Source organism: Actinomycetospora callitridis (assembly GCF_028737265.1).
Taxonomy (GTDB): domain Bacteria; phylum Actinomycetota; class Actinomycetes; order Mycobacteriales; family Pseudonocardiaceae; genus Actinomycetospora; species Actinomycetospora callitridis.
The window spans coordinates 112694-227068 of the sequence record NZ_JAQZAK010000009.1; the positions used below are offsets into that span (position 1 = coordinate 112694).

Below are 114375 nucleotides of genomic sequence, written 5' to 3' on the forward strand. Positions count from 1 at the left end.
GACCTCGGCGATGTGCAGCCACTCGGGGACGTCCTGCGCGAGCAGGCCCTCCACCGTGGCCGCGATGCCCGCCTCCTCGTTGTGGGCCGGCACCAGGACGCTGACGGTGGTGACCGCCGTGGCCGCGGACGTCGCGCGGCGGCTGCTGCGGCCGGTGCGGGGCGAGGTGGGGGCGACGGTCGCCTTCGGTGCCGCGGCCGTCGCCGTCGGTGCGTCGGCCTTCGCGGGCCGGGCCGGCGCGGGCGTCGGCGTGGGGGAGGGCGCGCGTGTCGGCGCGATGGTGGTGCGCAGCGTGATGGTGGGCGCGTCGTGATCCGAGGAGCGGCGCGCCGGGCGGGTGCGGAGACCCACGGGACGGGTCACCGGGTCAGCGGGGTCGGAGCTGCGCGGCGACGTCGCGCCCGCTGGTCCGATCCGTACGGCCTGCCTGCTCGCCACGTCACCTCACTCGCGTCACCGTGTGCCCACGTCCGTGGTCGCTGCTCACCCGATCGGTGGGCGACCTGTCAGGGATACCGTACACAGACGGGATTTCGTTACACCATCGTGAGAATTCGGATGTCGCTTTGACGCCGGAGTGTCACTCACCTGCGCTTTCGTCGCCTCGATCGGCAGACGGCTGAGACCCGGTTCCGGCGTTCGGCACAGCGACGCCGGCCGGGCCGGTGGGCGTGAGCCGCCCCACTCCGGTCGGGCCTACCGTGGGCGCGGTGATCGGCATCGAGATCGTCGGCTTCGTCGTCTCGAGCGGCCACGCCTACGAGGGGCGCCCGGGCGACGGCCCCGTGGCGGTGCCCACCAGCACGCCCGAGCACATCGAGATCCGCGCGGGGTACGGGGTGGTGGGCGACCGCTACGCGGGGCAGGCCGCGCACCGGGACGCCGCGGTCACCGTGCTCGCCGTCGAGGCGCTCGAGGCGGTCGCCGCCGAGCTCGGCGTCCCGCCGTTCGATCCCGTCGCGGCCCGCCGCACGATCCTCACCCGCGGGCTGGACGTCGAGGCCCTGCGCTCCCGCGAGTTCGCCCTCGACTCCGGCGACGGGCCGGTGCGCCTCGGCGGGGGCCGTCCCGCGGCGCCGTGCGCCTGGATGGACGTGGTGCTCGCCCCCGGTGCGCACGCCGCCCTCCGCGGGCGCGCCGGGGTGCGGTGCGCGGCGCTGGGCTCCGGGACGTTGCGGGTGGGGCCGGCGACCGTGACCGTCCCCGGCGGCGACAGAGTCGGCGACGATCTCCTGGACGCGTCGCGGGCCGGCGTCCCACGCCGCCGCCTCCGTGCCTGACGTGGGCGCTCTCCGTCCCGATCGGAGCGGAAAGTGCTCACAAATCGGACGGGTCGACGGTGGGATCGGTCTCGACCACGGGTCCGTGATCGCGTCCTGCGGCACGGTCGTGCGGTGAGCGCCGACGTCTCGACCGCCGAATCCACCGCCGGGATCGGGCGAGCCCGCACGCTGCTGCTCGCCGTGGTGTGCGGCGCCGCGGTGGCGAACATCTACTACGCGCAGCCCCTGCTGCACACGATCGGCGAGGAGTTCGGCGTCGGCAACGGCACCGCCGCGCTGCTCGTCACGGCCTCGCAGGTGGGCTACGCGCTCGCGCTCGCCTTCGTCGTCCCGCTCGGCGACCTGCTCGAGCGCCGACGGCTGGTGAGCCTGCTGCTGCTCGGGTGCGCCGTGGTGCTCGGGCTGGCCGCGGCGGCGCCCGGGTTCGCGCTGCTCGCCACGGCCGTCGCGCTGGTCGGGGTGACCTCGGCCGTCGCGCAGGTCGCGGTGCCGCTCGCGGCGCAGCTGGCCGGCGACCACGAGCGCGGCCGCGTCGTGGGCACCGTGATGAGCGGCCTGCTCATCGGCATCCTCGGGGCGCGGACGGTCGCCGGGTTCGTGGCCGAGGCCGGCGGGTGGCGCTGGGTCTTCGCGCTGGCTGCGGGCGTCATGGTGGCGCTGGCGGTGGTGGTTCGCCTGGTGCTGCCGGTCGTCCCGCCCACCGAGTCGACGAGCTACCCGCGCCTGCTGGGCTCGGTGCTCGGCCTCGTGCGCCACGAGCCGGAGCTGCGCCGGCGGATGCTGCTGGGTGCGGTCGGCATGGGGTGCTTCACGATCCTGTGGACCTCGGCCGACTTCCTGCTCTCCGCGCCGCCCTACGGCTTCGGTCCGGCGGTCGTCGGCCTGTTCGGCCTCGCGGGCCTGGCGGGGGCGGCGATGGCGCCGCTCGCGGGCCGGCTGGCCGACCGCGGCCACGGGCGGCTCGTCGTCACCCTGGGGCTGGTGGTGCTCGTGGCCAGCTGGGCGCTGCTCGGGCTCGGCGGGGCGTCGATCGTGGCGCTGATCGCGGGCGTCGTCGTGCTCGACCTCGCCCAGCAGAGCCTGCAGATCAGCCACCAGAGCGTCATCTACGCGCTCGCGCCGCAGGCCCGCAGCCGCATCACCACCGCGTTCATGACCTCGGTGTTCATCGGCGGCACGCTGGCCTCGGCGGCGACGTCGGTCGTCTACCCCGCGGGCGGCTGGCTCGGCGTGTGCGTCCTCGGCGGCGCCGTCGCCCTCGTCGGCCTCGGCGTCTGGTTCCTGCCCCGTACGTGAGCGAAGTTCCCGGCTATGGCCGGGAACTTCGCTCACGGGGGAGAGAGGTGCGCGGAGAGGTCGCTCGCGGCCGCGGCGGTGGCGGCGGCGTGGGCGGCGAGGTGGGGGCGCAGGCGCGGCGCGGGGCCGGACACGGTGAGCGCGGCCACGATCCCGCCGTGGAACCCGCGCACCGGGGCGGCCGCGCCGGCGAGCGTGAGGTCGAACTCGCCGTCCACCACGGCGTGGCCCGCCGCGCGCACCCGCGCGAGGATCTCGGGTTCGGCGCCGACCGCCCGGGCGGCCGCCTCGTCGCGCTCGGAGAGCAGCACCCGGCCCGTCGACGTCGTCGCCGCCGGGATGTCGTCGACGTCGAAGCGCGCCCGGGCGGGCCCACCGCCGGCGTCGGCGGTCAGCAGCGTGGCCACGCGGGCCCCGTGCAGGCGGCAGAGGGACGCCTGCTCGCCGGTGCGCGCGGCGAGGGCGATGAGCGCGGGGCGGGCCAGCGCGACCAGGCGGGCCTCGGTGGTGCGGGCGGCGAAGGCGTAGAGCCGCCAGCCGAGGGCGTAGCGCCGGCTCGCCGGGTCGCGCTCGACGAGGCCCTCCTCCTCGAGGGCGGCGAGGGCCCGCGACACCTGGCTGGGCTGGCGACCGGTCTCCTCGGCCACCCGGGCCACGCCGAGCCCGGCCGTCAGCGCCTCGGGCGAGGACAGCACGTCGAGCAGCTCCATGTCGCGGCGCAGGCCCGCCGAGCGGGGCCCTGTCACGACGCCAGCCCCAGCATCACCAGCGCCACGGCCCCGCCGAGCGTCCAGGCCGCGGTGCGCCACCAGTTGGTGCGCGTGAGCCGCGCGTGCACGGCCGGGTCCCACCCCTGCGCGAGCCGCCGGTGGCACGGCACCGAGACGGCGACGGTCACGCCCACCGTGGCGGCCCCGCACAGCCCCGCCGCGAGCGCGAGCACGAACGGGACGCCGGGCGGCCGCCACACGAGCAGCACCGCGCACGTCAGCCCCTGCACCGCCCAGGGCCCGCTGACCAGCAGGCCCATGATCCGCGTGTGCCGGTCGTGCACCGCCCCCCAGTCGCTCCCGACCATGTGGGCGAACCCGGGGTAGACGAGCAGCTGGATCATCCAGACCAGCCCGACGCAGAACCAGACGGCGGCGAGGTGCAGGCCCAGCACGGCCGTCCCCAGCAGACCCGTCCCCAGCAGCGGAGTTGCGCTCACCGCACGGATTCTTGCCCCACCCGTCGGCGGCTCCTCTACTGACCCGCGCCGGACCGCGAGGGGGACAGGCCGACGTGAAGATCACCGACATCCGTCTCGAGCACCGCGAGACCGTCCTCGACCCGCCCTGCCACGCCGCCTGGGACCCCGAGCCCCGCACCCGCTTCGACGCGACGATCGTGCGCGTCGAGACCGACGAGGGCGTCGTCGGCGTCGGCTCGGGCGACACCATGGCCGGGTTCGACAGCTACCGCGAGCTCTTCCTCGGCACCGACCCGCTCGCCACCGAGCTGCAGGTGCGACGCATCGAGTCGATCGGCTTCCACGCCGGCCGGTTCTGGCCGCTCGAGTCCGCGCTCTGGGACATCGTCGGCCAGGTCGCCGGCCTGCCCGTCGCCACGCTCTTCGGCGGCGTCACCGACCGCGTACCCGTCTACGCGTCCTGGTGCTCCGAGCAGCCGCCCGGACGCCGGGCGGAGGACGCCCACCGGCTGGTGGAGGACGGCATCCGGGCCGTCAAGATCCGGGCCCACCCGCGGCGTCTGCGCCAGGGCGTCGCGGCCGTCGCCGCCGTCCGCGAGGCCGTCGGCGACCGGCTCGACATCATGGTCGACCTCAACCAGGCCTGGCGGATGGGCGGCGACGTCACCGAGCCGCTCGAGCTCGCCGAGGTCCGGCGGGTCGTCCGCCGCCTCGCCGAGTACGAGGTCGCCTGGGTCGAGGAGCCGCTGCCCTACGCCGACGTCGACGGGCACCGCCTGCTGCGCGCGGACAACCCGGGTGTGCGGATCGCGGCGGGGGAGATGCTGGACTCCCTGCCGCAGACCCTGGCGCTCCTCGAGGCCGACGCGCTGGACGTCTACCAGGCCGACGTCGTGCTCGCCCTCGGGATGACGCGGTCCCGACAGCTCGCCGAGGCCGCCCGCGCGCGGCACCGCCGCTTCACCCCGCACACCTGGACCAACGGCCTGGGCCTGCTCGCGAACCTGCACGTCGCCGCCGGCGTCGGTGCCGGTCCCTACCTGGAGTTCCCCGACGACCCGGCCGGCGGCTGGACCCCGGAGCGCCGCGACTTCCTGCTCGCCGAGCCGCTGCGCCCCGACCCCGACGGCATGCTCGTCGTGCCCGAGGCGCCCGGGCTGGGCGCCGTGCTCGCCTGACGGGCACCCCCGAGACGGCGGTCCCGGCTCCGACCCCCCCCGCGGCGCCGGGATCGCCACCCACCGACAGCCACCGACAGCCACCGACAGCCACAGAGAAGAACCGCACACCCGCAGGAGGAGTCCCGTGACCGGCACGGCCGACCGCACCGACGTCCACGCCCCCTGCGCCGGCGTCGCCGCCGGCACCGCGTTCCTGTCCGGCCCCGGGCCGGTCGTCGACTTCGGGCCCGGCGCGGTGGCCCGAATCCCCGCGCACCTCGCCGCGCTGTCCGCGCGGCGGGTGCTCGTGGTCACCGACCCCGGCCTGCGCGCCGCCGGGGTCGTGGACGCCGTCGTCGGGCCGCTCGCCGCCACGGGCGCGGTCGTCGAGGTGTTCGACGCGGTGCGCGGCAACCCCACGGTGGCCGTCGTCGAGGACGGCGCCGAGCAGGCGCGGGCCCTGGGCCTCGACGCGGTGCTCGCGCTCGGGGGCGGGTCGAGCCTCGACGCCGCCAAGGGGATCGCGCTGCTCGCGCCGTCGCCCGGCGCCCGGGCCGACGGCAGCGGGGTGACGCCCGCGGCGGGGCTCCCGCTCGTGGCCGTCCCGACCACGGCGGGCACGGGGGCCGAGACGAACGGCTTCGGGGTGCTCGAGGACCCCGCGAACCGGCAGAAGGTCTACTGCGGCGACGCGAGCGTCGTGCCCCGGGTCGCCGTGCTCGACCCGGAGCTCACGCTCGGCCTGCCGCCCGCGGCCACCGCCGCGACCGGCGTCGACGCGCTGGTGCACGGCATCGAGTCGCTGGCCTCGCGCGGCCGGGACCCGATGTCCGAGGCGTTCGCCGCCGAGGCCGTCCGCCGGGCGTGGGTGTGGTTGCCGGTGGCGGTCGCCGACGGGAGCGACCCGCGGGCGCGCGCCGAGATGCTCGTCGCGGCACACCTGGCCGGGCAGGCGCTCACGCGCAGCGGGCTCGGCCTGGTGCACGGGCTCGCGCACGCCCTGAGCCTGCACACCGGCGCGGTGCACGGGCCGGCCCTGGCCGCCGTGCTACCGGAGGTGGTGGCGTGGTCGCTCGACGCCGACCCCGCGGGGTGGGGACGCGCCGCCGAGGCCGTAGGCCTGTCCCGGCCCGCCGCCCTGCCCGACGCGCTGGGAGGCCTGCTCGAGCAGGTCGACACGCGGGTCTCGGTGGCCGACCTGGGCGCGGCCCCCGACGACCGCGAGGCCCTGGCGCGCACGGCGCTGGCCGACCCGGTCAGCCGCAACGCCCCGCGGCACCCGGCGTCGGTGGCCGAGCTCGTGGAGCTGCTCGGACGCTGCTGACACACCCCGGGAGCCGCCCGGACGTGGGCGAGGTCACGGATCGGGGCACCCGGTGGCGGTGTGGGGCCCGGCTTTGAGGTCCTGCAACAGGTTTCGCCCCGGAGTCCTCACTCCTCGCGTAGCCCGTGCGTCGGCGCGGTCCCTACCGTCGGGGACGTGATCAGCAGCGGGCCGACGGGCGCTCGCCCAGCTCCCCCCGGACTCCCGTAGGACAGAGGAGGCCTCGTGACCACCCTCGAGACCATTCCCGAGCACATCACCCGCATCAACCAGGCCAAGACGCCGATGGGCCCCGGCCGCCCCGGGGCCAGCACCGCGCACATCACGCCGTCGACCGAGCACCTGTCGACCGAGGACATCGAACGCCTCGGTGCCGAGCTCGAGGTCCTGCGTGACCAGGTCATGTCGTCGCTCGGCGACGACGACGCGCGCTACATCCGCCGCGTCATCCGTACCCAGCGTGGCCTCGAGGCGGCGGGACGCGTCCTGCTGCTCGGCGCGCTGTTCCCGCCGGCGTTCCTGGTCGGCACCGCGTCGCTGGCCCTGGCCAAGATCCTCGAGAACATGGAGATCGGCCACAACGTCCTGCACGGCCAGTGGGACTGGATGCGCGACCCGGAGATCAACTCCACCACCTGGGAGTGGGACCACGTCTCCACGGCCCGGAGCTGGCAGCAGACCCACAACTACCTGCACCACACGTACACCAACGTGCACGGCAAGGACCGGGACATCGGCTACAACGTGCTGCGGGTCGACCCCGACCAGCCGTGGGAGCCCATCTACCTGTTCCAGACCTTCACCAACGCCGGCCTCGCCATGATCTTCGAGTGGGGCATCGCGGCCTTCGACCTCGAGATCGACCAGGTCCAGCGCGGCGAGAAGACCTGGGCCGAGAAGATGCCCGAGCTCAAGGCGATGGGCCGCAAGGCCGGCAAGCAGGCCCTCAAGGACTTCGTGGTCTTCCCCGCGCTGTCCGGGCCCTCGTTCGTGCCGGCGCTGGTCGGCGGACTGCTCGCCAACCTCGTCCGCAACGTCTGGTCCCACGCGGTGATCTTCTGCGGTCACTTCCCCGTCGAGGTGGAGACCTTCGACGAGGAGCGGCTGGAGAACGAGACGCAGGCCGAGTGGTACGTCCGTCAGATGCTGGGCTCGGCCAACATCGAGGGCTCGAAGCTCCTGCACATCATGACCGGGAACCTCTCGCACCAGATCGAGCACCACCTCTTCCCGGACATGCCCTCGAACCGCTACGGCACCATCGCGCCGCAGGTCCGCGACCTGTGCCGCCGCTACGGGCTGCCGTACCACGCGGGCCCGATGTGGAAGCAGTACGGCGGCGTGCTCGCCAAGATCGCCCGCCTGTCGTTCCCCGGCGGCCACAAGGGCCTCGCCAAGCGGCGCCTGCGGGCGCTGCCGTTCGGCCGCCGGCGCGCCGAGTCGCTCGACGCCGCCGCCCCGGCCGCGGCCTGACGACCTCCGGTTGCAGCGAACGGGCTGTTCGCTGCTTCTAGGCGCACGAAGTCCCCGTTCGCGCCCGGGTGGCTCAGCCCTCCGCGAGGGTGGGCCCCCCGGCGCGCAGGGCGAGGGCGACCTCGAGGCGGCCCTCCGGGTCGTCCAGCACCCCGGCGAACGCCTCCTTGAGGCGCGCGAGCCGGTAGCGCACGGTCTGCGGGTGCACGTGCAGGCGCGTGGCGGCCTCGCCGACGTCGCCGTGCGCGTCGAGCCACGCCGTCAGCGTCGTCACCGCGCGGTCGCGGGCCGCCGACGTCATGCGCCGCAGGGGCTCGAGGCGCTGGGCCACGAGGTCGGCGGTGAGCGTGACGTCCGCGTGCAGGAGCAGGGCGAGCAGGTGGTCCTCGGAGCGCACGAGGCCCTCGTCGCCCAGGTGGCCCTCGAGGTGCAGGGCCCAGGTGGCGCGGGCGCGGGCGACGGTGCGCGGCACCTGGTCCGGCTCCACCGTCGGCCCGAGCACCGCCGTGGTGCCGCGCAGCGCGTCGGCCACGACCTCGAGCCGCCCCGGTCCCTCCGGATCGGGGAGGAAGACCACGCCGAGACGGTCGACGACCGACCCCGCGACGTCCGGGGGCAGGCGCCGGCACACCAGCGGCAGCGACTCCTCGCTGGTCACCAGCGCGGCGACCGTCTTCGGCGTCGACCAGCCCGCCTCGCGGGCCAGCGCCTCGAGCTCGGCGCCGTCGGGGGCGGGCGTGCGGCACAGGCGCTCGACGAGGGCGTGCTGCCGCGCCTGGCGTGACCCCGCGGCCAGCGACTGCTCGTAGGCGTAGCCCGAGACGGACGCCGCGGCGAGCTGCTCGATGTAGGCGAAGAGCGCCTCGGCGAGGCGGAAGATCGACTCCGCCTCGAGCCCGTGCTCGCCGCTCGTGCCCGCGATGCGGCGCCACAGCACCCGCGAGCCGATGCGGTAGGCGCTCTGCAGGGCGTCCATGGTGCGGCCGTGGCGGTGCTCGACGCGGCCGAGCTCGAAGTAGACGGTGGTGTCGGGCAGGGCGGCGTCGGTGCCGAGCAGGTCGAGGAACTGGTCGAGCGCCACGGAGACCCCGAGCCGGATGCGCCGGCCGAACTCGCCGTTCATCGACAGCGCGTACTCGGCGACCTCGGCGCGGACCTCGGCGATGATCTCGTCGCCGGTGCCGAGGACCACGGGGCGCAGCCGATCGCGGGCCGTGTCGGGGACGTCGGCCCACGGGTGCCGTCGCGGGGCGTCCGACGCCGCGCACACACCGTCGCTCACGCGCCCAGTGTCGCAGGATCGGGCGAAGACGCCAGGACGGACGATGGCGGGCCCCGTCACCTTCTCTCCCGTCGCGTGCGTGCCGTGTCGTGCGCGACTCCCCCCGGGCCGTGGCGCGGGCCCGGTCCGGGGGAGGGCCAGGATGGTGGGGTGCACCGGTCCGCGCAGGCGCTCCTCGCGGCGGTCCGGGCACCCGGCGCCCGGCCGGCGCTCGCGGTCGGCGCGGTCGCCGCCCTGATCGCGGGCGCGGGCCTGCGGCCGCTGACCCGGCGCTGGCCGGCGGCGGTCCTGGGGAGCCTGCTGTCCTCGACGGCCACCGAGACCCCGCGCGCCACGGCGGTGCTCCTCGGCTCGGCGGCCGGCGTGGCCGCCCGCCGCGGGGCGCTGTGGAACCCGGCGGGGCAGGCGGGGCTCGCCGTGACCGCGGGCGCGGTCGGGGTGCTGCTCACCCTGGACCGCCGGGCGCGCGCCGACTCCGAGGTCCTCGCCGAGGCGCTGCGCGCCGAGATCGGCCCGGTGGAGCTCCCGGCGCGGGCCGGCGTCGTGCGCTCCGTGCTCGCGCGCCACTGGTACGCGACGGCCCGCGACGTCGCCTACGGCCCGGATCCGGTGGCGAACCTCCTCGACGTCTGGCGCGACCCGCTGCTGCCCGCCGACGCCGGGGCGCCGGTGCTGCTGCAGATCCACGGCGGGGCATGGTCGTCGGGCAGCAAGGCCGCCGACGCCCACCCGCTGATGGCGCACATGGTCGAGCGCGGCTGGGTGTGCGTCAGCGTCGACTACCGCCTCGGGCCCGCCGAGCGCTGGCCCGCGCAGATCGTCGACGTCAAGCGCGCGCTGGCCTGGACGCGCGCCAACATCGCCGACCACGGCGGCGACCCGGCCCGCATCGCGATCACGGGCGGGTCGTCCGGCGCCCACCTCGCCGCGCTCGCCGCGCTCACCCCCGGGGCCTGGCAGCCCGGGTTCCCGGACGCCGACACCTCGGTCGCCGCCGCCGTCTGCCTCTACGGCATCTACGACCTGACCAGCGACGACGGCAGCGGCACCCTCGACGAGCTGCTGGCCGAGACGATGATGCCCACCGCGCTGGTCGAGGACGCCCACCCGTACGTGGCCGCCTCCCCGGCGGCGCGCGTGCACCCCGACGCCCCGCCGTTCATGGTGCTGCACGGCTCCGCCGACGCGATCGTCGTGCCCGCGCAGAGCCGCGCGTTCGTCAGCCGGCTGCGGGCGGTGTCGACGGCGCCGGTGGTGCACGCCGAGCTCGCGCACGCCCAGCACGGCTTCGACCTCGTGCCCACGCCCCGCACCCTCGCCGCCGTGCGGGCGATCGCCGCCTTCCTGGAGGCGGTGGTGGGGCGGGGGACGCCGCGCTCGGGCCGGGCGGACACGGTGGTCGCGGGCGCTCGATAAGCTCGACGGACCACCCTCGATGTTTCGGAGATCCGCCGTGTCCTCGCCCGCCCCGTCCCGCCCCGCCGTCGCCGACAGCGTCCGGGTGACGGCGGGCACCACCGCCGGCCAGGCCGTCCGCGACGCCGGCCTGCCGCTCACCGGGCACGAGGCCGTGATCGTCGTCCGGGCCCCCGACGGCGTGCTCAAGGACCTCGCCTGGGCGCCCGAGGAAGACGTGGACGTCGCCCCGGTGCCCGCGAACACCGAGGACGGCCGCGCCGTGATCCGCCACTCGGCGGCGCACGTGCTGGCCCAGGCGGTGCAGCAGCTCTTCCCGGACGCCAGGCTCGGCATCGGGCCGCCGATCACCGACGGCTTCTACTACGACTTCGCGGTCGAGCGCCCGTTCACGCCCGAGGACCTCGAGGCCCTCGAGAAGGCGATGCGCAAGATCGTCAAGGCCAAGCAGCGGTTCGTGCGCCGCGAGTACGCCTCGCTCGACGCCGCCCGCGAGGAGCTGGCGGGCGAGCCGTTCAAGCTCGAGCTGGTCGACCTCAAGGGCACCGACGCCGACCAGGACTCCGAGATCATGGAGGTCGGCGCCGGCGAGCTCACCGCCTACGACAACGTGCACGCGCACACGGGCGAGCGCGTGTGGGGCGACCTGTGCCGGGGTCCGCACATCCCGACCACCGGGTACATCCCGGCGTTCAAGGTGCTGCGCTCCGCGGCGGCCTACTGGCGCGGCGACCAGCGCAACGCCCAGCTGCAGCGCATCTACGGGACGGCCTGGGAGTCGCAGGAGGCGCAGGACGCCTACCTGGAGCGCGTCGCGGAGGCCGAGCGCCGCGACCACCGCCGCCTCGGCGCCGAGCTCGACCTGTTCAGCTTCCCCGACGAGATCGGCTCCGGGCTCGCGGTGTTCCACCCCAAGGGCGGGATCATCCGCAAGGAGCTGGAGGACTACTCCCGCCAGCGCCACACCGAGGCCGGCTACGAGTTCGTCAACACCCCGCACGCCACCAAGGGCGAGCTGTTCCAGACGTCGGGTCACCTCGACTGGTACCGCGAGGGCATGTTCCCGGCGATGCACCTCGACGAGGAGCGCGCCGAGGACGGCACGGTCAAGCGCCAGGGCATCGACTACTACCTCAAGCCGATGAACTGCCCGATGCACAACCTGATCTACCGGGCGCGCGGGCGGTCCTACCGCGAGCTGCCGCTGCGCCTGTTCGAGTTCGGCACGGTCTACCGCTACGAGAAGTCCGGGGTGGTGCACGGCCTGACCCGCGCGCGGGGCTTCACCCAGGACGACGCGCACATCTACTGCACCCGCGAGCAGATGGCCGGCGAGATCACGTCGCTGCTGACGTTCGTCCTGGGCCTGCTGCGCGACTACGGCCTCGAGGACTTCTACCTCGAGCTCTCCACCCGCAACCCGGAGAAGTCGATCGGGACCGACCAGGAGTGGGAGGACGCCACCGACGCGCTGCGCGAGGCGGCCTCGAGCTTCGGGCTCGACCTCGTCGACGACCCGGGCGGCGCCGCGTTCTACGCGCCGAAGATCAGCGTGCAGGCCCGGGACGCCATCGGGCGCTACTGGCAGATGTCGACGATCCAGGTCGACCTGATGCTGCCCGACCGCTTCGAGCTCGAGTACACCGCGAGCGACGGCAGCCGGCAGCGGCCGGTGATGATCCACCGCGCGCTGTTCGGGTCGATCGAGCGCTTCTTCGGGGTGCTCACCGAGCACTACGCGGGCGCGTTCCCGGCCTGGCTGGCGCCGGTGCAGGTCGTCGGCATCCCGGTGTCCGGCGACCAGGCGGAGTACGTCGCGCAGATCGCCGACCGCCTGCGCGCCGAGGGCCTGCGCGTCGACGTCGACGACTCCGACGACCGGATGCAGAAGAAGATCCGGAACCACACGCTGCTCAAGGTGCCGTTCCTGCTGCTCGCCGGGGGGAAGGACGCCGACGCCGGGGCGGTCTCGTTCCGGTTCCGCGACGGGTCGCAGCGCAACGGGGTGCCGGTCGACGAGGCCGTCGCCGCCGTCGTCGACTGGGTCCGCCGCCGCGAGAACGCCTCACCCGACGCGGAGAAGTTCCTGCCCTGATGAGCGGTGACGTAGGGCCGGAGATCGCGGAGTCCGAGGATCTCGACGAGCTCCGGGGCGCCGGGACCCCCGACGGGTTCCGGCGCCTCTGGGCGCCGCACCGGATGGCCTACATCGCGGGCGCGGCCGGCACCGGCGAGGAGTCCGGGCAGTGCCCGCTGTGCCGGATCCCGACCCTCGACGACGGCGACGGCCTGGTGCTCCACCGCGGCGAGCGCGTCTACGCCGTGCTCAACCTGCACCCGTACAACCCCGGGCACCTCATGGTCGTGCCGTACCGCCACGTCGCGGGCCTCGACGAGCTGGACCTCGAGGAGTCGGCCGAGCTCGTCGCGGTCACGCAGCAGGCGGTGCGGGCCCTGCGCACGGTGGCGGCCCCGCACGGGTTCAACGTCGGCATCAACCTCGGGCACGTCGCAGGCGGCTCGCTGGCCGACCACCTGCACCAGCACGTCGTCCCGCGCTGGGGCGGCGACGCCAACTTCATCACCGTCATCGGCCAGACGAAGGTGATCCCGCAGCTGCTCGCCGAGACACGGTCCGTCCTGTCCGCGGCGTGGCCCTCGCCATGATCAATCAATGGGCCCGCGCCGCGATCAAGGGCGGGGTCGAGCCCACCGCGGCCTGGCTGGTCCGGCGCGGCGTGCACCCCGACGCGGTCACCGTGTTCGGCACCGTGGCCTCCACCGCCTCGGCGCTGTGGCTCATCCCGACCGGGCACCTGCTCGCGGCGTCGCTCGTCGTGGCCGTGTTCGCGCTGCTCGACGTCCTCGACGGCGCGATGGCCCGGGCGCGCGGGGTGACGAGTCCCTTCGGGGGCGTGCTCGACTCCGTCGGCGACCGCCTCGTCGACGGCGCGGTCTTCGCCGGGATCACGTGGTGGGCGTTCGCCCAGGACCGGCCCCTGCTCGCGGGCCTCGCGCTGGCCTGCCTCATCACCGGCCAGCTGATCTCCTACATCAAGGCGCGCGCCGAGGCCGCGGGCCTGCGGGCCGACGGCGGCCTGGTGGAACGTGCCGAGCGGCTGATCCTCGGGCTCGCCGGCGTCGGGCTCACCGGGATCGGCGTGCCGTACGCGCTCGACGTCGCACTGTGGCTGCTCACGATCGGCTCGGTGATCACCGTCGGCCAGCGCATCGTGGCCGTGTGGCACAGCGCGCGCGAGCAGTACGGCGCGGCGACGGGCGTCACCGACCACGCCGACCGTCCCGAGGACGCCGGCCGTCCCGAGAACCCCGGCCGTCCCGAGAACCCCGGCCGTCCCGAGAACTCCGACCATCCCGAGAACTCCGGGGGGACCGCGTGACCGACTCGGCGACCGACATGGCGAACGACAGGACGGCAGGCGATGCCCCGTCCGTCGTCACCCCCGCGCAGCGCGCCGCCGAGCTGGGCTACGCGGCGGGCTGGCGGCTGGTGCGCGCGGTGCCCGAGCCGGTGGCGCGGTGGGCGTTCGCCACCGGCGCCGACCTGGCCGCGCGCCGCGGCGGGCCCGGGGTGCGGCGCCTGCGGTCGAACCTCGCGCGGGTCCGTCCCGACGCCGGTCCGGACGAGCTCGACGCCCTCACCGCGGCGGGCCTGCGTTCCTACGCCCGGTACTGGCGCGAGGCGTTCCGGCTGCCGGGGATGGACCACGAGGCGCTGGTCCGCAGGCCGGTGGTGCACGGCCAGGAGCACCTCGACGCCGCGCTCGCCACCGGCCGTGGGGCGGTCGTGGCGCTGACCCACTCCGGCAACTGGGACATGGCGGGCCTCTGGCTCGTCGCCCACTCCGGGCGCTTCACCACCGTCGCCGAGCGCCTGCGCCCCGAGTCGCTCTACGAGCGCTTCGTCGCCTACCGCGAGTCCCTCGGCATGGAGATCCTGCCGATGACCGGCGGCGACTCCCCGGTGCGCGGGCTCGTGCGGGCGCTGCGCGAGGGACGGGTCGTCTGCCTCGTCGCCGACCGCGACCTGTCCGCCCACGGCGTGCCGGTGACGTTCTTCGGAGGGCGGGCGACGATGCCGCCCGGCCCGGCGGCGCTCGCCGCGAGCACCGGCGCGACGCTGCTGCCGGTGGGGCTGTGGTTCACCGAGGATCCGGGGGACGGGTCGGGGGAGGGGTGGGGGTTCCGCATCCACCCGCCGGTCCCGGTCCCGGATCGCAGCGCCGTCCCGGCCGCGACCCAGGCCGTCGCCGACCGCTTCGCCGCCGACATCGCCGAGCACCCCGCCGACTGGCACATGCTCCAGCGCGTCTGGCGCGACTGAGGCCGGCGAACCCGGAGGGGGTGTGGCGCCTCACGGTGTGGAGCGAGGGACGCCCCGACTGCGCTGGACGCAGCGAGGGACGCCCTCGCTCGCCCGCCGACCCCGCCGCGCCCGCCGCGATGGCCGGAGCGAGGGACGCCCCGACTGCGCCGGACGCAGCGAGGGACGCCCTCGCTCGCCCGCCGACCCCGCCGACCCCGCCGACCCCGCCGCCCCACCAACCGGTCGTCCCACGGGCCCCGCTCGACCCCTCCGTCCCACCGGTCCACCCGGGGCGGTCGCTGCTCCGTTCGCAGGAAGCGTGACGTGGAGCACACGCTTACGGTTTATCGTTCATCTCATGAACACAGCGCCGCGACCCGGATCGCCGTCCGGTCTGCGCGACGCGAACCGTCGCCGCGTGGTGGACGCCGTCCGCGCCGGCGGTGCGCCGACGCAGGCGGAGATCGCCGGCGCCACGGGCCTCGCGCCGGCCACGGTGTCGAACATCGTGCGGGACCTCGGCGCCGCGGGCCTGCTGACGGCGGGTGACGAGGTGCGTGCGGGGAGACGCGTCCGGGCCGTCCGGCTCGTCCGCGGGGCGGGGGTGGTCGCCGGCATCGACGTCGGGCACCGGCACCTGCGGGTCGCCCTGGCCGACGTCGCCGACCCGTCGGCCGCCGCCGGGCACCCGGATCCGCCCGGGCGCTCCGAGCTGCGCGCGGACCTGCCCGACTACCACGGGGTCGCCGAGGGCCTGGCGACCGCGGCGAGCCTGATCGACGAGGCGCTCGCGCAGGCCGGCGTCCGGCGCGAGGCGCTGCGCGGAGCGGTGGTCGGGCTGCCGGCGCCCGTCGACCGCGCCACCGGTGCGGTGGGGGTCTCCGGCGTGCTCCCCGGGTGGGTCGGGGTGCCGGTGGCCGGTCGCGTGGCCGAGCACCTCGGGGTCCCGAGCTGGGTCGACAACGACGCCACGCTCGGCACCCTCGCCGAGCAGCGCTGGGGCGCGTTGCGCGAGGTCCGGGACGGGGTGTTCCTCAAACTCTCGGACGGTGTCGGGGCCGGGCTGGTGCTCGACGGGCGCCTCTACCGGGGCCCGGACGGCACCGCGGGCGAGATCGGCCACGTCGCCGTCGACCCGGGTGACCGCCACGCCGCGGTGTGCCGGTGCGGGCACCGCGGGTGCCTCGAGACGGTGGTGTCTACGCGCACCGTCACGGCGCTGCTCGAGCCGCTCGTCGGTGCCCCGCTGACCGTCGCCGAGATGGTGGCGCTCGCCCGCGACGGCGACGCCCCCGCCCGCCGTGTCCTCGCCGACACCGGGCACCACGTCGGGGTCGCCCTCGCCGGCTTCTGCACCGTGCTCACGCCGCGGCGCATCGTGGTCGGCGGCGAGCTCGCCCAGGCCGGCGACTTCCTGCTCGCCCCCCTCCACGCCGCGCTCGAGGCCGCCGCGCTGCCCGGGACCACCCGCACGGCGGACGTCGTCGTCGCCGAGCTCGCCGAGCACGCCCCGGTCCTCGGCGCCCTCGCCCTCGCGCTCGACCGGGCCACGACGGCGCCCTGAGGAGCGGGGTCCACCACCCCCCTGCGCGCGTCCCGGTCACAGCCCGACACCCGGTGGTGCGGTCGTGTCGACTCCACCTGGCGCGAGGCCGCCGCGTCCGCAAAGATCGCGCCGCTGTGTTCATCCGTTGACGACGTCATGGACGCCGCCCTAGCCTTGTGGTTCGCATCACATGACAACGGCGCCCGGAGATGCGGAGGCCCCTGGTGACGGTGCCCCCCGTGACCACGACGGCAGATCAGTTGCCGCACGCGCTGGACGCCCCCGAGGTGGCCGAGCGCCTGGACGGTCGCCGACCCGCGGTCTTCCTCGACTACGACGGCGTGCTGACGCCGATCGTGCCGCGTCCCGAGGACGCGATCATGAGCGACGACATGCGCGACATCGTGCGGGCGCTCGCGCAGCGCTGCCCGGTGTGCGTGGTGTCCGGACGGGACCGGGCGGTGGTGTCCGAGCTGATGGGCGTCGACGACCTGATCGTCGCCGGCAGCCACGGCTTCGACATCTACGACCCGGCCCGCGGGCCGATCGTCCACGAGGCGTCCCAGGGCTGGGAGGGCCTCGTCGCCGAGGTCACCGAGCGGGTCCGCGCCGCGGCGGGCGACATCCCGGGGACCCTCGTGGAGCCCAAGCACGCGTCGGTGGCGCTGCACGACCGCCACGTCGCCGACGCCGACCGCCCGCGGGTCGCCGCACTGGTCGAGGCCGTGCTGGCCGAGCACCCGGGCGAGCTGCGGGTGACGCCCGGCAAGTTCGTCCACGAGATCCAGCCGAAGATCGACTGGAACAAGGGCAAGGCCGTCGAGCACCTCCTGGACGTCCTGGATCTCGACCACCCCGACGTCGTCCCGATCTACCTCGGCGACGACGTCACCGACGAGGACGCCTTCCGCGCGCTCGTCGCCCGCGCCGACGCCGGGCGCCCGGCGGGCGTCGGCATCCTCGTGATCGACCCGGAGGACGCCCCGTCCCGTGACACGTCGGCGACCGCCGCCCTCGCCACGGTCGACGAGGTCGGCCGCTTCCTCGACGGCCTGGCCCGATGAGCCCGATGAGCCGATGAGCCCGATGAGCGAGACGATCCCGATGATCACCCCGCTGCCCGCTCCCGGAGTACGGAGACGATCGTGACCACGACCGACCAGACGCCCTCGACCACCGAGACCACGGGGAGCGCCCGCACGACCCCGACCGGCGAGGTCCTACCCGGCGGGGCGGTCGCCGACGACTTCACGATCACCTGGACCGGCGTCGAACCCGACGACGAGGGTCTGCGCGAGGCCCTGACCAGCACCGGCAACGGCTACTTCTGCACCCGCGGTGCCGCGGAGTGGGAGGACACCGACGCCCCGGTGCACTACGCGGGCACCTACGCGCACGGCGGCTTCAACCGCGAGACCACGATCCTCGGCGGCCGCCCGGTCCTCAACGAGGACCTCGTCAACCTCCCCAACTGGCTCGTCCTCAAGCTGCGCATCGAGGGCGAGGAGGCGATCAACCTCTCCAACGTCGAGGTGCTCGAGTACACGCACACCTACGACGTGCGCACGGCGACGGTCGGCCGGGTGTTCCGGTTCCGCGACCGCAACGGCCGCGAGACCACCCTGCGCAGCCGCCGGTTCGTCTCGATGGCCCACAGCCACCAGGCGGCGATGGAGTGGACGCTCACCGCCGAGAACTGGTCGGGGCGCATCGGCATCGTCTCGGCGATCGACGGCCGCGTCGACAACACCATGGTCGCGCGCTACCGCGACCTCGAGGGGCGCCACCTCGACCCGGTCACCCCCCGCACGTTCGGGCCCGAGGTCATCGCGCTCAAGGTGCGCACCCGCCAGTCGAACCTCTACGTCTCCGAGGCCGCGCGCACCCGGATCTACCGCGGGCGCGGGCGCGGCTGGGAGAAGGTCGAGCCGGCCCGCACGTTGCACCAGATGAACGACTACATCCAGCAGGTGCTCGACCTCGACATCACCGAGGGCGAGACCGTCCGGGTGGAGAAGATCGTCGCGTTCTTCACCAGCCACGACAACGCGATCACCGAGACCCTCACCGCCGCCGGCCGGCACGTCGAGCGCTACCCGGACTTCGCGGGCTGCTTCGCCGAGCACGTCGACGCCTGGGAGGAGTACTGGGACGTCTGCGACATCGAGCTGCCGCGCGAGCCGACCATCCAGCTGCTCCTGCGCTTCCACATGGCCCACGTGCTGCAGGTCTGCTCGCGGCACACGGCCCGCCACGACGCCGGCGTCCCGGCCCGCGGGCTCAACGGCGAGGCCTACCGCGGGCACGTGTTCTGGGACGAGCTCTACGTCTATCCGTTCCTCAACTACCGGCTCCCGGAGATCACTCGCGGGCTGCTGATGTACCGCTACCGGCGCCTCGCCGAGGCCCGCGCGGCGGCGGAGGAGGCCGGCTACAAGGGCGCGATGTTCCCGTGGCAGTCGGGCAGCGACGGCACCGAGGAGACGCAGGTCGTCCACCTCAACCCGCTGTCCGGGCAGTGGGACCCCGACCACTCGCACAACCAGCGGCACGTCAACGCGGCGATCTTCTACAACGTCTGGCAGTACTACCAGGCCACCGACGACCTGGAGTTCCTGCGCGACTACGGCGCCGAGCTGATGCTCGAGATCGCCCGGTTCTGGGCGTCGATCGCGCACCGCAACCCGAACACGGGCCGCTGGGAGATCCACGGGGTGATGGGCCCCGACGAGTTCCACGAGCGCTACCCCGGCGCCACCGACGGCGGGCTGCGCAACAACGCCTACACCAACGTCATGGTCGCCTGGATCTGCGCGACCGCGCCGAAGGTGCTGGCCCTGTTGCCCAAGAGCCGCCGCCGCGCCCTGCGCAGCCGGCTCGGGATCACCGACGACGAGATCGCGCGCTGGTCGGAGATGTGCACGTCGATGACGGTGCCGACCCACCGCGACGACGACGGCCACCCGGTGATCACGCAGTTCGAGGGCTACGCCGACCTCGCCGAGCTCGACTGGGACGCCTACCGGGCCAGGCACAAGAACATCCAGCGGATGGACCGCATCCTCAAGGCCGAGGGTGACGACCCCGACCACTACAAGCTCGCCAAGCAGGCCGACGCGGTCATGCTGTTCTTCCTGTTCGGCGACGGCGAGCTACGCGAGATCTTCTCCCGCCTCGGCTACGACACGATCGCCGACGACAAGGACCTCGCGCGGCGCACCATCGCCTACTACGACCGGCGCACCTCGCACGGCTCGACGCTCTCGCTCGTCGCGCACGCCGCGGTGCTCGCCGGGATCGACCCCGAGAGCTCCTGGGAGCGCTTCCTCGTCGCCGTCGAGTCCGACATCGGCGACGTGCAGGGCGGCACCACCAAGGAGGGCATCCACATGGGGGTGATGTCGGGGACCCTCGACCTCCTCCAGCGGGCCTACCTCGGTGCTGGCGCCCGCGACGGCGTGCTGACCTTCGACCCGCGGCTCACCCTGCGCCTCGACGGCCTCGCGCTCTCGCTGGTCTTCCAGGGCACGACGCTGCGGGTCTCGGTGGGCGCCGGGGAGCTCACCGTCGCCGTGCAGTCCGAGGGCTTCAGCCACCCGGTGCGCATCGGGCTCGGCGGCGAGGTCCGCGAGCTCGGCGCCGGGCAGGAGTGGACGGTGCCGCTCGACGGCGAGGGACGCATCGCCCCCCGCAACGCGGTCGGGAGCGGCGCGCACCAGTCCGGCGGCGCGGCAACCAGCGCTCCGACGTCCTCCGGGGCGGCGACACCCACCCCCGCCGTCACGGACGGCACCCCGCAGGCCTCGAGCACGACCGTCACCGGTACCTCCGACGGCGGCCACGACCACGGAGGGAACGGCGCATGAGCGGCACCGAACGGTCCGGATTCAGCGGAGCGATCTTCGACGTGGACGGCGTCCTCGTCGACTCCCCCCACGAGGAGGCCTGGCGCGAGTCGCTGCGCGAGCTCATGGCGGGCCCGTGGGCCGACATCGTCGGGCAGACGAGCTACTCGCCCGAGAAGTTCACGCCCGCGCTCTACCACGAGCGCATGTCGGGCAAGCCCCGCACGGCCGGGGCGACGGCGGCGCTCGAGTACTTCGGCGTGCCCGACATCGACCGCCGCGTGCAGGAGTACGGCGAGCACAAGCAGGAGATGATCATCCGGCTGATCTCGGAGGGCCGGTTCTCGGCCTACGACGACGCCGTGCGTTTCGTGCTCGCCGTCCGCAACGCGGGCATCCCGGTCGCGGCGGCGTCGTCGTCGAAGAACGCCAAGATGTTCCTCGAGAAGATCGACCTGTCCCGCTTCGGCGGCACGGGCAACCTGCACCAGGTGTTCGACGTCGACGTCTCGGGCCGCGACTTCGAGCACGGCAAGCCGGACCCCGAGATCTTCCTGACCGCCGCGCGGGAGCTCGGCGTCGAGCCCGCGGCCGCGTTCGTCGCCGAGGACGCCGTCAACGGCATCCAGGCCGCGAAGGCCGGCGGGTTCGGGGCGCTCGGGGTCTCGCGCGCCGACGACGTCGACGCGCTCGCGGCCGAGGGCGCCGACGTCGTCGTCACCGACATGGGTGAGATCGACCTGTCCGCACTCCGGCGGGGCGAGCTGGTGACGACGTCATGAGCGGGCTCACCGTCGGCGTCGACGTCGGCGGCACCAAGATCGCGGCGGGCGTGGTCGACGAGGCCGGCAAACTCATCGCGTCGACCCGACGCGAGACCCCGGCCACCGACACCCACCTGGTGCTCGAGGCCATCGCCGACGCCGTGCGCGAGCTCAACAGCCACCACCAGGTCGACGCCGTCGGCATCGGCGCCGCGGGGTTCGTCGACGCGGGCCGGGCGAAGGTCCTCTTCGCGCCGAACCTGGCCTGGCGCGACGAGGACCTGAAGGCCGAGCTCACCTCGCAGCTCGGGGTGCCGGTGGTGGTGGAGAACGACGCCAACGCCGTCGCCTGGGCCGAGTCGCGCTTCGGCGCGGGCCGCGACCACGACGACCTCGTCGCGATCACCATCGGCACCGGGATCGGCGGCGGCCTGATCTCGTCGGGCCGGTTGCTGCGCGGCGGCTACGGGGTGGCCGCGGAGATCGGCCACATCACGATGGTCCCGTACGGCCGCCGCTGCGGCTGCGGGCTGCAGGGCTGCTGGGAGCAGTACGGCTCCGGGCGGGCGCTGGTCACCGAGGCCCGGGAGATCGCGCGGCACTCGCCGGCGTTCGCGTCCGGGCTGCTCGCGATGGCCGGGGGGGGACCCGGAGGCCATCACCGGCGAGATGGTGACGGCCTGCGCCCAGCAGGGTGACGTCGGAGGCCTGCACTGCTTCGACGAGATCGGCCGCTGGATCGGGCTGGGCCTGGCCCAGCTCGCCGCCGTGCTCGACCCGACGCTCTTCGTCCTCGGCGGTGGCGTCTCCGCCGCCGGGGACCTGCTGCGCGAGCGGGTCGAGGCGATGTTCCGGGGGAACCTCACCGGACGCGGGCACCGTCCCGTCGCCGAGGTGCGGCTCGCCGAGCTGGGTTGGGAATCCGGGATGGTCGGTGCCGCCGACCTCGCCCGGACTAATGACGACACATCCGTTCCGGGGAGCGACCGATGAGCACAGATTCCGGGTCAGCGTCAGGATCAGGGCCGGGGTCACCCGGCTCGCGGGAGAAGACGACCGCCAAGGCGATCCTCATCTCCATCGTCGCCGCCGTCGGCGGCTTCCTCTTCGGCTTCGACTCCAGCGTCATCAACGGCGCCGTCGACGCCCTGAACGACCAGTTCGGCCTGCAGGACAGCCCGCTGCTGTCCGGCTTCGCCGTGGCGTGCGCCCTGCTCGGCTCGGCCGCCGGTGCCTGGTTCGCCGGCCCCGCCGCCGACAGGTACGGCCGCGTACGCGTCATGCTCATCGCCGCCGCGCTGTTCGCGATCAGCTCCATCGGGTCCGGTCTGGCGTTCGCCGTCTGGGACCTCATCATCTGGCGCATCCTCGCCGGTGTCGGCATCGGCATCGCCTCGGTGATCGCCCCCGCCTACATCGCCGAGATCGCGCCCGCCCACATCCGCGGGCGGCTCGCCTCGCTGCAGCAGATGGCCATCGTGCTCGGCATCTTCGTCGCCCTGCTCTCCGACGCCCTGCTGGCGGGCATCGCCGGCGGCGCCGCCGAGACGTTCTGGCTGGGCCTCCCGGCGTGGCGCTGGATGTTCCTCGTCGGGATCATCCCGTCGGTCATCTACGCGATCCTCGCCCTGCGGATCCCCGAGTCGCCGCGCTACCTCGTGGCCAAGGGACGCATGGAGGAGGCCGGCCGGGTCCTCGCCCAGGTGCTGGGACAGCCGGTCGAGTCGGTCCAGGCCAAGGTCCGCGAGATCGCCGTGACGCTGGAGCGCGAGGAGAAGCCCAGCCTGCGCGACCTGCGCGGGCACGCGGCGGGGCTGCGCCCGATCGTCTGGGTCGGCATCCTGCTGTCGGTCTTCCAGCAGTTCGTCGGCATCAACGTGATCTTCTACTACTCGACGACGCTCTGGCAGGCCGTCGGGTTCTCCGAGAGCGACTCGTTCCTCGCGTCGGTCATCAACTCGCTGGTCAACGTGCTCGCGACCGTCGTCGCGATCCTCATCGTCGACCGGGTCGGCCGGAAGCCGATGCTGCTCGGCGGCTCGGCCGGCATGGTCGTGACGCTGGGGATCATGGCCGTCGCGTTCTCGCAGGCGATCATCACCGTCGGCGCGGACGGCTCCGAGGAGCCGAGCCTGCCCGGCCCGTGGGGCCCGATCGCGCTGGTCGCGGCGAACCTCTACGTGGTCGCGTTCGCGGTCTCGTGGGGTCCGGTGGTCTGGGTGCTGCTCGGTGAGATGTTCCCGAACTGGCTGCGTGCCGCCGCGCTGTCCGTGGCCGCCGCCGCGCAGTGGATCGCGAACTTCCTCATCACGGTCACGTTCCAGTCCCTCGCCGACATCGGCCTGACGCTGGCCTACGGGCTCTACGCGCTCTTCGCCCTCCTGTCGTTCCTGTTCGTCAGCAAGTACGTGCAGGAGACCAAGGGCAAGGAGCTCGAGGACATGGTGGCTCCGCAGTAGTCAGAGCGCAGTAGCCCGAATCCGGTGGCCCGGGGCAGGACGATCGGGAGATGGATCTCCTGATCGACCTGCCCTGCCGCCGCGTGCGCCTCGTCCTCGACGAGGGCTCCGACCGGATCGCCCTGCTCGCCGAGCTCCGGTCCCGCCGGGGCGCGGACCCTCCGCGCTGCCTCGCCGACCCGGGCCGCCCCTGCGGCCCGGGTCGGCCGTGCGCGTTCTCCTCCCGCCGCGACCGGGCTCCGCGCCGGCGGCCGGACTCCGATCCGCAGCGAACGCGCTGTTCGCTGCTTCTATGCGTCGGAACTCCCCGGTCGCGGTGACAACGGGTCGGCGAGGGGCACGTCGCGCATGATCATCGGGGGGCGTCGCCTGCGGAACGTGCCCGTCGTGCGTGGGGCTCGAGGGCGGATCCGGGCTGACGTGGAACCCCCGCTGATGCGGCGGCAGAGGACCGACGCGAGGGCCCCAGTAGGCTCGGTTCCCTGATGCGCATCGGGATCGTGTGTCCGTACTCGCTGGACGTGGCCGGCGGGGTCCAGGCCCACGTCCTCGACCTCGCGCGGGCGCTGACCGGTCTCGGGCACCACGTCGACGTGCTGGCGCCCGCGGGGTCGGACACCCCGGTGCCCGACGGGGTCACGCGCGCCGGGAAGTCGCTGGGCATCCCGTACAACGGCTCGGTCGCCCGGCTGACGTTCGGGCCGGTATCGCTGGCGCGGGTGCGCCGCTGGCTGCGCGAGGGGGACTTCGACGTCCTGCACGTCCACGAGCCCACCGCGCCGAGCCTGTCGTTCCTCGCGCTGATGGTCGCCGAGGGTCCGGTCGTCGCCACCTTCCACACGTCGACGCCGCGCTCGCGCACCATGACCTTCTTCGAGCCCCTGCTGCGCCCGCTGCTCGAGCGGGTCACGGCGCGGATCGCGGTGTCGCCGCTGGCGCGCCAGGTCTACGTCGAGCACCTCGGCGGCGACGCGGTCGAGATCCCCAACGGCGTCGACGTCGCGGCGTTCGCCGATGCGCCCCCGCTGCCCGGGTACGCGGCACACGGCAACGGCGCGACCGTCGGCTTCGTCGGCCGCTACACCGAGCCGCGCAAGGGGATGCCCCTGCTGCTCGACGCCCTGCGCCCGCTGGCCGGACGGCGCCCGGACCTGCGGCTCATGGTGGTCGGGCGCGGCGACGAGGACGAGCTGCGCCGGCAGGCGGGTCCGGAGCTCGCCGACCGCATCGAGCTGCTCGGTGCGGTCGACGAGGCGACGAAGACGTCGATGCTCGCCTCGGTCGACCTGCTCGCGATGCCCAACACGGGCGGCGAGAGCTTCGGGGTCGTCCTGGCCGAGGGCATGGCGGCCGGGGCCCCGGTGGTCGCGAGCGACATCGAGGCCTTCCGTCGCGTGCTCGGCGAGCCCCCCGCGGGCGTGGTCGTGCCCTCCGGCGACGTCGACGCCTGGAGCGCCGCCCTCGGCGCCCTGCTCGACGACCCGGCGCGCCGCGACGCCCTGCGCGCGGCGGGCAGCGCGCGGGTCGCGGCGTTCGACTGGTCGGTGGTCGCGGCCGCCGTCCTGCGGGTGTACGAGGTCGCCGTGGCCGCCGATCCGCGCCGGGTCGTCCCCGGCGGCCGGCTCGGTGCCCGGGCGCAGTCCGGCGCGGAGGCCGAACTACCGTCGTCGTCGTGACCCTCCTCGGTGCCACCGGCGTGGTGGTGGTCCTCGTCGTCCTCGCGGTCCTCCTCGTGGTCGTCGTGACGGCCGGGGTGCTCGTGGCCCGGGCGCGCCGGCTGGACCGGCTGCACGTGCGCACCGACGCCGCCGCGGCGGCGCTCGCGGCCGTGCTCGACCGGCGGGCCGCCGTGGTGCGGGCGATCGCCGCCACCGCCGGGCCGGTGGCGCTCACCGACCCGGACCGCCGGGCCCTGCGCGCGGCCGCCCGGGCCGTCGCCGCGACGCGGGCGGCCTCCGACGGCGGGCTCGACGCGGAGCGCGAGGCGGCCGAGAGCGACCTGACCCGGGCCCTCGGTGCCCTCGACACCGCCGCGCTGCCCGCCGACCTCGCCGCCGAGCTGGCCGACGCGCACGTCCGCGTCTCGGTCGCCCGTCGGGTGCACAACGACGCGGTGCGCGACACGCGCGCCCTGCGCGGGCGGCGGATGGTGCGCTGGCTGCACCTGGCCGGTACCGCGCCGGCACCGCGCTACTTCGAGATCGCCGAGCCGGGACCGGACGGCGGCACCGCGACGCCGCCGGCGATGCGGACCGCCCAGGACGCGGTCCGGGTGATCGTCGTCGACGGCGACGGCCGCGTGCTCCTCTTCCAGGGCATCGACCCGGCGCGTCCGGCCGAGGCGTTCTGGTTCGCCCCCGGCGGGGGCGTCGAGCCGGGGGAGGAGCCGGTGAAGGCCGCCGTGCGGACCGTGGGCGAGGAGACCGGGCTCGACGTCGACCCGGCCGCCGTCCAGGGCCCGCTCTGGGTCCGCCAGGTGGTCTTCGAGGCCGACGGCATGACCTACGCCGGCCGCGAGCTCTTCCACGCCGTGCACGTGCCGACCGGCGACATCGACACCAGCGCCTTCACCGAGCACGAGGCCCGGACGGTCCGCGGGCACCGCTGGTGGACCCCGGCCGAGCTGGCCGTGACGCTCGACGTCGTCCACCCCCACCAGCTCCCCGACCTGCTCGCGGACCCCCGGGCCCTCGAGCCTGGCGGGGTCCCGCTCGCGATCCACTAGACCCGGACGGCGTCCACGTAGTCCGCGCCGACCGGCACCTCGGTGATCACGTCGACGAGCACGCCCGCCGGGTCGACGACGATGAAGTGGCGCTGACCGAACTCCTCGGTGCGCAGGTCCAGCTCGGGGCGCAGGCCGGCGCCGCGGACGAGGCGCTCGTACTCGGCGTCGACGTCGGGCACCTCGACGTTGAGCAGCAGACCCCGCGCGGTGGTGCGGAACCCGGCGGGCACCGTCGGGTGCGCGGCGTCGACGAACGCCAGCTCGTGGGCGCCGCGGCGCAGGCTCACGTACCAGTCGACGGCGAACACCACCTCGAAGCCGAAGTGCTCGACCCAGAACTCCGTCGACGCCGCGACGTCGGCCACGGCGAGGACGGGGTAGAAGCCGGTCGGTTCCATGCGCGCTCCCTTGACGTACCGTTGGTACGCGAAGAGTGTCTGACGTACCATCGGTACGTCAAGTTCGGAGAGGGGAACCACGTGGCCGGGGTGCGGGAGGAGCAGCGGGCGCGGACACGGCGCGCGCTCGTCGACCGGGCCCGCGAGCTGTTCGCCGCCCGCGGCTACGCGGACGTCGGGCTCGCGGAGCTCGTCGGGGCGGCCGGCGTGACCAAGGGCGCGCTCTACCACCAGTTCGAGGGCAAGGCCGAGCTGTTCGAGGTGGTGCTGGGCGAGGTCGCCGCCGAGGTGGCCGACGCCGTCGTCCTCGCCGCCGAGGCCCACGAGGACCCGTGGGACCGGTTCCTCGCGGGGAGCCGGGCGTTCCTCGTCGCGAGCACCGACCCGTCGGTGGCCCGGATCGCCCTCGTCGACGGGCCGGCCGTGCTGGGGTGGACGCGGTGGCGCGCGCTCGACGAGGCCACGTCGGGCCGGCACCTCGTCGAGGCGCTCGAGGCGCTCACCGCCCGCGGGGTGATCGCCCCGCGGCCCGTGGCACCCCTGGCCCACCTGCTGAACGGCGCGATGAACGAGGCGGCCCTGTGGCTCGCCGACGAGCCGGACCAGCTCGACGCGGTCTGGGCGGAGCTCGCGGGGATGCTCGACGGGCTGCGCTGAGCGTGCACCGCATCACGACGGGCACCCCCAGGACGGCCGTACCATCGCGTCCACGTCCCGCACCGTCGTCGGAATCCCCGGAGGACCCACGTGACCAGGCCCGAACCCGCCACCGCCGTAGGCACCGGAGGGGTCAAGCGCGGCCTCGCGGACATGCTCAAGGGCGGCGTGATCATGGACGTGGTCACGCCCGAGCAGGCGAAGATCGCCGAGGACGCGGGCGCCGTGGCCGTCATGGCGCTCGAGCGCGTGCCGGCCGACATCCGCGCCGACGGCGGCGTGGCCCGCATGTCGGACCCCGACATGGTGCGCGGCATCGTCGAGTCCGTCTCGATCCCGGTGATGGCCAAGGCCCGCATCGGGCACTTCGTCGAGGCCCAGGTGCTGCAGTCGCTCGGCGTGGACTACGTCGACGAGTCCGAGGTGCTCACCCCGGCCGACGAGGCCCACCACATCGACAAGTGGGCGTTCACCGTCCCCTTCGTCTGCGGCGCGACCAACCTCGGCGAGGCCCTGCGGCGTCTCGGCGAGGGCGCGGCGATGATCCGCTCGAAGGGCGAGGCCGGCACCGGCAACGTCGTCGAGGCGACGCGGCACATGCGGGCGATCCGCTCCGAGATCCGGGCGCTGTCGCGGATGGACCCGCAGGAGCTCTACGCCGCGGCGAAGGAGCTGCGGGCGCCGGTGGCGCTGGTGCAGGAGGTGGCCGAGTCCGGCCGCCTGCCCGTCGTGCTGTTCACCGCCGGCGGCATCGCGACCCCGGCCGACGCGGCGATGATGATGCAGCTCGGGGCCGAGGGCGTGTTCGTCGGCTCGGGCATCTTCAAGTCCGGTGACCCCGCGCGGCGCGCCGAGGCGATCGTGCGGGCGACGACCTTCCACGACGACCCCGACGTGATCGCGAAGGTCTCGGCCGGGCTCGGCGAGGCGATGGTCGGGCGCACCACCGCCGACATGCCCGAGCACGAGCGGCTCGCCACGCGCGGCTGGTGAGGCTCACACCAAGATCACGACACGGCGTGGGACGATCCGGGCGATGACCGCGTCGCACGGGTCCCCGCGCCGCCTGGTCGGGCTACGGCCGACCGGGCCGGGACGTGACGGCCCCGACGGCTCGGACGGCTCGGACGGCTCCGACGCCGAGGCCCGCACGGAGACGATGCGGGCGACACCGGGCCCGCCACCGCAGGAGGCGCCCCAGCGGACCCCCGCCCCCCGCCGGCCCAGCACCCGGGCCCGCGAGGAGGAGGACGTCGAGCCGCCGGCGCAGCGCAACGGCATGGGTACGCCGGCGCTGGTGCTCGGCCTGCTCGCCGCGGCGACGTGCTGGACCGGCTGGGCCGGGGTCGTGCTCGGCCTGCCCGCGGTGGTGGCCGGGTTCCTCGGCGCCCGCCGCGCGTTCCGGAACCTCGCCACGGACGGCGCCTCGTCGCTCGGTGGGCTCGTCGCCGGGCTGGTCGGGCTGGTCGTGGGAGCCGTCATCGTGTGGCCGACGCTGTTCGGCACCGGGGGCTTCGGCGACGGCCTGACCCTCGACCAGTGCATGGCCCAGTCGACGACGGCCCGCGAGATGCACATGTGCAAGTCACAGCACCTCGCCGAGTTCAACGAGCGCTACCCGAACGCCGCCGAGTAGGGGGCGATGGCACGATCGCGCCATGACGTCCGCTCCGCCGCCCGCGCGCGAGGATCGCGACCAGCGTGAACGCGACGGCGGTCTCGGCACCGCCGCGCTCGCCCTCGGGCTGCTCGCCGTCGGCACCTGCTGGCTCGGCTGGCCGGGCCTCGTCCTGGGGCTGCTCGGGGTGGTCGTGGGGTTCATCGGGTCCCGTCGCGCGTTCCACGACCGGCACCGCAGCGGCGCGATGTCGCTCAGCGGCTTCGTGCTCGCCCTGGTCGGTCTGGTCGTCGGCGCGTGGCTCGTCGTGCCGGGGCTGCTCGGCATCGGCACCTTCGGCGAGGGCCTGACCCTCGACGAGTGCATGGCCCAGGCCCAGGGGCAGCAGGAGGAGCGCATGTGCGCCTCCCAGCACCTCGACGAGTACCGCGCCCGCTACGGCGATCCCGGCGGCACGGGCGGGTAGTCCGGCGCTCCTAGACTGGAGCCGTGAGCGCACCCGTCGGCGTCCTGGCCCTCCAGGGCAACGTCCCCGAGCACCTCGACGCGCTGCGCGCCTGCGGCGCCGAGGCCGTCCCGGTCCGCCGGCCCTCCGAGCTCGCGGAGGTCGCCGGGCTGGTGCTCCCCGGCGGCGAGTCGACGACGCTGTCGAAGCTCCTCGAGGCCGTCGAGCTGCTCGAGCCGCTGCGGGAGCGCCTGCGCGCCGGGATGCCGGCGTTCGGCTCCTGCGCGGGCATGATCCTGCTCGCGCGCGAGGCCATCGACGCCCGGCCCGACCAGCACCAGCTCGGCGCCCTCGACATCACCGTGCGCCGCAACGCGTTCGGCCGGCAGGTGGCGTCGTTCGAGTCCGACCTGACGGTCACCGGGGTCGCGGGCGGCCCCGTGCGCGCGGTGTTCATCCGCGCCCCGTGGGTGGAGACGACCGGCCGCGGTGTCGAGGTGCTGGCGCGGGTGCCGGGCAGCGTCGCGGGCCCGGCGGCGGGCAAGGTCGTCGCGGTGCGCCAGGGCCCGGTGATGGCGACGGCGTTCCACCCCGAGCAGACCGGCGACGCCCGCCTGCACGACCTCTTCCTGCGCCGGGTCCGCGACAGCGTCGCGACGGGCTAGCAGTCGCGCAGCTCGGGGCTCTGGTTGAGGAGCTGGCCGCGGGGCGAGACGAACTCCTGCCAGACGGCCCCGCCCACGGCGCCCGGACGGAACGCGGCGACGCGGTGGCAGTTCTGGAACGCGAGCTTCACGTCGAAGTGGCGCTCGAGGCCGCCGCGGATGGCGTCGGAGGCCAGCGCCCGCAGCAGCTGGCCACGCTCGGCCTCGCTCGGCGGCGGGATCTCGTGGTCGGCGAGCTCGCCGTCGGAGAGCTCGAGGTCGGCGACCACCGAGGAGATCACCGTCCACGCGTAGGGCAGCGAGGTCCGCACGCAGTCGACGAACTCGGCGTCGGTCACCTGCCCGCGGGCGGCGGTGTCGAGCAGCTCGGGCGAGACGTCCAGGGACACGGGGAACCTCCGATATCGGGCGGGTGCGTCCTCCGAGCGAAGATCAGGGCCCGGGGCGGCGGCAATCGGCCGTCAGGAGGTGCTCAGAGCGTGACGACGGCCGGGCCCGGGACGAAGTCCGGATCGATCTGCTCGGCGAGGGCGGAGCCGGCCCAGGCGTCAGCGTTCCGCCGGTGCATCGCCACTGCGTCGGCCTGGTAGCGCTCCCAGTCCTTGCCGACGGCGTCGACGGCCGCGCGCAGGTCGTCGAGCACCGCGACGTGCCCGGCCTCCAGTCCGGCGATGTCCCGGGGCGCGCCGCGGTCGCCCGCGCGCACGTGGGCCGAGCGCCCGAGGACGCCGACGAGGTCGTCGCCGACCTCGGCCGCCAGGAACTCGGCGTCCGCCGCGTCCTCGATCTTGTTGCCGACGACGGCCAGCCGCACCCCGAACTCGCGGGCGTAGCCGGCGTACTGGCGGTACACGCCGACCGAGCGCCGGGTGGGCTCGCAGACGAGGAGCGTGAGGTCGAAGCGCGTGAACAGGCCGGAGGCGAAGGCGTCGGCGCCGGCGGTCATGTCGACGACGACGTACTCGTCGGGACCGTCGACGAGGTGGTTGAGCAGCAGTTCCACCGCGCCGGTCTTGGCGTGGAAGCAGGCGACGCCCAGGTCGGCGTCCTCGAACGCGCCCGCGAGACCCAGGCGCACGCCGGGCACGACCTCGCGCACCGCGGCGTCGTAGACCGGGTTGTCCTCGACGACGCGCAGCAGGCGCGACCCGCGCCCGGGCGGCGTCGTCTTGATCATCTGGTCGGCCGACGGGATGCGCGGGTTGTCGCCGCGCAGCCACTCCTTGATCAGGCCCAGGTGGGTGGGGAGCGTCGGCAGCCCGGCGGCGTGGGCCTCGGTCGCGCCCAGCGCGACCGCCAGGTTCTGGTTGATGTCGGCGTCCAGGGCGAGCACGGGCGCGCCCGTGGCGGCTGCCCGCAGCGCGAACAGCGAGGCGCAGGTGGTCTTCCCGCTCCCACCCTTGCCGACGAACGCGACCTTCACCCGGGACCCCTCTCGTGACGCTGCGCCGAACGAGTGACTACTCTAAGTCATGCAGGGGTCCGCATATCCGGGTGGTCACCGGGCAGGCTGTCCGCATGCGTCTGGGGCTCTTCCTGGTGTCGCCGCAGTGGCCGGGACGCGCGCACGGCGAGGCGCTGGCCGAGACCGTGCGCCTGGCGCAGCTGGCCGACCGGCTCGGTCTCGACGACGTCTGGCTCGCCGAGCACCACTTCGTCTCCTACGGCGTGTGTCCCTCGGCGGTGACCCTCGCCGGGCACCTGCTCGGCACCACGAGGCGGATCGGCGTGGGCACCGCGGTGAGCGTCCTGCCGGTGACCCACCCCGTCGCGCTGGCCGAGCAGGCCGCGATGCTCGACCAGCTGGCACCGGGGCGCTTCACCCTCGGGGTCGGGCGGGGCGGGCCGTGGCGCGAGCTGGTGGTGCAGGGCGGGGGCGTGGAGCGGTTCGCGGACGGCTTCGCCGAGGAGCTCGACGCCCTGCTCGGCGCCTGGCGCCGGCCCTCCGTGGCCGGGCCCGGGCCGGTCGTGCCGTTCCCGGAGGTCGCCGTGGTCCCGCGCCCGGCGACGCCCGGTGGCCCGCCGGTGCGCGTCGCGGCGACGAGCCACGCCACCGTCGACCTCGCGGCCGACCGCGGCCTGCCCCTGCTGCTCGGGATGCACGCCGACGACGCCGAGCGGGCCGCGATGGTGCGGCGCTGGACAGCGCGGGCCGGGTGCGCCGGCGACCACGTGGCGGTCGGGATCGCGCACGTCGCCGGCACGCGGGCGGCCGCGGTCCGCGAGGTCCGGGCGGCCCTGCCGACCTGGCTCGGACCGGGGCTCGCGGGTCACGTGCGCGCCGACGGCGCCCCGCGCACGCTGCGCGACCCGGTCGCCTACACCGATCTGCTGTGCCGCCTGCACCCCGTGGGCTCGGTCGACGACGTCGCCGAGCGCCTCGCGGAGACCGCCGCCGCGACGGGCGCGGCGCGCCTCGCCCTCATGGTGCAGACCACCGACGACCCCGCCCGCACCACCGCGACCGTCGAGGCCCTCGCCGCCCTCCGTGAGTGAAGTTCCCGGCTATGGCCGGGAACTTCACTCACGTGGGAGGCGGTAGCAGCGCTGGATATCGCCGAGCGACCCAGCGGCGATAGGCTCCCGCGATGCGCTACGCCGAGGGCCCCACCGTCGAGGCCACCGTCCACGTCGCCGCGCCGCCCGCGCAGGTCTGGCCGCTCGTCCGGGACATCCAGTTCGTCGCCGACACCTCCGAGGAGCTGCAGGAGGCGCACTGGCTGCCCGCACCCGAGGGACCGGCCGAGGGCGAGGCGCCCGCGGTCGGCCACCGCTTCCGGGGCCGCAACTCCCACCCGCAGGGTGGGGAGTGGGAGACGGTCTCGACCGTCGTGGAGTGCGACGAGGAGCGCCGCTTCTCCTGGGCCGTGATGGACACCGAGAACCCCACCGCGACGTGGCTCTTCACCCTCACGCCGGTCGAGGGCGGCACCGAACTGCGGCAGTGGGTGCGGATGGGCCCCGGCCCGTCGAACCTCAACAAGGTCATCGAGAAGATGCCCGACAAGGAGGAGCGCATCGTCGCCCACCGCTGTCGGGAGTGGCAGCAGAGCATCGAGCGCACCCTGGCCGGGATCAAGGAACGCGCGGAGTCCTGAGGTGCGCACCGCCACCACGATCGAGGCCTCCGGCGCGCCCTGGGGCGAGACGGTCGACTTCGTCGTCGAGGCCGAGCGGCTCGGTCTCGACGTGTGCTGGGTGGCCGAGGCCTGGGGCTCCGACGCCCCGTCGCCGCTCGGCTACCTCGCGGCCCGGACCGACCGGATGCTGCTCGGGACGGGTGTCGTCCAGGTCGGCACGCGCTCGCCGGCCCTGATCGCCCAGACCGCGCTGACGCTGCAGGAGATGTCTCAGGGGCGCTTCCTGCTGGGGCTGGGCAGCTCGGGTCCGCAGGTCCTCGAGGGTCTGCACGGGGTGCCGTTCGCGCACCCGCTGGGACGGATGCGCGAGACCGTCGAGGTCGTCCGCCGCGTCATGGCGGGGGAGAAGGTGACCCACGACGGGCGTCACGTGCGGCTCCCGCTGCCCGGGGGCGAGGCGCGCCCGATGCGGGTGTCGGTGACCTCGGACCACCGCGTCCCGATCTACCTCGCGACGCTCTCGCCGAAGATGCTGCGGCTCACCGGCGAGGTCGCGGACGGATGGCTGGGCACGAGCTTCGTCCCCGAGGGGGCGTCGACGTCGCTCGAGCCGCTGGCCGAGGGGGCCGCCGCGAGCGGGCGCACGCTCGCCGACCTCGACCTCTGCCAGGGCGCGGAGGTCGCCTTCACCGACGACCCCGGCCGGATCGACGCGATGCTCGACGAGCGCCGGGCGGGCCTCGCCTTCAGCCTCGGCGGCATGGGCTCGGCGAGCCGGAACTTCTACCGCGACGCCTATGCCCGCCAGGGCTACGGAGAGGTCGCGGCCGAGGTGCACGCGCTGTGGCAGGCGGGACGCCGGGACGACGCGGCGCAGGCGGTGCCGCGGGCGATGGTCGCGGCGACGACGCTGATCGGGACGCCGGACGTGGTGCGCGAGCGGCTGGCCACGTGGCGCGATGCCGGGGTCACCACGGTCCGGCTCTACCCGGCCGGGGGCACGCTCGCGGAGCGGCTCGACACGCTGGCGCGGGCGATCGAGCTGGTGGAGGAGGTCGGATGACCGAGCCGGCAGGAACGACGCTTCCCTGGCGGGAGCTCGACAGCGGCACGTGCTCCATCGCACGCACCATGGCGGTGCTCGGCGAGCCGTGGACGATGCTCGTCGTCCGCGACCTCCTGCACGGGGTGCGCCGCTTCGACGAGCTGGTCGGGCACCTCGGCATCGCGCGCACGGTGCTCGCCCGGCGTCTGGCGGTGCTGGTCGACGCGGGGCTGGTGGAGACCTCGGAGTACCGCGAGCCGGGCCGTCGGGCGCGGCGGGAGTACCGGCTCACCCGGGCCGGACACGACCTGCGCCCGGTGCTGCTCGCGCTGATGGCCTGGGGTGACGCCCACCTCGACGACGGCGCGGGGCCGCCGGTGGTCGTGCGTCACGACGGCTGCGGGGCGCCGGTGCACGTCGTCGAGGAGTGCGCCGGGGGCCACCGCCTCGCCGCGTCGGACCGGGTGCGCAGCACCCCGGGCCCCGGGGCCCGTCCCGCCCCCGGCGGGACGGACCCCTGACGCGTGCTCAGCTCGCCGCGTCGGCCACCTTGTCGATGGTCTGCGTCATCTGCTCCTCGGTGACCATCGGGAAGAAGCCGCGGAACGACTCGTCCCGGACAGCGCTCCAGTCGTAGACCTGCGTGACCTCGGTGCCGTTGCCCGAGGGCTCGAGCTTCCAGGTCCAGACGTGGCCCTTGGCCGTCACGTCGCCGAGCTTGTCGGTGTAGCCGTCGAGCGGGTGCAGCTGCGGCGCCCAGGCGATCTCGCGGTTCTCCTCGTAGGAGGTCACCGTGTTCAGCATCTGGTAGTCGCCCAGCGCGTCGTTGTACATGTTCATGACGAACTGGTCGCCGACGTCGCTGACCTCGCCGCGGCCGTCGACGCCCTTGAGCATGCCGGCGCCGTCGAACTCGTGGTGGCGGGCCGGCGTGGCCAGCAGCGAGAAGAGCTGCTCGGGCTTGGCGTCCACGGTCCTGGTCACGGTGATCTGATCGCTCATGGGAGTGTCGTGCCCCACACAGACGCCCGGCAAACGGTTGGGCACGACCGGCCTCAGCGACCGGGCGGTGCCAGGCGGTAGACCGCGCCCGCCTCGTCGTCGGTGACGTAGACGGCGCCGTCGGGGCCGGGGACCGCCGCGACCGGCCGCCCCCACCGCGACCCGTCGGGCGCCTGGAAGCCGCCGACGAGGGTGCGCTGCCCGCCGAGGTCGCCGCTGCGCCACGGGTAGAACGACACCTCGGGCGCGCGGGGCGACTGCCGGTTCCACGAGCCGTGCACCCCGACCAGCGCGCCCTGCCCGTAGGGCGCGGGCAGCGTCGTGCCGAAGGCCAGGCCGAGCGGGGCCGAGTGGGCGCCCATCGTCTGCTCGATCGGCGTGAGGGTCGCGCAGTCGAGCGCGCGGCCGTCGGGGTTGGTCTCGGCGTCGGCCACGAACGGCGGGTCGGACGGGTCGAGGGCGCTGTCCGGGACGCCGGGCGTCACGTCGGGGTCCGGGTTGCAGTACGGCCAGCCCAGGTCACGGCCCGGGGTGAGGCGGGCGAGCTCCTCCGGCGGGTGGTCATCGACGTAGTCGGGGATGACCCGACCGCGGGCGGACCCGTCGTCCTCGCCGTAGGGCCGGTCGTAGGGGAACGGGATGTTGTCGCGGTTGTTCACCGCGGTCCAGACCGCCCCGTCCGGGGCGACGGCGAGGCCCGTGCCGTTGCGGACGCCGCGGGCGAAGGGCTCGGGCGGGCCGCCGCCTGGCGGCACGCGCAGGATCGCCGCCCGCTGGGGGTCGGCCTCGCGGTCCTGGGGCGAGACGTTGCCCGTCGAGCCCACCGAGATGTAGACCGAGCCGTCCGGCCCGACGGCGACGCTCTTGAGCGCGTGCGCGTAGGCCCCGCCCAGCTCCGGGCTGCGCGCGTCGGGCAGGTCGTCGACGACGGTCGTCGGCGGGCCGAGGGCCGGGCCCTCGTAGGGGTACGAGCGCACGGCGTTGCTCTCGGCGACGTAGAGGGTGCTGCCGACGAAGGTCATCCCGTGCGGCTGGGTCAGCCCCGACACCAGCGTCGTGCTCGCCGGCCCGCCCGGTCCCGGGACGAGGCGGACGACCTCGCCGGCCCCGGGCCGCGAGACGAGCAGCGCGCCGTCGGGGGCGAACACGGCCATCCGTGCGGAGTCCACCCGCGCCCACACCGCGAGCGACCAGCCGTCCGGGATCAGGGCCTGGCGGGGGGCGTCGAACGGGGCCGCCGCATCACCCGGCGGCACGGTCACCGGCGAGGCCACGAGGCCCTGGGTCGCGGCGCCCGCCGGGGCGGGGCCCGGCCCGGCGGCCGGGACGGCGACGGCGTCCCCGTCACCGGGTGCCGGGGGAGCGGCGGCGCCCCCGCACGCGGCGGCGAGGGCCAGGAGCGCGACCGTGGCGCCCGCGACCAGGGATCGCGCGAGGCGTTGCGGCATGCGGCCGAGCCCATCACACGCCGACGTCCCCCGCGCGCCAGGGTGGCGGGCCGCCAGGGGGTCAGCCGCGCAGGATGAGACAGCTCGACGTGCCCTCGGCGACGAGGCGTCCGGCGCCGTCGAGCAGCTCGGCGCGGGCGAGCGCGGTGCTGCGCCCGGAGTGCACGACGTGGCCGACGGCGCGGGCGGTGCCCGAGTCGGCGGTGAGGCGGCGCAGGAACTTCACCGACAGGTCGAGGCTCGTGTAGCCGACGCCGGCCTCGAGCGTGCTGTGCACGGCGCACCCGAGCGCGGAGTCGAGCAGGGTCGCGTAGATCCCGCCGTGCACCGAGCCGATCGGGTTGTAGTGGTACTCGGCGGGCTCCACGGTGAACACGACGCGCCCGCGCTCCACGGACTCCACGGCGGCCCCGACCAGGGTCATGATCGGCGGCGGCGGGAGCGTCCCGTCGGCCATGGCGGCCAGGAACGACAGGCCGTCGCGCTCGGTCGCCGCCGCGGCGAGCGTCCGGGGGTCGGACCAGGTGTGGGTGCGCTCGCGCGTGGTGACGTCCATGCTGCTCCCTGGGTAGCGGAAGGAAACTCAGGCGGGGAATCCGCACCGTACCGTCCCGTCGCCGCGGGTGGGACCTCACCTAGACTGGATCGTCAGGAGCGTGTGCGGCGCGAACCGCCACCTGCGCCGGCCGGGGTCCGCCCCGGGAGCGGCGCCCGCGGTCGAGGACACGCGCGAGACGAAGGGCGGGAAGCGATGAGCGGCCACTCCAAGTGGGCGACCACGAAGCACAAGAAGGCCGCGATCGACGCGAAGCGCGGCAAGATGTTCGCCAAGATGATCAAGAACATCGAGGTCGCGGCCCGCACCGGCGGCGGCGACCCGGCCGGCAACCCGACGCTCTACGACGCCATCCAGAAGGCGAAGAAGACCTCGGTGCCCAACGACAACATCGACCGCGCCGTCAAGCGCGGGTCGGGTGCCGAGGCGGGCGGGGCCGACTACCAGGCCATCACGTACGAGGGCTACGCCCCGGGCGGCGTCGCGGTGCTCGTCGAGTGCCTCACCGACAACAAGAACCGCGCCGCCGGCGAGGTCCGCACGGCCATGAACCGCAACGGCGGCGCGATGGCCGACCCGGGCTCGGTGGCCTACCTGTTCAACCGCAAGGGCGTCATCATCGTCCCGAAGGAGCAGTCCGGCGGCTCGCTGTCGGAGGACGACCTGCTGCTCGCCGTGCTCGAGGCCGGCGCCGAGGAGGTCAACGACTACGGCGAGAGCTTCGAGGTGCTCACCGAGTCGAACGACCTCGTCGCCGTCCGCACCGCGCTGCAGGAGGCGGACATCGACTACGACTCCTCCGAGGTGTCGTTCGTGCCGTCGATGAACGTCGAGGTCGACGCCGACGGGGCCCGCAAGGTCCTGCGGATCATCGACGCGCTCGAGGACTCCGACGACGTCCAGAACGTCTACTCGAACTTCGACGCGTCCGACGAGGTCATGGCCGAGGTCGGCTGACCGGGTGCCGCCCACCGCTCCCTGCGTCGTCGCCGCGCTCGCCGCGGGCGACGCGGGGGAGGCCCTGACCGTGCAGTACGCGGCCTACCTCGCCGAGGCGCGCCGCTACGGCACCACGGAGATCCCGCCGCTGCGGGAGACGGTCGCGGAGCTGGCGGCCGATCTGGAACGTCCCGACGTGCGCGGGTTCGGCGCCTGGGCCGGCTCGCGGCTGATCGGGTCGGTGCGCCTGCGCGGCGACCGTGTCGGCACCGGGTCGGGGTGCGCCGAGCTGGCCCGCTACTCGGTCGCGCCGGACGCCCAGGGTCACGGCGTCGGCCGGGCGCTGCTCGAGCGCGCGCACGCCGAGCTGGCCGCCGGCGACGTCACCTGGCTCGTCACGGGCGCCCGCAGCGAGGAGAACCTGCGGCTCTACCGCCGCGCCGGCTACGAGGAGACCGGCCGGCTCGTCGACAGCGCCGGTGTCGAGCTGCTGCGCCTCGAGCGGCCGGCGCCCGGGTCCTAGGCGTGTCCCGCTTCCTCGACGGCGTCCTCCTGCTCGGCGCGGTGCTCGTCGCGCTGTGGGTGCCGTTCTGGTGGTGGGGGGCGCCCGGGTCGCCGATCGCCTTCGCGCTGCTGTCCGGGACGCCGGTGGTCGCGGTGGTCGCGGCCGTGGTCGCGGTGCTCGCGCTCGTCCGGCGCCGCTGGGCGGCCGGTGTGCTGGCGCTCGCCGCGGCCGTGGTGCTCGGGGCGATCGTCGTGCCGCGGGCCCTCGACGACGGCGACCCGGTCGTCGCCGCCGGCCCGGGGAGCACACCGGTGGTCGTGGCGACGGTCAACCTGCAGTTCGGGCGGGCCGATCCGGCGGCGGTGGTGGCGCTGGCGCGCGACCGTCGCGTCGACGTCCTGGGCCTGCAGGAGATCACCCCGGAGGCCGAGCAGCGCCTGGCGGCGGCGGGCCTGCGGGCGGAGCTGCCGTTCACGGAGTCGGCGGCGCGACGGGGCGCGGGCGGCACCGCGCTCGTCTCCCGTCACCCGCTCGCGCCCTCCGGGCTGGTGCTGCGGCCGGGCGTGTTCTCGCAGGTCACGGCCCGGGTCCTCGCACCGAGCGGGCCGGTCGACGTCGTCGTCGCGCACCCGTCGGCGCCGGTGTTCCGTGACGACCCCGGGGGATGGGCGCGCGAGATCGCGGAGCTCCCGGGGCCGGCGCCGCTCGGGGGACCGCCCCGGCTGGTGATCGGCGACCTCAACGCGACGCTCGACCACCGGCCGCTGCGCGCGATGCTCGCGCCCGGGACGTGGCGCGACGCGGCGTCCGCGGTCGGCGGCGGGCTGCGGGGCACCTGGCCCACCGACTCGACGCTGCCGCCGTTCGCGGCCATCGACCACGTGCTCGTCTCCGGGCCGATCTCCGCCGTCGAGGTGACCACGCAGGAGCTGCCGTCGACCGACCACGCCGGGCTGATCGCCACCCTGCGAGTGCGCGACGGCCGGAGCGCCCTCACCCCCGGAGCGTGAGCGGGCGCCCGAGAATCCGGCTCCAGACCGTGCGCTCGTCCTCGAGCGCCCCGTCGGGAAGGGGCGTGCCGAAGGGCGTGACCTCGAGCCGGTCGTCGTCGGCACGCCACGTGCCCACCACTCGGCCCGCGTCGAGCACGACGGGCGCGATCCACCCGGCGGCGCGGCTGACCTCGCCCCGGTGCGCGGTCGGGACGAGGTCGGGATCGGCGGTGCCGGCGCCGAGGACGTAGGGGTCGAAGGGCCCGAGGAGGCGCAGCCCCGGCGCCTCGGCCCCGAGCTCGTCGACGTCCTCGGCGCGCGCGTACCGGGTCTCGCCGTCGACGGTGACCTCGACGAGCGAGCCGTCGGCGACGAGGTCGGCGAACCACGCCCGCAGCCGCTTCTTCGGCGTGGCGCCCCGCAGCAGCCAGGCGTCGAAGGCCGTCGCGGTGGCCGGCCCGTGGGCGGCGAGGAACGCGGGGACGACCTCGCGGGCGGCCTCGTCGGGCTCCGGGAGCCCGGGCCAGCCCGGGACCAGTGTGCGCGGGTGCGTGAACGTCACGCGCGACCCGGCCGGCGGGCCGTGGCAGAGCAGCCCCTGCCAGGCCAGCGGCTTGAGCACCGCGCCCCAGCCGGAGCCGAGCGCGTCGGCGAGGCCCTCCTCCCGGCTGTGGGCGACGAGGGCGGCGACGAGCTCCTCGCGGGTCAGGACGGCGTCGGCGAGCACCTCGGCGACGGCCTCCTCGAGGGCCGCCATCTGCGCGGCGGTGGCGAACTCGCGCTGCCAGGAGCCCTTGTCCCAGGTGCGGGCCGCCGCGAGGAGCGCGAGCACGGCGGGCGCCTGGTCGGCGGCCAGGAGGTGCAGCGTGCCGCGCAGCGACCAGGTCCGGATCAGCGCGCCCGCGGCCAGGGCTGCGTCGACGTCGCCGTCGTCCGCGGTGCCGGCGGCCGTGCGCACGGCGACGGCCTGCGCGGCGGCCGACGGGACCTGCGCCTGCACGCCGACGAGGCGCCGGGCCGTCGCGGTGGGGTCGGTGCCGTCGCGCAGGGCGACGTGCTGGCGGCGCAGGCGGAAGGCGCGGACCTGGTCCGCGGTGACGTTCACGCCTGGTCGAAGGACTGCAGCCCCTGCGGGTCGGTGTCGGTGACGTCGACGCCGGTCACGTGCGCCTGCGACGGGCCCTCGTGCGCCCAGGCGATCATGCGCTCGACGGCGTCGTCCTCACCCTCGACGACCATCTCCACCGAGCCGTCGTCGCGGTTGCGCACCCACCCGGCGACACCGAGATCGTCCGCGGTGTCCTGCGCGCTCTGACGGAAGAAGACGCCCTGCACCTGCCCGTGGACGACGATGTGCTTGCTCGCCACCGAGACCTCCCCCTTCGCTCGAACATGTGTTCTACTCGTCGGTGATGACCGCCGCGTGGACGCCCTCGCTGTTCGGCGGGGGCGAGCCCGCTCCCGATCCGATGGTCGTCCCGCGCCGCATCGTCCTGGACGAGACGTCGTGGGTCGATCTCGCCCCCGCCTGGCTCACCGGCGCCGACGCCTGGTTCGACGCGATCGTCGCCGAGGCGCCGTGGAACCAGCGCCGACGGCGGATGTACGACCAGGACGTGATGGAGCCACGCCTGACCTGCGGGTGGCGTGTCCCCGAGGCGCCCGACCCCGCGCCGGCCGTCGCCGAGGCGCTCGCGGCGCGGTACGGCGTGCGCTTCGACCGCGTCTCGGCCAACTACTACCGCCACGGCGACGACTCGGTGGCCTGGCACGGCGACCGCGTCCGCTACACCCACGAGGCGCCGATCGTCGCGATCGTGTCGCTCGGGGCGTCACGGCGGTTCGGCCTGCGGCCCGTGGGCGGCGGGCCGTCGACGCGGCTGACCGTCGCGGGCGGCGACCTGCTCGTCATGGGCGGGCGCTGCCAGCACGACTGGCAGCACACGGTGCCCAAGTGGCCCGGCGCCGGCCCGCGGGTCAGCGTCACCTTCCGGCACGACGACCCGGGGCCGCGTCCCTAGGTTGTGAACTCCTCTCGACATCCGCCCACCAATTTCGGCGCATGGCGAGGTGGAACGCGGCCCACCGCTGCGCGGTCGTCCGCCCATCGAATGTCTCGTCGTCGAACCACTCCGCCAGCGCTTCCCAGCGAGCCTTACTCGCTCGACTCCATGCCTTCTCGGTCGCGGCGTCCATCTCGGCGCCACCCCGAAAGAGCCGCCGGAGTTCTTCCTCCTCGTCCCTGAGCACCGGCCGACGCCCCATCGAACAGCAGTCCGCCGCCTGCTCCGGCGCGCGCTCCCTCAGCGACCCGGCGAGGTTCCTGAGCCTTCGGTCCGACTTCACGATCGCGCGGCTGATACGGAAGGCCACGCTCTCTCCGCGAACCTTGCGGTGAACGCTGAGCAGAGCGGTGTCGCCGCCGCCGGCCATACTGGTCAACTGACGGTCGAGCACGAGATTCGAGAAGCGAGGGTGCGGGACGCGCGGTTTGCGAAGACTCTCGAGTCGTCCCGTGATGGTGATCTGCCGGGCGACGTCTTGTCGGGTACCGGAGTCACGCGGGTCCGTAGCGAGTCGTTCCGCGAGGCGCCACGCAGTCATCTCCTCATCGAGCCAAAGCCGCCGATCCTCGCCGCGATCAACGCGTCCGGAAAGACGCCGTTCCCACAACAGCGCCATCTCCTTGGCGGCCGCGCTGATGAACCGTGCGACGTAGGTGCTCTGTCTCCAGAGATGGATGTCCGGCCCACGTTGCACCGCTGCGCCGATCGAGCCGAAGGTGGTCGCCTCGAAGTCCTTGAACTCCCCGCGACCACGGAGCTGATCGAGGTCGGGCTCCTCGGCGAGGAGCCAGTCGCGCTGACGCGCGATGAAGTCGCTGTCGGCGCAAGCGGCCGCGCGCTCGAGTTCGGCGACGGAGCCGCGCGCTGCTCGCGCTACGACAGCTCCCCGCGTCTTGCGCGGCCACGCCCGCCCGTCGGGGGCGAGTAGCGGAAGGGCGAGGACACATGCGGCGTTGAAGTGAGCGCGCCAGGTCCGAGGGGCAGAGTCGGGTCGTCCGGTCAGGCGGGCGACGACATCTTCGAGCCGGGCCGGAGGTACCGGCCAATCACCGTCGAGCACGCGGGTCGCATCCGGGAAGGGCTCGACGTCCCGGCCAGTACCCCGCGCGACGATCGAGCGTCCGGGCGGCACGCCGAGTCCGTGGTACCGGTACTGGCTCAGCCCACGACGCGAGATGTGCTCGTGAGCCATCGCTCGCCGTAGCGCCGACCACGGCAGTCCGGTGAGGATGGCTTCTCTCGGGAGGATCTCTTCAGACGCCCGCGTCGCGAGGCGACCGCTGCGACGCGGGAGGCGAAGGTCCAGAGGCAAGGATGGATCGTGCGCAAGGTTCGGGTTCCGCCATGTCAGGAAGGCGCGCACGTGTGGCACTTCATCCTCTCGGCCCATCGCAGCGCGGAGCGCTTCCCGAGGCCGCACCTTGACGTAATCATCAGCGAGCCTCTCGAACTCGAGCTGCGAGATCATGGTGAAGAACGTGCGAGCGTGGGCGGTGCGATCCCGCCTCTCGACGGGATTCAAGCCCAGCTCCAGGTCGGCGAGCCAGGACGGACCTCCGCCGCCTTGGAGGAAGCGCCGGTACCGGCGGAGGAACCGGTGCCGCAAGGCCTTTCGGAGGTGGGCGCGACGTTCCTCCCGGGCGGACCGATGTTCGCGCGTGGCACACCGTTCCCGCCGCCCCCACCACTGGCTCGCAATCTTCTCGCCCAGTCCCAGCAGCATCGCATGGCGGTATCGCGCGACGAGGATGGTGGGATCGTCGGCTCGGAGACCTCGCGAGGCTCGCGGATTGCTCCACGTCGGGCGGTTGTCCACCCCGGTGGGACTCCACCAGGCTCCCAGGTGGGGATCCTGGTGAGCGGCAACGGTGATGATGTCGTCGTAGGTGAGCAGCGCATCGAGGTACATCTGCTGGCGCTCCTGCATCTTCCCGAGCTCCAAGCGCATCATCAGATTGCCCGGATCGCGCCGCAGGGCGAGACGCAGCGCGCCGACCGACTCGTCGTAGTAGCGCTCCGACCTCAGTTTGAGGAAGCGCTGATAATCGTGGAAGAGGCCGAGCGGGATGCGGAATCCCTGCCACAACGGCCACGGAGCCTGCCTGCACTGATCGGTTCGCGGAAGGACGTGACCCGCTACCGCGTGCGCAGCCCGTTCAGCGGCCTCCTCCCAGGTCGAACCGGTCACCGGAAAGGGTGCGAGCGAAGTACGTGGGAGCCGGGAAAGCTCGATGATCAGTACACACGGCTCCGGGCCTTCGGCCGACTGCAAGGTGCACGAGACCTGGAAAGCGGTGACCGGGGCGAAGAGGCGCACGAATCGAGATGCGGCACCCCATGCGCCTCGGAGCTGCTCGCCGGCCGCTTCGACCACGCGGAGGAAGTCGCTGGAGGACGCTGTCGAGGGCACGGCGGTAGCGCCGTAGAGGCGTGTCTTGACGAGTCGATCCTCGAAGGTCGACTTCAGTTCCCGCGCCAGGGGGTCGTTGGCGCCTCGCCAGGTGTTGTCCATGAAGGGCAGCACCATGATCGGGCCGGGACGTCGGGCGAGTAGCTCCACGCGGTATCGCCAGACCGAGTAGGAAGCGAACACGGCGACGATGACGGTGATGGACACGAGCGTCGTACTGCGCGCTGCTGCGCGACCGGCGCTCGGTGCGATCAACCACTCGGGGCTTACGAGTGCGAGGGCAACCGATCCCAGGAGGAGCAGGTTCAGCACCAGCGCGGCCAACGCCCACGGCAGCACCCGCGTCGGAGGAAGGTCCGCCACAGGCCCGTCGGTCCGGTTAACCGCAACTCGCTGACGCACGCGCCTCTTGTCCGGCGCGTGTCCACAAACGTTTCAGAGATCGGGTCATGAGCCCGTCAGCTCACCCGAAGCGAGTAGACGATCTACACGGATGTCGTAGCGTTCGCTGCGAGTCAGATCGGGATCTCGCTCGTGTCCCCGTCGGCGCGCGCCCCGTGGATCCGGCGCTCGGTCTCGGTGATCCGCAGGTCGTTGATGCTCGCCTCCCGGCGGGCCATGAGGCCGTTGGGGGCGAACTCCCAGTTCTCGTTGCCGTAGCAGCGCCACCACTGGCCGTCGTCGTCGCGGCACTCGTACTGGAAGCGCACCGCGATCCGGTGCCCGCCGTAGGTCCACAGCGCCTTGCGCAGGACGTAGTCGTGCTCGCGCTCCCACTTGCGGGTCAGGAACCCGATCACGTCGTCGCGGCCGGTGACCCACTCGTCGCGGTTCCGCCAGACGGTGTCCACCGTGTACGCGAGCGCCACCTTCTCCGGGTCGCGGGTGTTCCAGCCGTTCTCGGCGGCCAGCACCTTCGCGCGTGCCGACTCCTCGTCGAACGGCGGGAAGGGCGGGCGGGGCTCCTCGATCGGGCTGCTCACGGTGGTCCTCCTCGCGGGGTGCGGCTCGGGTCAGCATGCCGCACGGCCGCGCCGTTGATCACGTGCTGATCATGCGGACGCGGCGGGACACGCCGCGCGACGGGGACGAGAGCCGGTCGGTGGGCCGGCGCCCCGTAGCGTCGCGACCCATGCGGGTACTGGGCGTCGACCCCGGGCTGACGCGCTGCGGTCTCGGCGTCGTCGAGGGCTCCGGCGGGCGGTCCGTGCGCGCCGTGGCCGTGGACGTCGTGCGCACGCCGCCCGAGGCGGAGGTGGCGCAGCGGCTGGGGGCGGTCGCCGACGCCGTCGAGGCCTGGATCGTCGAGCACCGCCCCGACGTCGTCGCCGTCGAGCGCGTGTTCGCCCAGCACAACGTGCGCACGGTGATGGGGACGGCCCAGGTCAGCGGTGTGGTCGCGCTGGTCGCCGGGCGCGCGGGCCTGCCGGTCGCGTTCCACACGCCGAGCGAGGTGAAGGCGGCGGTCACCGGCTCGGGCCGCGCGGGCAAGGAACAGGTGACGGCGATGGTGACCCGGGTGCTCTCGCTCGGCGTCGCCCCGCGCCCCGCCGACGCCGCCGACGCCCTGGCCCTGGCCGTCTGCCACTGCTGGCGTGCCCCGATGATCGCCCGGATGGCCGAGGCCGAGGCCCGCGCCGCCGAGGTCGCGAAGCACCACCGCGCCCGTCTCGCCGCCGCGCGCAAGGCCGCCCGTTGACCCTGGCGCACGTCCTCTCCGCCGACGGCACGCGGATCGCGGTGGAGACCGTCGGCGAGGGCCCGTCGCTCGTGCTCACGATCGGCGCCCTGCAGGACCGGGCGAGCGTCCGCCTGCTGGCCGAGACCCTCGCCGACCGGGCCACCGTCCACGCCTGGGACCGGCGGGGACGCGGCGACTCGGGCGGCGCGCCCGACCCCGACGTCGACCCCCTCGGGCCCGACGGCGAGGCGCTGGTCGCGGCCGAGGTCGCCGACCTCGCCGCCGTCGTCGCCCACGCCGGCGAGCACCCCGCCCTCTACGGGCACTCCGCGGGCGCGGTGCTCGTCCTCGAGGCCGTGATGCGCGGCGTGCCGGCCGGGCGGGTCGTCGCCCACGAACCGCCGTGGCGCCTCGCGACCGACGACCCCTCCCCGCGGCACGAGCTGGCGGCCGCCACGATGGCCGCCCTGCGCGACGGACGGCCCGACGATGCCGCGGCCGCGTTCCTCGGCGGCTTCCCGGCCGCTGCGCCCGCACCGGTCGAGCGCCTGCGGACCACCCCGTTCTGGGCGCGGACGGTCGCGCTCGCCCCCTCGCTGCCCCACGACGTCGCCCTCGTCGTCCGCGACGGCCTGCCGACCGACCGGCTCGCGGCGCTGCGCACACCCCTGCTCGCCCTCGACGGCGGCGCCAGCCCGGCCTGGGTGACCGACGCCGTCGCCGCCCTCGCCGCCGCCGTGCCCGGCGCGGAGCACCGCACGATGCCCGGCCAGGAGCACTTCGTCCTCCCGTCGGTGCTCGCCCCGGTGCTGGCCGACCACCTGACGGGGTGAGCTCTCCAGAACGATCTCCCGAGAGTGCCGTGGGTGTCCCCGCGCCGGCGCCACTCCCGAGAGATCGATCTGGAGAGGTCGTCCCCACGGTCGGCCCCGGGAGACGCGGGCGCGGCGTTGCGCAGCGGTGTCGGGGGTGCCCGGTAGCCTTCGAACGCGTGTTCGTCAGGAGGGTCGGGAGGGTCGTGCGGTGATCTCGTCGGTGCGGGGGGAGGTCCTGGGCGTCGGGCTCGACCACGTCGTGGTCGAGGTCGGGGGTGTGGGGCTGGCCGTGCAGGCGACGCCGAACACGCTGGCCCGCCTGCGCCGCGGGCAGCAGGCCCGCCTCGACACGGCGCTGGTGGTGCGGGAGGACTCGCTGACGCTCTTCGGGTTCGCCGACGCCTCGGAGCGCGAGATGTTCCTGCTGCTCCAGACGGTGTCCGGGGTCGGTCCGCGGGTCGCGCTGGCGACGCTGGCGGTGCTCGACCCGGCGGCCCTGAGCCACGCCTTGGCCGACGGCAACCTCACGACGCTCATGAGCGTGCCGGGCATCGGGCGCAAGGGCGCCGAGCGCCTGGTGGTCGAGCTGCGCGACAAGGTCGCCCCGCCGAGCGCCGCGGGCGGCGACGGGACGCCCCTCTCGACCGTGGCCGCGGGGACGCTGCGCGACCAGGTGGTCGAGGCGCTGGTGGGCCTCGGCTTCGCCGCCAAGCCCGCCGAGAAGGCCGTCGACGAGGTGCTCGGCGGTTCGTCCGGCCCGGATGACTCCTCCGGCGTCCTGCGCGCCGCCCTGAGCAGGCTCGGGCCGCGATGAGCGAGCACGACCTGGAGGCGAGCCTCGAGCGGGCGCTGGCGAGCACGCCCGCCGACGGCGAGAGCGACCTCGAGAACAAGCTCCGCCCCGCCCGGCTCGCCGAGTTCATCGGCCAGCCCCGAGTCCGCGAGCAGCTCGACCTCGTGCTCCGCGGTGCCCTGGGCCGCGGGAGCCCGCCGGACCACGTGCTGCTCTCCGGCCCGCCCGGTCTGGGCAAGACCAGCCTCGCGATGATCATCGGCGCGGAGCTCGGCAGCCCCGTGCGCATCACGTCCGGCCCGGCCCTGGAGCGCGCGGGCGACCTCGCGGCGATGCTCTCCAACCTCGTCGAGGGCGACGTCCTGTTCATCGACGAGATCCACCGCATGGCCCGGCCCGCGGAGGAGATGCTCTACCTCGCGATGGAGGACTTCCGGGTCGACGTCGTGGTCGGCAAGGGCCCCGGCGCCACGTCCATCCCGCTCGACGTCGCCCCGTTCACCCTGGTGGGCGCCACCACCCGGGCCGGCGCGCTCACGGGCCCGCTGCGCGACCGCTTCGGCTTCACCGCGCACATGGAGTTCTACGAGCCCGAGGACCTCGAGCTGGTCGTCCGGCGCAGCGCACAGATCCTCGAGGTCGACCTGCGCCCCGACGGCGGCCGCGAGATCGCCCACCGCTCCCGGGGCACACCCCGCATCGCCAACCGCCTGTTGCGCCGGGTGCGCGACTACGCCGAGGTCCGCGCCGACGGCGCCGTGACGCGCGACGTCGCCCGGGCGGCGCTGGCCGTCTACGACGTCGACGAGCTCGGCCTCGACCGTCTCGACCGCGCGGTGCTCAGCGCGCTGGTCCGCAGCTTCCACGGCGGGCCGGTCGGGGTGTCGACGCTGGCCGTGGCCGTGGGGGAGGAGCCGGGCACGGTCGAGGAGGTCTGCGAGCCCTACCTCGTGCGGGCGGGCATGCTCGCCCGGACGCCGCGCGGACGCGTGGCGACGCCCGCCGCGTGGCGTCACCTGGGCCAGGAACCGCCCGCCACCGGCGCGGACAGCACCGACGATCCCGGAGACGACCCACGGGGCCAGGGCACGTTGTTCGGCTGAGCTGGCAGACTCGGAACCGGACATGCGCGGGTCGCACGAGGGTCACCCGCCCGGTGGACGGAGAACCATGGATCTCATCTTCCCCCTGCTCATCCTGTTCATGATCGGTCTGGTGTTCATGTCCAGCCGGCAGCGCAAGAAGCAGGAGAACCAGCAGAAGAACCTTCAGGGCAGCCTGCACGTCGGTGACGTGGTCGTGATGACCAGCGGCGTGAGCGGCACGATCGTCGACGTCGACGACGAGCGCACCATCGACCTCGAGATCGCCCCGGACGTCGTCACCACCTGGCTGCGCGCCGCCGTGCGCGAGAAGCTCGTGGCGCCGGAGGACCCCGAGGTCGTCGAGGACCTGGACGAGTCGGACGACGTCGTCCCCCAGTCGTCGATCCCGACCGAGAGCACCCCGGTCGTCGACGGCGGCACGAACGGCACCCACGGCACGGGGACGAACTCCGACACCAAGGACACGAAGGCCGACTCGACGGACAACGTCTCCTCGCCGCGCTCCTCCTGATCCGACCGGGGCGGGGCGCCGCCGGGCGCGTCGGCTCCGGCGCCTACCCTCGCGGCGAGCCCCTCCCCGGCTGACCGACCCGAGCAACTGGAGCAACGCAGCGTGGCCCCTCCGACCGTCCGATTCTCGCCCGGGCGCTATCTGGCCGCCTTCGTCGTGGTGGTGGCCGCGCTCTACGGACTGGTCTTCTTCACCGGGGACGGCTCGCCGAAGCCCAAGCTCGGCATCGACCTCCAGGGCGGCACCCGGGTCACGCTGACGGCGCGCACCGAGACCGGCGCCGCGCCGACGCCCGACCAGCTCAACCTGGCGCGCCAGATCATCGACCAGCGCGTCAACGGGCTCGGCGTCAGCGGCGCCGAGGTCGTGCAGGACGGCAACAACCTCGTCATCACGGTGCCCGGCCAGGAGGGCGACCAGGCGCGCTCGCTCGGCCAGACGGCGCGGCTGTACTTCCGCCCCGTGCTCGGCGGACCGATCCCGGCGGGCCCCCAACCGGGTCAACCGGGACAGCCGGGAGCCACAGCGCCGGGAGCACCCGGCGGGCCGACCGGCGCCGGCACGCCTGGCCAGGCCCCCGCCGGGCAGAGCGTGCCGCTCGACGCCGTCGGGCAGCAGCAGCCCCCGGTCCCGACGCCCCCTCCGGGGGGTGACCCGAACGCGACGTCGCAGGACCCGCGCCTGGCCCAGGCCATCGCCGAGGCGAAGGCGACGCGCCAGAGCGACGACCCGGCGGTGCAGGAGCAGGCGGCGCTCGCGCTGGACTGCGCCGTCGAGGACCCCCTGCGCGGCTACGACGACCCGGCGCGGCCCCTGGTCTCGTGCAACCGGGAGGGCACGGAGAAGTACCTGCTCGGGCCCGCGATCCTCTCGGGCACCGACGTCGCGAGCGCGCAGCCGAACCCCAACCCCCAGGGCGTCGGCTGGATCATCAACCTCGCGTTCAAGGGCGGCCAGGCCGCGGACACGTGGGCCGACTACACCAGCGCGAACGTCAACAACTCGAACGCCGTCGTCCTCGACTCGCAGGTCGTCTCCGCGCTGCGGATCGTCCAGCCCCTGCTCGACGGCAACGCGCAGATCTCCGGCAACTTCAACCAGGCGTCGGCCACCGACTTCGCCAACGTCCTGCGCTACGGCTCGCTGCCGCTGTCGTTCGACACGTCCGAGGCGCAGACCGTGTCGGCCACGCTCGGGCTGGCGTCACTGCAGGCCGGCCTGATCGCGGGACTCGTGGGCCTGGCGCTGGTGTTCCTCTACTCGCTCTTCTACTACCGCGCGCTCGGCGTGCTGACGATCCTGTCGCTCATCCTGTCCGGGCTCGTCGTGTACGCCGTCCTCGTGCTGCTCGGGCGGGGGATCGGCTTCACCCTCGACCTCGCCGGTGTCGCCGGCTTCATCGTCGCCATCGGCATCACGGCGGACTCGTTCGTCATCTTCTTCGAACGGATCAAGGACGAGGTCCGCGACGGTCGCAGCTTCCGGTCCGCGGTACCGCGCGGGTGGGTCCGGGCCCGACGCACGATCCTCTCCGGCGACGCCGTGAGCTTCCTGGCGGCGGTGGTGCTCTACGTCCTCGCCGTCGGCCAGGTGAAGGGCTTCGCGTTCACGCTGGGCATGTCCACCGTCCTCGACCTGGTCGTGGTGTTCCTCGTGACGCACCCGCTGCTCGCCCTCGCGTCGAACTCGCGCCTGTTCGCCAGTCCCGCGTGGTCCGGCCTGGGCGAGGCGGTGCGCCACGCGCCGCGATCCCGCTCCGGTCCACCACGCGCGGGCGGGCGCCGCCCGGCCGGGAGCGGGACGGGCACCCGCGGGGGCTCGAGCCGCCCGGGATCCCGCACCGAGACCGGCCGTGACCGCGCCGGACGTGGGGGTGCCCGATGACCAGGTCCACCAGCGGCCCGAACAACCGCCGCACCGATGCCGTGACCAGCGGCGACACGAACGGACCCGCCGGCCGCGGCAACGGCCGGACGGGCGGGCGCCGTCGCGCCGAGGACGCCCCGCCCGGGGACGAGGTCCGGGACGACCTGAGGGACGACCAGGCGGACGACGGGGCGGACGTCGACGACGAGCCCACCGGGGAGGCCGCCGCGGACGCCCCCGAGGAGCGGGACGAGGGCTCCCGCCCGCGGCGCCGCAGCCGCCTCGACTCGCTCTACCGCGGCAACGGCGGCATCGACATCGTCGGGCGCTCGAAGACCTGGTACGCGGTCTTCGGCGTCGCGCTGATCATCTGCATCCTGTCGATGGCGATCCGGGGCTTCAACTTCGGCATCGACTTCGAGGGCGGCACGAGCGTCCAGATGCCGGCCGTCGGCGCGGGCGGTCCGATCGCCACCGAGCAGGTCGAGCAGGTCTTCGCCGAGGCCGTCGACATCCCGGCCACGTCGGTGCAGAGCGCGGGCCGGGGCGCGACGTCGACGATCATCATCCGCTCCGAGCGCCTCGGCGTCGGTCAGGTCGTGGTGCTCCGCCAGGCCCTGTTCGACCAGTTCCAGCCGCTGGGCGTCACCGGCACGCCCGACCCGGACGCGATCTCCGACAGCGCGGTCAGCGCGAGCTGGGGCGGCGAGATCACCCGGCAGGCGCTCATCGCGCTCGCGGTGTTCCTCGTGCTCGTGACGATCTACCTGTCGTTCTACTTCGAGCGGCGGATGGCGCTCGCGGCGTTGATCGCCCTCGCGAACGACATCATCATCACCGCGGGCGTGTACTCGCTGGTCGGCTTCGAGGTCTCGCCGGCCACGGTCATCGGCCTGCTCACGATCCTCGGCTTCTCGCTGTACGACACGGTGGTCGTGTTCGACAAGGTCCGGGAGAACACCCGCGGTCTGCTCGGCCTCACGAGACGCACCTACGCCGAGGCCGCGAACCTCGCGGTCAACCAGACGCTGATGCGCTCGCTCAACACCTCGCTGATCGCCGCGCTCCCGCTGATCGGGCTGTTCGTCATCGGCGTCGTGCTGCTCGGTGTCGGCGTGCTGGGCGACCTCGCGCTCGTCCAGCTCGTCGGCACGGTCATCGGTGCGGCCTCGTCGGTGCTGCTCGCGACGCCGATCGTGGTCGACCTCGCGATGCGCAACAAGCAGTGGGCCGCGCAGGCCGAGAAGGTCGCCGCCCGCCGGGCCAAGAACGCCCGGCGCACCGAGGGCGGGGACGGCGCCGAGGCGGCCGCGAACGGCCCGTCGACGGATGTCCTGAACACCCGCGAGGTCGCGGCGGCCGGTGCCGGGGTCCGGAGCTCGGGCGCCCGCGACAGCGACGGCCGGGCCGTGGCCCCGCGTCCCGGTGCCCGTCCCACGGGCCGCAGCGGGCGCCCGTCGGGCAAGCGCCGCAAGTGAGCACCGCGAGCGACGCACCCGACGACGACCTCGCCGATCTCGACGTGACCGATCTCGACCTGGTGGCGAGCCTGCTGCGCGAGGTCCCGGACTTCCCGACACCCGGGATCCGGTTCTGGGACCTCACCGGCCTGCTCGCCGACGGGCCGGGGCTCGCCGCGACCACGCGGCTGCTCGCGGCCCCGGCGGTGCGGACCGGGGTCGACGTCGTCGTCGGGATCGAGGCCCGCGGCTTCCTGCTCGGCGCGGCCGTGGCCCACTCGCTGGGCGTGGGCGTCGTCGCCGTGCGCAAGGAGGGCAAGCTGCCCGCGGTCGCCGCGCGGCGGACCTACGACCTCGAGTACGGCTCCGCCACCCTCGAGCTGCCCGCCGACGTGCTGCACCCCGGCACGCGGGTGCTGCTCGTCGACGACGTGCTCGCCACCGGCGGCACCGCGGCGGCGGCGTGCCAGCTGGTCGAGGGTGCCGGGGCGGTCGTCGCGGCGTTCTCGGTGGTGCTCGAGCTGCCGGCCCTCGAGGGCCGCGCGCGCCTGGGCGGCCACGACGTCCACGCGCTGCTCGCGCGCTGACCGGCGCTCCACCGACCACTGACCGACCGCCCGTCGCGCGCGCCCGGTCGTGACCGGCCGAGTGGGCCACCCTCACCCACGCGTACCGATCGTGGACGACCGATCGTCCGATCGGGCCGCCACCGACCGGACACCCCGCCGATGCCGGGATATCCTGGATGGATTCCGGACACGGGTGGGCGCAGGCCCCGCCCGCCGCCCGGAGGGGAAGGGGACGACGCGTGAGCCAGCACGTCGACGCCACGGGCACACCCCTGGCCACCGAACCCGCCCCGTCGGACGGCACCGACGACGACCGGGGCACGCGCGAGGACGCGGTCCTCGAGTCCGCAGGTCTCTCGCCCGCCCCGCCGGTCAGTGCCACCCGCCCGCCCTCGGCGACGCGCCGGGTGCGCGCCCGCATCGCCCGCCGGATCACCGCCCAGCGCTCGGGCGTGGTCAAGCCGGTGCTCGAGCCGCTGGCCGCGGTGCACCGCGAGCTCCACCCGTCGGCCGACATGGCCACGCTGCAGCGGGCCTACGACACGGCCGAGCGCTCGCACGACGGCCAGATGCGCAAGAGCGGCGACCCGTACATCACGCATCCGCTGGCCGTCGCGACGATCCTCGGCGAGCTCGGGATGGACACGACGACGCTGGTCGCGGCCCTGCTGCACGACACCGTCGAGGACACCGACTACTCGCTCGAGAAGCTCGCCTCCGACTTCGGCGCCGAGGTCGCGCACCTCGTCGACGGCGTCACCAAGCTCGACAAGGTCCAGCTCGGCGCCGCGGCCGAGGCGGAGACGATCCGCAAGATGGTCGTGGCGATGGCGCGCGACCCGCGCGTGCTCGTCATCAAGCTGGCCGACCGGCTGCACAACATGCGCACGATGCGGTTCCTCAAGCCGGAGAAGCAGGCCAAGAAGGCCCGCGAGACCCTCGAGGTGCTCGCGCCGCTGGCCCACCGGCTGGGGATGTCGACGGTCAAGTGGGAGCTCGAGGACCTCGCGTTCGCGATCCTGCACCCCAAGCGCTACGACGAGATCGTCCGCCTCGTCGCCGACCGCGCGCCCAGCCGCGACACCTACCTGCGCTCGGTGATCGACGAGGTCTCCGGCCAGCTCACCGAGGCCCGGGTGAAGGCCGAGGTCCTCGGGCGGCCGAAGCACTACTACTCGATCTACCAGAAGATGATCGTCAAGGGTAAGGACTTCGACGACATCCACGACCTCGTCGGCGTGCGCGTGCTCGTCGAGGACGTGCGCGACTGCTACGCCGCGATGGGCATGGTCCACGCCCTGTGGCAGCCGATGCCCGGGCGGTTCAAGGACTACATCGCCCAGCCGCGCTTCGGCGTCTACCAGTCGCTGCACACCACGGTGATCGGCCCGGACGGGCAGCCGCTCGAGGTGCAGATCCGCACCCACGACATGCACCGCACCGCCGAGTACGGCATCGCGGCGCACTGGCGCTACAAGGAGACCCCCAAGGGGGCCCACAAGGGCTCGTCGAACGGTGCGAACGGCTCGACCGGCGATGGCACCCTCGAGCTCGACGAGATGGCGTGGATGCGCCAGCTGCTGGACTGGCAGCGGGAGGCGGCGGACCCGGGGGAGTTCCTCGAGTCGCTGCGCTACGACCTCGCCACCCGCGAGATCTTCGTCTTCACGCCGAAGGGCGACGTCATCACGCTGCCCAGCGGGTCGACCCCGGTCGACCTCGCCTACGCGGTGCACACCGAGGTCGGCAACCGCTGCATCGGCAGCCGGGTCAACGGCCGGCTGGTCGCCCTCGAGCGCGAGCTCGAGAACGGCGAGGTCGTCGAGATCTTCACGTCGAAGGCCGAGGGCGCCGGTCCGTCGCGCGACTGGCTGGGCTTCGTCGCCTCGCCGCGGGCCAAGCAGAAGATCAAGCAGTGGTTCGCCAAGGAGCGCCGCGAGGAGGCGATCGAGGGCGGCAAGGAGGCCATCACCCGCGAGGCGCGGCGCACCGGCCTGCCGCTGCAGCGCCTCGTCTCGGGCGACTCGATGGGTGCCCTGGCCCACGAGCTGCGCTACGCCGACGTCTCCGCGCTCTACGCCGCGGTCGGCGAGCACCACGTCTCGGCGCGCCACGTCGTCCAGCGGCTCGTCGCGCTGCTCGGTGGCGTCGAGCAGAACGAGGAGGAGCTGGCCGACCGCGCCACGCCCTCCACGGTCCAGCGCCGGCGCGGGACCGGCGACGTCGGCGTCGTCATCGACGACATGGACGACTCCGCCGGCGACGTCTGGATCAAGCTGGCGCGCTGCTGCACGCCGGTGCCCGGCGACGGCATCCTGGGGTTCGTCACCCGCGGCGGCGGCGTCAGCGTGCACCGCACCGACTGCACCAACGCCGACGAGCTGCGCAGCGAGCCCGAGCGTCTGGTCAACGTGCACTGGGCGTCGTCGTCCAGCGCGCTGTTCCTCGTCGCGATCCAGGCCGAGGCCCTCGACCGGCACCGGCTGCTCTCCGACATCACGAAGGTGCTGGCCGACGAGAAGGTCAACATCCTGTCCGCGTCGGTCACCACCTCGCGCGACCGCGTCGCCGTCAGCCGCTTCTCGTTCGAGATGGGCGACCCCAAGCACCTCGGCCACGTGCTCAAGGCGGTCCGCAACGTCGAGGGCGTCTACGACGTCTACCGGGTGACCTCCGCGAGCTGACGCTCCGGACCGCCCGCCGCCACGGCTGGTGTCAGGCCGACGACGACCGTGCGCGGAAGGCGTCGACGGCGCGGCCGACGAGGTTGCGCGGGGGTTGCTCGTCGCTGTGCCAGTCGGGGCGGGCGGAGCGGGGGTCGAGGGCGTCGACCGATTCCGGGTCGAGCCCCGGGCCGTCGGAGGGGCGCGTGAGCGAGCGGACCCCGGCGTCGATCACCGTGACGAGCGGGACCGCGAGCAGGGCCCCGGCGATGCCGGCCAGCACGAGGCCGCAGGCGATCGGCAGCACGACGGCCAGCGGGTGGAGCTTGATCGACCGCCCGAGCAGCAGGGGCTGGAGGATGTAGCCCTCCAGGTTCTGCACCAGCACGAGCAGCAGGACGACGAGCAGGGCGTCGGTGATGCCGCCGCTGACCAGGCCGACGAGCACCGCGACGACGCCGGAGACGACGGCGCCGAGGGTCGGGACGAAGGCGCCGAAGAAGATGAGCGCGGCCAGCGGCACCGGCAGCGGGATGCCGATCAGCCACAGCCCGACGCCCGCGGTGATCGCGTCGGCGGCGGCGACGAGGATCGTCGCGCGGGTGTAGCCGACGAGCGAGGCGAAGGCGCGCCGTCCGGCGATGTCGGCGCGGTCGCGGGCCTGGCGCGGGATCGCACCGAGGACGAAGCGCCAGACCGTGCCGCCGTTGTAGACGAAGAAGATCAGCGTGAAGAGGGCCAGCAGGAGCTCGGTGAGGACCTCGCCCACGGTGCTCACCGCGCCGAGGGCGCTCTGCGCGAGCGTCGCCTGGCTGGACTGGAGGTAGGCGAAGAGCTGGTTGCCGACCTCGGTGAACTGCTCGTTGTTCAGCTCGAGCGGGCCGGTGCGCAGCCACTGCTGGATGCCCGCCACGCTGGCGAGCAGCTGCGACGACAGCTCCGGGAGGCCCGAGACGAAGGCCAGCCCGACGCCGTAGAACACGCCGCCGACGACGGCGACGCCGCTGACGATGACGATCGCGGTGGCCACGGCGTGCGGCAGCCACCGGATGCGCGACAGGGCGTGCGCGGACGGGGCGAGCAGGGAGGCCGCGATCAGCGCGAGGACGACGGGCACCACGACGGCCCCGAGCAGGCCCAGGACGTAGATGACGACCAGGATCGCCGCACCCAGCAGGAGCAGGCGCCACGCGAGCGCGGTGGCGATCTCCAGGGCCGGCGGGACCTCCCAGCGCTTGCGCGCCTGGAGCAGGACGCCGCCCCCAGCTGCGGTCGTTCCGCCCTCGCCGGCGCCGTCCGGGGGATCCGCTCCGATCGTCGGCAGGGTCACCGGCACACCGTAGTCGCGGGGGGCGCGGGACGTTCTCTGGCGCCCGGCCACTGCTGGATCGGTGCAGAGCGGGATACGATGAGGGCCGTGAGCCGACGAGCGAAGATCGTGTGCACGTTGGGGCCGTCGACGTCGACGCCCGAGGCCATCCGTGACCTCGTGCGCGCCGGTATGGACGTGGCCCGCCTCAACTTCAGCCACGGCGAGCACGCCGAGCACGAACGGATCTACCGCCTCGTGCGCGAGGCGGCCGACACCGAGGGGCGCGCGGTCGGCATCCTCGCCGACCTGCAGGGGCCGAAGATCCGTCTCGGTCGGTTCGCCGACGGTCCGCAGATGTGGGCCACCGGCGAGACGGTCACGATCACCACCGAGGACGTCGCGGGCACCCACGACCGCGTCGGCACCACGTACAAGGGCCTCGCCGACGACGCCCGTCCCGGCGAGTCGCTGCTCATCGACGACGGCAACGTCGCCCTCGAGGTCAGCGCCGTCGAGGGCCGCGACGTCGTCTGCCGCGTGATCGAGGGCGGCCGGGTCTCGGACAACAAGGGCATCTCGCTGCCCCACACCGCGGTGTCGGTGCCCGCGATGAGCGACAAGGACGAGGCCGACCTGCGCTTCGCGCTCGGCCTGCGCGTCGACATGATCGCGCTGTCCTTCGTGCGCTCGCCCGCCGACGCCGAGCTCGTCCACAAGATCATGGACGAGTACGGCTCGCGCCTCCCGGTGATCGCGAAGATCGAGAAGCCCGAGGCCGTCGACGCGCTCGAGGCGATCGTCCTCGCCTTCGACTCGATCATGGTCGCCCGCGGCGACCTCGGCGTCGAGCTCGCGCTCGAGGACGTCCCGCTGGTGCAGAAGCGCGCGGTGCAGATCGCGCGCGAGAACGCCAAGCCGGTGATCGTCGCGACGCAGATGCTCGAGTCGATGATCCACAACTTCCGGCCGACCCGCGCCGAGGCGTCCGACGTCGCCAACGCCGTGCTCGACGGCGCCGACGCCGTGATGCTCTCCGGCGAGACCAGCGTCGGCGACTACCCCATCGAGACGGTCCAGACGATGTCCCGGATCGTCGCCGCGGTCGAGGTCGGCCCGGCGTCGGTGCCGCCAATCCAGCACGTCCCGCGCACCCAGCGCGGTGTGGTCACCACCGCCGCGCGCGACATCGGGGAACGCCTCAACGCCCGCGCGCTGGTGGCGTTCACGCGCACCGGCGACACCGTGCGCCGCCTCGCCCGCCTGCACACCCGGCTGCCGGTGCTGGCGTTCTCGCCGATCCCCGAGGTCCGCAGCCAGCTCGCGCTGAGCTGGGGCGTCGAGACCTTCCTCGTGCCCTGGGCGGACACCACGGACGCGATGATCCGCCAGGTCGACGCGTCGCTGCTGGAGATCGGGCGCTTCGCCGCCGGCGAGCTCGTCGTGATCGTCTCCGGCTCGCCGCCCGGCACCGTCGGCAAGACCAACCTGCTGCGCGTCCACAAGATCGGGGAGGACGCGCGCTGAGCCGTCGATGGCATCATCGACGGGCGTGACCGCCACCTCCCACCGGTTCGACGCCCTCACCGCCGCGCACATGCGGGCGGGCGGCTCCTGGAAGTGGTCGACGCCCGGCTCGTGGCGACGCGGCGAGCGCGAGGGCCTGATCGGGGCGTTCGTCGCCGAGATGGACTACCCGGTCGCCGACGTCGTGGCCGACGCGGTGCGCACCTCGGCCGACGGGTCGCGGTTCGGCTACCTGCCCGACGACTGGGTGGCCGACATGGCCGCGGCGACGTCGGCGTTCTGGGGCGAGCGGCTCGGCTGGGCGCCCGACCCGGCCCGCGTGCGCCCCGTGCCCGACGTGCTCACCGCGTTCACCGCGACCGTCCGTCACTTCACCCGGCCCGGCAGCGCGATCGTGCTGCCGACCCCGGCCTACATGCCCTTCCTCACCGTGCCGGCCATGCTCGGCCGGGAAATGGTCCAGGTGCCGATGGCCCGCGACGGCGCGCGGTTCGTGCTCGACCTCGACGCGATCGGCCGGGCGTTCGCCGACGGCGCGGGCCTGCTGGTGCTGACCAACCCGCACAACCCGACGGGCCGCGTGTTCGACGTCGACGAGCTCGCCGCGGTGACCGAGGTGGTCGAGTGCCACGGCGGGCGGGTGTTCAGCGACGAGATCCACGCGCCGCTGACGTTCGACGCCCACCGCCACCGGCCCTACGCCGCGACGTCGGAGGCCGCCGCGGGGCACACCGTCACGGCGACCTCGGCGTCCAAGGCCTGGAACACCCCGGGGCTCAAGTGCGGGCAGGTGATCCTGTCGAACGACGCCGACGCCGCGCACTGGGAGGCCACCGGCTACCTCGCCGAGCACGGCACTGCGACGCCCGGGGTGCTGGCGACCACCGCGGCCTACCGCGACGCCCGGGGCTGGCTCGACGACGTGCTCGCCTACCTGGACGGCAACCGCGCCCTGCTCGCGTCCGCCGACCTGCCGGGGCTCGAGGTGACCGTCCCCGAGGGGACCTACCTCGCGTGGCTCGACGGCCGGGGTCTCGGGGCTGGTCTGGGCCTCGACGAGCCCCCGTCGGCCTTCTTCACCCGCGAGGCGGGCGTGGTCATGACCGACGGCGCGGCGTGCGGGGAGGCCGGGCGTGGGGGCATGCGCCTCAACCTCGCCATGTCCCGCCCCGTCCTCACCGAGGCCCTCGACCGCGTGCGCACCGCTCTGTCCTAGCCGCGGCGCTCCGGAGGCGCGATGAGGTAGTTGTGGATCTCGGACATCGCGACCTCGGGGCGGTCGATCCCGAGGTTCTCGAGGACGGGCGCGAGCCGTCCGCCGACGAACCGCTCGAACGCCTCGACCGACTCCCACACGTCGACGCCACGGAACCCGTCGTCGGTCGGGATCGTGTAGTGGAACAGGCAGCCGGGCTCGGAGTCGCCGCCGCGCCGGAAGTCGAGCCGCCGGAGCAGGTCGTCGTACTCGGTCAGCGTGACCCCGTGGAAGGTGGTCTCCACCGCGATCGCCATCGTCGGTCCCCCGTCTCCTGTCAGCGAGCTTCGGGCCTGGAGACCCCAGGATCGCTCACGAAGGCCAGGGGAGGAACTCGTCGTCGGGGAGACCGGACGCGAGCAGGGACGCGAGGTGATCGCCGCGGCGCTCGGTGAGCTGGTCGATCTGGGTGCGGCAGGAGAAGCCGTCGGCGACCACCGCGGTGCTCGCGTCGGCCGCCCGCACCCGGGGGAGCAGCACCTGCTCGCCGCAGGCCACGGACACCTCGTAGTGCCCCTGCTCGAACCCGAAGTTGCCGGCGAGCCCGCAGCAGCCGGAGTCGAGCACCTCCACCTCGGCGCCGGCGCGGTGCAGGAGGTCGACCTCCGCGCCGTAGCCGCCGGTGGCGTGCTGGTGGCAGTGCTGCTGGACCATCACCTCGCGCCCGGCGAGCCCGGGCGGCGCCCAGTCCGGCGCGCGCTCGGCCAGCAGCCGCCCGAGGGTCGTCGTCGCCGCGGCGATCGCGTCGGCGCGGGGCCCGGGCAGCAGGTTCGGCGCGTCGTCGGTGAACACCGCGGTGCAGCTCGGCTCGAGCCCCACGATCGGCATCCCGTCGCCCACGGCCGGCGCCAGGGCGTCCAGCGTCCGGCCGAGGACCTTCGCGGCGACGTCGAGCTGGCCCGTCGTCACCCACGTCAGGCCGCAGCACAGCTCCTGCTCCGGGACCCGCACCGTGAAGCCCGCCGCCTCGAGCACGCGGACGGCGTCGGCGCCGGCGCGGGGGTGGAGGAACTCGGTGAACGTGTCCGGCCAGAGCAGCACCTCGCCGCGCTCCCCGGAGCCGCGCGAGCCGCGCTCGCGGAACCAGTGCGTGAACCGCGGGGTGGCGAACACGGGGATCGAGCGGCGCTCGTCGATGCCGCCGGCCTTCTTGAGCAGCCCCGCCGCCCGGGACGACGTGATCCGGTTGACCAGCGGGGCGAGCGGTGACGCGACGCGGGCGAGCGCCGGCAGCCAGCCCATCGACAGGTGCGAGCGCGGGCGGCGCCACTGGCGGCCCTCGTAGTGGTGGTGCAGGAACTCGGCCTTGTAGGTCGCCATGTCGACGTTGACCGGGCAGTCCGACAGACAGCCCTTGCACGCCAGGCACAGGTCCAGGGCGTCGCGGACCTCGGTGGAGCGCCAGCCGTCGGTGATCGGCGAGTCCTCGTGCCCGCGCAGCATCTCCCACAGCAGCCGCGCGCGGCCGCGCGTCGAGTGGTGCTCCTCGCCGGTGACCCGGTACGAGGGGCACATGACGTCCCCCTCGGTGCGCCGGCAGCGTCCGACGCCGATGCAGCGCTCGACGGCGCGGGTGAAGCTGCCGTCGTCGGACGGGTAGGCGAACGCGGAGGCCGGGTCGGCGGGGTCGTAGTCGGGTCCGACGTGCAGGTGCTCGTCGAGCCGGTAGGGGTGGACGACCTTGCCGGGGTTCATCCGGTTCCGCGGGTCGAACAGCGCCTTGACCGACTCGAACGCCGCCACGAGCTCGGGGCCGTACATCCGCTCGAGCAGCTCGCCGCGCGACTGCCCGTCGCCGTGCTCGCCCGAGAGCGACCCGCCGTACTTCACGCACAGGTCCGCCGAGCGCTCCATGAACGAGCGGTAGGACGCGACGCCGGCGACGGAGCCGAGCTCGAACGGGATGCGCGTGTGGATGCAGCCGTGCCCGAAGTGCCCGTAGATCGCGGTGCCCTCGGTGAAGCCGTACTCGTCGAGGAGCGCGACCCACTCGGCGAGGTAGTCCGCGAGCCGATCGGTCGGCAGCGCCGCGTCCTCCCAGCCCTCGTAGTTGTCCTGCCCGGTGCGGGGGTCGCGGGCCGACACGGCGAGCGCGGACTCGCGGATGCCGAACAGTTCGGCCTGCTCGACGGGGTCGGTGACGGTGAGGACCGACGGGCCGTGGTGCTCGAGATCGGCGGCCAGGGCCCGCGCACGCTCGGTGACCCGCTCGGGGTCGTCGTCGCGGATCTGGGCCATGAGCCAGCTGTGGCCCTCGGGCATCGCCGCCATCGCCCGCTGGTGCACGCCCTTGGCGCGCTCGAACTCGACGATGACGCGGTCGATGCACTCCAGGAAGTGCGGGGTGTGCGGGAGGATCGCGTCGACGCAGCGCGCGGCCGCGACGACGTCGGGGAAACCGAGCACCACCAGCGCGGTGTGCGGCGCCTCGACCACGAGGTCGAGCTCGGCGTGCAGCACCGTCACCAGCGTCGACTCCGAGCCCACCAGGGCGCGGGCGAGGTCGAAGCCGGTGCCGTCCGTGTCGGGGCCGCGCACGAGGTCGTCGAGGTTGTAGCCCGAGACGCGGCGGGGGATGTCGGGGAAGCGCTCGGCCACCAGCGCGGCGTGGTCGGAGGCGATCGCCCGCAGGCCCCGGTAGATCTCCGCGCGCCGCCCGCCCTCGGCCTGGATCGCGGCGTACTCCTCCTCGGAGGTGGGACCCACCCACATCCGCAGGCCGTCGTAGGTGAGCACCTCCAGGCGGCGCACGTTGTCGGCGACCTTGCCGAAGGTCTGCGCGGTGGACCCGCAGGAGTTGTTGCCGATCATCCCGCCGAGGGTGCAGCTGACGTGCGTCGCGGGCTTCGGGCCGTAGATCAGGCGGCCGGGCAGCGCGGCGTTGAGGTCGTCGAGCTTGATGCCGGGCTCGACGACGCAGGTGCGCGCGTCCTCGTCGACCGACACGATCCGCGTGCAGTACTTCGACCAGTCGATCACCACGGCGGCGTTGCAGCACTGCCCGGCGAGGCTCGTGCCGCCGCCGCGGGAGAGCACCGGGACGTCGTGCTCGCGGCACACGGCGAGGGCCTCGACGCCGGCGTCGATCGAGCGCGGGACGACCACACCGATCGGGACCTGGCGGTAGTTCGAGGAGTCGACCGCGTACGCGGCGCGCGAGCCGGCGTCGAACCGGACCTCGCCGTCCACCCGCTCGGCCAGCGCCCGCTGGAGCTCCTCCTCGGGGGTCCGGGGACGCGTGCGGGGCGGGGACAGGTCGACCGTGGCCACCGGACGACTCTGGGCGCCGCCGCACGCCGCCGCAACCGTTCCTCGGGAGCGAAGTTCGGGCCGATGGGCACGGACTCCGCTCACCTGGCTGCGGGAGGATGGACGACGTGACCACCGGAGCGCTGGACGACGCCGCCGTGGACGCGCTCCTGGCCGGCGTGCGCCGGGTGGCGCTGCTCGGGGTCTCCGACCGCTTCAACCGGCCCAGCTTCCGGCTCGGCGCCTACCTGCTCGACCGCACCGCGTGGACCGTCGACCTCGTCAACCCCCACGTCGTCGAGACCCTCGGGCGGCTCTGCGCACCGACGCTCGCCGACGTCCCGGCGCCCGACCTCGTCGTGGTCTGCCGGGCGCCGGGGGCCTGGGACGCCGTGATCGAGGAGGTCGCGGGCGTCGGGGGACACGCCGTGTGGCTGCCGAGCGACGTCGCGGACGCGGACACCACGGCGCGCGCGTCCGACCGGGCCCGGGCCGCGGGCCTGGTGGCCGTCGCCGACCGCGACCTGCGCGCCGAGCACAAGCGGTGGTGTGCGTGAGCGTCGGGAGATCAGCCCTGGTCCGCGAGCCCGACCGGCTGGAGGTCCGCGCACCCCGCACCGCCCCCGCGCTGGCGCTGGCGACGGGCGTCGTCGGGCTCGCAGCCGGCATCTGGCTGGCGACGCTCGGGGGCACGGCGAGCCTGGTGCTCGGCCTCGTGCTGATCGTCTTCTTCGCGGTCGGCACGGTGCGCGCGGCGCTGCGCCTGCTGCGGGGCCGACCCCTGCTCGTCGTCACCCCCGAGGGCATCGACGACGGCGGGTCGATCGTCGTCGCCGGGTTCCTGCCGTGGTCCGAGCTCGGGTCGATCGACGTCCTGCCCGCCCGCGGCGGCGGGATGGTCGTGATCGGGGTGCGCGACCCCGAGGCCGTCCTCGCCCGCACCACCCCGTCCCGCGCCCGCGTCGGGCGCGCCCAGGCGGGGCGCCTCGGCAGCCCCGTCGTCCTGCCGCCCACGGTGCTCCCCGTCCCCGCGGAGGAGCTCGCCGCCGACATCGAGGCCTTCCGGCCGTGAGCCGTTGACCGGCGCGTCGCCGGTGCGGAAGCGTTCCGGTGTGGCCAGCTACCGCGCGCGTCGTCGCCGGGCGATGGTCGCCGAGGTGCGCCGGCAGGGGGTCACCGACTCGCGGGTCCTGCGGGCGATGCTCGAGGTGCCGCGCCACCGGTTCGTGCCCGCGCACCGCGCGGACGAGGCCTACGGCCCGGGGCCGCTGCCGATCGCGTGCGGCCAGACGATCTCCGCGCCCGCGATGGTGGGGGCGATGGCCGCCCTGCTGGAGCTCACCGGCCGCGAGCGCGTGCTCGAGGTGGGCACCGGCAGCGGGTACGCCGCCGCGGTGCTCTCGCGGTGCGCGCGCGAGGTGATCAGCATCGAGTACCACCCCTCGCTCGCCGCCGGGGCCCGCGCCGCGCTCGCGGCCACCGGCCACCACGTCGAGGTCCGCCACGGCGACGGGCGCGCCGGCGCCCCCGACAAGGCACCCTTCGACGCGATCTCCGTGGCCGCGATGGCCGAGGGCGAGGTGCCGGCGACGCTGCTCGGCCAGCTCACCGACCGCGGCGTCCTCGTCTGCCCCGTGGGCCACGGCCGCCGCGGTGACCTCGTCCGGATGCGCCGCGACGGCCGCGTCGAGCGGTTCATGCCGGTGTCGTTCGTGCCGCTGCTGTAGCGGCTCGGCGTCCGGGCGCGCCGCGATCGCATCACCGTCAGGCAGAACACACACGTGTGATGTCGTCACGGCGGGTACACGGGTCTGTCCGGTTGAACGAGCCAGCCGCTCGCGTTTCTTCGCCCCGTGGAGGCATCGCGTGCTGGGTTCGTCCGCCCGTTCTCCCCGTCCCCGTGACGACCGGTCCGTCCCCGAGGTGGTCGCCGACCGTTACGAGGTGGGCGCCCTCGTCGGCACCGGATCGATCGCGACGGTGCACCGCGGGTACGACCGCCTGCTCCAGCGACCGGTGGCGGTGAAGCTCTTCCCGTCGGGTACGAGCGCGCGGACCCGGGCCCCGCTGGGCCGCGAGGTCGCCGCCGTGACGCAGCTGCACCACCCCGGGCTGGCCGTGCTCTACGACGCCGGTACCGAGGGCGACCGGGCCTACCTGGTCACGCAGCTCGTCGACGGGCCGTCCCTCGCCGCCCGGCTCCGCCGGGGGCCGCTGGCGCTCCGGGCGGTCGCGCCCCTGGGCGCGCACCTCAGCGCGGCGTTGGCGTACGTCCACGCCCGCCACGTGGCGCACGGGGACGTGCGACCCGGCAACGTCGTGCTCGGGCCTGAGGGCCGCCCGATGCTGACCGATCTCGGGCTCGCGGAGCTGGTCGACCTGTCCGGCCTCACGGTGGGCCGCGGAGCCCTCACGGAGGAGCGTGGTCCGGCGGCCGACGTCCACGGGTTGGGCGTGACCCTGCGCGCCGCGCTCACGGGGCCGAGCGGCGACGAGGGGCCCGGGCCGGTGCCGGACGAGCTCGACGCGTTGCTGGTGCAGATGACCGCCGACGACCCCGCGGCGCGACCGTCGGCGGCCGAGGTGAACGAGGCGCTGCGGCACGGGGGCACCACCGCGAGCCGCCCGTCCGGGTGGGGGAGTCCCGTCGTGCCGGTCGGTCCCGGCGCGGCCGACGACGCGCTCCTCGACCCCGCCCTGCTCACGGGGTCGGCGTCCGCGCCGGAGCGGGCCCCGGCCGCGTTCCGGCGGCGGGCCGGGCTGACGGTGGCCGCCGGCGCCCTGGCGGTGGGTGCCGTCGTGGGCGGCGCGGCCGGTGTCGGCGAGGTCCTCCACTTCTGGGGCGGGCAGGCGGACGGGAGCACGTCGTTCGCGAGTGTCGACACGACTCCGATGCGGTCCGGCCTCCCGGAGATCGGCGCGCCGATCGCGGTGGTGCCGGGCATGCCGTGGACACCCGCCGTCACGCCCTCGCCGGTCAGGACGCCCTCGCCGGTCCCGACGGAGCCCGGGTCGGGCGCGGGCGGTCTGCGCACGGCCGATCGCGCAGGTGACGCGACGGGTGGCGGCGACGCGCAGCGCGGCGCGCCCGCGACCGGGGAGTCCCGCGAGGACGCCTCCGACGACCGCGGCTCCGACCCCGGCGACGAGGGCGGCGACGAGGGCCGGACCGTCGGGGGCGACCGCGGCGAGGGCCACGACGACGGCCACGACGAGGCCCGCGACGGCGGTGACGAGGGCGGCGACCCCGGCGGTCAGGAGGGCGACGAGACCGGCGGCGACTCCGGCGGCGACTCCGGCGGTCGCGACGGCGGTGACGACGGGAGCGGCGACCCCGACGACGGAGCGAGCTCGGAGAGCGGCTCGGACCTCGGGGACGCCGACCCGTCGGTGATCTGAGAGTCAGCCTCCCGAACGGGTCAGTGCGAAGGACGCCGCCGGCAGGGTCAGGGAGTCGGCGGCCGTGTCGACGCCCGACGGCGCGCAGAGCACCTCGCGCGCCGCCACCGGGAGCGTCGCCGGGGCCTCGCCCAGGTTGACCGCCAGCCGCAGGTCGCCGCGGTGCACGACGAGCGTGCGGGCGTCCGCGTCGGCGTCCACCCGCACCCGGTCGAGGTGGGGGTCGGTGAGCTCGGGGTGGGCGCGGCGCAGGGCGATCAGCTCCCGGTGCACCCCGAGCAGCCAGGCGTGGGGTTCGCGATCGATCTCCGTCCAGTCGAGCCGCGAGTCCTCGAACGTCGAGAGCGCCGTCGGGTCGGGCACGTCGGAGGCGCCCCAGCCGTGCTCGGCGAACTCCCCGCGACGCCCCTCGCGCACGGCATCCTGCAGCGCGGGGTCCTCGAAGCCGACGAAGAACGCCCACGGCGTCGACGCGCCCCACTCCTCGCCCATGAACAGCATCGGCGTGTACGGCGAGCAGAGCACCAGCGCCGCCCCGCAGGCCAGCAGGCCCGGCGACACGGTGGCCGACAGCCGATCGCCCGCGGCGCGGTTGCCGATCTGGTCGTGGTCCTGGAGGTAGGCGAGGAACCGGTGGCCGGGGGTCGTCAGCGTGTCGACGGGCCGGCCGTGGGTGCGCCCGCGGAAGCTCGACCAGGTGCCGGCGTGGTGGAACGGGTGGTGCAGGACGTCGGCGAGGACGGAGAACGCGCCGAAGTCGGCGTAGTAGCCCTGGGTCTCGCCGGTGAGCGCCGAGTGCAGGGCGTGGTGGATGTCGTCGCACCACTGCGCGTCCAGCCCGTACCCGCCGGCCTCGCGTGGCGTGATCAGGCGCGGGTCGTTGAGGTCCGACTCGGCGATGAGGGTCAGCGGGCGGCGCAGGTGCGCCGACAGCGTCGCCACGTGCTGCGCCATCTCCTCGAGCAGGTGGGTCGCCCGGGCGTCGCGCAGGGCGTGGACGGCGTCGAGGCGCAGGGCGTCGACGCCGTAGTCGCGCAGCCACATCGTGACGTTGTCGAGGATGTAGCGCCGCACGGTGTCCGAGCCCGGCCCGTCGAGGTTCAGCGACGGACCCCAGACGTTCTCGCCGAGGAAGTAGGGCCCGAAGCGGTCGAGGTAGGCCCCGGACGGCCCGAGGTGGTTGTAGACGACGTCGAGCACGACGCCGAGCCCCCGGGCGTGGCAGGCGTCGACGAACCGCCGGAACCCCACGGGCCCGCCGTAGTTCTCGGTGACCGCGTACCAGAGCACGCCGTCGTAGCCCCAGCCCCGCGTGCCGTCGAAGGCGTTGACCGGCAGGACCTCGACGAAGTCGACCCCGAGATCGACGAGGTGGTCCAGCCGCTCCTCCGCGTCGGCGAACGTGCCGCCCTCGGTGAACGTGCCGACGTGCATCTCGTAGATCACCGACCCCGGCAGGGACCGGCCGGTCCAGGCCGCGTCGGCGGGGGAGGGCTCGACCTCGACGAGCCGGGAGGGGGCGTGCACCCCGTGCGGCTGCCACCGCGAGCGCGGGTCGGGCAGCGGCTCACCGCCGTCGAGGGCGAACGCGTAGTCCGTCCCCGGGCCGGCGTCGGGCACGGTGACCGACCACCAGCCGTCCGCTCCCGTCGTCATCGTCTCGATCCGGTCGTCGAGGACCAGTCCGACCGCCGTACGGTCGGGGGCCCACACCGCGAACTCGTGTGCCACGGGAGCGATCGTTCCCGACGGGCCGACGTCGCATGCGTGGCGGGGAGCCGGGATGATGGACGCGCGGGCGGACGGGGTCCGGGCAGGACGGTGCACGGGGGTGGTCGATGGGCGGCGATGCTGACCCCGGCACGCGTGCCCTGTTCGCGGGCGGCGGCCGCGTCGGCGCCGACATGGCGTCGGTCGACTGGAGCGCCACGCCCCTCGGCGAGCCGGAGAGCTGGCCCACCCCGCTGCGCACCGTCGTGCAGATGCTCCTGACCACGCGCTTCTCGATGTGGATGGCCTGGGGCCCCGACCTCACGTGCTTCTACAACGACGCGTACTGGCGCGACACGCTGCAGTCGAAGCACCCCTGGGCGTTGGGCAAGCCGGCCCACGTCATGTGGTCGGAGATCTGGCCGGACATCGGGCCGCGCATCGCGTCGGTGCTCGAGACGGGCGTCGCGACCTGGGACGAGGACCTGCTGCTCTTCCTGGAACGCAGCGGTTATCCGGAGGAGACGTACCACACCTTCTCGTACAGCCCGCTCGCCGACACCGACGGCGCCATCCGCGGAATGCTCTGCGTGGTCACCGAGAGCACGGACCGTGTCATCGGCGACCGGCAGATGGCGACCATGCGGGATCTCGCGACCGCGATGGGCAGTGCCCGCTCCGAGGACGAGGTGCTGCGCGCCGTCGAGCACACGCTCGTCGACGCCGACCGCGACCTGCCGTTCGGCCTCGTCTACCTGTTCGACGACGACGCCGGGTCCGCGCGGCTGGCGGCGAGCGCGGGGGCGGCCCGCGGCTCCGCGATCGCGGCCGAGGTGATCGAGCCCGGGACCGGTCCCTGGCCGCTGGACCGGGTGCGGGCGGGCGAGACGGTGCTCGTCGAGGGCCTGGGTGCCCGGGTCGACGGCGACCTGCCCCACGGGGCGTGGGACCGGCCGGCCACACAGGCGGTGCTCGTGCCGCTCGCGGCGGCGTCGGGCGTCGAGGGCGAGGAGGTCGCCGGGGTCCTCGTCGCGGGCCTCAACCCGCACCGGGAGTTCGACGAGCGCACCTCGAGCTTCCTGCAGCTGCTCGGCGGCCAGATCACGGCGGGCCTCGCCCACGCGGGCGGCTACGAGGCCGAACGGCGCCGCGCCGAGGCGCTCGCCGAGCTCGACCGCGCGAAGACCGACTTCTTCTCCAACGTCAGCCACGAGTTCCGCACCCCGCTGACCCTGATCATGGGCCCGGTCGCCGAGCTGCGCGCGTCGCCCGAGGTGGACCCCGAGCGCTGGCGCGCCGAGCTCGAGGTGGTGCACCGCAACGGGCAGCGCCTCGGGCGGATGGTCAACAGCCTGCTCGACTTCTCACGGCTCGAGGCCGGCCGTCGCCAGACCCACCCCGTGCCCGTCGACCTCGGCTCGGCCACCGCGGAGCTCGCGGCGGTGTTCGCGTCCGCGATGGCGCGGGCGGGCCTCGACTACGTCGTCGACTGTCCGCCGGTGGGCCGACCGGTCCTGCTCGACCGGGACGCGTGGGAGAAGGTCGTCCTCAACCTGCTGTCCAACGCCCTGAAGTTCACCGCCGACGGGCGGGTCTCGGTGCGCGTGGAGGCCACCGCCGACGCCGCGGTCCTGCACGTCGAGGACACCGGTGTCGGGGTGCCCGCGGACGAGCTGCCGCGCCTGTTCGAGCGCTTCCACCGTGTCGAGAGCCCCGGTGCGCGCTCCGGCGAGGGCAGCGGCATCGGCCTGGCGCTGGTGCGGGAGCTCGTCGGGCTGCACGACGGCGAGGTCCGCGCGACCAGCGAGCCCGGTGTGGGCACCACGATGACGGTGACGATCCCGTTCGGGCGGGCGCACCGGATGGAGATCGTGGCGCCGACGGTGGGGGCGGACTCCCCGGAGCTCGCCACCACCGAGCCCCTTCAGCCCTCGCCGGACGCCGAGTCCTTCGTCGCCGAGGCGCTGCGCTGGCTGCCCGACGACGCGGAGTCGACCGACGCCGAGCTGCCGACCCCCGAGGTGCCCGCCGGCTCCCCCGCACCCGCGGCCGAGAGCACGCGGGGCCGCGTCCTCGTGGCCGACGACAACGCCGACATGCGGTCCTACCTGCGCCGCCTGCTCGCCCCGCGCCACGACGTGCGCCTGACCGCGGACGGCGAGGAGGCGCTGCAGGCGGCGCTCGCCGACCCGCCGGACCTCGTCGTCTCCGACGTGATGATGCCCCGACGCGACGGCCTCGCCCTGCTCGCGGGCCTGCGCGCCGACGAGCGGACCGCACGGGTTCCGGTCCTGCTGCTCTCGGCCCGGGCGGGGGAGGAGGAGGCCGTCCAGGGGCTCGCGGCCCAGGCCGACGACTACCTGGTCAAGCCCTTCACCGCCCCCGAGCTCCTCGCCCGCGTGGACGCGCACCTGCAGCTCGGCCGCGCGCGCCGCCGGGCGGAGGTCCGCTTCACCGCGATGGCCGACCTCGCGCCGGCGATGATCTGGGTGGCCGATCCCGACGGCGGCCGCACGTTCCACAACGCGGGCTGGCGGCGCTTCACCGGCCGCGACCCGGCCCAGGACCTCGGCGAGGGCTGGCGCGACGGCCTCCACCCCGACGACCGGGAGCAGCACCGCGCGATCACCACCGAGGCGAGGGCGGCGGGTCTCGGCTGGGAGGTCGAGTACCGGCTGCGGCGCGCCGACGGCGTCTACCACCGGGTGGTGGAGCAGGCCGTCGCCCTGCCCGGCGAGGACGGGCCGTCGGGGTGGGTCGGCAGCTGCATCGACGTCAACGTCCGGGCCCTCGAGGCCGACCGCCAGCGGCTGCTCGCCCGCATCGGCGCGGAGCTCGACGGGGAGACCGAGGTCGTCGACCGGCTCGAGCTCCTGGTGCGCCTGCTCGTCGAGGTCCGCCTCGCCGCGCGCGCCTCGGCCCGTCCCGTGGACGAGGAGGGCCAGCCCGGCGCCGCCCGCGTCGCCGTCCGCACCGAGGCGCCCTCCGGCTCCCGCGTGGCCGAGCCGCTCTCGGCCGACTCGGTGGGTGACGGGGAGCGGGACGCGCTGGCGCGCCGCGCGGTGGTCGCGGCGGCCGGTGCGCTGCACCTCCCGCTGACGGTCCGCGACCGTGCCGTGGCGATCCTGTCCCTCGAGCGCTCACCCGAGGGCCCGGACTGGACCGACGAGGACCGCGACCTCGTCGAGGAGATCGCCGGGCGCGCCGCCCTCGCGCTGGACAACGCCCTGCTGCTCGCCGAGGAGCGTGCGGTCGCCGAGCGCCTGTCGCTGCTGCAGCGGGCCACCAGCGAGCTCTCGGCCGCGGCGACCCCGATCGAGGTGGCCGACGTGACCGTCGAGCACCTCCGCGCGCTCTTCGGGGCGTCGGCCCGCGTCGCGGTCTTCGAGTACGAACCCGACGCGCGCACGCTGACCCCGCTCGCGGCCCGCAACATCGACCCGCCCGTCGTCACCGCCGGCCAGGAGCAGGCGACGATGGTCGGCAGCGCGGTGCGGCGCGGCGAGGCGCTGTGGCTGGTCGGCGGCCCCGGCCACCCCGCGCCGGACCGCGGCGACCCCGCCCTGCACGCACTCCTGCATCGCGAGGGGGTGCGCGGGGCGGTGGCCCTGCCCCTCGTGGCGGCGGGCACCACGGTCGGCGCGATCGGCGTCGGCCTGCCCGACCGCGCGCGCGTGCTGCGCACCGAGCGGATCACCCTCGAGGCGCTCGCCGAGCCCTGCGCCATGGCGCTGGACCGGGCCCGTCTCTACCGCGCCGAGCACCAGATCGCTGACACCCTCCAGCGCAGCCTGCTGCCCCAGGGCCTGCCCGAGCTCGACCGGCTCGGCCTCGCCGCGCGCTACCTGCCCGGCGCCACGGGCACGCAGGCCGGCGGCGACTGGTACGACGTCGTCGAGCTCGACGAGCACCGCGTCGCGATCGCCGTCGGCGACGTCGTCGGCCAGGGCACCGGCGCCGCGGCGGTCATGGGCCAGCTCCGCACCGCCCTGTCCGGCTACCTGCTCGCCGGCCACGGCCCCGCCCGGGCCCTGGGCCTGCTCGACGGGCTGACCTCGCGCATCCCGGGCTCGCGGGCCTCGACCGCGATGTGCCTGACCCTCGACACGAGCACCGGCGAGCTGCGCTGGGCCCGCGCCGGTCACCTGCCCGCGTTGCTCGTCGGCGCCGACGGCGCAGCGGTGCGCTACCTCGACGACCCCGCGGGCCACGGGCCGCTGCTCGGTCTCCCTCCGGGGCACCGCGACCACGGTGAGGCCGTGACGACCCTCGATCCGGGCGCGGTCCTCGTGCTCTACACCGACGGCCTCGTCGAGCGGCGCGGGGAGGCCCTCGACGAGGGGTTCGCCCGCCTCGCCGCGGCCGCCGAGCAGCACCGGGCGGCCGGCCCGGGGCCGATGGCGAGCGCGCTGCTGCGCGACCTCGACTCCCGCTCGGACGACGTGGCCCTCGTCGTCGCCCGGCTGGCGCCGCCGCCCCTGGAGCTCGACCTCCCGGCCCGACCCGACTCCCTGGCGCTCCTGCGGCGCCGCGTCACCCGGTGGTCGCGGGCGGCGGGGCTGCCCGAGATCACCTTCGAGGACCTCCAGCTCGCGCTGGGCGAGGCCGCGACGAACGCCGTGGAGCACGCGTACCGCGACGGCGACGGGTCCGGCCAGGTCGACGTCCGGCTGGCCCGCCGCGCCGACGGCGCCGTCGAGGCCGTCGTCCGCGACCGTGGCACCTGGCGCCCGGCGCCGCTCGACCCCGGGTACCGCGGGCGCGGGCTGAAGATCGTCCGGGAGCTCACCGAGGACGCGCAGGTGACGCCGCGGCCCGGTGGCGGCACCGAGGTCTCGTTCCGCATGGTCGGCGCGGGCCCGGAGGAGCCGCCCGGAGTCCGCACGCCGGACGGGGCGACGGACGCCGCCGACGTCGTCGCGCCGCCGCCGGGCACCCCCGCGGCCGTCACGGTCGAGGACGACGGGGCGGTGCGTCGCCTCGTGCTGACCGGCGACATGGACCTCGCCGCGGCGGCCGCCTGCCGCGACGCGATGCTCGGGCCCGTCGAGGGCCGTGCGCGGCTGGAGGTCGACCTGCGCGCCGTCGGCTACCTCGCGAGCGCCGGCGTCGGCCTCGTCCTGGAGGTCGTGCAGGCGGCGCGGCGGGCCGGTGCGGAGACCGACGTGCTCACCGCCCCGGACAGCGCGCCGGCCCGAGTCCTCGCGATGGCGCTCCCGACGGAGGCCTGACGGCGGGACCGCGTCAGGTCCCGCTCAGGGGCCACTGCGTCCCCGCCCCGCCTCGCCTTCGCGCGTGTCACGTTCCCGCCGGCCCGGGCGGGGGAATCCGGTGGCCATGGAGTACCGCACGCTCGGACGGTCGGGACTGAAGGTCTCGACGATGACCATGGGCACGATGACCTTCGGCGGCAAGGGCGGGTTCTCCAAGCTCGGCGCCACCGACGTCGAGGGCGCCACCCGCCAGATCGACCTGTGCGTCGACCACGGCGTCAACCTCGTCGACACCGCCGACATGTACTCGGCGGGCGTGTCCGAGGAGATCGTCGGCCAGGCCACGAAGAACCACCGCGACGACCTGCTGATCGCCACCAAGTGCCGTTTCCCCATGGGTGACGGCCCGAACGAGGGCGGCGCCTCGCGGCAGCACATCGTGGCCAGCGTCGAGAACAGCCTGCGTCGCCTCGACGTGCAGCACATCGACCTCTTCCAGCTCCACGGCTGGGACGGCGTGACCCCGCTCGAGGAGACCCTCGAGGCGCTGGACACCCTCGTGAGCAAGGGCAAGATTCGCTACATCGGCTGCTCGAACTACTCGGCCTGGCACATCATGAAGGCGCTCGGGGTCTCGGAGCGCCACGAGTTCCAGCGCTTCGTCTCCCAGCAGATCCACTACACGCTGCAGGCCCGCGAGGCCGAGAACGAGCTGGTCCCCGTCTCGATCGACCAGGGCCTCGGCATCCTCGTGTGGAGCCCCATCGCCGGCGGCCTGCTCTCGGGCAAGTTCCGCCGCGGCCAGGACGACCCCGAGACCTCGCGCCACCTCGGCGAGTGGTCCGAGCCGCCGGTGCACGACCGCGAGCGCCTCTACGACATCGTCGAGGTGGCCGCAGAGATCGGCGACGCCCACGGCGTCTCGGTCGCGCAGGTGGCCAACGCCTGGCTGCTGCGCAAGCCGGGCGTCACCTCGCTGGTGGTCGGGGCCCGCACCGAGGAGCAGCTCGCCGACAACCTCGCCGCCGCCGAGCTCGCCCTGACCGACGACGAGGTCGCCCGCCTCGACGAGGTCAGCGCGACGCCGCTGCTCTACCCCTACTGGCACCAGAAGAACACGATCACCGACCGGCTCTCGCCCGCCGACGCCTCGCTGCTCGACTGAGGACGGCCTCCTGGTGCGACCTCCGCCCCCGCGCGACACCGGGGCGGAGGACCCACCGGGGGGAGCGCCGACGATGTCGCTTCCTGTCCGAACGGCTCGGCCGCGCGCTCGCGCGCGTGCTCGGGCCGGAGCTGGCCTGGCGCCCGAGGTCCTGGGGCTCGAGGTGCTCCGCCGCGGGACCCCGACACCCGTCGGCTGACCGGCCTCCTCCCCGACCACACTCCGCAATCGGTCATCCTGGAGGGAGTCGAGGCGGGAGGTCGCAGGTGGCGTCGGGTGGCCGGAGCGCGAAGGTCGCACAGCACGAGCAGAACAAGCGCACGATCGTCGAGCTGACGGCCTGGATCACGGTCGCCGCCGCCATGCTGGTGGTCGGCCTGCACGCCGGGATCTCGGCGTCCTCCACCGCCGCCGACGTCCCGCGGGTCACGACGGCCGAGTACCGCTGAGCGCCCACCGGTGATCGAGCTCTGGAACGTCTCGCGGGCCCTCGGGCTCGTCTCCCTCCTGCTCATGGGCGTGGTGCTGGCGCTCGGCGCGCTGCACAACACCTCGATGAGCAGGGCCACCGCGAAGGCGATGCCGCGCTTCGTGCTCGTGGCGCTGCACCGCAACCTCGCGCTGATCACCGTGGTGTTCGTCGCGCTGCACGTCGTCGCCGTGCTCGTGACGCCGTACCTGCCGCTGCGGTGGTTCCACGTCGTGGTCCCGGGCACCGCGTCGTTCAACCCGTGGCCGGTGGGGCTCGGGGCGGTCGCGCTCGACCTGCTGCTCGCCGTCGTGATCTCGAGCTCGCTGCGCCGCTACCTGTCCAAGCGCGCGTGGCTCGTCGTGCACTGGACCTCGTACGTCTGCTTCCCGGTGGCGGTCGCCCACGCGGTGGTCAACGCGTCGTTCCGGGGCGGCACCTGGTGGACCCTCGTCGTCCCGCTGCTGGCGAGCGCGCTGGTCGTCGCCGGCCTGCTCTACCGGCGGGCCTCCCGGCGCCGCGCCGCCGCCGACGTCCCGCTCGCCGACCGCGGCCGCACCGACCCCGCCGAGGCCCGGCGCGCGGCCGACCACGCCACCGGCGCCCAGCCCGTGGTGCGGGAGATGCGCGTCGTCCCCCGGACGGCACCGGCCCCGGCCCCGGGGCCGCCCGCCGAGGACGAGGCGCGGACCGAGACGCTCGGCGGGCCGGAGGCCCCGACCGTGGCCCTGCCTCCGAGGCCGCGTCGCCGGTGAGGGAGGGCTCTCCGGTTCGATCTCTCGGCAGTGCCACCGGAGCTGTGCGTGAGGCTGGCCCCCGGTCGCACTGACGACACTCCCGAGAGATCGAACTGGAGAGCCAATGTCCGGTCGGCCCCCGGGTCGCCCAGCCTCCGAGACCCCGCCGCCGCTGACCTCGTGGACGCGGGTCAGGCCGGACGGACCAGCAGCGCGACCGGGAAGCGGTCCAGGAGCGAGCCCAGGGCGGGCGCGGACCCGTCGACGGGCCGGCCGGTGACGACGTCGGTCCAGTCGTCCGCAGCGGCGGGCAGGGGCAGGACGGTGTCGCGCCAGCCCCCGGACGCCTCCAGGCCCACCGGGAGACGGGTGGCGACGGCCACGAGGCGCTCGCGACCGGCCGGGCCCCCGCGGGCGAACGCGACGGCGTGCGACGCGGCCGGCCCGGAGGCGGGCAGCGGCGCGTAGCCGGTGAACAGCTCGGGCCGGAAGCGCCGCAGGCGCAGCGCGGCCGAGGTGGCCGCGAGCTTCACCGCGCCGAGCTCGTCCGGCTCGTCGGCATCGAGCGACGGCATCCAGCCGCCGTCGAGCCGCTCGAGCAGCCGGCGGCGCAGGTCGAAGTCGACGGGACGCCGGTTGTCGGGGTCGACGAGCGAGTACTCGAAGAGCTCGGTGCCCTGGTAGACGTCGGGCACACCGGGCCCGGCGAGCTGCAGGAGCTTCTGGCCCAGCGCGTTCGCCCGCCCGTGCCCGGCGATCGCGGCGACGAACGCCTCGATCTCTGCCACGGCCTCGGGGTCGCCGAGCACCTGCCCGGGCCAGGCCGCGATCGCCTCGTCGACCTCGGGCACGGCGTCGACGTGCGCGGTGACGAGCTTGGCCTCCTTCGAGGCCTTCGTGAGGTAGCCCGCGAGGCGCTCCTCGGTGATCGGCCACGCCCCGAGCACCGACTGCCAGGCCAGCAGCTCCAACGACGGCGAGGGGAGGGGGTGGCGCGCCGAGGCCGTGCGCAGGAAGGCGCCCCACTCGGCGGTGAGCTCGCTGAGCACGGCGAGCCGCGCGCGGACGTCCTCGGAGCGCTTGGTGTCGTGCGTCGAGAGCGTCGTCATGGTCGCCGGGGTCGCGGCATCGCGGGCCGCGGCGCGGGCGTGGAACTCGGTGGTCGGGACGCCGAAGCGATCCGGGGCCCCGCCGACCTCGTTGAGCGCGACGAACCGGTTCCAGCGGTAGAACGTGGTGTCCTCGACGCCCTTGGCGGTGACCATCCCGCTGGTCTGCTCGATGCGACGCGTCAGTGCGCCGTCGGGCTCGGCGAGCATGCCGGCGTGGATCGTGCGGACGATCGCGGCGAGCTCCGGGCGCGCCGTGGCCGCGGTGTCGACCGCGCGGTCCAGCGACGACCGTCCCTCGGGCAGGTAGGAGCGGTAGACCGGGAACGAGCACAGGAGCTCCGCGACGGCGTCGCGCACCTTCTCGGGGTCGTCGTCGCCGGGCACCAGGGCGGCGATGCGCCGCACCTCGGCGACGAGGATCTCGTCGGTGACCAGGCGCCGCGCCGCGTGCTCGGTGGGGGAGAGGCCCTCGCGGACGCCGGTGTGTTCGGCGGTGACGGCGTCGACGAGCGCCTCGCCGCGCGGGTCGACGAACAGCCCCTGGACCTCGCGCAGCGCCTCGTAGCCCGTGGTGCCGTCGGCCGGCCACGACAGCGGCAGCGTCTCGTCCGGACCGAGGATCTTCTCGACCAGCAACCAGGCGTCGTCGCCCAGAGCGGCGCGGAGCCGGCGCAGGTAGGCGCCGGGCGCGGACAGGCCGTCCGGGTGGTCGATGCGCAGGCCGTCGAGCTGGCCCGCGGCGCGCCAGCGCAGCACCTCGGCGTGGGTGGCGTCGAAGACCGCCGGATCGTCGACGCGGACCGCGGCGAGGTCGGAGACGTCGAAGAAGCGCCGGTGGGTCAGCTCGGCGTTGCCGCGCCGCCAGTGCACGAGCCGGTAGTGCTGGCGCTCGTGCACCTCCTGCGGAGAGCCGTCCCCCGTACCGGGCGCCACCGGGTAGCGGTGCTCGTAGTACCGCAGCTCGCCGTCGACGAGCTCCAGCGCCGACACGTCGTCGGGCGACCCGAGCACCGGGATCAGGAGCGGCTGCGACAGGTCGGCGTCGTACCAGGACGCGTACTCCGAGTCGGGCCCGTCGCGCAGCAGCGACCACCACGACGGGTTGGCCTCGGGGACCGCGACGCCCATGTGGTTGGGCACGAGGTCGACCAGCACGCCCAGCCCCGCGGCCCGCAGGGTGGCGACGAGGTCGCGCCGCCCGGACTCGCCGCCCAGCTGGTCGTTGGCCCGCGTCGGGTCGACGACGTCGTAGCCGTGCATCGAGCCCGGCGCGGCCTGCAGGATCGGCGAGCAGTACAGGGCCCCGACCCCGAGGGACTCGAGGTAGTCGACGAGCCCGCGGGCGGCCGCGAAGTCCTGCGCGGGCGAGAGCTGCAGCCGGTAGGTGGACGCCGGGATGCTCACGACTGCTCCGTCAGATCGGTGCGCTGCAGCAGCAGCATCGAACGCGCGGTGACCGTGAGGACGTCGCCCCCGATGTGCTCGGGGAGCTCCTCGGGCAGGCTCGGGGCCGCCCGGGTCTGGATCGTGCGGGCGGTGCCGACGACGACCTCGCCGGTCGTGGTGTCGAGCACGACGGCCCAGCGGTGCGGGAAGCCCTCGCCGGGGAGCGTGACGTCGACGTCCTCGTAGTGGGCGTTGAAGATCAGCATGAACGAGTCGTCGATGACGCGCTGGCCGCGGGCGTCGCTCTCGAGGATGCCGTCCCCGTTGAGGAACACCGTGAGCACGGCCGCCTCGCCGGACTCCCAGTCCTGGTCGGTCATCTCCTCGCCCGACGAGGTGTACCAGGCGATGTCGCGCTGGGCCTCGGTGTCGCCGGCGACCGGGCGGATCGTGCGCCCGTTGAAGAAGCGCCGGCGCCGGAACACCGGGTGGGAGGCGCGCAGCTCGGAGACCCGGCCGGTGAAGTCCATCAGCTCGGAGTCGGACTTCTCCGGCGACCACTCCATCCAGGAGATCTCGGAGTCCTGGCAGTACCCGTTGTTGTTGCCGTACTGGGTGCGCCCGATCTCGTCGCCGTGCAGCACCATCGGCACGCCCTGGGACAGGAACAGCGTGGCCAGGAAGTTGCGGCGCTGACGCTGCCGGAGCTCGCGGATCGCCTCGTCGTCGGTGGGGCCCTCGACGCCGTGGTTCCAGGAGTTGTTGTCGTCGGCGCCGTCCTGGCCGTCCTCGCCGTTGGCCTCGTTGTGCTTGTCGTTGTACGAGACGAGGTCGTTGAGGGTGAAGCCGTCGTGCGCGGTGACGAAGTTGATCGACGCGTACGGCCGGCGCCCGTCGTCCTGGTAGAGGTCCGACGACCCGGTGAGCCGGGCCGCGAACTCGCCCATGGTGCCGGGCGTCCCGCGCCAGAAGTCGCGGACCGTGTCGCGGTACTTGCCGTTCCACTCGGTCCAGCCGGGCGGGAAGTTGCCCACCTGGTAGCCGCCGGGGCCCACGTCCCAGGGCTCGGCGATCAGCTTGACCTGCGAGATCACCGGGTCCTGCTGGACGAGGTCGAAGAACGTCGAGAGCCGGTCGACGTCGTAGAACTCGCGGGCGAGGGTGGACGCGAGGTCGAAGCGGAACCCGTCGACGTGCATCTCGGTGACCCAGTAGCGCAGCGAGTCCATGATCAGCTGCAGCGTGTGCGGGTGCCGGACGTTGAGCGAGTTGCCCGTGCCCGTGTAGTCCATGTAGTACCGCTCGTCGTCCTCGACGAGGCGGTAGTAGGCCTGGTTGTCGATGCCGCGCATCGAGAGCGTCGGGCCCTGGTGGTTGCCCTCGGCGGTGTGGTTGTAGACGACGTCGAGGATCACCTCGATGCCCGCGGCGTGCAGGTCGCGCACCATCGCCTTGAACTCCTGGACGTGCGCGCCCGGCGCCGGGCGCCCGGTGGCCGACGGCGTCGCGTAGCCGTAGTGCGGGGCCAGGAAGGCGATGGTGTTGTAGCCCCAGTAGTTGCGCAGATCGCGCTGGACCAGCGCGTCGTCGTGGATGAACTGGTGCACCGGCATGAGCTCGATCGCCGTGATGCCGAGGCGCTGGAGGTGGGCGATCGTCGCCGGGTGGGCCACGCCGGAGTACGTGCCCCGCATCTCCTCGGGGACGTCCGGGTGGAGGTACGTGAGCCCCTTGACGTGGGCCTCGTAGATGACGGTGTCGTGGTACGGCGTGTGCGGGGGACGGTCGTCGTGCCAGTCGAAGAACGGGTTGATCACCACGGACTTGGGCACGTGGTGCGCCGAGTCGTCGTGGTTGACCTCGTCGGGGTCGTCGAAGTGGTACGAGAAGAGCGCCTCGTCCCACGCGTACGTGGTGCCGAGCGTGCCGTCGAGGGCCTTGGCGTACGGGTCGATGAGGAGCTTGTGGCTGTTGCAGCGCTGCCCCTGCTCCGGGTCGTACGGGCCCTCGACGCGGTAGCCGTAGCGCTGCCCGGGGACGATGCCGGGCAGGTAGCCGTGCCAGACGAACCCGTCCCGCTCCGGCAGGGAGACCCGGACCTCCTCGCCGGTCTCGTCGAACAGACACAGCGTGACGTGCTCGGCGACCTCGCTGAAGAGCGCGAAATTGGTGCCGGCCCCGTCGTAGGTCGCGCCCAGGGGGTAGGACGTGCCGGGCCAGGGCTGCATCAGGGCTTCCTCCGGGGAGTACGGGGTGAGCGGGGGAGACGCTGGACGGGTGCCCGATGCGCAGATCGAGAATACGGTGCCCCCCCGACGGCGCCGACCGGCAGCGTGGGCGCGTCGTTACGATCCCCGGCGTGGCCACCGTCTTCACGAAGATCATCAACGGCGAGCTGCCGGGGCGTTTCGTCTGGTCGGACGACCGGGTGGTCGCCTTCCTCTCGATCAACCCCCTGGGGCCCGGACACGTGCTGGTGGTGCCCCGGGAGGAGGTCGACCAGTGGCTCGACGCCCCGGACGGCCTGCTCGAGCACGTCATGACCGTCGCGCGCGCCATCGGCTCCGTGATCCGCGACACCTGGTCGCCGCCGCGCGTGGCGCTGATGGTCGCGGGCTTCGAGGTCCCGCACCTGCACGTCCACGTGCACCCCGCCTGGGGCCTCGAGGCGTTCGACTTCAGCCGGGCCGAGAGCGACCCCGACCAGGGCGGGATGGACCGGGCCGCGGAGTCGATCCGCGCCGGTCTCCGCGCCGCCGGCCACGGATCCGCCGTGCCCGAGGCGTGACGCAGCTGGTGCTGGTCCGCCACGGCGAGCCGCTCGCGGCGACCGTCGAGCCGGGCGGGCCGGACGAGGTGGTCGGCGCCGACCCCGGCCTGTCCGCCCGGGGCCGCCGGCAGGCCGAGCGGTTCGCCGCGTGGCTCGCCGCGACGCCCGAGCGCGACGACGTCACCGAGATCGTGACCTCGACGATGCGCCGGTCCCGCGAGACCGCGGACCCGGCGGTGCGCCTGCTCGGGGTCCCGGAGCCGCCGGCCGTCGAGGACCTCTGCGAGTTCGACCGCGGCCGGCCCACCTACCGCCCGGTGCACGAGCGCGACCCGGACGACGAGGACTGGAAGGCCATCCGGTCCGGCGTCTACCCGTCGTTCGTCGACGGGCCGGCCTTCACGTCGCGCGTGGTCGCCGCCCTCGACGCGATCGCCGCCCGCCAGGACCCGCGGGCCAGCGCCGTCGTCGTCTGCCACGCCGGGGTGATCAACACCTACCTCGCGGCGATCCTCGGCCTGGAGCGCCCGCTGACCTTCCCGCTGCACCACACCTCGGTGTCGCGGGTGCTGGTCTCGCGCTCGGGGGCCCGCCGCGTGAGCTCGGTCAACGAGACCCAGCACGTCGAGGACCTGCGGTGACCGACCGCGAGCCGGTCCCCGACGTCGACCCCGAGCCCGACCCCGACGCCGACCCGGACCGGCTCGGCCCCGAGCGGCTGCTGGCCTTCAGCGACGGCGTCGTCGCGATCGCGCTCACGCTGCTCGTGCTGCCGCTCGCCGAGCTCGTGCCCGAGGTCGAGGAGCCCACCGGCTCCGGACTGGGCCTCCTCACCGACAACCTCTCGCTGATCGGCAGCTTCGCCCTGAGCTTCGTGGTGATCGCGCGTTTCTGGGCGGCGCACCACCGGGTGTTCGACGGGGCGCGGCGGGTCGGCCCGGCGATCGTGTGGGTCAACACGGCCTGGCTGTTCACCATCGTCGTGCTGCCCTTCCCCACCGAGATGGTGGGGACCTTCCCCACCGACCCGTTCACGCTGCGCTTCTACGTGCTCATGCTGTTCGTCAGCAGCGCGCTGCTGACGGTCATGACGGTGCTCGTCCGGCGCACACGGGGCCCCGACGGGCACGCACCGACGCGGTACGCCGCGTCCGGGACCACGGCCGGCCTGCTGTTCGTGGTCGTCGTGGTGACGCTCGTGGCGCCGCAGTGGGGGTACTGGCCGCTGCTGCTCCTCTTCGCCACCGGGCCCGTCGAGGGCGTGCTGCGGCGGGCGATCGAGCGCCGGCGCGCCTCGGGAGGCACCGTCACCCGCTCGTGACCCGCCGGTCAATCCCCGTCCCTACGGTGGGGCTCCCGACCAGGTCCCGTCCCGGATCCCCCGAGGAGAGCCCGTGCCCGTCACGCCCCCCACCCCGGAACAGCTGGCCGCGCTCGCCGCGCGCGACGGCCTCGGTCTCGACGAGGCCGGGCTCGCGGCCTTCGCGCCGCTCGTCGAGGGGTCCTTCGGCGCCTACGACCGCGTGGAGGAGCTCTGGGCCGCCCAGGCCCCGGTCACCCCGCAGCGGGAGTGGTCGTGGCCCGCCGAGGGCGAGAACCGGTGGGGCGCCTGGTACGCGCGCTGCCACATCGAGGGTGCCCCGGACGGCCCGCTCGCCGGTCGCACGCTCGCGGTCAAGGACAACACCGCCGTCGCCGGGGTGCCGATGGCCAACGGCTCCCGGCTGATCGACGGCTTCGTCCCGTCCCGGGACGCGACGGTCGTGACGCGCCTGCTCGACGCCGGCGTGACGGTGACGGGCAAGTCGGTGTGCGAGGACCTCTGCTTCTCGGGCGCCAGCCACACCTCGCACACCGGCCCGGTGCGCAACCCCTGGGACCCGAGCCGCATCACCGGCGGCTCCTCGAGCGGGAGCGCGGCGCTGCTCGCGGCCGGCGAGGTCGACCTCGCCACCGGGGGCGACCAGGGCGGTTCGGTCCGCATGCCCGCCGCCATGAGCGGGATCGTCGGCCACAAGCCCACCCACGGGCTCGTGCCCTACACCGGCGCCTTCCCCATCGAGGCGACCATCGACCACCTCGGCCCGATGACGCGCACCGTCGCGGACGCGGCGCTCGCCCTCGGGATCATGGCGGGCCCGGACGGGCTCGACCCGCGCCAGCCCGACACGATCGCGCCGGTGGACTACCTGCTCGAGATCGAGCGGGGAGCCGAGGGTCTGCGGGTCGGGGTCGTCAGCGAGGGCTTCGGGCACGCGGGCCTCTCGGTGCCCGCCGTCGACGCGAGCGTCCGGGACGCGGTGGAGACCCTGACGCGGGCCGGCCTCACGGCCGAGGAGGTGTCGGTGCCGTGGCACCGGCACGCGTTCGACCTCTGGACCGTCGTCGCCACGGACGGCGTCGTCGCCCAGATGATCGAGGGCAACGGCTGGGGCCTGAACTGGGAGGGCCTCTACGACCCCGACCTCATCGCGCACTACGGCCGGGCGCGCGCCGCGGGCGGGCACCTGTTCTCCGACACCGTGAAGATGGTGACCATGGCCGGCCGGCACGCCCTGGCCACCGAGCACGGCCGGCACTACGCGATGGCGCGCAACCTGCTGCCCGCCGCCCGCGCGGGCTACGACGCGGCGCTCGCGCAGTACGACGTGCTGGTGATGCCGACCGTGCCCATCCTCGCGACGCCCATCGTCGCCGACGACGCCCCGGTGGCCGAGGGCGTGGCCCGGGCCCTGGAGATGATCGTCAACACGGCCCCGACCGACGTCACCGGGCACCCGGCGACGTCCGTGCCCGCGGCCCCGGCCGACGGCCTTCCGGTCGGGCTGATGATCGTCGGACGGCAGTTCGACGACGCCACCTGCCTGCGCGTCGCCCACGCCTTCGAGCAGGCGGTCGGCGGGTTCCCGTCGCCGCCGGTGGCCGCGTCGGCGGTGCCCGCGAGCTGACCGGGGTTCCGCGCGAAGGGCACCTTGGGCCGGAGAGAGCGGCGAGGGGTGCCCTTCGCCCGAACGGGGACCGCGCGAGCCCTACTGGAGGTAGTCGTGCACCTGCTTCTCGGTCGCCGTGCCCGCGTCGCCCCCGTACTGGCTGCCCGCGCGACGGCGGCGCAGGGCGTCCCAGAGCTGGTCGAGCTGCTCCTCGATCTGGGCCAGGCGCGCCCGGTCGTCGGCGGTGATCGCCGCGCCGTGCGCCCGCAGGCGGTGCTCCTCGTCCACGAGCGCGTGGATCGTGTCCAGGGTGTCGTCGGCCATGCCGGCGAGCCTAGTCAGCTGCGCACGAGGGCGACGAGGTCCCGCACCCGGGCGTGCGGGAGGTAGGCGCGCCCGATGCCCAGACCGACGCGCGGGAGGTCGGCCTCGTCGCGGTAGACGAGGAACATCGGCTCGTAGCGCGGCTGGAACTTCGCCTTGAACGCGTGCAGCGAGCGGAAGCCGTAGTAGGGCTCGAGCAGCTCGCCCATGCGGTCGAGCACGCGGTCGAGGACGAGCTCGCCGTCCCCGGCGCCGTCCTCCTCGTCGCCGGCGCGGGCCAGCGGGGCGCCGGACAGGGAGATGAAGCGCGCGCCCTCGGCCTGGAAGGTCAGGCACGCCTGGGCGATGAGGAACTCGACGACCGCGCGGAACCCGTCCTGGCGCCGCCGCATCACGTCGAGGGTCCAGCCGACGACGGCGCCGTCGGGGCCGTGGACCGGCAGCCACGAGGTGACGCCGTGGACGGTGCCCTCGGCGTCGACGGCGAGGCCGGTGCGCACCTCGGGGTCGAGGGCCTCCTCGACGCCGCCGAGGGTGAAGCCCATCTCGGGCAGCCCCTTGTCGCCGACCCACTCCTCCGAGATCGCCCGGACCTGCGCGACGATCGCGCGCGGCTCCTCGGAGAGCGTGACCATGCGGTGCTCGATCCCCGCCTTGCCGGCCCGGTTGAACGAGCTGCGCACGTTCTGCCAGGCCTTGCCCTTGAACTCGAGCCCGTCGAGGTCGACGAGGGTGTCCTCGGCGACCTGCAGCGCGCGCCAGCCGGTGGCCCGGGCGTGCTCGGCGAGGGCCTCGGTGGTCGAGAACAGGCAGGGCACCCAGCCCGAGCGCTCGGCCGTGGCGCGGAACTCCTCGAGCGCCGTGGCGCGCTCCGCGGGCGCGACGATCGGGTCGCCGAGGGCCACCGCGACGCCGGCGTGGACCCGGTAGGCGGTGACGCCGCCGTCGGGGAGGTCCTCGTGGGCGAGGTACCGGTTCTCCGGCCAGGTCGTCATCCACGAGAGGTTCGAGCCGCCGAGGCGGTGCAGGGCCTCGCGGGCCACCTCCGGGCCCGAGGCGGTGCCGCCCGACCGGCGCCGCAGACGGCGCCGCGAGGGGACGGCGAAGGCGGCGCGGCCGACGACGAGCCACACGAGCAGCGCGGCCCACAGCACCGCGTTGGGCACGAAGACCGCGAGGCCGGCGAGCTCGAGCTGATCCATCTGGTCGGTGACCTGCGCGAACACGACGGCGCCGACCACGACGAGCCCGACCAGCGTGTAGAAGGCCCCGAGGACCAGGCCGGCGATCCAGGCGATCCGGCGCCCGCGGCGCAGGCCCTCGGCGAGCAGCAGCGAGATCACCACCGACACGACGGTCTCGGTGACCGTGGAGTCGGACGCCGTGTCACCGAGCGGGCCGACGACGGGCACGACGAGCGTCAGCACGCGGATCGCGGCGATCGCGAGCAGCCCGACCGCGGCCACCTGCCGCCACTCGCGGCGGCCGTGCCCCCCGACCGATCCCGACGAGCCGGCCGACGCCGACCCGGCGAGCCGCGAACCCAGGGGCAGCCCGACGGCGAGGGCGAGGAAGTGCTCGACGTCGGCGAGGTGGCCCAGGAACAGCAGCCCGACGAACACCAGTAGGGCGAGCGCGAGCCGCAGCCGCAGCCGCCAGGGCGCGGGGACGGTGGCCGACGCGACGGCCACCACGGCGACGAGGCCGGCGGACAGGCCCGCGGTGAGCGACGTCGAGAGGTCGACCGCCCAGAGCCAGCCCGTGGTGGCGAGGACGGCGACCAGCGCGAGGGTCACCAGCACCGCGCCGATCTGGCCGGTGACGAGCACGGCGGCCGTGCGCCCGGACCCGAGGCGGCCCTCGGCCCAGAAGAGCGCCACCGCGGCGACCACCAGGAGCACGAGCGCGCTCACCGGGTGCAGCGCGACCAGGGGCGCGGTGAGGATCGTCCAGAAGTGCCCGGCCTCCAGGGGCGGGAGGCCGGTGGCGACGGCGTCGGCCCAGGTACGGCCGGCCAACGGGCTCCAGAACGCGCCCGTGGCGAGGCCCGCGACGGCGAGCAGCAGCACGGTCGTCGCGGTCACCGGGCGGTGCCGCGCCCGGCGGGCGAGCTCGGTGGCACCGGCGCGCGCACGCTCGGCGCGTGACGGGCCGGTCTCGGTCTCCGCCTCCGGCGGGGCCGTCACCGTCATGTGGGTCTCCTCGAGACGGTCACATTGAGCAACATGGTCGTCGCTCGTTCGACTGAAAGGGTGAGTACTCCTCGCAGTGTCCGTGGCGGACCGCCGTCTGACAATCCTCTGAGTGACCGAGACTCTCTCGACGCGGAGCGGCCGGAGCGTCACGATCACCGCGTGGACCCCGACCGCCGTGATCGGCGCCTGCTCCTGCTCTCGGTGTGGGCGTCCGGGGCCTTCGCCCTCGTCTCCTCGGTGTGGGGCATCCTCAGCGGCTCGTCCATGATCGTCTTCGACGGCCTGTCGTCGTTCATCAGCGTCGGGCTCTCGATGCTCGCGGTGATCGCGCTGCGCACCTCGCGGGCCGGCGCGGACGAGCGCTACCCGTGGGGTCGCGAGATCTGGGAGCCCGTCACCGTCGTCGTCAAGGCGATCGCGCTGGCCGCGCTGTGCGTCTACGCCGTGGTCGGCGGCATCTCCGACCTGCTCGCCGGCGGCCGCGAGGTCTCGACGGGCTGGGCGCTGACGTACGCGATCGTCGCCACCGTCAGCGGGGCCGTCGTCACCGTGCTGATGCGCCGGGGCGGGCGCTCCGACCTGGTGCGCGCCGAGGCCGCCGAGTGGTTCGGGGACACGCTGCTCTCGGTCGGGGTGCTCGTCGGGTTCGTCATCGCGATCGTGCTGGTCGCGATGGGGCGCCCCGACCTCGCGGCGTACGTGGACCCGGCGATGGTCGTCATCGTGTCCCTGCTGTTCCTGCGCATCCCGTTCCGGCTGGTCGCCGGCGGGATGCGCGAGATCCTCTCGATGTCCCCGCCCGAGGAGACCCGGGCCGCGCTGGACGAGGCGGTCGAGGCGGTCCGCGCGCGCTTCGGGATCGAGGAGGCGTTCCTGCGGGCGTCGAAGGTCGGCACCCGCGTCGATGTGGAGGTGGACTTCGTGGTGGGGGAGGACTCGCCGGTGCGCACGGTGGCCGACGGCGACGTGGTGCGCCAGGCGCTGCACGACCGGCTCGCCGAGCAGGGGCACGAGCGCTCGGTGACCGTCGCGTTCACGACCGAGCGGCGGTGGGCGCTGTGACCGGCGTGCCGGTGGTGGTGCGCCTGCGCCGTCCCGAGGAGATGGTCACCGTCGACCCGGCGGGCCTGCTCGACGACGACGGGGACGACGCGCGCACCGTGCCCGCGGTGGACGAGATCCTGAGCGAGGTGCTCTCGCGCCGCCGGGTCGGGCGGCGCGACCGGCTGGTGCTCGAGATGCCCGCGGCGGCCGCCGGTGCGGACGTCGCCGCGACGACGACCCGCCTGGAGAGGGCCCTGCGACGCTGGGCGCAGCGGCGCCTCGAGGGCGTCGAGCGCGAGGCGCACGTGCTCTACCGCCAGGGTCTCGCGTCGTTGCGGCCCGGCCTCCCGCTCTTCGTCATCGGCCTGCTGCTCTCGACCGACTTCCTCGCCCCGGACGTCCCGGAGTTCTTCCAGAACCTCCTGGGCAACGGGGTCTTCCTGGTCATCGCCTGGGTCGGGCTCTGGTACCCGCTCGACCTGCTGTTCTTCGCCCGGCTCCCGCTGCGCCGGGAACGGCGGGCCCTCGACACCCTGCGCACGATGCCCGTCGAGATCCGGGTGCTCCCGCGATCGGGGTGATGCAGCGACCGGGTGACGTCTGCGGCCGAACGGGGACGGATGCTCGACCACGCAGCGTCGTCGGAGGATCCTTTCGGGCAGCTCATTCCGGACCCCGGCGTCGAGGTCGGCCCATGCTCACCACACCGCACGACAACGCGTGGCTGGACCTCGTCGCGGACCTGGTCGCCCAGCCGCTGACGGCGTGGCCCGCCGAGGAGGTCGTCGAGCTCCTCGCCGGGACCTTCGACGCGCCCGCCGGGTCGTACTACGGCCAGGACGGCGACGTGATCGAGCAGCGGCCGTGGCCCGCGGACCTCGCCGGCGTCGACCGCGCGGAGATCGAGCGCTGGACGATCGAGCAGGCGCCGCGGGAGCACCCGCTGCTGCGGTGGTACCTCGCGAGCGGGGACCCGCGGGCGATGCAGGTGGCCGACGTCCCCACGACGGTCGCGTCCGTCGCGCTGCAGGACCAGTGGCGGTCGCTGTGCCAGGAGTACCTCGCCGGCGTCTCCTCCCAGATGGCCCTGCCGCTGTGCCTGGGCCCGACGGCGAACCGCACGTTCCTGATCGGGCGCGAGGACGACTACAGCGCGCAGGAGGTGGCCCTCGCGCGTCGCCTCCAGCGGCTGCTCACCGGGCTGGACCGCCAGATCGCGTGCTACGCCCGGTGGGTGCGCCTGGTGGGTCCGTGCGCGCTGGAGGCGGCGAGCGCGGGCGGGCTGACGCCCCGGGAGTCCTCGGTGCTGGCCCTGCTCGCGTCGGGCTACACGGCGCGGGCGATCGCCCGCAGGCTCCACGTCGGCGAGCGCACCGTGCAGAAGCACCTCCAGCGCATCTACCGCAAGCTCGGGGCGGGCGACCGCCTCGTCGCCGTCCAGCGCGCACAGCTCATCGGCCTGCTGCCGGCTCCGACGTAGGTCCCGGCACGCAGGTCCCGGTACGTAGTTCCCGTCCCTGGGCCGCCGCCGTACGTCGTGGCGTCATGGTGGTCCACCACACGGGGGAGGACCCATGCTCGCCACCACCGACATGCTGAGCAGGCTGACCGACGTGCGCGGCCGCATCGCGGCGTGCCGCCGTGCGGTCGACGACGACGCCGGCGCGTCGGTCGTCACCGCGGCCGTCGTCCGGGAGTTCGACACCAAGGCCGACAAGGCCATGGCGACCGCCGACGACGCCCGGCGCGACGCGATCATCGAGCTCGAGCAGGCCGCCGACAGCGCGCGGGTGGCGGCGAAGGCCGACCCCGGCCTCGGCAGCGCGGCCCGCGACGCCGTGGAGGACGCCCACCTGGGGATCTGCATCCTCAAGACGGAGGTCTGAGGGGAGCTTTCCTAGCGGTCGAGCATCGCCTCCTCGTAGTCCAGCTCGCGGAGCATGTCGCGCAGCACGCCCTCGTCGATGCGGCCCATGTCCCGGAAGCGCACGAAGGTGTCGCGCTCGGCGGTCAGCATCTCCCGGCGCAGGCGGGTGAACGCCACCGAGGGGGACTCGCCGATCTCCTCGTCGGAGCGCCCCAGACGTTCCCACGCGCCGTTGGAGCGGTGCTGCGCCCAGGTGCGCAGCTGCTCGGTGACGTGCTGCGGGGTCGAGTCGTCGGAGAGCTCGTCGAGTCGTGACAGGGCGGCCTCGGCGGCGGACTGCTTCACCGCGGCCTCGTCGAGCACGTCGCGCTGCCCGCCCTTGTCCTGCACGTGCAGCCGGCGGATCAGGGTGGGCAGCGTGAGGCCCTGCAGCAGCAGGGTGCCGACGGTGATGACGAACGCCACGAACACCACGACGTTGCGCCCCGGCATCCCGGGAGTCATCTCGTCGCCGACGGGGATCGCGAACGCCGCGGCCAGCGTCACCACGCCCCGCATGCCGGCCCAGGAGATGACGAACGGCCCCCGCCAGGGCAGCGCGGGCCCGGCCCGCCGCACCTTGGGCAGCACCCGTGGGAGATAGATCGTCGGGAAGACCCAGACGAACCGGGCCAGGATCGTCACGACGAGCAGGGCGAGCGAGACGCCCAGGATGCGCCCGGCGTCCTCGCCCAGCCCGTCGACCACCACCCGCAGCTGCAGGCCGATCAGCGCGAAGACCAGCGCCTCCAGCAGGGTGTCGAGGGCCTTCCACACCGCCTGGTCCTGCAGGCGCGTGGCGTAGCCCGCCTCGGTGGCCTTGTGCCCGAGGTAGAGCCCGGCGACGACCACGGCGAGCACCCCGGAGGTGTGCAGCTCCTCGGCGAGCAGGTAGATCGCGAACGGGACGAGCAGGCCGACCGAGCTCTCGAGCACGCCGTCGTGCAGGCGCATCCGGATGCGGTGCAGCACCCAACCGAGCCCGGCGCCGAGGGCCACGCCGCCGACCGCGGCCAGGGCGAACTCGCCGAGGCCCTCGAGGATCGTCACGCCGGTGCCGACCGTGGTGGTGGCGATCGCCACGGCGAGCAGCACGCGGAAGAGCGTCAGCGCGGTGGCGTCGTTGAGCAGGCTCTCGCCCTCGAGGATCGTCATGAGCCGGCGCTGGAGGCCCAGACGGCGACCGATCGACGCCGCGGCGACCGCGTCGGGCGGGGCGACGACGGCGCCGAGCACCAGCGCGCTGGCCAGCGGCAGGTCGGGCACCAGCAGCCACGCCGCGATCCCGACCACCGCGGTGCTGAACACGACGAGGCCGATCGCCAGCTGGCTGATCCGCTTCATGTTCTCGCGCAGGCGCAGCGTCGAGCTCTCCAGCGCCGCCGAGTACAGCAACGGGGGCAGGACGAGGAAGAGCACGAGGTCGGGGTCGAGGGGCACCACCGGGACGCCGGGGACGAACGACATCGCGAGCCCCACCACCACGAGCAGCAGCGGCGCCGAGAGCGCGTAGCGGCGGGCGATCGCCGTGACGCCGAGCGCGATGACGAAGACGACGAGCAGGGCCCGGGGATCGGCCTCGGTCATGAGGTGTGCGGGTGCGGTTCCGGCGGGGTCCACGGAGCCGTGGCCTGAAGGACGGCCTCGGTGAGCGCCTCGGTGCGCAGGTGTGTCCCCTCCTGGTAGGCGGGGTCCGCGATCATGTCGCTGAACGCCTGCCGGTCCGGGTAGCGCACCAGCAGCACGGCGTCCCAGGCCTGTCCGTCCTCGGCGACGAGCGCCGTGCCGCCGTCACCCAGGTAGAGGATCTCGGCGCCGCGGTGCTCGGCGTGGGCGCGGAAGTGGGCGAGGTACGCGGCGTACGACGCGCGGCCGCCCGGCCGGAACCGCAGCAGGTTGAGCATGACCACCGGGCCGCCCGGGTCGTCGGCCAGGAACGTCTTGAGGTCACGTCCGCGCGGATCGACGGCCATCAGGGGTGTCCTTTCCGGGTGTGGACGCTGACCACGTAGCCCCCGCCGCGGTAGGGCTCCTCGCCCGCCCAGTCGGCGCTGCGGGCGGTGAGCTCGAGGCCGGCGGCCGCCGCGGCGGCGTCGTAGTCGGCCAGGGTGGGGAAGCCGACGCCGTCGGGGAGGGCGAACGGCACGTGCTCGCCGTCGAGCCCGAAGCCGGCGACGAGCAGCCCGCCGGGCCGCAGCCGGCGCGCGAGGCCGGCGACGACCTCGGCGTGCGTGCCGGGGGTCAGCAGCGGCCACAGGTTGCCGGCGGCGACGACGGCGTCGACGGGGTGGTCGAGGTGCAGCGCTCCGGGTTCGCCGAGGTCGACCAGGCGCCAGTCGAGCTCGGGCGCGAGCGCGCGGGCCTCGTCGAGCATCGAGGCGTCGAGGTCGACGCCGACCACGCGGTGGCCGAGCCGGGCGAGCCGGATCGCGACACGCCCGGTGCCGCAGCCGGCGTCGAGCACGTCGCCCGGCCGGCCGAGCCTCTCGCGGACCAGGGCATCGACGCGCCGGGCCTCCCCGTGCAGGTCCCGGCCCTCGCGCTCGAGCGCGGCGAACCGCGCGGCGTAGCCCGGTCCGGCCGTGCCACCGGTGACGGCGAGCCAGGGGTTGACGGGCACCGGCACACTCTAGGGCCGTCGACGGTGTCCGTTGCCCGGACGTGTGGCGTACGGCGCCGCCGCGTCCGTATGCGTATGTGTGCATGTATGGTCGGCGCCGTGGGGCACGGACATGGTCACGGACACGGCGCCGGTGCCGACGACCGGCGGCGGCTCGGCATCGCGCTCGGCATCACCGCGCTGGTGCTCGTGGTCGGCGCTGTCGGCGCGGTCCTCACGGGGTCGCTGGCGCTGCTCGCCGATCTCGGGCACGTCGGCACCGACGTCGTCGCCCTCGGCACCGCCCTCGCCGCCTCCGCGCTCGCCGCCCGCCCGCCGAGCCGGCGCCGGACCTTCGGGCTCGGCCGCGCCGAGGTGCTGGGCGCCGCGCTGAACGCGGTGCTGCTGCTCGGGGTCACGGTGTGGGTCGCGATCGAGGCGGTCGAACGCCTCGCCAGCCCCACCGAGGTGCCCGGTGGCGCGCTGCTGGTCTACGGCCTCGTCGGTCTCGTCGGCAACGTCGTCGCGCTGGCGGTCCTGCAGCGCGGCAGCGGCGGGATGAACGTCCGCGGTGCCGCGCTGCACGTGCTCGGCGACGCGTTGGGCTCGGTCGCCGTGCTCACCGCCGCCGTGGTCACCCTGACCACCGGGTGGGCCTACGCCGACACGCTCGCCTCGCTGGTGATCGTCGCGATCCTCCTGCCCCGCACCGTGGCCCTCCTGCGCGAGACCGGGCACGTGCTGCTCGAGGGCGCGCCCGCCGGCATCGACGTCGACGACGTGCACACCGCGCTGCTCGACGTCGAGGGCGTCGCGGAGGTCCACGACCTGCACGTCTGGGCGATCAACGATCGCAGCCCCGCCGTCTCGGCCCACCTCGTGATCTCCGACGAGGGCTGCGCCACCGCCGACTGCGGCGAGCACGGGGTGCTCGACCGCGCCACGATCGTCCTGCGCGAACAATTCGGGCTCGAGCACAGCACGCTGCAGATCGAGGGCGTCGAGCACGCCGACCACGAGCAGGCCTGCGAGCCGCCCGTCGTCATCGCCGAGCGGGTGCGGGGCCTCGGGGCGGGCTGAGGGGCACACTGGGCCGCGATGGGCACCTCGCACACCGTCGTCGACAGCCCGCTCGGGCCGCTGACCCTGCGCGCCGACGACGGCGTGCTCTCCGGCCTCTACATGACCGACCACCGCCACGGTCCCGCGCCCGACACGCTCGGGCCGCGCGCCGACGACGGGCTGGCGCCGGTGCGCGAGCAGCTCGCGGCCTACTTCGCGGGCGAGCTCACGGCGTTCGACCTCCCGCTCGCCCTGCACGGCACGGCGTTCCAGGAGCGCGTCTGGGCGGCGCTGCGCGAGATCCCCTACGGCGTGACCACGACCTACGGCGAGCTCGCCGCCGCGCTCGGGTCGCCGATGGCCTCCCGGGCCGTGGGGCTCGCCAACGGCCGCAACCCGATCAGCATCGTCGTGCCCTGTCACCGCGTGGTCGGGGCGAACGGGTCGCTCACGGGCTACGGCGGCGGCGTCGCGCGCAAGCGGGCCCTGCTCGATCTGGAGTGCGGGGCACCGACGCTCTGAGAGGCCTCGACCGTGGTGGCCTCGAAGGTCACCGCGTCCGTGCGGTCGGCCACGGAGATCGACATCGACCGTGCGGGCACGTTGATCAGTGGCTCTCGGTCTGCTCCTGCTGCTCGGCGGCCCGGCGGGCCGCGTCGCCGTCCGGGTCGAACCACGGGTGTCCGCCGCGCGACGCCGGGGGTTCGGGGGACTGGGAGGCCTGCGCGGGCTCGGAGGTCCGGGAGGCCGGCGAGGGTGCCGGAGGCTGCGGGCGCTGCGGGGTGCCGAGGTAGTGCCCGGGGGTCGGAGCGGCGGCGGAGGTCGCGGCGCCGGAGGTGACGGGCTCCTCCGTCGGCTCGCTCGCTCCGTCCGTAGCGACCGGGTCGTCGTCCGGGTCCTCGCTCGGGTCCTCCGCGACCACGTCGTCGTCGGCTGGGTCCTGGGCGGGGTCCTCGTCGGCCTGCTCCTCCGCCGTGTCCTCCGCCGTGTCCTCCGCCGTGTCCTCCGCCGTGTCCTCCGCCGTGTCCTCCGCCGTGACCTCGTCGGCGACGACGTCGTCCTCCTCGGCCGGCGGCTCGTCGGGCTCGTCGGACCCGCCGGTCGCGGCGGGATCGGCGGGATCGGCGGCCGCGAACACCGTGGTCTCCGGGACCTCCTGCTGCGCCGCCGCGATCGACCCGGTGTCCGAGGGCTCCTCGTCGGCGTCGACACCCTCGAGGTGGCCCGGGTACTCGGTGTCCTCCGCGGCCTCGTCCTCGCCGGGGGCGTCCGCCGGGGCGTCCTGCAGGGAGCCCGGGTAGCGCTCGTCGTCCTGCGCCGCGGCGAACGTCTCGGTGACCGCCGGTTCCTCGGCGGACGTCTCCTCGGCGGACGTCTCCTGGAGGGCCGGCTCCTCGAGAGCCGGCTCCTCGACGGGCGGGGCCGGGGGAGGCCCCGGCATCGGCCGCCCGGGCCCGGGGTGACCCATGGCGGGGTAGCCGCGGGCGGGGGCGCCGGGCCCCGGTCGGCCGGGGCCGGGCACCGAGGGCAGGGGCATCGAGGAGGGGGTCGGCTCGGGGCGGGGAGCGCCGACGGGGAGGAAGGTCGTGCCCTCCTCGGCCACGACCTGCGCGCCGCGGTCGTCGAGCAGGGCGTGCCGGCCGGTGGGCGTGCGGTCCTGCTCCATCGCCGGCACGGGCATCGGGGCCGCCGTCGCGGGCTCCGTCGACGTCGGCAGCCGCCGGAAGAGGGCGATGAGGAGCAGCGTCCAGGACAGGACCTGCAGCACGATCACCACGAAGCCGAGCGCGCTTGACAGCGGCAGGAGCGTCTCGGGCGTCAGGCCGAAGGCCTGGAGCGAGGCCGCGGCCACGAGGAACGTCGTGATGACGACGACCACGAGCTGCAGCGCCAGCCCGAGGATGGCCGGGCCCGTGACGGTCGGCAGCGAGCGGCGTCGCAGCACGGCGAGCACGAGACCGACGATCACCGGTACTCCCACCGGCAGGAAGGCGGCGGCGAGACGGACGCCGGAGTCGAGCATGGCCACGAACCTAACGGAACGGGACCGATCGGCGGAGCAGCGACCTCCCCGATCCCGGCGGGTTGTGGCGGAGCGTGACTGCTGTCGAGCAGCGGGTGACGGCGGGCGTCAGGGGAGGACCACCGGGTCGGTGACGTCGAGGTCGGGGAAGCCGAGCTGCCGGGCGACCTCGCGGGCCTCGTCGATGTCGATGCGGTCCCCCGAGCCGGTGTGCAGCCACAAGAGCGAGTCCGGCTGGGTGCTGGCGTGCCAGCGTCCGTCGATCCCGAGCCGGGCGCCGCGCCGCACGCCGCGTCCGCGCAGGTCGTAGCGCAGCAGGGTCGGTCCGAGGGTGCCCGTGTGGTCGATCCAGAACGAGAAACGGGCCGGGCCGCTCCGGCGCCCGCGACGTCCCCCCGTGCTCGAGAGGCTCATGTCCTCCAGCATGGGTCGCTGTGGGTGTCGAATCGACCGGCCGTCAGGGGAACCCGGCTGCCCCGATCGCCCCGATCGTCCGCGTCCGGGCGGTGCTCGCCGAGGCCGACGCGGTCGGCGGCTTCTTCGCGATCTCGACCCGCGACGAGGAGGCCGCCGACCCGTCGTGGCGACCCCTCGCCTCGCTCTACGCCGTGCCCGACACCGGGCCCGACCCGGTCGGCGACCGCCTGGCGGCCGTCGCCGAGGGCCTCGACGCGGGGCGGCGGGTCGCGGCGTCGCTGCTGACACAGTCGCTGGCGTCCCGCCCGGTGTCGGTCCTGCTCTGCGCCGCGACCGCCGGCGTCCTGCCCGACCTGGCGCCGCGGACCGTGCTGCACGCCCGCCCGTGGGCCGGCGGGCCGGTGCCGCTGTGGGCGGACCCCGAGCGGCTCACGGGCACGGAGCTGGGCGCCCCCGAGGACCCGCTCACAGCGGCGGCGCTCGCCGAGGTGCTGGCCCGGGACCACCTCGCGCCGCTGGTCGCGGGCGTCCGGGCCCGGGAGTCGGTGTCGGAGCAGGTGCTGTGGGGCAACGCGACGTCCGCGCTCGCCGGGGCGGTGCGGGTGCTCGGCGGCGAGCGCCCCGACCGCCACGACGCCGCGCTCGCGATCGTGCGGGGCGTCCTCGAGCACGAGCCCTTCGCGGGGTTCGGGCGCTTCGTCGCCGACCCGGGCCACCCGAGCGGCATCGGGTTCGCCCGCACCACGTGCTGCCTCTACTACCGCGTGCCCGGCGGCGGGAAGTGCGCCGACTGCGTCCTCCGATGACGCCGTGAGCGAAGTTCCCGGCTATAGCCGGGAACTTCGCTCACGTCAGACGGGCGGCCAGACCACGAGCAGCCGGCCGGCGCCGATCAGCGCGAAGATGCCGGCCAGGGCGAACAGCGCGACCCAGATGCCGCCCGGGACGCCGGTGAGGCGCTCGAGCTGGTCGGCGTCGGAGTCGGGCGCGCGGCGCCGGGTGCGCTTGCGCTGCACCTCGAGCACCGTACGCAGCCCGCCGAGGATGAGGAACCAGGTGACGAAGCAGGCGAACCCGTACTGGACGTTCGCCGACCCGTAGACCGCGACCACCACGAACACCGCGCCGGTGAGCGCCACCGACAGCACGCCGTAGGCGTTGCGGATGAGGATCAGCGTCGCGAGCAGCAGGACGACGGCGATCACGAGCATCGCCGAGATCGCGTCCGCGGCCACGAGCGCCGCGGCGCCGACCCCGAGGACCGGCGGGGTGGCGTAGCCGGCGGCAGCCGTCGCGACCATGCCCGGCCCGTCCCGGCGTCCCTTCGACACCGTGACGCCCGAGGTGTCGGAGTGCAGCAGGATGCGGGTCAGCGTGCGCCCCGAGCAGATCGCGACCAGGGCGTGCCCGCCCTCGTGGGCGATGGTGACGACGTTGCGGGCCAGGCGCCACGAGCCGTGGACGCCGACGACGAGCAGCGCGACGAGGCCCGCGAGGATCACCAGCGTGGCCTGCGTCTGGCCGCCGGTGAGCTCGTCGAGGGTGCCGTCGAGGGTGCTGCTGGAGGGCAGCTCGAACGGGAGCGAGAGGCCGGTCGTCACGATGGGTGCACGGTATCGGGGCGGCCCACCTCGTCACGTACCGGTGCGACGACCATGCTGAGGCGGTGACCGACACCGCCGGCGGCGCCGACACCATCCGGATGGGCAGCGCCCGGGGTCGCTGGATCCTGCTGACGACCGTGCTCGGGTCGGGCCTCGCCCTGCTCGACTCGACGGTGGTCAACATCGCGCTCGAGCGCATCGGCGCCGAGTTCGACGCGAGCTTCGCGGCCCTCCAGTGGACGATCAACGGCTACACGCTCACCCTCGCCGGGCTGATCCTGCTCGGCGGCTCGCTGGGCGACCGCTTCGGTCGTCGCCGGGTCTTCGTCATCGGCGTCGTGTGGTTCGCGGTGGCCTCGGCGCTCTGCGGGCTCGCGCCCTCGGTGGAGTTCCTCATCGCCGGGCGCGCGCTGCAGGGCGTCGGCGGCGCGCTGCTGACCCCGGGCAGCCTGGCGTTGATCTCGGCGTCGTTCCACGGCAGCGACCGCGCCGCGGCCATCGGAGCGTGGTCGGGCCTGGGCGGCGTCGCCGGGGCGATCGGCCCGTTCCTCGGCGGCTTCCTGGTCGAGTGGACCTGGCGCGCGGTGTTCCTCATCAACATCCCGTTCGCCGTGGTGATCGTGGTCGTGGCGCTGCGGCACGTGCCCGAGTCGCGGGACCCGCAGGCGAGCCACCACCTCGACGTGCCGGGCACCGTGCTCGCCGTCGCCGGCCTCGGGGCCCTGACCTGGGCGCTGACCGCGGCGGGGGAGGACGGGGCCACGCCTGCGGTGATCGTCACCGGGGTGGTGGGCGTGCTCGCCCTCATCTCGTTCGTCCTCGTCGAGCGGCGCTCGCGGGCCCCGCTCGTGCCCGGCGAGCTGTTCGCCAACCCGCGCTTCACGGCCGCCAACGTCGTCACCCTGCTCGTCTACGGGGCGCTCGGCGTGAACTTCGTGCTCGTCGTCCTCCAGCTGCAGGTGGTCGCGGGGTTCAGCCCGCTCGCCGCCGGCACGGCGATGCTGCCGATCACCGTGATCATGCTGCTGCTCTCGGCCCGCTCGGGGCGCCTGGCGCAGCGGATCGGGCCGCGCTGGCCGATGACGGTCGGGCTCCTGCTCGCCGCGACCGGGATGCTCCTGCTGGGCCGCATCGGGGCCGGCGCGTCGTACGTCGTGGACGTCCTGCCGGCGGTGGCGCTGTTCGGGCTGGGGCTCGCGGGCACGGTCGCCCCGCTCACGGCGACCGTGCTCGACGCCGCCGACGACCGGCACGTCGGCATCGCCTCGGGCGTCAACAACGCGATCGCCCGGGCCGCCGGCCTGCTCGCCGTCGCGCTGATCCCGGCCGTCGCGGGCATCTCCGGGCAGGACTACACCGATCCGCCCGCGTTCTCCGAGGGCTTCCGCACGGCCATGATCATCTCTGCCGGGCTGCTCGTCGTCGGCGCCCTGCTCTCCGCGGTGCTGCTGCGGCCCCGACGGGGTCCGGCCGCACCGGTCGAGCCCGAGGAACCGGCGCGCTTCCCCACCGAGTCCTGCACCTACTGCGCCGTCAACGCGCCCCAGCAGTACCCGCGCGACCCGGCCTGACGGCCGCGCCCGGCCCGGCCCCGCGCGACCTGCGCGAGGGGCACGTTCCGCAGGCGTGGGCGCTCGTCGATCATGCGCAACGTGCCCCTCGCCCCCACGGGGGACCGCGTCAGGCCAGCGCCTCGAGCACCGCGTCGACGTCGGCGTCGGTGTTGTGCAGGTGGAAGCCGAGGCGGGCGGCCCCGCCGCGCAGGGCCGCGCGGATGCCGGCGGCGGCGAGCCGGTCGGCGGCGCCCTCGTGGCGCAGGGCCACGATCGCCGACTCCGCGGACGGCAGGTCGAGCCCCGCGCGCAGGCGGTTGGCGAGCCCGACCCCGTGGTCGTGCACCGCCGTGGCGTCGAGGCTCTCGAGCCAGGGCAGGGCGGTCGCGGCCCCGACGTGCGCGAGCCAGGCGGGGGAGAGGTCGAAGCGGCGGGCGTCGGGGTGCAGGCGCAGCGGGAGCCCGTAGATCGCGTCCCAGCCCCCGGCGTACCAGCCGGACTGGTGCGGGACGAGGCGCTCGGCGAGCCGGTCGGAGACCGCCATCCACGAGGCGCCGCGGGGCGAGAGCAGCCACTTGTACCCGCCGGCGACGACGACGTCGGCCCAGGAGAGGTCGGCGGGCAGCCAGCCCAGCGACTGGGTCGCGTCGAGGACGACGAGGGTGTCCGGACCGACCTCCGAGCGCAGGGCGTCGAGGTCGACCAGGGCGCCGTCGGCGGAGGCCACCACGCTCACGGCCACGACGTCGGCCGAGCCCGTGCGTTCCGGCAGGTCCTCGAGGGGCACCTCGGTCACCTCGTGGCCGGCGCCCGCGAACGGGAAGGTGACGCTGGTGAACTCGCGGTCCGCGGTGAGCACCCGGCTCCCCGCCGGCAGCGACGCCGCGACGAGCCCGAGCAGGCCGGACACCGCGCTGCCCAGCACCACCGACGACGCCGGCACCCCGACGAGCCGGGCGAACGACGCCCGCGCCGTGTCGACGGCGCCGTCGAACTGCGGCGGCGAGGACTCCGCCCGCCCCCACGCCGCGACCGCGTCCGAGACGGCGTCGACCACCGGCCGCGGCGGGACCCCGATGGACGGGGTGTTGAGGTAGATGCCCTGGACGTCGAAGGTCGTGCCGAACGCGTGACGCACGCCCCCGAGGTTAGATCAGGTTCAGTGGTAGGCGTGCGCGACGGCGTGCCCGCGACCTCGGCTGATCATGAACCGGTTGACCGGCGTCGTGACGACGAAGGCGATCGCCAGCGACACGGCCAGCGTCGCCCAGAACAGCACCGAGGCCAGGCCCGCGTCCATCGCGCCGGGCACGAGGACGATGACGCCGTTGTCGACCAGCTCCATGACCGCGATCGACACCGTGTCCGCGGCGAGCGCGACCCGGACGGCGGTGCGCAGCCCGGCGCCCGAGCGCAGCACGCCGCGCATCGTCAGGGCGTAGCCGAAGACGAAGGCCAGGGCCACCGAGAGCACCACGGTGACGCCGTTCGACAGCGCCGCCGCCGTCCCGATGACCATGCCGAGGACCTCGCCGATCGCGCAGCCGGTGAGGCAGTGCGCGGTCGCCTGCGCGGCCGTCGACCAGGGGACGTCGCGCCAGCTCATCGGGCGCCGCCCCGCGGTGTGAAGCGCCGCAGCCGCAGGCTGTTGCCGACGACGAAGACGCTCGAGAACGCCATCGCCGCGCCGGCGATCATGGGATTGAGCAGGCCGAACGCGGCCAGGGGGAGCGCGGCCACGTTGTAGGCGAACGCCCAGAAGAGGTTGCCCTTGATGGTCCCGAGCGTCCGCCGGGCCAGGCGCAGGGCGTCCGGCACGACCCGCAGGTCGCCGCGCACCAGGGTGAGATCGCCGGCCTCGATCGCCGCGTCCGACCCGGTGCCCATCGCGAGCCCGAGGTCGGCGCGGGCCAGGGCGGCGGCGTCGTTGACCCCGTCGCCGACCATGGCGACGACCGCCCCCTCGCGCTGCAGGCGGGCCACCTCGTCGGCCTTCTCCTCGGGCAGCACCCCGGCGATCACCGTGTCGATGCCGACCCGGTCGGCGACGGCGCGTGCCACGGTCTCGTGGTCGCCGGTGAGCAGGACGGTACGCAGGCCCATGTCGTGCAGCGCGGTGATCGCGTCGGCGGAGGTCGCCCGCACGGTGTCGGCGACGCCGAGGACGCCGCGGGCGGTGAGCACGCCGTCGTCGTCCGCCCACGCGACCGCGACGGGCGTGGCCCCGCCGGCCTCGACGCGGGTGACGGCGTCGGCGATCTCGGCGTCGACGGCGACACCTTCGGCGTCGAGCAGCCGGGTGCGGCCGACGACCACGGTGCGGCCCTCGACGGTGCCGCGGACACCCAGGCCGTCGCGGGCCGCGACGTCGACGGCGGCCGGCAGGACTCCATCCAGCTCGGGGAGCCTCTCGCGGGCCGCGTCCGCGACGGCGCGGGCGACGGGGTGGGTCAGCGCGTCCTCGAGGGCGCCGGCGCGCCGCAGCAGCTCGTCCTCGTCGACGCCCGCCAGCGGGGTGACGTCGGCCAGGGCCATCTCGCCGGTGGTGACGGTGCCGGTCTTGTCGAGCACGACGGTGTCGACCCGGCGGGTGGACTCGAGCACCTCGGGGCCGCGCAGCAGGATGCCCAGCTGGGCGCCGCGACCGGTGCCGACCATCAGCGCGGTCGGCGTCGCCAGCCCCAGCGCGCAGGGGCACGCGATGATGAGGACGGCGACGGCCGCGGTGAACGCCGCCGACGCCCCCGCCCCGAGGAGCAGCCACACCGCGAGCGTGCCGAGCGAGAGCGCGATGACGACCGGCACGAACACCCCGGACACGCGGTCGGCGAGGCGCTGCACCTCGGCCTTGCCGTTCTGGGCCTCCTCGACCCGCCGGGCGATCCGGGCCAGGCGGGTGTCGGCGCCGACCGCGGTGGCGCGCACCACGAGCCGCCCGCCGACCGCGACCGTCGCGCCGCTGACCCGGTCGCCCGGGCCCACGTCGACGGGCACCGACTCGCCGGTCATGGCGCTGGCGTCCACCGCGGAGCGGCCCTCGACGACGACGCCGTCCGTGGCCACGGTGTCGCCGGGGCGCACGACGAACTCGTCGCCGAGCACGAGGCGGTCGACCGGGATGCGCTCCTCGCGCCCGTCGCGGCGCACGGCGACGTCCTTCGCGCCGAGGTCGAGCAGGGCGCGCAGCGCGTCGCCGGCCCGGCGCTTGGCGCGCGCCTCGAACCAGCGCCCGGCCAGCACGAACGTCGTCACCGCCGACGCGGCCTCGAGGTAGATGGCGTCGGGCCCGCCGGCAGCGGTCAGTGACAGCCCATGGGTCATCCCCGGCATCCCGGCGCCGCCGAGGAACAGGGCGTAGAACGACCAGCCGAGCGCGGCGAGCGTGCCCACCGACACCAGGGTGTCCATGGTCGCGGCGCCGTGGCGCAGGTTGGTCCAGGCCGCGCGGTGGAAGTCCTGACCGCCCCACACGACGACGGGCGCGGCGAGGATCGCGGAGAGCCACTGCCAGTACTCGAACTGCCAGGCGGGCACCATCGCGAGCAGGACGACGGGCAGCGTCAGCGCCAGGCTCACGAGCAGGCGGGTGCGCAGGACGTCGGCGTCGCCCGGCCCGGGGCGGTCGTCGTCGCCGGGCGTTGCCACCGGGGTGGGCACCGAGGCGCCGTAGCCCAGCTTCTCGACGGTGGCGACGAGGTCGTCCACGCCCACCGACGCCGGGTGGTCGACCCGGGCGTTCTCGGTGGCGTAGTTGACGCTGGCGGTGACGCCGTCGAGGCGGTTGAGCTTGCGCTCGATCCGCGCGGCGCAGGAGGCACACGTCATGCCGGTGATCGCCAGCTCGACGCGCCGCGCGCCGGCCCCGGTGGGCGCCGCAACGGACGGCACGGACGGTGCACTCACCGCGGACCTCCCTCTCTCGACCCCTCCTGAGTACCCCTGGGGGGTATCGGTGTCAAATCGTCGGCCCGAAAGTGGCCGGGTGGGCGACGATCACGCGCGGCGAGGTGGTGTGATGGTTTCGTGACCTCCCACCGGCTGCCGCCGCAGCCGGGGTCGGACGGATCAGCGGGACGCCCCCGTCCGTACGGCTCCGGCGGGCCCGTCGCCGCTCCGGCGCGCCACCGCGCGCCCGAGGGCGCGGGTGTCGCGGTGCTGACCGGACCCCGGCCGGTGGCCCCCTCCGCAGGTCACAGGGCACCCGCGCCGTTCGTGCCGCCCCCGGCGGACGGCGGCCCACCGTCCCGGCATGCCCGGGTACCCGGTCCGCCTCCGGGCCACCCCGCGCCGCGGCCCCGGCACGGGGGCGCGCCCGCTCCCCGCCCGGCGCCCGCACCCCAGGCCCCCGCACCCCAGGCCCCCGCACCCCAGGCCCCCGCACCCCAGGCCCCCGCACCGCAGGCCCTCGCACCGCAGCCGGCGGCACGGCCCTCGACACCGGCCCGGCCGCCGCGCACCCCGCAGGCCACTCCGTCGCCGGACGAGGCGGCGCGCAAGCCCCGCACCGCCCCGCAGCCGGCCGTCGCCCGCCGCGCGGAGACGCCGACGGGGTCCCGGACGCCCGTGGCCCGCCGCAGCTCCTCGGTCCGCAGCGAGGAGGACCCTCGGCGGTCGGCGCCCGCGGCGCCCGGACGGACGAGGAGCGCGCCCCGGCGCCGCCGGACCACGGGCCTGCCGCTGGGCCTGGGCGCCGCCGTGGTCGGTGCGGTGGTGGCCGGCACGCTGGTGACCGTCGACAGCCTCAACGGGGGCTCGAGCACGCTGGCCGCGCTGGCGCTGCCGGCGGACGACACCACCGAGACGGTCGCGCCGCCCACCGCCCCGGACGCGCCCGAGGTCGACCTGGCCAGCGCCGCCACCGCCGGCGAGGAGGCGGGCGCGCGGGAGGACAACCGCGTCGCGGTCTCCGTCGCCGACACGGCCACCGGCGAGCTCGCGCCCGGCTCGAACGGCGAGGACACCTTCAACACCGCCTCGCTGGCGAAGCTCTTCCTCGTCGTCGACATGCTCGAGCGTCAGCGCACCGGCGAGATCCAGCTCGGTGCCCGCGACCTGCGGCTCGTGCACGCGGCCCTGAGCTCCAGCAGCGACCCCGCGATGAACGCCCTGTGGACCGAGTACGACGGGCCCGCGGCGATCGGCCGGGTCGCGCGGTCGGTGGGCCTCGAGGACACGACCAGCCCGGAGGACCCCTCCCAGTGGGGCGAGGTCCAGACCTCCGCGCGCGACATGGTGAAGCTCCTGCGGCACGTGCAGGTCGAGCTCCCGGCGCCCGACCGCGACCTCGTCCTGCGCTCGATGTCCGACGCGCCCCGCATCGCGGGCGACGGGTTCGACCAGGGCTACGGCTTCCTCGACGGACGCTCGCCGGTCAAGCAGGGCTGGCTGTGCTGCCTGGGCTCGCGGGGCGACATGCACTCCGTGGCGGTCGTCGACGGGCGCTTCGTGGTCGCGGTGATGACCAACGAGCCGATGGTCGAGTCGCCCCGGGGCTACGACGCGGCGCGCGAGTCGGTCAACGCGGCCGCCGGCGCCGTGCGTCAGGCGCTCGGACCGACGGTCGACGCGAGGTAATCTGGGCGCTGCACCACGGCGCCCAGGAGGGTCATGAACGGCTACGCGGGCCACAAGGACGATCACCTGCGGCGGCTGCGCCGCATCGAGGGTCAGGTCCGCGGCATCGCCAAGATGATCGAGGACGACAAGTACTGCATCGACGTCCTCACCCAGGTCTCCGCGGCGACCCACGCGCTCCAGAACGTCGCCCTCGGGCTGCTCGAGGAGCACATGGGCAGTTGCGTCGTCGACGCCGCGAAGGCGGGCGACGACGAGGCCGCCGAGAAGGTCCAGGAGGCCTCCGCGGCGATCGCCCGTCTCGTCCGGTCCTGACCCCGCGCGGACTCAGCTCCGGGCGGGCAGCGCGCCGTCGAGCTTCGCGCGCAGCTCGGCCGCGAGGGCCTCGACGCCGCCGAAGCGCCGGTCGACGACGACCTGCGCGGCCACGCCCAGCAGGATGGCGGGCCACTCCATGAGCCCGGCGATCCCCGCGCCGAGGTAGAGCCCGTAGACGAGCAGGCTCGCCGGCTCCGGGCTATGCGCGCGGAACCAGGCGCGGACGGCCTCCTCGTCCCCGGCGTCGAGGGCGGCGAGCAGGTCGGGGGCGTCGTACGGCTGCTGCGCCTCCTCGGCAGGCAGGGCCGGCGTGCGCGTGGCGGCCGGCACGGCGGCGAGGTGCGGGCGGGGGGCGGTCGTGCCGTCGGCCATGGGGTGTCCTCTGGAGGTCGGCGAGGTGAACGGACGTCGTCCGGCTACCCACCCTAGGGCGGGGGAGACGTCCCACCGTGAACGATCTCTCGGTGGGCGGGGCCGCGGTCTCAGCCGGGGAAGACCGCGTCCAGGGCCCGGCGGCGCTCGGCGCGGTCCAGTCCGCGGAGGTCGGCGGGCCCGTGCTCGGTGACCACGACGTCGACGTCGTGCGCGGCGGTCGTCACGGGGCGGGACAGGTGCTCGACGCGGGTCGACCGGCCGCGGTGCTGCGACGCGACCGCGATCACCGAGAGCCCCCGGGTCGAACGGGCGGCCGCCGCCGCGTAGTCGGGGTGCCCGCCGATGCCCCCGACCAGGGCGTTCCGGGTGCCCTCGACGTTCACCTGCCCGTCGAGGTCGACCTCGACCGCCGTGTTCACCGCGATCAGCGGCGGCTCGGCGGCCAGCCGCGAGGGCTCGTGGGTGTGCTCGATCCGGTGCACCACCGGGTGCCCGGCCCGCCCGCGGGCGTCCGCCCAGGCGTAGAGCGCGGGGGTGCCGACGAGGTAGGTGGCGACCGGGTCGGAGAGCAGCAGCCCCGCCTCGTCGAGGGTGACCACCCCGTCGCCGAGCAGGCCCGAGTCGGCGTGCACGCGGACCCCGGCGGCACGCACCCCGTCGACCACGGCCGCGCCGAGCGTCCCGGGCGCCCACTGCAGGCGCACCCCGTCGGTGAGCAGGCCGGCGACGTGGCGGCCGATGGCCTCGTGCTCGGCGCTCGGGGTGGCCGCCGGGGCCGGCGCGTACGGGCCGCCGGGCGCGTCGCCGAGCACGAAGACCTGCTCGTCGGGCAGCGGCGGGCCGGCGGCGGCGCGGGGGAGGTCGGGGTCGAGGACGACGGCGACCGGCACGCCGAGGTCGATGACCGCGCGGACCCAGGACACCTCGGCGCCCAGCACCGGCCCGACCGGCCCCGGCGCCGCGGCGACCACGAGCACGTCGGGGCGCAGCGGGCCCGCCAGCAGCGCGGGCATGGCCGCGAGCCGGGCGGGCACGGCGTGGATGTGCCCCGCCTCGGCGGCGGAGCGCAGGCCCCACCCCGGCATCACGGTGCGCGCGTCGGCGAAGGCGTCGAGCTCGAGCCCGTCGGCGGGGCCGGGTAGCCAGCCGGTGATGAGCCTCAGGTCCCCGCGCTCGCGCGCCAGGGCCGAGAGCAGCGGGTACGCCGCGCGCGGGCTGCCGCAGCCGTCCGCGAGCGCGATGCGTGCGCCGGGACGGACCAGGCCGGCGAGGATGCCGCCGTCGAGCGCCATGATCGAAGCTTCGCACGTGAGGGATGTGGGTCGTCAGGACGACCCACATCACTCACGTGCGCGCAGCGCTCCCCAGCACCCCACGCGCGATGATCACCTGCTGGATCTGGCTCGTGCCCTCGTAGATCCGGAACAGGCGCACGTCGCGGTACATGCGCTCGACGGGCACGCCCCGCATGTAGCCCGAGCCGCCGTGGATCTGCACCGCCCGGTCGGCGATGCGCCCGACGGCCTCGGAGCAGAAGTACTTCGCCGTCGACGGTCCAAGGGTGGTGTCGGAGCCGTCGTCGTAGGCCTTGGCGGCCTCGCGGACCAGGGCCCGCCCGGCGTGCCAGTCGGTCACCGAGTCGGCCACGAGGCCCTGCACGAGCTGGTAGGTCGCGATCGCGTGCCCGCCCTGCTCGCGCGCCGTCGCGAACTCCGTCGTCTCGTGCACCAGCCGCGCGGCCATGCCCATGCACAGCGCGGCGATGTGCAGCCGCCCGTGGGCCAGACAGCGCATGGCGGTGACGAAGCCGCGGTGCAGGCCCTCGTCACCGCCGACGAGGTTCGCCGCCGGCACCCGGACGTCGTCGAGGTAGACCTCGCAGGTCCACGACCCCCGCTGGCCCATCTTCGCGTCGTGCTCGGAGAACGAGACGCCGGCCGCGTCGGTGGGCACGAGGAAGGTCGAGATGCCCTTGGCCGGGGAGGCCTCCGCGTCGGTGCGCGCGAAGACCATGAGCACGTCGGCCAGCGGCGCGTTGGTGATCCAGCGTTTCTGGCCGGTGATCACCCAGCCGTCGCCGTCGCGCACGGCCTTGGTGGTCAGCGACGACGGGTCGGAGCCGGCGTCGGGCTCGGTGAGCGCGAACGACGCCACGACCTCGCCCGAGGCCAGGCGCGGCAGCCACTCCTGCTGCTGCTCGGCGGTGCCGCCGGTGAGCAGCACCTGCCCGGCGATGCCGTTGTTGGTGCCGAACAACGAGCGCAGCGACGGCGTCGTCCAGCCGAGCTCCATCGCGAGCTCGACCTCCTCGCTCATCGAGAGCCCGATGCCCCCGAACTCCTCGGGGATCGCGAAGCCGTAGAGCCCCATCGCCTTGCACTGCTCGCGCAGCTTGGCGGGCACCTCGTCGGCGGCCTCGATCTCGTCCTCGCGCGGCACCACCTCCTCGCGCACGAACTCGCGCACCGAGGACAGGACGTCGGCGAAGTCATCGGCCTCCATGGCGCTCACCGTGTCACGTTCCGGGCGGCTGCGCCGTCCTCCCGGTGTCCGCCCGCGATCGACCCCCGGAGGTCCCCGATGTCCCGCATCCCGCTCGTCCCCGACCGCGACGCCGGCATCCTCGGCCGCCTCGCCTACGCCTACGCCCGCCGGCGCTTCGGCGAGGTGCCGGAGCCGTTCCGGGCGCTGCGCCACCACCCCGGCCTGTTCCGGACGTCGGCGATCGCCGAGTCGCTCGCCGAGAAGGCCGCGACGGTCCTGCCGGCGCGGTTCCGTGACCTCGCCGTCTACCGGACGGCCACGCAGGTCGGCTGCTCGTGGTGCGTCGACTTCGGGGAGATGCTCTGGCTGCGCCAGGGCCTCGACGGCGACCACCTGCGCCGCGCCGCGGCCGACGGAGCACCCGACGACACGGGTTTCGACGACGACGAGCGCGCGATCCTCGCCTACGCCGACGCCATGACGGCGCAGCCGCCGACCGTCACCGACGCCCAGGTCGCCGACCTCGACACCCGCCTCGGCCACGCGGGCCTCGTCGAGCTCACCTACCTGATCGCGGTCGAGAACCAGCGCGCCCGCATGAACCTCGCCCTCGGGCTGCACGCCCAGGGGTTCGCGGCGTCGTGCGAGGTGCCGGCGACGTCGCCGGTCAGGGCGGTGCCTTCTCCGGGGTGAGCACCGCGTGCACGGCGAGGGCGCGTTCCCCGTCGACGGTCAGGGTGACGACGATCGGTGCCGGCTCGGAAGGGATGACCAATCCCGCCTCCCCGTTGACCAGGACCGGGCGCGCCCCGGCCAGCACCTCCGGCCCGGCCTGCTCGACCAGCGCGACGAGCAGGCGCGCGACCTTGTCCGCGCCCACCACGATGCGGCGGGCGGCCTTCACGATCCCGCCGCCGTCGGTGCGCAGCGCCGCATCGGGGTGGAGCACGGCGACCAGCGCCGGCACGTCGCCGGCGGCCAGGGCGGCGACCAGCACGTCGAGCACCCGGCGCTGCTCGGGTTCCGGGACGGGGGCCGGCAGCTCGCCGGCCCGCGCGGCGGCGCCGACCGTCTTCCGGGCCCGCGAGGCGAGCTGGCGCGCGGTCGTCGTCGTGCAGCCGAGCACGTCGGCGACGTCGTCGAACCCCACGCCGGCGGTGTCGTGCAGGACGAGGGCCACTCGCTGGTCGGGGGAGAGGCGCTCGAGCACGAGCATCGCGGCGATCCGGACGTCCTCGCGGGCCACGACGGCGTCGAGCACGTCGTCGGGACCCGTCGTCACCAGCGGCTCCGGGAGCCACGGCCCGACGTAGCGCTCGCGGCGGGCGGGGGCCGAGCGCACCCGGTCCAGGCAGAGCCGCCCGACGGTCGTCGCCAGCCACGCGCGGGGGTCGCGGACCTGCGCGCGACCGTCGGGACCGAGCCGGTCCCAGCGCAGCCACGCGTCCTGCACGGCGTCCTCGGCGTCGGCGCGCGAGCCGGTGAGCCGGTAGCCGATGGCCAGCAGGTGGCCGCGGTGCTCCTCGACGGCGAGCGGCTCCGCGGTCACACGCCGCCGCCCGCCCCGTACTCGATCTCCCGGCGACGGCACTGCTCCTCGGCCATCGCCTCGTTGCCCTGCGTCGGGCTCGGGCCCGAGCGTTCCTCGGTGGTCCACTGCTCGGGCGGGATGCGGTCGTCGATCGGCATGTGCAGACCCCGGCGGGGCGTCGTGCCGTCGTCGCTCATCGTCGTCCCCCTCGTCGAGATCCCTCGTCGGGTCGGGGCCCGACGATAACGCCGGTGTCCGCACTCGACCGAGCATCGCGCGGACCACCGCGGAGTGGTCCTCGGCCGCGCACCGTCCGGAGCGCACCGGCGTCGCGATCGTCTGCGTGGTCCTATCGGCGTGCTCCCCTCATCGGACACTCAACGTCTGCGGCGCCACGCCGCTGACACCTGCAGCCCTAACGCACGCCCCGCATCGCGCGCCGGATCCACGGCGACAGGGCGAACAGGACGAGCCCGAGGACGATGGCCGCGGCGCCGGTGATGCCGAAGTAGGCGCCCTCGGTCTCGGGGGAGTAGTAACCCGCGAGCGTGCCGGAGAGCGCGGAGCCCAGCGAGATCGACAGGTAGAAGAGCGCGACGGTGAGGTTGCGGAACGCCGCGGGGCCGACGCGGGTCGAGAGCGAGAGCCCGACCGGCGAGAGGTTGAGCTCCGCGAGCGAGAAGACCATGAGGATCAGCACCAGCGCGAGCACCGGTGTCGTGTTGCCCGTGCCGCCGGCCCAGGGCAGGAAGAGCAGGAACGCGATCCCCATGCCGGTGGCGCCGAGGGCGAACTTCACCGGCGTCGACGGTGCGCGGTCGCCGAGCTTCGTCCACATCACCGCGAACAGCGGAGCGAGCACGATGACCCAGAAGGGCTGGATCGAGTTGGGCCAGTTCACCGGGAACTCCCAGCCGAACAGGTTCCGGTCCAGGCGGGTGTCGGAATAGAGCGTGACCACGGTGAACTGCTGCTGGAACAGCGACCAGAACACCACGCTGCCCAGCCACATCGGGATGAACGCCCGCACCCGGCTGCGCTCGTCGCCGTCGACCTTCGGGCTGGTCAGCATGATCGCGAAGATCCCGATCGAGATCAGCGCGACGACGATGGCGACGGCCGTCGAGAGGTTCGCCGCGGACAGGACGCCCGTCGCGAAGCCGACGACGACGAGCACGACGACCACCACCACGCCCAGGGCCGGCCGCAGCCAGGCGCCGGCGGGCAGCGGGTCCGGGACGGCGGCGGCGCTCGAGGGCAGGCCGCGCCGGCCGAGGGCGTAGATCGTGAGTCCGACGGCCATGCCGATGGCCGCGAGGCCGAACGCCCAGTGGAAGCCGGCGAGCTCCTGGGTGAGGCCCGTGAGCAGCGGGCCGACGAGGGCGCCGATGTTGATGCCCATGTAGAAGATCGAGAACCCGGCGTCGGCGCGCGGGTCGTCGCGGGCGTAGAGCGAGCCGACGACGGTGGTCGCCGACGTCTTCACCCCGCCGCTGCCGAGCGCCACCAGCACGAGCCCGACCACGACGCCGGAGACCCCCGGCAGGACCGCGAGCGCGACGTGCCCGACCATCACCGTGATCGCCGAGACGAACAACGTGCGCTCGGCGCCGAGCAGCCGGTCGGCCACCCAGGCCCCGACCACGGCCGCGAGGTAGACCAGCCCGCCGTAGGCGCCGATGATGCTGGTCGCCGAGGCCTCGGGGAAACCGAGCCCGCCCTCAGTCACGGCGTAGTACAGGTAGTACGCCATGACGGTCTGCATCCCGTAGAACGAGAAGCGTTCCCACAGCTCGACCGAGAACAGGCTGCCCAGCGCGAGCGGGTGCCCGAAGAAGCGACGGTCGGTGGAGGAACCCGTGTCGGTCGGGGTGGTCGTCACGGCGTGCAGGGTCCTCCTCGCGGAGCGCGACCGCCAGATGGGTCATCCGACCGCAACGCTTCCGCCGTTCGGCCGCTCTCCGCGCTTCGTGTCGACAGACGGACACGAAAAGGGCACTCTGCGCCACCACGCTCGGCACGGCGGTCGGGCGGACGCGGGAGGTGGGCTCGTGTACATCCAGAACGACACCCCGTTGGGCGGCTCACTGGTCTGGAGCTCGCTGGTCGCGGTGCTCCCGCTGCTGACCCTGTTCGTGCTCCTGGGCGGCCTGCGCGTGCGCGCCTGGCTCGCCTCGCTGATCGGGCTGGCGGTCGCGCTGCTCGTCGCGATCCTGGCCTACGGCATGCCGGTCTCCCAGGCTGTCCTCGCAGGCACCGAGGGCGCGGTCTTCGGCTTCTTCCCGATCCTCTGGATCGTGATCAACGCGCTCTGGATCTACCAGATGACCGTCGTGTCGGGGCACTTCGACGTGCTCCGCCGGTCGTTCGGGTCGGTCTCGGACGACCAGCGGGTCCAGGCCGTGATCATCGCCTTCTGCTTCGGCGCGCTGCTCGAGGCGCTCGCCGGCTTCGGCACCCCCGTCGCGATCTGCACGGTCATGCTCATCGCCCTGCGCTTCAGCCCGCTCAAGGCCGCGGTGGTCGCGCTCGTCGCCAACACCGCGCCCGTCGCCTTCGGGGCGATCGCGGTCCCGATCACCACGCTGGCGTCGGTGACCGGCCTTCCCGAGGAGGCCCTCGGGGCAATGGTCGGACGCCAGACCCCGATCCTCGCGGTGTTCGTCCCCTTCGTCCTCGTCGCGCTGGTCGACGGGGCTCGGGGCCTGCGGGAGACCTGGCCGGTGGCGCTCGTCGCCGGGCTGGTCTTCGGCGTCGCGCAGTACGTCACGTCCAACTTCATCTCGCTCGCGCTCACCGACATCGTCGCGGCGCTGCTCGCGGCCGGCGCGGTGGTGCTGCTCGTGCGCATCCGGCCGCCGCGACGTGCGGAGGTCCCGGCGGACGCACCGCAGGACACCCGGGAGACGGTGAGCGTGTCCTCCGGCGGCGGGGGGGACGGCGGCGGGGACGCCGGGACCGGCGGGAGCTCCTCCACCGACGCCCCGGCGGGCTCCGACCACGACGACCACAACCTGGACACCCGCCGCGACGTGGTCCTCGCCTACGCGCCCTACCTGATCATCATCCTGCTGTTCTCCATCCAGCAGATCCCGGTGGTCGACGACGCGCTGAGCGCGACGACGGTGAAGTTCAACTGGCCGGGACTGAACGTCGTCACCGAGGCCGGGAAGCCGGTGTCCACCCAGGCGTTCACGCTGAACTGGCTGGAGTCCGCGGGCACGATCCTGCTCATCGCGGGGATCCTCACCGCGCTGGTCCTGCGCGTGCGGCCGGCGGCGGCCGTCGCGGCCTACGGGCGCACGCTGGTGCAGCTGCGGACGGCGATCGTCACCGTGATGGCGGTGCTCGCGCTGGCCTACGTCATGAACACCTCGGGGCAGACGCTGACGCTCGGCGGCCTGCTCGCGGGCACCGGCGGCTTCTTCGCGGTGCTCTCGCCGGTGCTGGGCTGGCTCGGCGTGGCGGTCACGGGTTCGGACACGTCGGCGAACTCGCTGTTCGGTGCGCTCCAGGTCACCGCCGCCGAGGGCGCCGGACTCGATCCGATCCTGCTGGCCGCGGCCAACAGCTCCGGTGGCGTGCTCGGCAAGATGATCTCGCCGCAGAACCTGGCGATCGCGGCGTCGGCGGTGGCCATGGCCGGCCGCGAGGGGGAGATCCTCCGCAAGGTGCTGCTGTGGAGCATCGTGTTCCTCGCGGGCATGTGCGTGCTCGTGTACCTCCAGTCGACCCCGGTCCTGGGCTGGATGGTCGTGAGCGGCTGATCGCAGGGCGTAGCGAGGGGGAACCGTTCGGCGACTCGTCACCCGAACGGTGCTCCTCGCCGGGGTCTGCTGGGCACCCGATGGTTTGATCGTCAGCGATACCGAGCTGGCGCACGGAGGGGTGGCATGGATCCGGTCCTGATCATCGTCGGGGTCGCTGTACTGGTGCTGATCCTCGGGATCGTGCTCGTCGTCGTCTCACGCAGCCGCTCGCGGTCGCGTCGCGCGGCGCTGCGCAGCCAGTTCGGCGACGAGTACGACCGTGTGGTGGACGAGTACGGGACGAGCAACGGCGAGCGCGAGCTGCGGGCGCGGCTCAAGCGGCGCCGCGAGATCGAGGTGCGCGAGCTCGGCGGCGACGAGCGCGAGCGCTTCGGCCAGGCGTGGGAGGCGGCGCAGTCGACGTTCGTCGAGCACCCGTCGACGGGGCTGCGCGACGCCGACCTGCTCGTCCAGCAGGTGATGCGCGAGCGGGGCTATCCGGTCGAGCGCTTCGAGGAGCGCGCCAAGATGATCTCGGTGGACCACCCCGACCTCGTCGAGCGCTACCGCGCCGCCCACCGCACCTCGACCGAGGTCGAGGAGGGCCGGGCCGACACCGAGGACATGCGCCAGGCGATGGTCGACAACCGCTACCTGTTCGACGCCCTGCTCGGGGGCGGCGACGCGGCACGGACGCGGCGGATGTGAGCGCGGACGTGGGGGAGGACGCGGGCACGGCGCGCGTACTCGGCAACCGCTACGAGCTGCAGGGCCTGATCGGGCGCGGCGGGATGGCCGAGGTCCACCGCGCGGTCGACCGCGAGCTCGGACGCACCGTCGCGGTGAAGCTGCTGCCGGCCGAGCTCCGCGGTGACGCCGAGTACGGCGGCCGGCTGCGCGACGAGGCCCGGGCGGCCGCCGTCATCGACCACCCGCACGTCGTCGCCGTGCACGACGTCGGGTTCTCCGGCGGGTCCGAGGTCTTCGTCGTCATGGAGTGCGTCGAGGGACGCACGCTGCGCGACGAGCTCCGCGAGCGCGGCCGCTTCGAGCCGGACCAGGCCGCGGCGGTGCTGGTGCCGGTGTGCGAGGCGCTCGCCGCCGCCCACGGCCGCGGGATCGTCCACCGCGACGTCAACCCGGGCAACGTCATGCGCTGCAGCGACGGCACCGTGAAGCTGATGGACTTCGGCATCGCGCAGGTCGCGGACGTCGAGGGCTTCACCGGCACCGGCGTCGTCATGGGCACCGCGGCCTACCTCTCGCCCGAGCAGGTCCGTTGCGAGCCGCTCGACGGGCGCTCGGACGTCTACGCCGTCGGCTGCACCCTCTACGAGCTGCTCACCGGCCGGACCCCGTTCCAGGGGCCGAGCTCGGTGGAGGTGGCGTCCCAGCGGCTGCGCGAGTCGCCCGTCCCGCCCCGGCAGTACGTGCGCGACATCTCGCCCGACCTCGACGCCCTCGTGCTGCGCGCCATGGCCCTCGAGCCGGCGATGCGCCACCACGACGCCCGCGAGCTCGCCGACGACCTGCGTCGCTTCGCCGCGCCCGACCCCACCGTGCGCACCGACGTGATCACGACGCGGGACCGCGGCCCGGGATCGTCCGGGGGTGCCGGCGGCGGTGGTGGCGGCGGTGGTCGTGCCGGCCTGCCGGCGACGCGGCCGCAGGACGTCCCCGACGAGGGCCCGAGCGCGGGCGAGCACGAGCCGTGGTCGGCCGTGCGCCGGATCGGGATCACGCTCGTCGTGCTCGCGGTGCTCGTGCTCGTCGGCGCGGGGTTCCTGCTGCTGGCGCGGTGAGCCGCCTCAGGCCGGCTGCCCGATCCGGCGCAGCGACAGGCGGCCGTCGGCGGGACCCGACGTCGCCCACGCCCCCGAGGCGACCGTCCACGTCCGCCCGTCGTAGGTGACGCTCTCGAGCGCGAGCCGCTCGCCGTGGGCGACGAGCCAGGTGGCCAGCGCCCACCCGTTCTCCGCGGGCTGCGCGCCGGAGAGTCGC

At 74.5% G+C, this 114375-nt stretch carries 108 protein-coding genes (2 of these 108 only partly in view); 70 read left to right on the plus strand and 38 right to left on the minus strand.

The window, feature by feature from the left end; all coding sequences use genetic code 11:
* Positions 1 to 93: the 5' portion of a glycosyltransferase family 2 protein gene (locus PH191_RS23690; protein ID WP_337994092.1), read on the minus strand. It extends 930 nt beyond the left edge of the window; only the first 93 of its 1023 coding nucleotides appear in the window; the start codon lies at positions 91 to 93; its stop codon lies beyond the left edge, outside the window.
* A 16-nt stretch (positions 94 to 109) separates the two neighbouring features.
* Between PH191_RS23690 and PH191_RS23695 the strand changes: the two genes are divergently transcribed.
* From PH191_RS23695 to PH191_RS23705, 3 genes are all read left to right on the plus strand, one after another.
* Positions 110 to 313, plus strand: coding sequence for a hypothetical protein (locus PH191_RS23695; RefSeq protein WP_274197212.1), 204 nt, complete (start codon positions 110 to 112; stop codon positions 311 to 313).
* A gap of 397 nt (positions 314 to 710) precedes the next feature.
* Positions 711 to 1280, plus strand: coding sequence for an MOSC domain-containing protein (locus PH191_RS23700; protein WP_274197093.1), 570 nt, complete (start codon positions 711 to 713; stop codon positions 1278 to 1280).
* Between the two features lie 114 nt (positions 1281 to 1394).
* Positions 1395 to 2579 (plus strand): MFS transporter, encoded by a 1185-nt coding sequence (locus PH191_RS23705; protein WP_274197094.1) that lies wholly within the window; start codon positions 1395 to 1397, stop codon positions 2577 to 2579.
* Between the two features lie 32 nt (positions 2580 to 2611).
* Here the strand turns inward: PH191_RS23705 and PH191_RS23710 are convergent, their stop codons facing one another.
* Positions 2612 to 3325, minus strand: coding sequence for an IclR family transcriptional regulator (locus PH191_RS23710; protein WP_274197095.1), 714 nt, complete (start codon positions 3323 to 3325; stop codon positions 2612 to 2614).
* Positions 3322 to 3789: a hypothetical protein gene (locus PH191_RS23715; protein WP_274197096.1), complete on the minus strand. Its 468-nt coding sequence runs from the start codon at positions 3787 to 3789 to the stop codon at positions 3322 to 3324. Before PH191_RS23715 ends, PH191_RS23710 begins: the two co-directional genes overlap by 4 nt.
* 74 nt (positions 3790 to 3863) lie before the next feature.
* Between PH191_RS23715 and PH191_RS23720 the strand changes: the two genes are divergently transcribed.
* The 3 genes from PH191_RS23720 (at position 3864) to PH191_RS23730 (ending at position 7728) form a co-directional block, all read left to right on the plus strand.
* Positions 3864 to 4949, plus strand: coding sequence for a mandelate racemase/muconate lactonizing enzyme family protein (locus PH191_RS23720; RefSeq protein WP_274197097.1), 1086 nt, complete (start codon positions 3864 to 3866; stop codon positions 4947 to 4949).
* 127 nt (positions 4950 to 5076) lie between these two features.
* Positions 5077 to 6255, plus strand: a complete 1179-nt coding sequence (locus tag PH191_RS23725; RefSeq protein ID WP_274197098.1) for an iron-containing alcohol dehydrogenase family protein — start codon at positions 5077 to 5079, stop codon at positions 6253 to 6255.
* Between the two features lie 321 nt (positions 6256 to 6576).
* On the plus strand, positions 6577 to 7728 hold the full coding sequence (locus tag PH191_RS23730; RefSeq protein WP_274192267.1) for a fatty acid desaturase family protein: 1152 nt from the start codon (positions 6577 to 6579) through the stop codon (positions 7726 to 7728).
* 73 nt (positions 7729 to 7801) lie between these two features.
* On the opposite strand, the gene PH191_RS23735 is transcribed toward PH191_RS23730, so the two are convergent.
* The gene (locus PH191_RS23735; protein ID WP_274197099.1) at positions 7802 to 9010 is read right to left on the minus strand and encodes a PucR family transcriptional regulator; all 1209 of its coding nucleotides are present in this window, start codon (positions 9008 to 9010) and stop codon (positions 7802 to 7804) included.
* 150 nt (positions 9011 to 9160) lie between these two features.
* Between PH191_RS23735 and PH191_RS23740 the strand changes: the two genes are divergently transcribed.
* The 14 genes from PH191_RS23740 (at position 9161) to PH191_RS23805 (ending at position 26092) form a co-directional block, all read left to right on the plus strand.
* Complete coding sequence (locus tag PH191_RS23740; protein ID WP_274197100.1) at positions 9161 to 10426, plus strand: alpha/beta hydrolase; 1266 nt, start codon at positions 9161 to 9163, stop codon at positions 10424 to 10426.
* Between the two features lie 37 nt (positions 10427 to 10463).
* Positions 10464 to 12521, plus strand: a complete 2058-nt coding sequence (thrS, locus tag PH191_RS23745) for a threonine--tRNA ligase (RefSeq protein WP_274197101.1) — start codon at positions 10464 to 10466, stop codon at positions 12519 to 12521.
* Positions 12521 to 13093, plus strand: a complete 573-nt coding sequence (locus PH191_RS23750) for an HIT family protein (RefSeq protein WP_274197102.1) — start codon at positions 12521 to 12523, stop codon at positions 13091 to 13093. The genes thrS and PH191_RS23750 overlap by 1 nt, the downstream gene beginning before the upstream one ends.
* The gene (pgsA, locus tag PH191_RS23755; RefSeq protein ID WP_337994093.1) at positions 13078 to 13827 is read left to right on the plus strand and encodes a phosphatidylinositol phosphate synthase; all 750 of its coding nucleotides are present in this window, start codon (positions 13078 to 13080) and stop codon (positions 13825 to 13827) included. The genes PH191_RS23750 and pgsA overlap by 16 nt, the downstream gene beginning before the upstream one ends.
* A 17-nt stretch (positions 13828 to 13844) precedes the next feature.
* Positions 13845 to 14771 carry a phosphatidylinositol mannoside acyltransferase gene (locus tag PH191_RS23760; protein WP_274197210.1) on the plus strand — a complete coding sequence of 309 codons (927 nt, stop codon included), beginning with the start codon at positions 13845 to 13847 and terminating at the stop codon, positions 14769 to 14771.
* 340 nt (positions 14772 to 15111) lie between these two features.
* Positions 15112 to 16317, plus strand: coding sequence for an ROK family transcriptional regulator (locus PH191_RS23765; RefSeq protein WP_274197103.1), 1206 nt, complete (start codon positions 15112 to 15114; stop codon positions 16315 to 16317).
* 221 nt (positions 16318 to 16538) lie between these two features.
* Positions 16539 to 17363 carry a trehalose-phosphatase gene (otsB, locus tag PH191_RS23770; protein ID WP_274197104.1) on the plus strand — a complete coding sequence of 275 codons (825 nt, stop codon included), beginning with the start codon at positions 16539 to 16541 and terminating at the stop codon, positions 17361 to 17363.
* 81 nt (positions 17364 to 17444) lie between these two features.
* Positions 17445 to 20165, plus strand: a complete 2721-nt coding sequence (locus PH191_RS23775) for a glycoside hydrolase family 65 protein (RefSeq protein ID WP_274197105.1) — start codon at positions 17445 to 17447, stop codon at positions 20163 to 20165.
* Positions 20162 to 20926 (plus strand): HAD family hydrolase, encoded by a 765-nt coding sequence (locus PH191_RS23780; protein ID WP_274197106.1) that lies wholly within the window; start codon positions 20162 to 20164, stop codon positions 20924 to 20926. Before PH191_RS23775 ends, PH191_RS23780 begins: the two co-directional genes overlap by 4 nt.
* Positions 20923 to 21606 (plus strand): ROK family protein, encoded by a 684-nt coding sequence (locus PH191_RS23785; protein ID WP_274197107.1) that lies wholly within the window; start codon positions 20923 to 20925, stop codon positions 21604 to 21606. The genes PH191_RS23780 and PH191_RS23785 overlap by 4 nt, the downstream gene beginning before the upstream one ends.
* The gene (locus PH191_RS23790) at positions 21578 to 21901 is read left to right on the plus strand and encodes an ROK family protein (protein WP_274197108.1); all 324 of its coding nucleotides are present in this window, start codon (positions 21578 to 21580) and stop codon (positions 21899 to 21901) included. The genes PH191_RS23785 and PH191_RS23790 overlap by 29 nt, the downstream gene beginning before the upstream one ends.
* A complete protein-coding gene (locus PH191_RS23795) occupies positions 21898 to 23367 on the plus strand; it encodes a sugar porter family MFS transporter (RefSeq protein WP_274197109.1) in 1470 nt (489 codons plus the stop codon). Before PH191_RS23790 ends, PH191_RS23795 begins: the two co-directional genes overlap by 4 nt.
* Before the next feature lie 485 nt (positions 23368 to 23852).
* Entirely contained in the window at positions 23853 to 25043 is a 1191-nt protein-coding gene (locus PH191_RS23800; protein WP_274197110.1) for a glycosyltransferase family 4 protein, read from the plus strand.
* Positions 25040 to 26092: an NUDIX hydrolase gene (locus PH191_RS23805; protein WP_274197111.1), complete on the plus strand. Its 1053-nt coding sequence runs from the start codon at positions 25040 to 25042 to the stop codon at positions 26090 to 26092. Before PH191_RS23800 ends, PH191_RS23805 begins: the two co-directional genes overlap by 4 nt.
* On the opposite strand, the gene PH191_RS23810 is transcribed toward PH191_RS23805, so the two are convergent.
* Positions 26089 to 26493, minus strand: a complete 405-nt coding sequence (locus tag PH191_RS23810; protein ID WP_274197112.1) for a VOC family protein — start codon at positions 26491 to 26493, stop codon at positions 26089 to 26091. The two genes, PH191_RS23805 and PH191_RS23810, sit on opposite strands and share 4 nt — an antisense overlap.
* Before the next feature lie 81 nt (positions 26494 to 26574).
* Between PH191_RS23810 and PH191_RS23815 the strand changes: the two genes are divergently transcribed.
* The 5 genes from PH191_RS23815 to pdxT all read left to right on the plus strand — a co-directional run bounded on the left by PH191_RS23815 (position 26575) and on the right by pdxT (position 29878).
* Complete coding sequence (locus PH191_RS23815; RefSeq protein WP_274197113.1) at positions 26575 to 27150, plus strand: TetR/AcrR family transcriptional regulator; 576 nt, start codon at positions 26575 to 26577, stop codon at positions 27148 to 27150.
* 90 nt (positions 27151 to 27240) lie between these two features.
* Positions 27241 to 28143 carry a pyridoxal 5'-phosphate synthase lyase subunit PdxS gene (gene pdxS, locus PH191_RS23820; protein WP_274197114.1) on the plus strand — a complete coding sequence of 301 codons (903 nt, stop codon included), beginning with the start codon at positions 27241 to 27243 and terminating at the stop codon, positions 28141 to 28143.
* A gap of 43 nt (positions 28144 to 28186) precedes the next feature.
* The gene (locus PH191_RS23825) at positions 28187 to 28786 is read left to right on the plus strand and encodes a hypothetical protein (RefSeq protein ID WP_274197115.1); all 600 of its coding nucleotides are present in this window, start codon (positions 28187 to 28189) and stop codon (positions 28784 to 28786) included.
* A 22-nt stretch (positions 28787 to 28808) separates the two neighbouring features.
* Positions 28809 to 29234, plus strand: coding sequence for a hypothetical protein (locus PH191_RS23830; RefSeq protein WP_274197116.1), 426 nt, complete (start codon positions 28809 to 28811; stop codon positions 29232 to 29234).
* Between the two features lie 23 nt (positions 29235 to 29257).
* Entirely contained in the window at positions 29258 to 29878 is a 621-nt protein-coding gene (gene pdxT / locus PH191_RS23835; protein WP_274197117.1) for a pyridoxal 5'-phosphate synthase glutaminase subunit PdxT, read from the plus strand.
* Here the strand turns inward: pdxT and PH191_RS23840 are convergent.
* Positions 29875 to 30267: an SCO5389 family protein gene (locus PH191_RS23840; protein WP_274197118.1), complete on the minus strand. Its 393-nt coding sequence runs from the start codon at positions 30265 to 30267 to the stop codon at positions 29875 to 29877. The genes pdxT and PH191_RS23840 overlap by 4 nt on opposite strands.
* Before the next feature lie 83 nt (positions 30268 to 30350).
* Complete coding sequence (locus tag PH191_RS23845; protein WP_274197119.1) at positions 30351 to 31301, minus strand: ATP-binding protein; 951 nt, start codon at positions 31299 to 31301, stop codon at positions 30351 to 30353.
* 95 nt (positions 31302 to 31396) lie between these two features.
* Here PH191_RS23845 and PH191_RS23850 point away from each other — a divergent pair, with 95 nt between their 5' ends.
* The 4 genes from PH191_RS23850 to PH191_RS23865 all read left to right on the plus strand — a co-directional run bounded on the left by PH191_RS23850 (position 31397) and on the right by PH191_RS23865 (position 34524).
* Entirely contained in the window at positions 31397 to 32374 is a 978-nt protein-coding gene (locus PH191_RS23850; RefSeq protein WP_274197120.1) for an LLM class flavin-dependent oxidoreductase, read from the plus strand.
* Positions 32375 to 32466: 92 nt separating this feature from the next.
* Positions 32467 to 32976, plus strand: a complete 510-nt coding sequence (locus tag PH191_RS23855; protein ID WP_274197121.1) for an SRPBCC family protein — start codon at positions 32467 to 32469, stop codon at positions 32974 to 32976.
* 1 nt (position 32977) lies between these two features.
* Positions 32978 to 34021, plus strand: coding sequence for an LLM class F420-dependent oxidoreductase (locus PH191_RS23860; protein ID WP_274197122.1), 1044 nt, complete (start codon positions 32978 to 32980; stop codon positions 34019 to 34021).
* Positions 34018 to 34524, plus strand: a complete 507-nt coding sequence (locus tag PH191_RS23865) for a winged helix-turn-helix transcriptional regulator (protein WP_274197123.1) — start codon at positions 34018 to 34020, stop codon at positions 34522 to 34524. Before PH191_RS23860 ends, PH191_RS23865 begins: the two co-directional genes overlap by 4 nt.
* A 7-nt stretch (positions 34525 to 34531) precedes the next feature.
* On the opposite strand, the gene PH191_RS23870 is transcribed toward PH191_RS23865, so the two are convergent.
* The 3 genes from PH191_RS23870 to PH191_RS23880 all read right to left on the minus strand — a co-directional run bounded on the left by PH191_RS23870 (position 34532) and on the right by PH191_RS23880 (position 37009).
* The gene (locus tag PH191_RS23870) at positions 34532 to 35005 is read right to left on the minus strand and encodes an SRPBCC family protein (RefSeq protein WP_274197124.1); all 474 of its coding nucleotides are present in this window, start codon (positions 35003 to 35005) and stop codon (positions 34532 to 34534) included.
* A 53-nt stretch (positions 35006 to 35058) separates the two neighbouring features.
* Positions 35059 to 36453 (minus strand): PQQ-dependent sugar dehydrogenase, encoded by a 1395-nt coding sequence (locus PH191_RS23875; RefSeq protein WP_274197125.1) that lies wholly within the window; start codon positions 36451 to 36453, stop codon positions 35059 to 35061.
* A 61-nt stretch (positions 36454 to 36514) separates the two neighbouring features.
* Complete coding sequence (locus PH191_RS23880) at positions 36515 to 37009, minus strand: PaaI family thioesterase (RefSeq protein WP_274197126.1); 495 nt, start codon at positions 37007 to 37009, stop codon at positions 36515 to 36517.
* A 195-nt stretch (positions 37010 to 37204) separates the two neighbouring features.
* Between PH191_RS23880 and PH191_RS23885 the strand changes: the two genes are divergently transcribed.
* Genes PH191_RS23885 through PH191_RS23895 form a run of 3 tightly spaced genes read left to right on the plus strand, consistent with a single transcriptional unit; the run spans position 37205 to position 39463 of the window.
* The gene (locus PH191_RS23885; protein ID WP_274197127.1) at positions 37205 to 37966 is read left to right on the plus strand and encodes a YebC/PmpR family DNA-binding transcriptional regulator; all 762 of its coding nucleotides are present in this window, start codon (positions 37205 to 37207) and stop codon (positions 37964 to 37966) included.
* A gap of 4 nt (positions 37967 to 37970) precedes the next feature.
* Positions 37971 to 38471 carry a GNAT family N-acetyltransferase gene (locus PH191_RS23890; protein ID WP_274197128.1) on the plus strand — a complete coding sequence of 167 codons (501 nt, stop codon included), beginning with the start codon at positions 37971 to 37973 and terminating at the stop codon, positions 38469 to 38471.
* A 2-nt stretch (positions 38472 to 38473) separates the two neighbouring features.
* The gene (locus PH191_RS23895; protein WP_274197129.1) at positions 38474 to 39463 is read left to right on the plus strand and encodes an endonuclease/exonuclease/phosphatase family protein; all 990 of its coding nucleotides are present in this window, start codon (positions 38474 to 38476) and stop codon (positions 39461 to 39463) included.
* Here PH191_RS23895 and PH191_RS23900 read toward each other — a convergent pair.
* Together PH191_RS23900 and PH191_RS23905 are read right to left on the minus strand one after the other, a co-directional pair.
* Positions 39447 to 40550, minus strand: a complete 1104-nt coding sequence (locus PH191_RS23900) for a winged helix DNA-binding domain-containing protein (RefSeq protein ID WP_274197130.1) — start codon at positions 40548 to 40550, stop codon at positions 39447 to 39449. The genes PH191_RS23895 and PH191_RS23900 overlap by 17 nt on opposite strands.
* Positions 40547 to 40813, minus strand: a complete 267-nt coding sequence (locus tag PH191_RS23905) for an acylphosphatase (RefSeq protein WP_274197131.1) — start codon at positions 40811 to 40813, stop codon at positions 40547 to 40549. Before PH191_RS23905 ends, PH191_RS23900 begins: the two co-directional genes overlap by 4 nt.
* Positions 40814 to 40857: 44 nt before the next feature.
* Between PH191_RS23905 and PH191_RS23910 the strand changes: the two genes are divergently transcribed.
* Positions 40858 to 41466 carry an alpha-ketoglutarate-dependent dioxygenase AlkB gene (locus PH191_RS23910; protein ID WP_274197132.1) on the plus strand — a complete coding sequence of 203 codons (609 nt, stop codon included), beginning with the start codon at positions 40858 to 40860 and terminating at the stop codon, positions 41464 to 41466.
* Here the strand turns inward: PH191_RS23910 and PH191_RS23915 are convergent.
* Together PH191_RS23915 and PH191_RS23920 are read right to left on the minus strand one after the other, a co-directional pair.
* Positions 41429 to 44245 carry a hypothetical protein gene (locus PH191_RS23915; RefSeq protein WP_274197133.1) on the minus strand — a complete coding sequence of 939 codons (2817 nt, stop codon included), beginning with the start codon at positions 44243 to 44245 and terminating at the stop codon, positions 41429 to 41431. The two genes, PH191_RS23910 and PH191_RS23915, sit on opposite strands and share 38 nt — an antisense overlap.
* Before the next feature lie 191 nt (positions 44246 to 44436).
* On the minus strand, positions 44437 to 44904 hold the full coding sequence (locus PH191_RS23920; protein WP_274197134.1) for a nuclear transport factor 2 family protein: 468 nt from the start codon (positions 44902 to 44904) through the stop codon (positions 44437 to 44439).
* Positions 44905 to 45053: 149 nt separating this feature from the next.
* Here PH191_RS23920 and PH191_RS23925 point away from each other — a divergent pair, with 149 nt between their 5' ends.
* From PH191_RS23925 to PH191_RS23965, 9 genes are all read left to right on the plus strand, one after another.
* Positions 45054 to 45620, plus strand: coding sequence for a crossover junction endodeoxyribonuclease RuvC (locus PH191_RS23925; protein WP_274197135.1), 567 nt, complete (start codon positions 45054 to 45056; stop codon positions 45618 to 45620).
* Entirely contained in the window at positions 45617 to 46435 is an 819-nt protein-coding gene (locus tag PH191_RS23930; protein WP_274197136.1) for an alpha/beta fold hydrolase, read from the plus strand. Before PH191_RS23925 ends, PH191_RS23930 begins: the two co-directional genes overlap by 4 nt.
* Before the next feature lie 190 nt (positions 46436 to 46625).
* Entirely contained in the window at positions 46626 to 47231 is a 606-nt protein-coding gene (ruvA, locus tag PH191_RS23935) for a Holliday junction branch migration protein RuvA (RefSeq protein WP_274197137.1), read from the plus strand.
* The gene (ruvB, locus tag PH191_RS23940; protein WP_274197138.1) at positions 47228 to 48313 is read left to right on the plus strand and encodes a Holliday junction branch migration DNA helicase RuvB; all 1086 of its coding nucleotides are present in this window, start codon (positions 47228 to 47230) and stop codon (positions 48311 to 48313) included. Before ruvA ends, ruvB begins: the two co-directional genes overlap by 4 nt.
* Before the next feature lie 67 nt (positions 48314 to 48380).
* Complete coding sequence (gene yajC / locus PH191_RS23945) at positions 48381 to 48827, plus strand: preprotein translocase subunit YajC (RefSeq protein WP_274197139.1); 447 nt, start codon at positions 48381 to 48383, stop codon at positions 48825 to 48827.
* A gap of 102 nt (positions 48828 to 48929) precedes the next feature.
* The gene (secD, locus tag PH191_RS23950) at positions 48930 to 50711 is read left to right on the plus strand and encodes a protein translocase subunit SecD (protein ID WP_274197140.1); all 1782 of its coding nucleotides are present in this window, start codon (positions 48930 to 48932) and stop codon (positions 50709 to 50711) included.
* Positions 50708 to 52171, plus strand: coding sequence for a protein translocase subunit SecF (secF, locus tag PH191_RS23955; RefSeq protein WP_274197141.1), 1464 nt, complete (start codon positions 50708 to 50710; stop codon positions 52169 to 52171). The genes secD and secF overlap by 4 nt, the downstream gene beginning before the upstream one ends.
* Positions 52168 to 52740 carry an adenine phosphoribosyltransferase gene (locus tag PH191_RS23960; RefSeq protein WP_274197142.1) on the plus strand — a complete coding sequence of 191 codons (573 nt, stop codon included), beginning with the start codon at positions 52168 to 52170 and terminating at the stop codon, positions 52738 to 52740. Before secF ends, PH191_RS23960 begins: the two co-directional genes overlap by 4 nt.
* A 158-nt stretch (positions 52741 to 52898) precedes the next feature.
* Positions 52899 to 55406, plus strand: coding sequence for a RelA/SpoT family protein (locus tag PH191_RS23965; RefSeq protein ID WP_420791841.1), 2508 nt, complete (start codon positions 52899 to 52901; stop codon positions 55404 to 55406).
* Positions 55407 to 55437: 31 nt separating this feature from the next.
* Here PH191_RS23965 and PH191_RS23970 read toward each other — a convergent pair whose 3' ends face one another.
* Entirely contained in the window at positions 55438 to 56715 is a 1278-nt protein-coding gene (locus PH191_RS23970) for an AI-2E family transporter (protein WP_274197144.1), read from the minus strand.
* 87 nt (positions 56716 to 56802) lie between these two features.
* On the opposite strand from PH191_RS23970, the gene pyk reads away from it, so the two are divergent.
* Entirely contained in the window at positions 56803 to 58221 is a 1419-nt protein-coding gene (gene pyk / locus PH191_RS23975; protein ID WP_274197145.1) for a pyruvate kinase, read from the plus strand.
* Between the two features lie 25 nt (positions 58222 to 58246).
* The gene (locus tag PH191_RS23980; RefSeq protein ID WP_274197146.1) at positions 58247 to 59437 is read left to right on the plus strand and encodes a MalY/PatB family protein; all 1191 of its coding nucleotides are present in this window, start codon (positions 58247 to 58249) and stop codon (positions 59435 to 59437) included.
* Here PH191_RS23980 and PH191_RS23985 read toward each other — a convergent pair.
* On the minus strand, positions 59434 to 59733 hold the full coding sequence (locus PH191_RS23985) for a hypothetical protein (RefSeq protein ID WP_274197147.1): 300 nt from the start codon (positions 59731 to 59733) through the stop codon (positions 59434 to 59436). The two genes, PH191_RS23980 and PH191_RS23985, sit on opposite strands and share 4 nt — an antisense overlap.
* Positions 59734 to 59788: 55 nt before the next feature.
* Positions 59789 to 62746, minus strand: coding sequence for an FAD-binding and (Fe-S)-binding domain-containing protein (locus tag PH191_RS23990; protein WP_274197148.1), 2958 nt, complete (start codon positions 62744 to 62746; stop codon positions 59789 to 59791).
* 107 nt (positions 62747 to 62853) lie between these two features.
* On the opposite strand from PH191_RS23990, the gene PH191_RS23995 reads away from it, so the two are divergent.
* The 4 genes from PH191_RS23995 (at position 62854) to PH191_RS24010 (ending at position 66124) form a co-directional block, all read left to right on the plus strand.
* Positions 62854 to 63282 carry a CoA-binding protein gene (locus PH191_RS23995; protein WP_274197149.1) on the plus strand — a complete coding sequence of 143 codons (429 nt, stop codon included), beginning with the start codon at positions 62854 to 62856 and terminating at the stop codon, positions 63280 to 63282.
* A complete protein-coding gene (locus tag PH191_RS24000; protein ID WP_274197150.1) occupies positions 63279 to 63797 on the plus strand; it encodes an STM3941 family protein in 519 nt (172 codons plus the stop codon). Before PH191_RS23995 ends, PH191_RS24000 begins: the two co-directional genes overlap by 4 nt.
* A 40-nt stretch (positions 63798 to 63837) precedes the next feature.
* Entirely contained in the window at positions 63838 to 64452 is a 615-nt protein-coding gene (locus PH191_RS24005; protein WP_274197151.1) for a protein-L-isoaspartate(D-aspartate) O-methyltransferase, read from the plus strand.
* Between the two features lie 139 nt (positions 64453 to 64591).
* Positions 64592 to 66124, plus strand: a complete 1533-nt coding sequence (locus tag PH191_RS24010; protein ID WP_274197152.1) for a serine/threonine protein kinase — start codon at positions 64592 to 64594, stop codon at positions 66122 to 66124.
* Positions 66125 to 66127: 3 nt separating this feature from the next.
* Here PH191_RS24010 and treZ read toward each other — a convergent pair whose 3' ends face one another.
* On the minus strand, positions 66128 to 67855 hold the full coding sequence (treZ, locus tag PH191_RS24015; RefSeq protein WP_274197153.1) for a malto-oligosyltrehalose trehalohydrolase: 1728 nt from the start codon (positions 67853 to 67855) through the stop codon (positions 66128 to 66130).
* A 107-nt stretch (positions 67856 to 67962) separates the two neighbouring features.
* On the opposite strand from treZ, the gene PH191_RS24020 reads away from it, so the two are divergent.
* The 4 genes from PH191_RS24020 (at position 67963) to PH191_RS24035 (ending at position 75436) form a co-directional block, all read left to right on the plus strand.
* Positions 67963 to 73065, plus strand: coding sequence for a SpoIIE family protein phosphatase (locus PH191_RS24020; protein WP_274197154.1), 5103 nt, complete (start codon positions 67963 to 67965; stop codon positions 73063 to 73065).
* A gap of 106 nt (positions 73066 to 73171) precedes the next feature.
* A complete protein-coding gene (locus PH191_RS24025; protein ID WP_274197155.1) occupies positions 73172 to 74212 on the plus strand; it encodes an aldo/keto reductase in 1041 nt (346 codons plus the stop codon).
* 266 nt (positions 74213 to 74478) lie between these two features.
* A complete protein-coding gene (locus tag PH191_RS24030; protein ID WP_274197156.1) occupies positions 74479 to 74661 on the plus strand; it encodes a hypothetical protein in 183 nt (60 codons plus the stop codon).
* A 10-nt stretch (positions 74662 to 74671) separates the two neighbouring features.
* Positions 74672 to 75436: a ferric reductase-like transmembrane domain-containing protein gene (locus PH191_RS24035; RefSeq protein ID WP_274197157.1), complete on the plus strand. Its 765-nt coding sequence runs from the start codon at positions 74672 to 74674 to the stop codon at positions 75434 to 75436.
* 173 nt (positions 75437 to 75609) lie between these two features.
* Here PH191_RS24035 and treY read toward each other — a convergent pair whose 3' ends face one another.
* A complete protein-coding gene (treY, locus tag PH191_RS24040; RefSeq protein ID WP_274197158.1) occupies positions 75610 to 77934 on the minus strand; it encodes a malto-oligosyltrehalose synthase in 2325 nt (774 codons plus the stop codon).
* Positions 77931 to 80144: a glycogen debranching protein GlgX gene (gene glgX, locus PH191_RS24045; protein ID WP_274197159.1), complete on the minus strand. Its 2214-nt coding sequence runs from the start codon at positions 80142 to 80144 to the stop codon at positions 77931 to 77933. Before glgX ends, treY begins: the two co-directional genes overlap by 4 nt.
* Positions 80145 to 80275: 131 nt before the next feature.
* On the opposite strand from glgX, the gene PH191_RS24050 reads away from it, so the two are divergent.
* The 4 genes from PH191_RS24050 to PH191_RS24065 all read left to right on the plus strand — a co-directional run bounded on the left by PH191_RS24050 (position 80276) and on the right by PH191_RS24065 (position 83634).
* Positions 80276 to 80704, plus strand: a complete 429-nt coding sequence (locus tag PH191_RS24050) for an HIT family protein (RefSeq protein WP_274197160.1) — start codon at positions 80276 to 80278, stop codon at positions 80702 to 80704.
* Positions 80701 to 81327, plus strand: coding sequence for a histidine phosphatase family protein (locus PH191_RS24055; RefSeq protein ID WP_274197161.1), 627 nt, complete (start codon positions 80701 to 80703; stop codon positions 81325 to 81327). The genes PH191_RS24050 and PH191_RS24055 overlap by 4 nt, the downstream gene beginning before the upstream one ends.
* Positions 81324 to 82007, plus strand: coding sequence for a TMEM175 family protein (locus PH191_RS24060; protein ID WP_274197162.1), 684 nt, complete (start codon positions 81324 to 81326; stop codon positions 82005 to 82007). The genes PH191_RS24055 and PH191_RS24060 overlap by 4 nt, the downstream gene beginning before the upstream one ends.
* 73 nt (positions 82008 to 82080) lie before the next feature.
* The gene (locus PH191_RS24065; protein ID WP_274197163.1) at positions 82081 to 83634 is read left to right on the plus strand and encodes an amidase; all 1554 of its coding nucleotides are present in this window, start codon (positions 82081 to 82083) and stop codon (positions 83632 to 83634) included.
* Between the two features lie 81 nt (positions 83635 to 83715).
* Here PH191_RS24065 and PH191_RS24070 read toward each other — a convergent pair whose 3' ends face one another.
* Together PH191_RS24070 and PH191_RS24075 are read right to left on the minus strand one after the other, a co-directional pair.
* Complete coding sequence (locus PH191_RS24070) at positions 83716 to 83940, minus strand: DUF2630 family protein (protein WP_274197164.1); 225 nt, start codon at positions 83938 to 83940, stop codon at positions 83716 to 83718.
* 14 nt (positions 83941 to 83954) lie between these two features.
* Positions 83955 to 86132, minus strand: coding sequence for a bifunctional lysylphosphatidylglycerol flippase/synthetase MprF (locus PH191_RS24075; protein WP_274197165.1), 2178 nt, complete (start codon positions 86130 to 86132; stop codon positions 83955 to 83957).
* Positions 86133 to 86294: 162 nt separating this feature from the next.
* On the opposite strand from PH191_RS24075, the gene PH191_RS24080 reads away from it, so the two are divergent.
* The 4 genes from PH191_RS24080 (at position 86295) to PH191_RS24095 (ending at position 89065) form a co-directional block, all read left to right on the plus strand.
* Positions 86295 to 87197, plus strand: a complete 903-nt coding sequence (locus PH191_RS24080; RefSeq protein ID WP_274197166.1) for a cation diffusion facilitator family transporter — start codon at positions 86295 to 86297, stop codon at positions 87195 to 87197.
* Positions 87185 to 87760 (plus strand): hypothetical protein, encoded by a 576-nt coding sequence (locus PH191_RS24085; RefSeq protein ID WP_274197167.1) that lies wholly within the window; start codon positions 87185 to 87187, stop codon positions 87758 to 87760. Before PH191_RS24080 ends, PH191_RS24085 begins: the two co-directional genes overlap by 13 nt.
* Positions 87761 to 87873: 113 nt before the next feature.
* Positions 87874 to 88659: a helix-turn-helix transcriptional regulator gene (locus PH191_RS24090; protein ID WP_274197168.1), complete on the plus strand. Its 786-nt coding sequence runs from the start codon at positions 87874 to 87876 to the stop codon at positions 88657 to 88659.
* Between the two features lie 94 nt (positions 88660 to 88753).
* Complete coding sequence (locus PH191_RS24095) at positions 88754 to 89065, plus strand: hypothetical protein (RefSeq protein ID WP_274197169.1); 312 nt, start codon at positions 88754 to 88756, stop codon at positions 89063 to 89065.
* A gap of 11 nt (positions 89066 to 89076) precedes the next feature.
* On the opposite strand, the gene PH191_RS24100 is transcribed toward PH191_RS24095, so the two are convergent.
* The 3 genes from PH191_RS24100 to PH191_RS24110 are packed head-to-tail and all read right to left on the minus strand — an operon-like array spanning position 89077 to position 91705.
* A complete protein-coding gene (locus tag PH191_RS24100; RefSeq protein ID WP_274197170.1) occupies positions 89077 to 90672 on the minus strand; it encodes a Na+/H+ antiporter in 1596 nt (531 codons plus the stop codon).
* Positions 90669 to 91058, minus strand: coding sequence for a DUF1330 domain-containing protein (locus tag PH191_RS24105; protein ID WP_274197171.1), 390 nt, complete (start codon positions 91056 to 91058; stop codon positions 90669 to 90671). Before PH191_RS24105 ends, PH191_RS24100 begins: the two co-directional genes overlap by 4 nt.
* Positions 91058 to 91705 carry a class I SAM-dependent methyltransferase gene (locus PH191_RS24110; protein WP_274197172.1) on the minus strand — a complete coding sequence of 216 codons (648 nt, stop codon included), beginning with the start codon at positions 91703 to 91705 and terminating at the stop codon, positions 91058 to 91060. Before PH191_RS24110 ends, PH191_RS24105 begins: the two co-directional genes overlap by 1 nt.
* A gap of 99 nt (positions 91706 to 91804) precedes the next feature.
* On the opposite strand from PH191_RS24110, the gene PH191_RS24115 reads away from it, so the two are divergent.
* Both PH191_RS24115 and PH191_RS24120 read left to right on the plus strand, forming a co-directional pair.
* Complete coding sequence (locus PH191_RS24115) at positions 91805 to 92764, plus strand: cation diffusion facilitator family transporter (protein ID WP_274197173.1); 960 nt, start codon at positions 91805 to 91807, stop codon at positions 92762 to 92764.
* 18 nt (positions 92765 to 92782) lie between these two features.
* Positions 92783 to 93268: a methylated-DNA--[protein]-cysteine S-methyltransferase gene (locus PH191_RS24120; protein WP_274197174.1), complete on the plus strand. Its 486-nt coding sequence runs from the start codon at positions 92783 to 92785 to the stop codon at positions 93266 to 93268.
* Between the two features lie 85 nt (positions 93269 to 93353).
* Here the strand turns inward: PH191_RS24120 and PH191_RS24125 are convergent, their stop codons facing one another.
* Both PH191_RS24125 and PH191_RS24130 read right to left on the minus strand, forming a co-directional pair.
* A complete protein-coding gene (locus tag PH191_RS24125) occupies positions 93354 to 94769 on the minus strand; it encodes a hypothetical protein (RefSeq protein ID WP_274197175.1) in 1416 nt (471 codons plus the stop codon).
* 108 nt (positions 94770 to 94877) lie between these two features.
* A complete protein-coding gene (locus PH191_RS24130; protein WP_274197176.1) occupies positions 94878 to 95183 on the minus strand; it encodes a hypothetical protein in 306 nt (101 codons plus the stop codon).
* A gap of 20 nt (positions 95184 to 95203) precedes the next feature.
* On the opposite strand from PH191_RS24130, the gene PH191_RS24135 reads away from it, so the two are divergent.
* On the plus strand, positions 95204 to 95992 hold the full coding sequence (locus tag PH191_RS24135) for a (2Fe-2S)-binding protein (protein ID WP_274197177.1): 789 nt from the start codon (positions 95204 to 95206) through the stop codon (positions 95990 to 95992).
* Positions 95993 to 96037: 45 nt separating this feature from the next.
* Here PH191_RS24135 and PH191_RS24140 read toward each other — a convergent pair whose 3' ends face one another.
* A complete protein-coding gene (locus tag PH191_RS24140; protein ID WP_274197178.1) occupies positions 96038 to 96787 on the minus strand; it encodes a M50 family metallopeptidase in 750 nt (249 codons plus the stop codon).
* Positions 96788 to 96888: 101 nt separating this feature from the next.
* Here PH191_RS24140 and PH191_RS24145 point away from each other — a divergent pair, with 101 nt between their 5' ends.
* Complete coding sequence (locus PH191_RS24145) at positions 96889 to 98361, plus strand: MFS transporter (protein ID WP_274197211.1); 1473 nt, start codon at positions 96889 to 96891, stop codon at positions 98359 to 98361.
* Between the two features lie 109 nt (positions 98362 to 98470).
* On the opposite strand, the gene PH191_RS24150 is transcribed toward PH191_RS24145, so the two are convergent.
* Genes PH191_RS24150 through PH191_RS24160 form a run of 3 tightly spaced genes read right to left on the minus strand, consistent with a single transcriptional unit; the run spans position 98471 to position 102246 of the window.
* Positions 98471 to 99481, minus strand: a complete 1011-nt coding sequence (locus tag PH191_RS24150; RefSeq protein WP_274197179.1) for an aminotransferase class V-fold PLP-dependent enzyme — start codon at positions 99479 to 99481, stop codon at positions 98471 to 98473.
* A gap of 21 nt (positions 99482 to 99502) precedes the next feature.
* Complete coding sequence (locus PH191_RS24155) at positions 99503 to 99949, minus strand: DUF4396 domain-containing protein (RefSeq protein WP_274197180.1); 447 nt, start codon at positions 99947 to 99949, stop codon at positions 99503 to 99505.
* Positions 99946 to 102246: a heavy metal translocating P-type ATPase gene (locus tag PH191_RS24160; RefSeq protein ID WP_274197181.1), complete on the minus strand. Its 2301-nt coding sequence runs from the start codon at positions 102244 to 102246 to the stop codon at positions 99946 to 99948. The genes PH191_RS24155 and PH191_RS24160 overlap by 4 nt, the downstream gene beginning before the upstream one ends.
* 660 nt (positions 102247 to 102906) lie before the next feature.
* Here PH191_RS24160 and PH191_RS24165 point away from each other — a divergent pair.
* Together PH191_RS24165 and PH191_RS24170 are read left to right on the plus strand one after the other, a co-directional pair.
* Complete coding sequence (locus PH191_RS24165; protein ID WP_274197182.1) at positions 102907 to 103917, plus strand: serine hydrolase; 1011 nt, start codon at positions 102907 to 102909, stop codon at positions 103915 to 103917.
* A 33-nt stretch (positions 103918 to 103950) separates the two neighbouring features.
* Complete coding sequence (locus PH191_RS24170; protein WP_274197183.1) at positions 103951 to 104232, plus strand: metal-sensitive transcriptional regulator; 282 nt, start codon at positions 103951 to 103953, stop codon at positions 104230 to 104232.
* Positions 104233 to 104244: 12 nt separating this feature from the next.
* Here the strand turns inward: PH191_RS24170 and PH191_RS24175 are convergent, their stop codons facing one another.
* From PH191_RS24175 to PH191_RS24185, 3 genes are all read right to left on the minus strand, one after another.
* The gene (locus PH191_RS24175) at positions 104245 to 104607 is read right to left on the minus strand and encodes a hypothetical protein (RefSeq protein ID WP_274197184.1); all 363 of its coding nucleotides are present in this window, start codon (positions 104605 to 104607) and stop codon (positions 104245 to 104247) included.
* 110 nt (positions 104608 to 104717) lie between these two features.
* Positions 104718 to 105902 (minus strand): acetyl-CoA hydrolase/transferase C-terminal domain-containing protein, encoded by a 1185-nt coding sequence (locus PH191_RS24180; RefSeq protein ID WP_274197185.1) that lies wholly within the window; start codon positions 105900 to 105902, stop codon positions 104718 to 104720.
* 52 nt (positions 105903 to 105954) lie between these two features.
* Positions 105955 to 107112 (minus strand): acyl-CoA dehydrogenase family protein, encoded by a 1158-nt coding sequence (locus PH191_RS24185; protein ID WP_274197186.1) that lies wholly within the window; start codon positions 107110 to 107112, stop codon positions 105955 to 105957.
* A 78-nt stretch (positions 107113 to 107190) separates the two neighbouring features.
* Here PH191_RS24185 and PH191_RS24190 point away from each other — a divergent pair, with 78 nt between their 5' ends.
* On the plus strand, positions 107191 to 107787 hold the full coding sequence (locus tag PH191_RS24190; RefSeq protein WP_274197187.1) for a carboxymuconolactone decarboxylase family protein: 597 nt from the start codon (positions 107191 to 107193) through the stop codon (positions 107785 to 107787).
* On the opposite strand, the gene sigJ is transcribed toward PH191_RS24190, so the two are convergent.
* From sigJ to PH191_RS24205, 3 genes are all read right to left on the minus strand, one after another.
* Positions 107762 to 108643, minus strand: a complete 882-nt coding sequence (gene sigJ, locus PH191_RS24195) for an RNA polymerase sigma factor SigJ (RefSeq protein WP_274197188.1) — start codon at positions 108641 to 108643, stop codon at positions 107762 to 107764. The genes PH191_RS24190 and sigJ overlap by 26 nt on opposite strands.
* Complete coding sequence (locus tag PH191_RS24200) at positions 108640 to 108822, minus strand: hypothetical protein (protein WP_274197189.1); 183 nt, start codon at positions 108820 to 108822, stop codon at positions 108640 to 108642. Before PH191_RS24200 ends, sigJ begins: the two co-directional genes overlap by 4 nt.
* A 218-nt stretch (positions 108823 to 109040) precedes the next feature.
* Positions 109041 to 110507, minus strand: a complete 1467-nt coding sequence (locus PH191_RS24205) for a peptide MFS transporter (RefSeq protein WP_274197190.1) — start codon at positions 110505 to 110507, stop codon at positions 109041 to 109043.
* 169 nt (positions 110508 to 110676) lie between these two features.
* Here PH191_RS24205 and PH191_RS24210 point away from each other — a divergent pair, with 169 nt between their 5' ends.
* From PH191_RS24210 to PH191_RS24220, 3 genes are all read left to right on the plus strand, one after another.
* Entirely contained in the window at positions 110677 to 112392 is a 1716-nt protein-coding gene (locus tag PH191_RS24210) for an L-lactate permease (RefSeq protein WP_274197191.1), read from the plus strand.
* Positions 112393 to 112518: 126 nt separating this feature from the next.
* A complete protein-coding gene (locus tag PH191_RS24215) occupies positions 112519 to 113082 on the plus strand; it encodes a hypothetical protein (RefSeq protein ID WP_274197192.1) in 564 nt (187 codons plus the stop codon).
* Positions 113079 to 114176 (plus strand): protein kinase domain-containing protein, encoded by a 1098-nt coding sequence (locus PH191_RS24220; protein WP_274197193.1) that lies wholly within the window; start codon positions 113079 to 113081, stop codon positions 114174 to 114176. The genes PH191_RS24215 and PH191_RS24220 overlap by 4 nt, the downstream gene beginning before the upstream one ends.
* A 6-nt stretch (positions 114177 to 114182) precedes the next feature.
* Here the strand turns inward: PH191_RS24220 and PH191_RS24225 are convergent, their stop codons facing one another.
* Positions 114183 to 114375 carry the end of a hypothetical protein gene (locus PH191_RS24225; RefSeq protein ID WP_274197194.1) on the minus strand. It continues 614 nt past the right edge of the window, so 193 of the gene's 807 nt are visible here — the last part of the coding sequence; its start codon lies beyond the right edge, outside the window; its stop codon occupies positions 114183 to 114185.

Excerpts from the sequence above, each read along its gene's own strand:
- ruvB (WP_274197138.1), top strand. The coding sequence starts at position 47,228 with ATGAGCGAGCACGACCTGGAGGCGAGCCTCGAGCGGGCGCTGGCGAGC.
- PH191_RS23790 (WP_274197108.1), top strand. The coding sequence starts at position 21,578 with ATGGTGACGGCCTGCGCCCAGCAGGGTGACGTCGGAGGCCTGCACTGC.
- PH191_RS24130 (WP_274197176.1), bottom strand. The coding sequence starts at position 95,183 with ATGAGCCTCTCGAGCACGGGGGGACGTCGCGGGCGCCGGAGCGGCCCG.
- PH191_RS24145 (WP_274197211.1), top strand. The coding sequence starts at position 96,889 with ATGGGCAGCGCCCGGGGTCGCTGGATCCTGCTGACGACCGTGCTCGGG.
- PH191_RS23795 (WP_274197109.1), top strand. The coding sequence starts at position 21,898 with ATGAGCACAGATTCCGGGTCAGCGTCAGGATCAGGGCCGGGGTCACCC.
- PH191_RS24190 (WP_274197187.1), top strand. The coding sequence starts at position 107,191 with ATGTCCCGCATCCCGCTCGTCCCCGACCGCGACGCCGGCATCCTCGGC.
- PH191_RS23965 (WP_420791841.1), top strand. The coding sequence starts at position 52,899 with ATGGATTCCGGACACGGGTGGGCGCAGGCCCCGCCCGCCGCCCGGAGG.
- PH191_RS24020 (WP_274197154.1), top strand. The coding sequence starts at position 67,963 with ATGGGCGGCGATGCTGACCCCGGCACGCGTGCCCTGTTCGCGGGCGGC.
- PH191_RS23830 (WP_274197116.1), top strand. The coding sequence starts at position 28,809 with ATGACGTCCGCTCCGCCGCCCGCGCGCGAGGATCGCGACCAGCGTGAA.
- PH191_RS23785 (WP_274197107.1), top strand. The coding sequence starts at position 20,923 with ATGAGCGGGCTCACCGTCGGCGTCGACGTCGGCGGCACCAAGATCGCG.
- PH191_RS23810 (WP_274197112.1), bottom strand. The coding sequence starts at position 26,493 with ATGGAACCGACCGGCTTCTACCCCGTCCTCGCCGTGGCCGACGTCGCG.
- PH191_RS23910 (WP_274197132.1), top strand. The coding sequence starts at position 40,858 with ATGACCGCCGCGTGGACGCCCTCGCTGTTCGGCGGGGGCGAGCCCGCT.
- PH191_RS24090 (WP_274197168.1), top strand. The coding sequence starts at position 87,874 with ATGCTCACCACACCGCACGACAACGCGTGGCTGGACCTCGTCGCGGAC.
- glgX (WP_274197159.1), bottom strand. The coding sequence starts at position 80,144 with ATGCAGCCCTGGCCCGGCACGTCCTACCCCCTGGGCGCGACCTACGAC.
- PH191_RS24170 (WP_274197183.1), top strand. The coding sequence starts at position 103,951 with ATGAACGGCTACGCGGGCCACAAGGACGATCACCTGCGGCGGCTGCGC.
- PH191_RS23750 (WP_274197102.1), top strand. The coding sequence starts at position 12,521 with ATGAGCGGTGACGTAGGGCCGGAGATCGCGGAGTCCGAGGATCTCGAC.
- PH191_RS24075 (WP_274197165.1), bottom strand. The coding sequence starts at position 86,132 with ATGACGGTGACGGCCCCGCCGGAGGCGGAGACCGAGACCGGCCCGTCA.
- PH191_RS24185 (WP_274197186.1), bottom strand. The coding sequence starts at position 107,112 with ATGGAGGCCGATGACTTCGCCGACGTCCTGTCCTCGGTGCGCGAGTTC.
- PH191_RS24155 (WP_274197180.1), bottom strand. The coding sequence starts at position 99,949 with ATGAGCTGGCGCGACGTCCCCTGGTCGACGGCCGCGCAGGCGACCGCG.
- PH191_RS24200 (WP_274197189.1), bottom strand. The coding sequence starts at position 108,822 with ATGAGCGACGACGGCACGACGCCCCGCCGGGGTCTGCACATGCCGATC.
- PH191_RS23850 (WP_274197120.1), top strand. The coding sequence starts at position 31,397 with ATGCGTCTGGGGCTCTTCCTGGTGTCGCCGCAGTGGCCGGGACGCGCG.
- PH191_RS24125 (WP_274197175.1), bottom strand. The coding sequence starts at position 94,769 with ATGCTCGACTCCGGCGTCCGTCTCGCCGCCGCCTTCCTGCCGGTGGGA.
- PH191_RS23865 (WP_274197123.1), top strand. The coding sequence starts at position 34,018 with ATGACCGAGCCGGCAGGAACGACGCTTCCCTGGCGGGAGCTCGACAGC.
- PH191_RS24180 (WP_274197185.1), bottom strand. The coding sequence starts at position 105,902 with ATGGCGCTCGACGGCGGCATCCTCGCCGGCCTGGTCCGTCCCGGCGCA.
- PH191_RS23880 (WP_274197126.1), bottom strand. The coding sequence starts at position 37,009 with ATGGACGTCACCACGCGCGAGCGCACCCACACCTGGTCCGACCCCCGG.
- PH191_RS23765 (WP_274197103.1), top strand. The coding sequence starts at position 15,112 with ATGAACACAGCGCCGCGACCCGGATCGCCGTCCGGTCTGCGCGACGCG.
- PH191_RS23985 (WP_274197147.1), bottom strand. The coding sequence starts at position 59,733 with ATGGCGATCGCGGTGGAGACCACCTTCCACGGGGTCACGCTGACCGAG.
- PH191_RS24215 (WP_274197192.1), top strand. The coding sequence starts at position 112,519 with ATGGATCCGGTCCTGATCATCGTCGGGGTCGCTGTACTGGTGCTGATC.
- PH191_RS24120 (WP_274197174.1), top strand. The coding sequence starts at position 92,783 with ATGGGCACCTCGCACACCGTCGTCGACAGCCCGCTCGGGCCGCTGACC.
- PH191_RS24175 (WP_274197184.1), bottom strand. The coding sequence starts at position 104,607 with ATGGCCGACGGCACGACCGCCCCCCGCCCGCACCTCGCCGCCGTGCCG.
- secF (WP_274197141.1), top strand. The coding sequence starts at position 50,708 with ATGACCAGGTCCACCAGCGGCCCGAACAACCGCCGCACCGATGCCGTG.
- PH191_RS23870 (WP_274197124.1), bottom strand. The coding sequence starts at position 35,005 with ATGAGCGATCAGATCACCGTGACCAGGACCGTGGACGCCAAGCCCGAG.
- PH191_RS23855 (WP_274197121.1), top strand. The coding sequence starts at position 32,467 with ATGCGCTACGCCGAGGGCCCCACCGTCGAGGCCACCGTCCACGTCGCC.
- PH191_RS23780 (WP_274197106.1), top strand. The coding sequence starts at position 20,162 with ATGAGCGGCACCGAACGGTCCGGATTCAGCGGAGCGATCTTCGACGTG.
- PH191_RS23885 (WP_274197127.1), top strand. The coding sequence starts at position 37,205 with ATGAGCGGCCACTCCAAGTGGGCGACCACGAAGCACAAGAAGGCCGCG.
- PH191_RS24095 (WP_274197169.1), top strand. The coding sequence starts at position 88,754 with ATGCTCGCCACCACCGACATGCTGAGCAGGCTGACCGACGTGCGCGGC.
- PH191_RS24100 (WP_274197170.1), bottom strand. The coding sequence starts at position 90,672 with ATGACCGAGGCCGATCCCCGGGCCCTGCTCGTCGTCTTCGTCATCGCG.
- PH191_RS23760 (WP_274197210.1), top strand. The coding sequence starts at position 13,845 with ATGGCGAACGACAGGACGGCAGGCGATGCCCCGTCCGTCGTCACCCCC.
- PH191_RS23825 (WP_274197115.1), top strand. The coding sequence starts at position 28,187 with ATGACCGCGTCGCACGGGTCCCCGCGCCGCCTGGTCGGGCTACGGCCG.
- PH191_RS23875 (WP_274197125.1), bottom strand. The coding sequence starts at position 36,453 with ATGCCGCAACGCCTCGCGCGATCCCTGGTCGCGGGCGCCACGGTCGCG.
- yajC (WP_274197139.1), top strand. The coding sequence starts at position 48,381 with ATGGATCTCATCTTCCCCCTGCTCATCCTGTTCATGATCGGTCTGGTG.
- PH191_RS24105 (WP_274197171.1), bottom strand. The coding sequence starts at position 91,058 with ATGGCCGTCGATCCGCGCGGACGTGACCTCAAGACGTTCCTGGCCGAC.
- PH191_RS23800 (WP_274197110.1), top strand. The coding sequence starts at position 23,853 with ATGCGCATCGGGATCGTGTGTCCGTACTCGCTGGACGTGGCCGGCGGG.
- PH191_RS24070 (WP_274197164.1), bottom strand. The coding sequence starts at position 83,940 with ATGGCCGACGACACCCTGGACACGATCCACGCGCTCGTGGACGAGGAG.
- PH191_RS23925 (WP_274197135.1), top strand. The coding sequence starts at position 45,054 with ATGCGGGTACTGGGCGTCGACCCCGGGCTGACGCGCTGCGGTCTCGGC.
- PH191_RS24025 (WP_274197155.1), top strand. The coding sequence starts at position 73,172 with ATGGAGTACCGCACGCTCGGACGGTCGGGACTGAAGGTCTCGACGATG.